The sequence below is a fragment of the uncultured Tateyamaria sp. genome, assembly GCF_947504105.1.
In the GTDB taxonomy this organism is placed as follows: Bacteria; Pseudomonadota; Alphaproteobacteria; order Rhodobacterales; family Rhodobacteraceae; genus Tateyamaria.
Genome location: NZ_CANNGP010000001.1, coordinates 225,001 through 308,002 on the forward strand (window position 1 = coordinate 225,001; position 83,002 = coordinate 308,002).

At 58.4% G+C, this 83,002-nt stretch carries 85 protein-coding genes and 2 pseudogenes (1 of these 87 cut by a window edge); 21 read left to right on the forward strand and 66 right to left on the reverse strand.

All coding sequences use genetic code 11. The features are described from left to right. Window positions 1–728 carry the 5' portion of an SDR family oxidoreductase gene (locus tag Q1A75_RS01115; protein ID WP_299591696.1) on the reverse strand. It extends 52 nt beyond the left edge of the window, so the window shows 728 of its 780 coding nt (coding positions 1–728); its start codon is at window positions 726–728; its stop codon lies beyond the left edge, outside the window. Between the two features lie 138 nt (window positions 729–866). Between Q1A75_RS01115 and Q1A75_RS01120 the strand changes: the two genes are divergently transcribed. Both Q1A75_RS01120 and Q1A75_RS01125 read left to right on the forward strand, forming a co-directional pair. Beyond that, window positions 867–1,868, forward strand: a complete 1,002-nt coding sequence (locus tag Q1A75_RS01120) for a Hint domain-containing protein (RefSeq protein ID WP_299591694.1) — start codon at window positions 867–869, stop codon at window positions 1,866–1,868. 84 nt (window positions 1,869–1,952) lie between these two features. Continuing rightward, window positions 1,953–2,792, forward strand: coding sequence for a universal stress protein (locus Q1A75_RS01125; protein ID WP_299591693.1), 840 nt, complete (start codon window positions 1,953–1,955; stop codon window positions 2,790–2,792). 126 nt (window positions 2,793–2,918) lie between these two features. Here the strand turns inward: Q1A75_RS01125 and Q1A75_RS01130 are convergent, their stop codons facing one another. Both Q1A75_RS01130 and Q1A75_RS01135 read right to left on the reverse strand, forming a co-directional pair. After that, window positions 2,919–3,284 (reverse strand): nuclear transport factor 2 family protein, encoded by a 366-nt coding sequence (locus tag Q1A75_RS01130; protein ID WP_299591691.1) that lies wholly within the window; start codon window positions 3,282–3,284, stop codon window positions 2,919–2,921. Between the two features lie 308 nt (window positions 3,285–3,592). Further along, the gene (locus Q1A75_RS01135; protein WP_299638589.1) at window positions 3,593–3,727 is read right to left on the reverse strand and encodes a hypothetical protein; all 135 of its coding nucleotides are present in this window, start codon (window positions 3,725–3,727) and stop codon (window positions 3,593–3,595) included. A gap of 187 nt (window positions 3,728–3,914) precedes the next feature. Here Q1A75_RS01135 and Q1A75_RS01140 point away from each other — a divergent pair, with 187 nt between their 5' ends. The 4 genes from Q1A75_RS01140 (at window position 3,915) to Q1A75_RS01155 (ending at window position 8,750) form a co-directional block, all read left to right on the forward strand. Next, a complete protein-coding gene (locus tag Q1A75_RS01140) occupies window positions 3,915–5,513 on the forward strand; it encodes a peptide chain release factor 3 (RefSeq protein WP_299591689.1) in 1,599 nt (532 codons plus the stop codon). 4 nt (window positions 5,514–5,517) lie between these two features. Next, window positions 5,518–6,255, forward strand: coding sequence for a hypothetical protein (locus tag Q1A75_RS01145; protein ID WP_299591687.1), 738 nt, complete (start codon window positions 5,518–5,520; stop codon window positions 6,253–6,255). Then, the gene (locus Q1A75_RS01150; RefSeq protein ID WP_299591685.1) at window positions 6,252–7,184 is read left to right on the forward strand and encodes a glycosyltransferase family 2 protein; all 933 of its coding nucleotides are present in this window, start codon (window positions 6,252–6,254) and stop codon (window positions 7,182–7,184) included. Before Q1A75_RS01145 ends, Q1A75_RS01150 begins: the two co-directional genes overlap by 4 nt. A 123-nt stretch (window positions 7,185–7,307) precedes the next feature. Further along, entirely contained in the window at window positions 7,308–8,750 is a 1,443-nt protein-coding gene (locus Q1A75_RS01155; protein ID WP_299591682.1) for a DEAD/DEAH box helicase, read from the forward strand. Window positions 8,751–8,801: 51 nt separating this feature from the next. Here Q1A75_RS01155 and Q1A75_RS01160 read toward each other — a convergent pair whose 3' ends face one another. The 34 genes from Q1A75_RS01160 to Q1A75_RS01325 form a co-directional block, all read right to left on the reverse strand. Next, window positions 8,802–10,472, reverse strand: coding sequence for a ribonuclease J (locus tag Q1A75_RS01160; protein WP_299591679.1), 1,671 nt, complete (start codon window positions 10,470–10,472; stop codon window positions 8,802–8,804). 4 nt (window positions 10,473–10,476) lie between these two features. After that, window positions 10,477–11,250, reverse strand: coding sequence for a type III pantothenate kinase (locus Q1A75_RS01165; RefSeq protein WP_299591677.1), 774 nt, complete (start codon window positions 11,248–11,250; stop codon window positions 10,477–10,479). A gap of 13 nt (window positions 11,251–11,263) precedes the next feature. After that, window positions 11,264–12,013 carry a biotin--[acetyl-CoA-carboxylase] ligase gene (locus tag Q1A75_RS01170; protein ID WP_299591674.1) on the reverse strand — a complete coding sequence of 250 codons (750 nt, stop codon included), beginning with the start codon at window positions 12,011–12,013 and terminating at the stop codon, window positions 11,264–11,266. Window positions 12,014–12,067: 54 nt separating this feature from the next. Next, window positions 12,068–13,504, reverse strand: a complete 1,437-nt coding sequence (gene nuoN / locus Q1A75_RS01175) for an NADH-quinone oxidoreductase subunit NuoN (protein ID WP_299591671.1) — start codon at window positions 13,502–13,504, stop codon at window positions 12,068–12,070. A gap of 48 nt (window positions 13,505–13,552) precedes the next feature. After that, the gene (locus tag Q1A75_RS01180) at window positions 13,553–15,094 is read right to left on the reverse strand and encodes an NADH-quinone oxidoreductase subunit M (protein ID WP_299591668.1); all 1,542 of its coding nucleotides are present in this window, start codon (window positions 15,092–15,094) and stop codon (window positions 13,553–13,555) included. 3 nt (window positions 15,095–15,097) lie between these two features. Next, the gene (locus tag Q1A75_RS01185) at window positions 15,098–15,346 is read right to left on the reverse strand and encodes a hypothetical protein (RefSeq protein WP_299638597.1); all 249 of its coding nucleotides are present in this window, start codon (window positions 15,344–15,346) and stop codon (window positions 15,098–15,100) included. Next, entirely contained in the window at window positions 15,316–17,424 is a 2,109-nt protein-coding gene (gene nuoL / locus Q1A75_RS01190; RefSeq protein ID WP_299591662.1) for an NADH-quinone oxidoreductase subunit L, read from the reverse strand. Before nuoL ends, Q1A75_RS01185 begins: the two co-directional genes overlap by 31 nt. Window positions 17,425–17,430: 6 nt before the next feature. Beyond that, window positions 17,431–17,871, reverse strand: coding sequence for a hypothetical protein (locus Q1A75_RS01195; protein WP_299591659.1), 441 nt, complete (start codon window positions 17,869–17,871; stop codon window positions 17,431–17,433). Between the two features lie 3 nt (window positions 17,872–17,874). Next, window positions 17,875–18,180, reverse strand: coding sequence for an NADH-quinone oxidoreductase subunit NuoK (nuoK, locus tag Q1A75_RS01200; RefSeq protein ID WP_039686350.1), 306 nt, complete (start codon window positions 18,178–18,180; stop codon window positions 17,875–17,877). A gap of 46 nt (window positions 18,181–18,226) precedes the next feature. After that, window positions 18,227–18,694, reverse strand: coding sequence for a hypothetical protein (locus tag Q1A75_RS01205; protein WP_299591655.1), 468 nt, complete (start codon window positions 18,692–18,694; stop codon window positions 18,227–18,229). Then, a complete protein-coding gene (locus tag Q1A75_RS01210) occupies window positions 18,691–19,101 on the reverse strand; it encodes a hypothetical protein (RefSeq protein ID WP_299591652.1) in 411 nt (136 codons plus the stop codon). Before Q1A75_RS01210 ends, Q1A75_RS01205 begins: the two co-directional genes overlap by 4 nt. A gap of 68 nt (window positions 19,102–19,169) precedes the next feature. Next, a complete protein-coding gene (locus tag Q1A75_RS01215) occupies window positions 19,170–19,772 on the reverse strand; it encodes an NADH-quinone oxidoreductase subunit J (protein ID WP_299591649.1) in 603 nt (200 codons plus the stop codon). Further along, a complete protein-coding gene (locus tag Q1A75_RS01220; protein WP_299591646.1) occupies window positions 19,769–20,188 on the reverse strand; it encodes a carboxymuconolactone decarboxylase family protein in 420 nt (139 codons plus the stop codon). Before Q1A75_RS01220 ends, Q1A75_RS01215 begins: the two co-directional genes overlap by 4 nt. After that, window positions 20,185–20,679 (reverse strand): NADH-quinone oxidoreductase subunit NuoI, encoded by a 495-nt coding sequence (gene nuoI / locus Q1A75_RS01225; protein WP_299591643.1) that lies wholly within the window; start codon window positions 20,677–20,679, stop codon window positions 20,185–20,187. The genes Q1A75_RS01220 and nuoI overlap by 4 nt, the downstream gene beginning before the upstream one ends. Before the next feature lie 2 nt (window positions 20,680–20,681). Continuing rightward, the gene (locus Q1A75_RS01230) at window positions 20,682–20,876 is read right to left on the reverse strand and encodes a hypothetical protein (protein ID WP_299591640.1); all 195 of its coding nucleotides are present in this window, start codon (window positions 20,874–20,876) and stop codon (window positions 20,682–20,684) included. A gap of 1 nt (window position 20,877) precedes the next feature. Beyond that, complete coding sequence (gene nuoH, locus Q1A75_RS01235; protein ID WP_299591637.1) at window positions 20,878–21,915, reverse strand: NADH-quinone oxidoreductase subunit NuoH; 1,038 nt, start codon at window positions 21,913–21,915, stop codon at window positions 20,878–20,880. Between the two features lie 6 nt (window positions 21,916–21,921). Next, window positions 21,922–22,266, reverse strand: a complete 345-nt coding sequence (locus Q1A75_RS01240; protein WP_299591787.1) for a hypothetical protein — start codon at window positions 22,264–22,266, stop codon at window positions 21,922–21,924. 32 nt (window positions 22,267–22,298) lie between these two features. Further along, complete coding sequence (nuoG, locus tag Q1A75_RS01245; RefSeq protein ID WP_299591634.1) at window positions 22,299–24,317, reverse strand: NADH-quinone oxidoreductase subunit NuoG; 2,019 nt, start codon at window positions 24,315–24,317, stop codon at window positions 22,299–22,301. A 3-nt stretch (window positions 24,318–24,320) separates the two neighbouring features. Continuing rightward, window positions 24,321–24,725, reverse strand: a complete 405-nt coding sequence (locus tag Q1A75_RS01250; RefSeq protein ID WP_299591631.1) for a DUF5333 domain-containing protein — start codon at window positions 24,723–24,725, stop codon at window positions 24,321–24,323. Between the two features lie 123 nt (window positions 24,726–24,848). Further along, window positions 24,849–25,223 (reverse strand): hypothetical protein, encoded by a 375-nt coding sequence (locus Q1A75_RS01255; protein ID WP_299591628.1) that lies wholly within the window; start codon window positions 25,221–25,223, stop codon window positions 24,849–24,851. A gap of 27 nt (window positions 25,224–25,250) precedes the next feature. Beyond that, on the reverse strand, window positions 25,251–25,694 hold the full coding sequence (locus Q1A75_RS01260) for a DUF3291 domain-containing protein (protein ID WP_299591625.1): 444 nt from the start codon (window positions 25,692–25,694) through the stop codon (window positions 25,251–25,253). A 24-nt stretch (window positions 25,695–25,718) separates the two neighbouring features. Next, on the reverse strand, window positions 25,719–26,111 hold the full coding sequence (locus tag Q1A75_RS01265) for a hypothetical protein (protein ID WP_299591622.1): 393 nt from the start codon (window positions 26,109–26,111) through the stop codon (window positions 25,719–25,721). A gap of 25 nt (window positions 26,112–26,136) precedes the next feature. Next, window positions 26,137–27,417, reverse strand: coding sequence for an NADH-quinone oxidoreductase subunit NuoF (gene nuoF / locus Q1A75_RS01270; protein WP_299591619.1), 1,281 nt, complete (start codon window positions 27,415–27,417; stop codon window positions 26,137–26,139). Between the two features lie 40 nt (window positions 27,418–27,457). Further along, the gene (locus Q1A75_RS01275; protein WP_299591616.1) at window positions 27,458–27,676 is read right to left on the reverse strand and encodes a DUF5337 domain-containing protein; all 219 of its coding nucleotides are present in this window, start codon (window positions 27,674–27,676) and stop codon (window positions 27,458–27,460) included. Window positions 27,677–27,679: 3 nt separating this feature from the next. Next, complete coding sequence (locus Q1A75_RS01280) at window positions 27,680–28,438, reverse strand: hypothetical protein (protein ID WP_299638608.1); 759 nt, start codon at window positions 28,436–28,438, stop codon at window positions 27,680–27,682. 26 nt (window positions 28,439–28,464) lie between these two features. Next, window positions 28,465–29,583, reverse strand: coding sequence for an NADH-quinone oxidoreductase subunit NuoE (gene nuoE, locus Q1A75_RS01285; RefSeq protein WP_299591610.1), 1,119 nt, complete (start codon window positions 29,581–29,583; stop codon window positions 28,465–28,467). Next, on the reverse strand, window positions 29,583–29,936 hold the full coding sequence (locus Q1A75_RS01290) for a hypothetical protein (RefSeq protein WP_299591607.1): 354 nt from the start codon (window positions 29,934–29,936) through the stop codon (window positions 29,583–29,585). Before Q1A75_RS01290 ends, nuoE begins: the two co-directional genes overlap by 1 nt. Continuing rightward, on the reverse strand, window positions 29,933–31,147 hold the full coding sequence (locus Q1A75_RS01295; RefSeq protein WP_299591604.1) for an NADH-quinone oxidoreductase subunit D: 1,215 nt from the start codon (window positions 31,145–31,147) through the stop codon (window positions 29,933–29,935). The genes Q1A75_RS01290 and Q1A75_RS01295 overlap by 4 nt, the downstream gene beginning before the upstream one ends. A gap of 68 nt (window positions 31,148–31,215) precedes the next feature. Further along, window positions 31,216–32,112, reverse strand: a complete 897-nt coding sequence (locus tag Q1A75_RS01300) for a sulfotransferase (RefSeq protein WP_366142156.1) — start codon at window positions 32,110–32,112, stop codon at window positions 31,216–31,218. Window positions 32,113–32,196: 84 nt separating this feature from the next. Then, the gene (locus Q1A75_RS01305; RefSeq protein ID WP_299549899.1) at window positions 32,197–32,364 is read right to left on the reverse strand and encodes a hypothetical protein; all 168 of its coding nucleotides are present in this window, start codon (window positions 32,362–32,364) and stop codon (window positions 32,197–32,199) included. A gap of 5 nt (window positions 32,365–32,369) precedes the next feature. After that, window positions 32,370–32,978: an NADH-quinone oxidoreductase subunit C gene (locus Q1A75_RS01310; protein ID WP_299549773.1), complete on the reverse strand. Its 609-nt coding sequence runs from the start codon at window positions 32,976–32,978 to the stop codon at window positions 32,370–32,372. 9 nt (window positions 32,979–32,987) lie between these two features. Continuing rightward, entirely contained in the window at window positions 32,988–33,521 is a 534-nt protein-coding gene (locus Q1A75_RS01315) for an NADH-quinone oxidoreductase subunit B (protein ID WP_189369990.1), read from the reverse strand. After that, the gene (locus Q1A75_RS01320; RefSeq protein ID WP_299549776.1) at window positions 33,518–33,883 is read right to left on the reverse strand and encodes an NADH-quinone oxidoreductase subunit A; all 366 of its coding nucleotides are present in this window, start codon (window positions 33,881–33,883) and stop codon (window positions 33,518–33,520) included. The genes Q1A75_RS01315 and Q1A75_RS01320 overlap by 4 nt, the downstream gene beginning before the upstream one ends. 150 nt (window positions 33,884–34,033) lie before the next feature. Next, window positions 34,034–34,861, reverse strand: a complete 828-nt coding sequence (locus Q1A75_RS01325; RefSeq protein WP_299549779.1) for a GAF domain-containing protein — start codon at window positions 34,859–34,861, stop codon at window positions 34,034–34,036. Between the two features lie 272 nt (window positions 34,862–35,133). Here Q1A75_RS01325 and Q1A75_RS01330 point away from each other — a divergent pair, with 272 nt between their 5' ends. Continuing rightward, window positions 35,134–35,391: a hypothetical protein gene (locus tag Q1A75_RS01330; protein WP_299549782.1), complete on the forward strand. Its 258-nt coding sequence runs from the start codon at window positions 35,134–35,136 to the stop codon at window positions 35,389–35,391. Here the strand turns inward: Q1A75_RS01330 and Q1A75_RS01335 are convergent. From Q1A75_RS01335 to Q1A75_RS01360, 6 genes are read right to left on the reverse strand one after another with little or no spacing between them, the layout of a single operon-like run. Next, window positions 35,388–36,173, reverse strand: a complete 786-nt coding sequence (locus tag Q1A75_RS01335; RefSeq protein WP_299549785.1) for a crotonase/enoyl-CoA hydratase family protein — start codon at window positions 36,171–36,173, stop codon at window positions 35,388–35,390. The two genes, Q1A75_RS01330 and Q1A75_RS01335, sit on opposite strands and share 4 nt — an antisense overlap. A gap of 10 nt (window positions 36,174–36,183) precedes the next feature. Beyond that, entirely contained in the window at window positions 36,184–37,044 is an 861-nt protein-coding gene (locus Q1A75_RS01340) for a hydroxymethylglutaryl-CoA lyase (RefSeq protein ID WP_299549788.1), read from the reverse strand. After that, window positions 37,045–37,710: a glutathione S-transferase family protein gene (locus tag Q1A75_RS01345; protein ID WP_299549791.1), complete on the reverse strand. Its 666-nt coding sequence runs from the start codon at window positions 37,708–37,710 to the stop codon at window positions 37,045–37,047. Further along, window positions 37,707–39,641, reverse strand: coding sequence for a biotin carboxylase N-terminal domain-containing protein (locus Q1A75_RS01350; RefSeq protein ID WP_299549794.1), 1,935 nt, complete (start codon window positions 39,639–39,641; stop codon window positions 37,707–37,709). Before Q1A75_RS01350 ends, Q1A75_RS01345 begins: the two co-directional genes overlap by 4 nt. Next, on the reverse strand, window positions 39,642–40,331 hold the full coding sequence (locus Q1A75_RS01355) for a hypothetical protein (RefSeq protein WP_299549797.1): 690 nt from the start codon (window positions 40,329–40,331) through the stop codon (window positions 39,642–39,644). Between the two features lie 6 nt (window positions 40,332–40,337). Next, window positions 40,338–41,942, reverse strand: a complete 1,605-nt coding sequence (locus Q1A75_RS01360; protein ID WP_299549800.1) for a carboxyl transferase domain-containing protein — start codon at window positions 41,940–41,942, stop codon at window positions 40,338–40,340. A 137-nt stretch (window positions 41,943–42,079) separates the two neighbouring features. Between Q1A75_RS01360 and Q1A75_RS01365 the strand changes: the two genes are divergently transcribed. Beyond that, complete coding sequence (locus Q1A75_RS01365) at window positions 42,080–42,685, forward strand: OmpW family outer membrane protein (protein ID WP_299549803.1); 606 nt, start codon at window positions 42,080–42,082, stop codon at window positions 42,683–42,685. Window positions 42,686–42,702: 17 nt separating this feature from the next. Here Q1A75_RS01365 and Q1A75_RS01370 read toward each other — a convergent pair whose 3' ends face one another. The 6 genes from Q1A75_RS01370 to Q1A75_RS01395 form a co-directional block, all read right to left on the reverse strand. Then, window positions 42,703–44,169, reverse strand: a complete 1,467-nt coding sequence (locus tag Q1A75_RS01370) for an AMP-binding protein (protein ID WP_299549806.1) — start codon at window positions 44,167–44,169, stop codon at window positions 42,703–42,705. Further along, on the reverse strand, window positions 44,166–44,441 hold the full coding sequence (locus Q1A75_RS01375) for a hypothetical protein (protein WP_299549809.1): 276 nt from the start codon (window positions 44,439–44,441) through the stop codon (window positions 44,166–44,168). The genes Q1A75_RS01370 and Q1A75_RS01375 overlap by 4 nt, the downstream gene beginning before the upstream one ends. After that, window positions 44,441–45,604, reverse strand: a complete 1,164-nt coding sequence (locus Q1A75_RS01380; RefSeq protein ID WP_299549812.1) for an isovaleryl-CoA dehydrogenase — start codon at window positions 45,602–45,604, stop codon at window positions 44,441–44,443. Before Q1A75_RS01380 ends, Q1A75_RS01375 begins: the two co-directional genes overlap by 1 nt. Before the next feature lie 90 nt (window positions 45,605–45,694). Then, the gene (locus Q1A75_RS01385) at window positions 45,695–46,423 is read right to left on the reverse strand and encodes a hypothetical protein (protein WP_299549815.1); all 729 of its coding nucleotides are present in this window, start codon (window positions 46,421–46,423) and stop codon (window positions 45,695–45,697) included. A gap of 153 nt (window positions 46,424–46,576) precedes the next feature. Then, window positions 46,577–47,776: a DegT/DnrJ/EryC1/StrS family aminotransferase gene (locus Q1A75_RS01390; protein ID WP_299549818.1), complete on the reverse strand. Its 1,200-nt coding sequence runs from the start codon at window positions 47,774–47,776 to the stop codon at window positions 46,577–46,579. Between the two features lie 80 nt (window positions 47,777–47,856). Beyond that, a complete protein-coding gene (locus Q1A75_RS01395; protein ID WP_299549821.1) occupies window positions 47,857–48,522 on the reverse strand; it encodes an HAD-IA family hydrolase in 666 nt (221 codons plus the stop codon). A gap of 127 nt (window positions 48,523–48,649) precedes the next feature. Between Q1A75_RS01395 and glmU the strand changes: the two genes are divergently transcribed. From glmU to Q1A75_RS01410, 3 genes are read left to right on the forward strand one after another with little or no spacing between them, the layout of a single operon-like run. Next, a complete protein-coding gene (gene glmU / locus Q1A75_RS01400) occupies window positions 48,650–50,005 on the forward strand; it encodes a bifunctional UDP-N-acetylglucosamine diphosphorylase/glucosamine-1-phosphate N-acetyltransferase GlmU (protein WP_299549823.1) in 1,356 nt (451 codons plus the stop codon). Continuing rightward, the gene (glmS, locus tag Q1A75_RS01405) at window positions 50,006–51,826 is read left to right on the forward strand and encodes a glutamine--fructose-6-phosphate transaminase (isomerizing) (protein WP_299549826.1); all 1,821 of its coding nucleotides are present in this window, start codon (window positions 50,006–50,008) and stop codon (window positions 51,824–51,826) included. Next, entirely contained in the window at window positions 51,823–52,497 is a 675-nt protein-coding gene (locus Q1A75_RS01410; protein WP_299549829.1) for a DNA alkylation repair protein, read from the forward strand. The genes glmS and Q1A75_RS01410 overlap by 4 nt, the downstream gene beginning before the upstream one ends. 25 nt (window positions 52,498–52,522) lie before the next feature. Here Q1A75_RS01410 and Q1A75_RS01415 read toward each other — a convergent pair whose 3' ends face one another. Beyond that, on the reverse strand, window positions 52,523–52,972 hold the full coding sequence (locus Q1A75_RS01415; RefSeq protein ID WP_299549832.1) for a hypothetical protein: 450 nt from the start codon (window positions 52,970–52,972) through the stop codon (window positions 52,523–52,525). A gap of 76 nt (window positions 52,973–53,048) precedes the next feature. On the opposite strand from Q1A75_RS01415, the gene moaA reads away from it, so the two are divergent. The 3 genes from moaA to Q1A75_RS01430 are packed head-to-tail and all read left to right on the forward strand — an operon-like array spanning window position 53,049 to window position 56,401. After that, the gene (gene moaA / locus Q1A75_RS01420) at window positions 53,049–54,056 is read left to right on the forward strand and encodes a GTP 3',8-cyclase MoaA (protein WP_299549835.1); all 1,008 of its coding nucleotides are present in this window, start codon (window positions 53,049–53,051) and stop codon (window positions 54,054–54,056) included. Window positions 54,057–54,063: 7 nt separating this feature from the next. Next, window positions 54,064–55,359: a 3-deoxy-D-manno-octulosonic acid transferase gene (locus Q1A75_RS01425; RefSeq protein ID WP_299549838.1), complete on the forward strand. Its 1,296-nt coding sequence runs from the start codon at window positions 54,064–54,066 to the stop codon at window positions 55,357–55,359. Next, window positions 55,352–56,401: a glycosyltransferase family 4 protein gene (locus Q1A75_RS01430; RefSeq protein ID WP_299549841.1), complete on the forward strand. Its 1,050-nt coding sequence runs from the start codon at window positions 55,352–55,354 to the stop codon at window positions 56,399–56,401. The genes Q1A75_RS01425 and Q1A75_RS01430 overlap by 8 nt, the downstream gene beginning before the upstream one ends. Window positions 56,402–56,450: 49 nt before the next feature. Here the strand turns inward: Q1A75_RS01430 and Q1A75_RS01435 are convergent, their stop codons facing one another. From Q1A75_RS01435 to argE, 4 genes and pseudogenes are all read right to left on the reverse strand, one after another. Beyond that, the gene (locus Q1A75_RS01435; protein ID WP_299549844.1) at window positions 56,451–57,617 is read right to left on the reverse strand and encodes a M20 aminoacylase family protein; all 1,167 of its coding nucleotides are present in this window, start codon (window positions 57,615–57,617) and stop codon (window positions 56,451–56,453) included. Between the two features lie 15 nt (window positions 57,618–57,632). Continuing rightward, window positions 57,633–58,799 (reverse strand): M20 aminoacylase family protein, encoded by a 1,167-nt coding sequence (locus Q1A75_RS01440; protein ID WP_299549847.1) that lies wholly within the window; start codon window positions 58,797–58,799, stop codon window positions 57,633–57,635. A 13-nt stretch (window positions 58,800–58,812) separates the two neighbouring features. Further along, window positions 58,813–60,158, reverse strand: a pseudogene (locus tag Q1A75_RS01445) (FAD-binding oxidoreductase). A 78-nt stretch (window positions 60,159–60,236) separates the two neighbouring features. Beyond that, the gene (gene argE / locus Q1A75_RS01450) at window positions 60,237–61,397 is read right to left on the reverse strand and encodes an acetylornithine deacetylase (RefSeq protein ID WP_299549850.1); all 1,161 of its coding nucleotides are present in this window, start codon (window positions 61,395–61,397) and stop codon (window positions 60,237–60,239) included. Between the two features lie 84 nt (window positions 61,398–61,481). Here argE and Q1A75_RS01455 point away from each other — a divergent pair, with 84 nt between their 5' ends. Next, window positions 61,482–61,934, forward strand: coding sequence for an HIT family protein (locus Q1A75_RS01455; RefSeq protein ID WP_299549853.1), 453 nt, complete (start codon window positions 61,482–61,484; stop codon window positions 61,932–61,934). On the opposite strand, the gene Q1A75_RS01460 is transcribed toward Q1A75_RS01455, so the two are convergent. Continuing rightward, a complete protein-coding gene (locus Q1A75_RS01460) occupies window positions 61,928–63,760 on the reverse strand; it encodes an ABC transporter ATP-binding protein (RefSeq protein WP_299549856.1) in 1,833 nt (610 codons plus the stop codon). The genes Q1A75_RS01455 and Q1A75_RS01460 overlap by 7 nt on opposite strands. A gap of 292 nt (window positions 63,761–64,052) precedes the next feature. On the opposite strand from Q1A75_RS01460, the gene Q1A75_RS01465 reads away from it, so the two are divergent. The 3 genes from Q1A75_RS01465 (at window position 64,053) to Q1A75_RS01475 (ending at window position 67,810) form a co-directional block, all read left to right on the forward strand. After that, window positions 64,053–65,756: a peptide ABC transporter substrate-binding protein gene (locus Q1A75_RS01465; RefSeq protein WP_299549859.1), complete on the forward strand. Its 1,704-nt coding sequence runs from the start codon at window positions 64,053–64,055 to the stop codon at window positions 65,754–65,756. An 82-nt stretch (window positions 65,757–65,838) separates the two neighbouring features. Next, window positions 65,839–66,846 (forward strand): ABC transporter permease, encoded by a 1,008-nt coding sequence (locus Q1A75_RS01470; protein ID WP_299549862.1) that lies wholly within the window; start codon window positions 65,839–65,841, stop codon window positions 66,844–66,846. Beyond that, window positions 66,839–67,810 (forward strand): ABC transporter permease, encoded by a 972-nt coding sequence (locus Q1A75_RS01475; RefSeq protein WP_299549865.1) that lies wholly within the window; start codon window positions 66,839–66,841, stop codon window positions 67,808–67,810. Before Q1A75_RS01470 ends, Q1A75_RS01475 begins: the two co-directional genes overlap by 8 nt. An 84-nt stretch (window positions 67,811–67,894) precedes the next feature. On the opposite strand, the gene Q1A75_RS01480 is transcribed toward Q1A75_RS01475, so the two are convergent. From Q1A75_RS01480 to Q1A75_RS01495, 4 genes are all read right to left on the reverse strand, one after another. After that, a complete protein-coding gene (locus tag Q1A75_RS01480) occupies window positions 67,895–69,178 on the reverse strand; it encodes a DUF3422 domain-containing protein (RefSeq protein WP_299549868.1) in 1,284 nt (427 codons plus the stop codon). Window positions 69,179–69,679: 501 nt separating this feature from the next. Further along, window positions 69,680–71,176, reverse strand: a complete 1,497-nt coding sequence (locus Q1A75_RS01485) for an NAD(P)(+) transhydrogenase (Re/Si-specific) subunit beta (protein WP_299549871.1) — start codon at window positions 71,174–71,176, stop codon at window positions 69,680–69,682. Window positions 71,177–71,191: 15 nt separating this feature from the next. Beyond that, window positions 71,192–72,766, reverse strand: coding sequence for a Re/Si-specific NAD(P)(+) transhydrogenase subunit alpha (locus Q1A75_RS01490; RefSeq protein WP_299549898.1), 1,575 nt, complete (start codon window positions 72,764–72,766; stop codon window positions 71,192–71,194). 146 nt (window positions 72,767–72,912) lie between these two features. Continuing rightward, window positions 72,913–73,365 carry a methyltransferase gene (locus tag Q1A75_RS01495; protein ID WP_299549874.1) on the reverse strand — a complete coding sequence of 151 codons (453 nt, stop codon included), beginning with the start codon at window positions 73,363–73,365 and terminating at the stop codon, window positions 72,913–72,915. A gap of 169 nt (window positions 73,366–73,534) precedes the next feature. On the opposite strand from Q1A75_RS01495, the gene Q1A75_RS01500 reads away from it, so the two are divergent. Further along, on the forward strand, window positions 73,535–74,302 hold the full coding sequence (locus Q1A75_RS01500) for an SDR family oxidoreductase (RefSeq protein ID WP_299549877.1): 768 nt from the start codon (window positions 73,535–73,537) through the stop codon (window positions 74,300–74,302). A gap of 40 nt (window positions 74,303–74,342) precedes the next feature. On the opposite strand, the gene Q1A75_RS01505 is transcribed toward Q1A75_RS01500, so the two are convergent. The 6 genes from Q1A75_RS01505 to Q1A75_RS01530 form a co-directional block, all read right to left on the reverse strand. Next, complete coding sequence (locus Q1A75_RS01505; protein ID WP_299549880.1) at window positions 74,343–74,915, reverse strand: transposase; 573 nt, start codon at window positions 74,913–74,915, stop codon at window positions 74,343–74,345. Window positions 74,916–74,950: 35 nt separating this feature from the next. After that, window positions 74,951–75,730, reverse strand: coding sequence for a gamma-glutamyl-gamma-aminobutyrate hydrolase family protein (locus Q1A75_RS01510; protein ID WP_299549883.1), 780 nt, complete (start codon window positions 75,728–75,730; stop codon window positions 74,951–74,953). A 112-nt stretch (window positions 75,731–75,842) separates the two neighbouring features. Then, complete coding sequence (locus Q1A75_RS01515) at window positions 75,843–76,268, reverse strand: heme-binding protein (RefSeq protein WP_299549885.1); 426 nt, start codon at window positions 76,266–76,268, stop codon at window positions 75,843–75,845. Window positions 76,269–76,373: 105 nt separating this feature from the next. Next, window positions 76,374–78,515 carry a malate synthase G gene (locus Q1A75_RS01520; protein WP_299549886.1) on the reverse strand — a complete coding sequence of 714 codons (2,142 nt, stop codon included), beginning with the start codon at window positions 78,513–78,515 and terminating at the stop codon, window positions 76,374–76,376. 102 nt (window positions 78,516–78,617) lie between these two features. Further along, complete coding sequence (locus tag Q1A75_RS01525; protein ID WP_299549889.1) at window positions 78,618–79,601, reverse strand: Hint domain-containing protein; 984 nt, start codon at window positions 79,599–79,601, stop codon at window positions 78,618–78,620. 204 nt (window positions 79,602–79,805) lie between these two features. Next, entirely contained in the window at window positions 79,806–80,267 is a 462-nt protein-coding gene (locus tag Q1A75_RS01530) for a GNAT family N-acetyltransferase (RefSeq protein WP_299549891.1), read from the reverse strand. A gap of 173 nt (window positions 80,268–80,440) precedes the next feature. Between Q1A75_RS01530 and Q1A75_RS01535 the strand changes: the two genes are divergently transcribed. Both Q1A75_RS01535 and Q1A75_RS01540 read left to right on the forward strand, forming a co-directional pair. Further along, the gene (locus Q1A75_RS01535) at window positions 80,441–80,665 is read left to right on the forward strand and encodes a hypothetical protein (protein WP_299549893.1); all 225 of its coding nucleotides are present in this window, start codon (window positions 80,441–80,443) and stop codon (window positions 80,663–80,665) included. A gap of 443 nt (window positions 80,666–81,108) precedes the next feature. Next, window positions 81,109–81,907, forward strand: a pseudogene (locus tag Q1A75_RS01540) (IS5 family transposase). Between the two features lie 80 nt (window positions 81,908–81,987). On the opposite strand, the gene Q1A75_RS01545 reads toward Q1A75_RS01540, so the two are convergent. Further along, complete coding sequence (locus Q1A75_RS01545) at window positions 81,988–82,860, reverse strand: aminoglycoside phosphotransferase family protein (RefSeq protein ID WP_299549895.1); 873 nt, start codon at window positions 82,858–82,860, stop codon at window positions 81,988–81,990. Window positions 82,861–83,002: the final 142 nt, after the last annotated feature.

Here is an 83,002-nt window from a genome sequence, read left to right on the forward strand (position 1 = left end):
ATAAAGCCCGCATGTTGCGAACACAGGAACGCACAGGCGGCACCAAACTCTTCACGCGTGCCATAGCGGCCCGCCGGGATGGTGGCCGCGCGCTCGGCCCGCGCTTCCTCCAGCGTGATGCCCTTGGCCGCGACTACGCCACCGTCCAGCGCATCCGCGCGGTCGGTAGCATGAATGCCGGGCAGCAGGTTGTTGATGGTCACACCCTTGTTTGCCACCTGTCGCGACGTGCCCGCAACATAGCCCGTCAGACCGGCACGGGCCGAGTTTGACAGTCCCAGCACGGGAATCGGTGCCTTCACCGATTGCGAGGTGATGTTAACGACCCGACCCCAGCCGCGATCCATCATGCCGGGCACCAGTGCCTTGATCAGAGAAATAGGGGCCAGCATGTTGGCATCCAATGCCTTAATGAAATCCTCGCGGTCCCAGTCATGCCACATGCCGGGGGGCGGACCGCCGGCATTGTTGACCAGTATGTCGGCATCCCCCGCCGTGGCGATCAAGGCAGCCTGCCCCTCCGCCGTGGTCACATCAGCGGCGACCGTCCGAACATCGATCCCATGGGCCGCACGAATAGCCTCTGCCGACGCGTCCAGCGCCTCTGCCCCACGGGCGTTCATCACCAGGTGCACACCGGCCGCCGCCAGCGCTTCGGCACAGCCCAGGCCCAACCCTTTGGACGAGGCGCACACAACCGCCCGCTTGCCCGCAATTCCCAGATCCATGATCGCTCTCCCTGTCTGTTTTCAACCCAACAGGTAACGGGACGATCACCAATGTGCCAGTAAAACACCAAAACGTTGACCGACCCGTACCACAATTCTATTTAAGTGTTTCGTCTATTACCCCGAGTACCCAAACAGATGACGAAGATTGCCCAAACGCCCGCGCAAAGCGTGCCCGTCTTCCGGGCGGAAAGCTTTGTGGTCAGCGAAGGTGCCAACCTGGGCGACCCGCTGGCTTGTGCAGACGACATGCTGCTCGATGATGTCTATGCGCTGACGCCATCAGCTCAGCCCGCTCGACTGTCGACCCATGCCGGCAACCCGGCTCATCTGACCGTGGCTGAGGGAAGCGGATGCGGCACACCCGGTGCGGCCATCCACCTCGACTGCGCACTCACACTCATGTCCCCCGACGGTCAAATCACCGACGCGATCGTGCTGGTCGAAGTGGACGCAGCCGGCAACATCGACCAAGTCTACCTGCTGCCGCTCGCCAGGCTCGATGCTCGAACTGGTTACGCGCTTGTGGGCATTGAACGGGACGAGGCACGCAGCAAATTCGCGCATCTCACCTGTGCCCGGTTCACACGCGGCACGCACATAACCATGGCCTCTGGCGCCCAGAAACCCATCGAAGATCTCATGGTCGGCGACCGCGTGCTGACGCGCAACGACGGCGTGCAAGAGGTGCGGTGGATCGGCCAATCCACGGTCCGCGCGACCGGCGACTTCGCCCCCATTTGCATTCGCGCCGGTACATTGAATAACGACCGCGACCTGATCGTATCGCCCGACCACCGGTTGTTCATCTACCAACGCAAGGATCGGCTGGGCGCCGGTCGCGCCGAACTCTTGGTCAAGGCTCGGCATCTCGTGAATGACGACAGCGTGACAGTGCAGGATGGTGGGTTCGTGGACTATTTCGAGCTGCTCTTCGACACCCACCAGATCATATATGCCGAAGGGATTGCGGCGGAATCGATGCTGATCGACACGCGAACGATGCCGGTCGTACCCGAGGAAGTGTCCTCGCGCCTGACAGCGCATACGGACGCGGGCCTGTCCGGCCTCGACGTTACGGAAACACTTCTGGACCGACCGGACGCAACCGAGCTGCTGCGCCGCGCCTCCATGCGCTGAAATCCGCCGCCGGTTGAAGCATATCAAGGCAAGCTAGGACAGCAATCTCCAAATCAGAAGCAAGCATCTGAAACGGAGACATCAATGACCAAGCTGACCTCGATCCTTGTTGCCACCGACCTGTCGATCCGCTCGGATCGGGCCGTGCGACGAGCTGCGCAAATCGCGCGCGAACACGGAGCGGCATTGACGGTTCTGACAGTGCTGGACGATGCGATGCCCGAAGATATGATCGACACGCTGCACACCAAAGCGCGGGCCACGCTGGACCGTTTCATAGCGGCAGTCTGTGACGGAGTGAATGTCATCATCAAGGCAGAACCGGGCGATCCCAGCGCCAACATCCTTCATGCATGCAACGAAGACGTGGATCTGCTTGTCATGGGCACGCACCGCCAACGCCCGTTTCTGGATGCCGTACGCGAGACGACGATGCTGCGGATCGTGCGGCGCACGTCCACACCCGTGTTGCTGGTAACCGACCGGGTCGACCACTCCTATAACACGATCCTTGCGGCCTGCGACTTCTCTCCGGCCTGCAGCGGCGCGATGCGAATGGCGCACGCACTGGCCCCCTTGGCCACGATTCACCCCGTACACGCGCTGCACATCCCCTACTCAGGCATGCTGTCACAAACCAGGGCAGCCGCCGACGCAATCGAAACCTCGTTCCGGCGAGAGGCAGAAAGCGCCTCCAAGGCATGGATGCGGACGGAAGACTTGCCAACCGCGCAGATGGCACAGCTCGAAATACTGCCCGGCATCCCCTACCCGATCCTGCGGCGCAAAGTGGACAGCGGAGACGTGGACCTGATTGCGATCGGGGCACACGGGAGGGTCGGCGCAGCGCGCAGCCTGCTTGGCTCACTTGCCACGGACCTGATGCGAGATCCGCTCTGCGATGTGCTGATCGCAAGACCTTAAGATGGGTTCAGCCGACACGAACAGATTGCGCTCGTAACAGGGCAAGCCCGGCGCACAAAGGGCGAGAGACAGTGCACAGCAAGGGCTCTCGCACAATTCTTTTGAACAATACGTCCAAGGTGAAATTCACACCGCGTAGAAAAACTCTTCCCGCGCGATCTTGCCATCCGCAACTGTATACAGCGCCACCTCTTTCATGTCTGTGACCTCACCGCTTTCCTTGTGCTTGGCCTTCAGCTCAAAGATCACGGCGAAACGGTCGTCAGGGTGCAGCATCGCGTCCGAAACCGAGGCATCCAAAACCTCGAACGTCGTCTCCCACCATTCATGCTTGCCCCGGATCGCCGGAATACCCTGAACTTCGCGGCCCATTCCATTGTCCATGGCCTCGACCGAAACAGCGTCAGCTGCATAAAGCGTGTCCAGATTGGCGGCCGCCGTGTTGGTGCGACAGCATTCAACCAATTTGTCTGCGATTTCATTCAGTGTCATGGCGGTGTCCTTCCTTGGTTTGATGATCCAAGCTTACGCCTCTCCACTGACAATTTCTGTCATGATGCCCTAGGTGATCCCCATTTCCGCACTCTGCTCTTTCAGCCAGCGGTTCAACGCAGTCATCTCCGGTGACATCCGCGGCATCGGATCATCTTCGATAAAGGCCGTGATCTACCCACCCATCAGCGCGGACCAATAGATGCGCAAAACATCGTTCATCCGCTAGGAATAATTTGGGCCCAGCTTGCGGAACCATTTTACCATATCCGCGTCCTGTAGAATGGTGCCCCCCATCTTGTGTGGCTTCACATCACCAAAGCTGTCGAGCCCGTTCCACGCCGCAGAGATGGACTTTCGATATGCTTGTACCGCATCTCACCCTGATGACGGTCCAGCGTTACCATCAGGTCAAGCCGGGCATCGCATTGGCCCTGGTGCATGGCGCCGGCTGCTGTATGTAATCTGCGCTCGAGGCCAAACTGTTACCAAAGCGTTAACGCGTCTTGAGCCATGCGCGCGTTTGGGGTGCACGGAGGTGTAAGGATGCTGCACGGGGGGTAACACCCTGCTGCTGACCCCAACAAGGCCGCGCTTGCCCCGGTTTAAGACCCCGGATATACGGCGCTCATGCTGGATAACCGCCCTGAATTGCCCCCCGAAATCGCCCGTCGCCGCACCTTTGCGATCATCTCGCACCCCGACGCGGGCAAGACGACATTGACCGAAAAATTCCTGCTGTTCGGTGGTGCCATCCAGATGGCCGGACAGGTCCGGGCCAAAGGCGAAGCCCGACGCACCCGTTCGGACTTCATGGCGATGGAGAAGGACCGCGGTATTTCCGTCTCGGCGTCGGCAATGTCATTTGATTTCAAAGAGTTCCGGTTCAATCTCGTGGACACACCCGGCCACTCCGACTTCTCGGAAGACACCTATCGCACCCTGACGGCCGTGGATGCAGCGATCATGGTGATCGACGGGGCCAAGGGTGTCGAAAGCCAGACACAAAAGCTGTTTGAAGTATGCCGCCTGCGCGATCTACCGATCCTGACCTTCTGCAATAAGATGGACCGAGAAAGTCGCGACGTCTTTGAGATCATTGACGAAATTCAGGAAAACCTTGCGATCGACGTAACGCCCGCCTCTTGGCCCATCGGCGTCGGCCGCGACTTTATCGGCTGCTACGATATTTTGCGCGACAGGTTGGAACTGATGGACCGCGCCGACCGCAACAAGGTCACAGAGAGCATTGAGATCAACGGCCTCGATGACCCCAAACTGGCAGAACACGTGCCCGAGGCGCAGCTGAACCAGCTGCGGGAAGAGCTTGAAATGGCACGCGAATTGCTGCCGCCGCTGAATACCGAAGCGATGCTGCAGGGCACGCTGACGCCCATTTGGTTCGGCTCCGCCATCAACTCGTTCGGCGTCAAGGAACTGATGGAGGGAATCGCGAATTACGGACCTGAACCCCAAGTGCAGTCTGCCCAACCACGTCAAATTTCACCCGAAGAAACAAAGGTTTCCGGCTTTGTCTTCAAAGTACAGGCCAACATGGACCCCAAGCATCGCGACCGGGTCGCGTTCCTGCGCATGGCGTCGGGCCACTTCAAAAGGGGCATGAAACTGACCCATGTACGGTCCAAGAAACCCATGGCGATCTCGAACCCGGTGATGTTCCTGGCATCCGACCGTGAACTGGCGGAAGAGGCTTGGGCCGGCGACATCATCGGCATTCCAAACCACGGTCAACTGCGCATCGGTGACACGTTAACCGAAGGTGAAGCTTTGCGCGTTACAGGTATTCCCAGCTTTGCCCCGGAACTGTTGCAAGGCGTTCGCGCTGGTGATCCGTTGAAAGCAAAGCATCTGGAAAAGGCGTTAATGCAGTTTGCAGAGGAAGGGACGGCCAAGGTTTTCAAACCGTCTATCGGTTCGGGCTTTATCGTCGGCGTGGTTGGTGCACTGCAATTCGAAGTGCTCGCCAGCCGGATCGAGCTGGAATACGGGCTGCCCGTGCGGTTCGAACAATCACAATTCACCTCTGCCCGCTGGGTGAGCGGCGACAAACAAGCCATTGATAAATTTACGGAAAGCAACAAACAGCATATCAGCCACGACCATGATGGAGACATCGTGTACTTGACCCGCCTGCAATGGGACATCGACCGCGTCGCCCGCGATTACCCGGATGTCACGCTCAGCGCGACCAAGGAAATGATGGTCTGAAGGCATGGGTATCGATGACACTTCCATCTATCACGGTGGATATGCCGGACTGATGAAATTTCTTGAGAAGCGGCAACGCCCTTTTCAAAACGCAGCGAACCTTGTGCCGCCCGCTGACACGGACCTAAAGGCTCTGTGGGACACCAAGGTACCGGCAACAACGCTCGAGTTTTCCGATACGCCGCGTCATGATGTACGTCGCAAGTATCTGGAATTGCAGATGGAATTCGAAGGTGCGCCACAGATACTGCATCTTCATGCGCTGCTGATCGCAATGTCCCGCCGCGACAGCCCACCCGCCGACGCGATGCCTCTGTTTTTCCGCATGTGGCGCGAGGAAGGTCAGGCGCTGGCCATGGCCCTGAATGTGCGTTGGCTGATTTCGACCGCCACCACCTTTGCCGACTGTGGCGAAACCGGCGATCAGCGGGCACTTGGCATGGGGCTGTCCACCCTGTTTGATCTGGTCAAACTGCATGACAGTGAACGCCGGTCGACTGGCAAGCCAGGGCATGAGAAAGCGAAATTTGTGCGCTACAAACGGCGTCCTCCACTGGGGCTCGGCATGCCGCCCTATTCGATCGAAAACGGGGATGTCGACAGGGTGTTGTTGGCACGGCTTTGGCAACTTTCAGAGCGTGATACCACGATACGTCCGCTCGCCGTACGGATGTTGCGTCTGATCATGGAAGACGAGGCGACCATCTTCGCACGTATGCAGGCATACAAGGCCAAAGAATGACTTGGGGGCTGTCCGCAACCATCCTTGCACCCGCAGCAGACATCCTGCGCTTTGCAGCATATCACATCGAACAGGGCGCCCACCGCCTCTATATTTACCTTGATGACGACAATCAGGCGGTGTGTCCCCCCCTAAAACAGCACCCGAAGGTGCGGGTTCAGATATGCGATACCGCACACTGGAAAAGGCTGTGCGGGCAACGCCCAGTTAAACACCAAGTGCGCCAAACCATGAATGCAACGCACGCTTATGATCGGCGCGCTGAGGTTGATTGGCTCATCCACATGGACGCCGATGAGTTTCTCGTGGCGGACCGGTCAATCTCAAAACATTTGGAAGGTCTGAACAGTACCCAGCCTCATGCCCGCGCCCGGCCCATGGAATTGCTGGGCGGATCGGAAACAGCATTCAAGGCGTTCCTGCCGCCGGGCCCAAGTCGGGCAAAGACCGTGCGTGCGACCTACCCCACATTCGGCCCGTATCTGACCGGCGGGTTCCTGAGCCACGTTGCCGGCAAGCTCTTTGTACGGACTGGTCTGCCGGACATCCAGATCCGTATCCACAATGCATTTCAAGCGGGCCAAATACTTCCAAACCCGGTCGAATTGCCCGAGATCGCGCTTGCGCATTGTCATGCAAAGTCCTGGGAGGCTTGGCGTAACACATACGCCTACCGGCTCGAAAAAGGATCCTACCGCGCCGAACTCAAGCCAGCTATGGCAGCCGAAAGCGGGGGAATCACACTACATGAGGTGTTCAACCATCTGGAAGCAAGCGAGGGCGAAGATGGCCTGCGTGCGTTTTACGACGAGGTGATCGGCGACAGCCCCGACATGCGCGCGCGATTGCAAGCACACGGCCTTCTGCGCGAGGTCGATTTGAACCTCGACACCCTGATGGCCAAGCATTTCCCCGACGCCGCAGTTTGACGTCAAGCAGCGCCTTTGCTATGGACGCGCAGCATGTTGGGGCACGGTGCCCCCTTTGGGCCGCTCCGGCTAACATCATCATACGCCGCGGGCCAAGTCAGTGTCCGCAACCAACGGACATACATGACAAAATTTTCTGATCTGAACCTGAATCCCAAGGTGCTGAAAGCCATCGATGAAGCTGGCTATGAAACGCCAACCCCAATTCAGGCAGGTGCGATTCCCGCCGCCTTGGATGGGCGTGATGTTCTGGGGATCGCCCAGACCGGCACCGGCAAAACCGCCAGCTTCACCCTACCCCTGATCACCGCGCTGGCCCGTGGCCGCGCCCGCGCTCGGATGCCGCGCAGCCTTGTGCTGTGCCCGACACGCGAACTGGCGGCACAGGTGGCCGAAAACTTTGACACCTACGCCAAACATGTGAAGTTGACCAAGGCGCTGCTGATCGGTGGCGTTAGCTTCAAGGAACAGGACCTGCTGATCGACAAGGGTGTCGACGTGCTGATTGCAACCCCCGGCCGCCTGCTGGACCATTTCGAACGCGGCAAGCTGATCCTGAACGACGTGAAGGTCATGGTCGTGGACGAAGCAGACCGGATGCTGGACATGGGTTTCATCCCTGACATCGAACGCATCTTTGGCCTGACGCCTTTTACCCGCCAGACGCTGTTCTTCTCCGCCACCATGGCCCCCGAGATCGAGCGCATCACCAACACCTTCCTGTCGAACCCGGAACGTATCGAAGTAGCCCGTCAGGCCACGGCATCCGAGACGATCGAACAGGGCGTTGTCATGTTCAAAGGCTCGCGCAAAGACCGTGAGGCATCCGAAAAGCGCAAGGTTCTGCGCGGCCTGATCGATGCCGAAGGCGAAAAGCTGACCAATGCGATCATCTTCTGCAACCGCAAGACAGATGTGGATATCGTCGCCAAGTCTTTGAAAAAATACAAATATGATACGGCCCCGATCCACGGTGATCTGGATCAGTCACAACGGACCCGCACACTGGATGGCTTCCGCAACGGTGAGCTGCGTATCCTTGTGGCATCGGACGTGGCGGCCCGTGGCCTTGATGTGCCGTCGGTGAGCCACGTGTTCAACTTCGATGTCCCCGGCCACCCCGAGGACTATGTTCACCGCATCGGCCGGACCGGCCGCGCCGGGCGGGCGGGCAAGGCGATTACCATATGCGTGCCTCGCGATGAAAAGCAGTTCGACGCGGTCGAGAAGCTGATCCAGAAGGAAATCCCGCGCCTCGACAACCCGGTGAAGCCGTCCAAACCTGCGGCAACAGAAAAAACCGACGCAGAAGAAAAACCAAAGTCGACACGCAGCCGGTCGTCACGGTCAAAGTCGGAGCCGAAAACCGAAACACCTGTCGAAGCGATAACCGAAACCAAGGCAGAAACGCCGCGCGAGGACACCACTTCGAAATCGCGCAGCCGCTCATCCTCCAGCCGCAGCCGGTCGTCCCGCGATGATCGTGGTGGCAACAGAGTTGTTGGATTGGGTGATCACACGCCCAGTTTCATTGGCCTGAGCTTTGAAGAGCGTATGGCGAGCTGACCATCGCATTCTTATGAAGAAAAAGGCGGGCCTTGGCCCGCCTTTTTTGATTCAGTGCATACGGCTGATTACAACCGTCACTTCCGGCTTCTTGCCGATCTCGTCCTGTGCCGACTTGCGCACGATCCGCCGCAACGCTTCGGTCAGGCTATCATCGTCACGCAAGGTCTTGGCATCTGCCCGTCCCAGAAACTGGCTCAGGTCTTCTTCCAGCACCTCAACCAGCGCGGCCTTGCTGCGACCGGTCTCAGACAGGCCCATCAGTTCACACCATGGCTCACCCAGCGGTTCATCCTCTTCATCCAGGATCAGCGTGACCAGCACATGCCCGTTCAGCGCCATACGAATGCGGTCACGCACCACCCCATCCAGTGCACCGATCTGCACAGAGCCATCCAGGTACGTACGACCCGTTTCGATGTATTCCGCAACCTTCGGGGCGTTGCCGCTCAGGTCAATCATCATACCGTTGACCGCCAGTACACCGGTGCGTCCCTTGCCTTCGGTCAATTTGACATGTTCCCGCAAATGACGGTGTTCACCGTGCATGGGCACTACGATCTGTGGGTTCACGATGTCCTGCAGGCGTTCAAGATCAGGCCGATTGGCGTGGCCTGACACGTGGTACAGGCCAGACGAGTCATCCACCACATCCACGCCCTTTTCAGACAGCTGGTTAATGATGCGGATCACACCACGCTCGTTGCCCGGAATGGTCTTGGATGAAAACAGGAACAGATCGCCCTCTTTCAGCTCCAACCCCATGTACTTGCCATTCGCCAGTTGGGCCGACGCCGCACGCCGTTCGCCCTGACTGCCGGTGACAAGCAACATCAGGTTTTCACGCGGAATGCTCTTGGCATCTTCCGGGCTGACAACCGACGGAAAGTCGGTCAGTACACCCGTTTCAATCGACGCCTCAATCATCCGGCGCATGGCACGCCCCAACAGAACAATGGATCGCCCTGCCCGTTCACCTGCCTCGGCCAGTGTTTTGACGCGCGCAACGTTCGACGCAAACGTCGTGGCGACCACGATCCCCGAGGTGTGGCCACGCACCAGCTTTTCGATCTCGGGCCCTACTGAAATCTCGGACCGTCCGGGATGCGGTGAAAAAATGTTGGTCGAGTCACAGACCAGCGCCTTGACCCCATCCTTGCTAACCTCAGCCCACAGGTCCGGATCAAAAGGCTCTCCGACAACGGGTGTCGGGTCCAGTTTGAAATCACCGGAATGGATCACGCGCCCCTCGGGGCTGTCGATGATCAGCGCAGCACTTTCGGGGATCGAGTGGGATATTGGCAGAAAACCAACCTTGAACGGTCCCGCCTGCACCCGATCCGGCCACCCTGCGACCACCTGAACCGCATCCTCCGGATGCCCATGCTCATCCATTTTTCGCCGCGCGATGTTGGCCGTGAACGGCCGTGCATAGATCGGTGCGCCAAGCTGGCCATAGGTATGCGCAACGGCCCCGATGTGGTCCTCGTGGGCGTGCGTGACAAAGATACCATCGATGCGATCCTTCCGCTCAGCCAACCAGGTGATGTCGGGCAGGATCAGGTCCACACCGGGCGTGCTGTCCATATCCGGAAAGGTCACGCCCAGATCGACCACGATCAGCCGCTCGGCATCTTCGGGGCCATAGCCATAGACATAGGCATTCATGCCAATTTCACCCGCTCCCCCAAGGGGCAGGTAGATTAAACGTTCACTGCTCATTGCTTTAGTTGTTTTCCTTGTTAAAGCGATGGATGACCGTCAGGCCATGCATCGTCAAATCGTCTTGAAAGTCGTCAAACAGTTTTTCTGTTTGCTGAAACAGGGGGGCCAGCCCCCCTGTCGAGATCACGCGCATCTCGCGGGCGCGCTCCGCTTTAATCCGGGCACATATCTCACGAACAAGGCCCACGTAACCCCAAAAGACGCCAGACTGCATACAGGCCACGGTGTTCGTGCCCACAACGGCCTGCGGCTTGGTAATATCGACATGTGGCAGAGCTGCCGCTGCACTATGTAGGGCCTCAAGGCTCAAGTTCACACCGGGTGCGATAACCCCACCGACATAGGCACCGTCGGAGGCCACGACGTCAAAGGTGGTCGCGGTCCCAAAATCCACAACGATCAGGTCGCCGCCACAGCGATCATAGGCACCCGCCGTATTCACCAGACGGTCGGGGCCAATCTGCGTGCCCTCATCCACCCGTGGCTGCGCAGGCAGCAGGCAGTCGGGTTTACCGACCACATAAGGACGGCAATTGAAATAGCGGTCGCACAGGACGCGCAGGTTAAAGACAACCCGCGGCACTGTAGACGACACAATGACATCCGTGATCTCAACATCCAGCTTCTGGAACTCCATCAGGGTCGACAACCAGACATAGTATTGATCCGCGGTACGCTGCCACTCGGTCGAGGTGCGCCAGGTGGCAAGGAACTGCGTCCCGTCCCAGATCGAGAAGACTGTGTTTGTGTTGCCGCAATCGATGGTTAGAAGCATCGTATGCCCCTTTTCAGAAATAGACGTCGCCCGCCGGGATGGTGATCCGACCCTTGGCCGTCTCTAGAACAAGTTGACCATCGCGGTCCACGTCCATGAAAGTACCGACATGTGTGTCGCGCGTCGTGCGGGCCGTGATAACCTCGCCCATTTTGGCCGCATGCGCGCGCCAAGCGGTGCGGATCGGGTCAAACCCATAAGTTCGGAATTGGTCTTCGTAACGCGCGTAGGCAGCCGCTAGCAAGTCCAGGAAGCTTTCCGGCGAGATATCCGCTCCGAGCGTCGGCTTGAGCGCCACAGGCGGCAGCGCCCCTTCTTCTACCTGAGATGCGTCAGGCGCTGCAGCAAGGTTTACGCCCACCCCAATTGCCAAATGAGTGACCCGCGCACCACTGCCAACGCTCTCCAGCAGGATACCGGCCACTTTGCCGCCACGCAGTAGCACATCATTGGGCCACTTGAGCGCGAACACATCCTCTCGCCCCGTGGCAGCAACGAACGCATCGCGCAGGGCCAGAGACATGACAAAAGACCGCAAGGCAGCCTGCCCTGGCACCTCGTCCAACGGCGACACCAACGTACCAGCAAAGTTGCCGGCCGGCATCGCCCAAGTCCGACCGCGACGCCCACGCGCTGCAGTTTGCTCCAGCGCCAAAAGCCACTCCGGTCCCGCCAGATCGGATGCGATACGCGCCGCTTCGCTCAGGGTTGAATCCACCGACGGCAGTACGCGCCGCCCATATCCTGAGGGCCAAGCGGTCATGACTTCCCTGTTTCCAAAAAATCCTCCCCGAAGGGCCGGTGTGTCAAAGGCGCCCTAGTTCACCAAGGTCAGCGCAGCGGCCACCGCAGCCCCTTCAACGCCAAACATATTGATGATCCCGAGCACCATAACAGCAGCCGACCCCATCAGCATCGCCCAAAGGATCGGGGATTTGCCGCCGTTCAGACGCTCTTCGTCCGCTTCTCCAAAGTACATGTAGAAGACGATGCGCAGGTAATAGTAGGCACCAATCACTGACGCGATCACCCCCGCAACGGCCAGCCATGCCAGCCCACCTTCATAGGCCGCACGCAGGACGTAGAGTTTGCCAAAGAAGCCAAGCATGGGTGGGACACCAGCAAGCGAGAACAGCAGAACCAGCATCGCCAACGCCTTGCCAGGCTCACGCTTGGAATACATTTTGAGCGAGTCGATCTCGACCACAGGCTGGCCGTCCTTCTCCATCATCAGGATGAAGGCAAAGGTGCCCACGTTCATCGTCACGTAGATTGCCATGTAGACCAGCATCGCCTGCACACCCAGCACGGTGCCCGCCGCCAACCCCATGAGGGCATAGCCCATATGGGCAATGGACGAGAAGGCCATCAGCCGCTTGATATTGGTCTGGCCGATAGCGGCAAAGGCCCCAAGGAACATAGACAGCACAGACAACAGCGCCATCACCTGCTGCCAATCGGCCACCGCGCCGCCAAAGGCGTCATGCATCACCCGGGCAAACAACGCCATGGCTGTCATCTTGGGAGCCGTTGCAAAGAACGCTGTAACCGGTGTGGGCGATCCCTCGTAAACGTCCGGTGTCCACATGTGGAAGGGCACAGCTGAGACCTTGAACGCGAAACCCGCCATCAGGAAGACGAGACCAAAGAGCAGGCCAAGCGACACGCCTTCCTCCGCCACCTGCACGATGCCCGAGAACAGCGTGGTGCCCGCATAGCCATAGACCAGCGATGCACCGTAGAGCAGCAAACCCGACGATAACGCACCGAGCACAAAATACTTTAGACCTGCCTCGGTCGACTTCACGCTGTCGCGGCGCAACGAAGCCACAACGTAGAGCGCAAGAGACTGAAGCTCGAGGCCCATGTAGAGCGCCATCAGGTCACCTGCCGATACCATGGTCATCATGCCGACCACAGCAAGCACCACCAGCATCGGGTATTCAAAGCGCAGCAACCCGCGCTGCGACATGTAACCTTCGCTCATCAACAGGACTGCGGCGGCGGACACAAGAATCGTGACCTTGGCAAAGCGCGAGAACGCGTCATCAACGAACATGCCGCCAAAGGCGACATTCGTCCCCTCGCCCGCAAACCCGATCCAAGCCGCAACGGCCAGGAACACGGTTGATGTCGCCCAAAGCAAGGGCGACGCGAGGCCATCCTTGGACGTGTAAACCGCCCCGATGAGACCCAGCATGGCAAAGACGCTCAGCAGGATCTCGGGCAGGATGATGGTCAGATCAGCAGACATATAAACGTCCTCAAGTAACGTTGTGGTAGGACATGAAAGAACGTGTCCTTAGTTTTCGGCGAACTGCGTCGCAGCTTCCGCCGCGGCCAGTGCCGTATCGTATTGGGTCACAAGGGCAGCCACCGACGGCCCGATGATGTCGAGGATCAGCGCCGGATACACACCTAGCAGGATCGTCATCACCACCAGCGGCGCAAAGATCGCTCGCTCTCGGCGGCTCATGTCGGTGATCGACTTCAGGCTTTCCTTGATCAGGTCACCCATAACCACCCGGCGATAAAGCCACAGGGCATAAGCGGCCGAGAAGATCACACCGGTCGTCGCCACAGCCGCGACCCAGGTGTTGACCTGGAACACCGCCATCAGGGTCAGGAACTCTCCGACAAAGCCCGATGTGCCCGGCAGGCCCACATTGGCCATCGTGAACAGCATGAAGATCAGCGCGTAAGCGGGCATGCGGTTCACCAGACCGCCATAGGCATCAATCTCGCGGGTGTGCATCCGGTCATAGATCACGCCGACGCAGAGGAAGAGCGCGCCTGAGATGAACCCGTGAGACAACATCTGGAAAATCGCACCGTCTAGCCCCTGCTGGTTCGCAGCAAAGATACCCATCGTCACAAAACCCATGTGGGCCACCGACGAATAGGCAATCAGCTTCTTCATGTCTTCCTGCACCAGCGCCACGAGCGAGGTGTAGACAATTGCAATGGCCGACATCCACAGGACCAGCGGGGCCATCACGTCCGATCCAACCGGGAACATGCCGATCGAGAAACGAATAAACCCGTAGCCACCAAGCTTCAGCAGGATGGCGGCCAGCACGACAGACCCGGCCGTTGGGGCCTGAACGTGCGCATCTGGCAACCACGTATGCACCGGCCACATCGGCATCTTGACCGCAAAGCTGGCGAAGAAGGCCAGGAACAGAAGCGTCTGCATCCCGCCGACAATCTGAATGCCCAGCAGGCTGAACGTCTCGGTCCCGAACTGGTGGTTCAACAGCATCTCGACATCCGTGGTGCCCGCATCGGCATACATCCCGACCATCGCCACCAGCATCAGCACCGAGCCAAGGAAGGTGTAGAGGAAGAACTTGAAGCTCGCGTAGATACGGTTCGCCCCGCCCCAGATCCCGATGATCAGGAACATCGGGATCAGGCCCGCTTCGAAGAATAGATAGAACAGCACCAGGTCCAGCGCCATGAACACACCCAACATGAGCGTTTCCAGAAGTAGGAAGGCAATCATGTATTCCTTGACCCGGTCCGTCACGGACCAAGACGCGGCAATGACCAAAGGCATGATAAACGTCGTCAGCATCACGAACAGAACGCTGATGCCATCGACCCCCATCTTGTAGGTCAGGCCCATGATCCATGTGCCTTCTTCCACGAACTGGAAGCCGGTGTCATTGGGGTCAAACTCAAACAGGATGAACAGCGACGCGATGAAGGTGATCACCGTCGTAGCCATGGCCACCCATTTGGCATTGCGCTGTGCCGCCTCATCCTCGCCGCGTAGGAAAACAGCCAAGATCAGGGCCGCTAGCGCGGGCATGAACGTGGTGATGGAAAGGATATTGTCCATGTGTCAGTTCCAGAACTGCGTAAGAAAGGAGAGCGCGATAAACAACGCGAAAAGGGCCAGACCTGCGGTTGGCCCAAAGGCCGCCATGCCAACGAGGGTCGCACCAATCGCGCCGGCGACGACGCCACCCTTGGCAAAGCGCCGAAGCTCGGGACGGTCATCGCGCATATACATCATGCCCGCGAACATCATGCCGAGTGAGATAAGTCCCAACAGCGGCATCAGTTGCCACCCCCGCTGAGTGTCATCCATGTAACCAGAACCGCGATCCCGATCACCATGGCGAAGGCATAGGTAAAGATGTAGCCGGACTGCGCGCGGCCCGCGAGGCGGGTAAAGAAGGGCACGATGCCCATCGACACGCCGTTGATGGTCCCGTCAATGACGTTGCCGTCCCCCTTCTTCCACAGCTTCTTACCGATCCACATGGCGGGCTGCACGAAGATGAAGTCGTAAAGCTCGTCAAAGTACCACTTGTTCTTGAGGAACAGGTAGAGAGGGCGCTGGTTCTCGGCCAACCGCTTCGGCAGTTCGGGGTTCTTGATGTAGAACCAATAGGCCATCAAGAAGCCGATCAGCATCGCTGCGAAGGGCGAGGTTTTCACCCAGTACGGCACCTTGTGGGCGTCATCCAGAACAGTGTTGTCCTCGCCGATATAGATGGCACCCTCCCCCGGCTCGCCCGCAAACATGTAGTGATGTTCTTCCTTGGCCTTGCCGTGGTCGTCACCGTGATCATCCGCTTTCGCTTCGCCATGATCGTCCCCGTGACTCTCTTCCGCATAAGGAATGCCATAGAACTTGGCGACCTGATCGGTGTGACCAAAGAACGACCCATACCAAACCATCCCGGCAAAGATCGCACCGATGCTCAGAACCCCCAAGGGAACGATCATCGTCATGGGACTTTCATGGGCGTGGTCATGGGTGTGCTTGTCGCCGCGCGCCTCGCCGTAGAAGGTCAGGAACATCAGGCGCCAAGAATAGAAGCTGGTAAACAGCGCCGCGATAACCAAAGCCCAGAAGCTGAAGCCGGTGCCTGCGGCATAGGCGCTTTCCACAATCGCGTCTTTGGATTGGAACCCCGCAAAACCAATCGGAATTTCACCCAGCGTGAAAATCCAGACGGGAATGCCAACACCAGTGATCGCCAGCGTGCCAATCATCATCGCCCAGAACGTGTAGGGAATTTTCTTCCGCAGGTTGCCGTAGTTCATCATATCCTGCTCGTGGTGCATCGCATGGATGACCGAGCCTGCGCCAAGGAACAACATCGCCTTGAAGAACGCGTGCGTCAGCAGGTGGAACATGGCCGCCGAATACATGCCAACGCCAGCCGCAACGAACATGTAGCCCAGCTGCGAGCACGTCGAGTAGGCAATGACGCGTTTGATGTCGGTCTGCACCAGACCCACGGTCGCGGCAAAGAACGCGGTGGCCGCGCCGAGGAAGGTGACAAACGCCATCGCCTCAGGTGCGAACTCCATCAGCGGCGACATCCGGCACACAACGAACACACCCGCCGTCACCATGGTCGCGGCGTGGATCAATGCCGACACAGGCGTCGGGCCTTCCATCGCGTCCGGCAACCAAGTGTGCAGGAACAGTTGCGCCGACTTGCCCATGGCCCCGATGAACAACAGGAAGGCGATCAGATTCGCCGCGTTCCACTCGCTCCACAGGAAGGTCAGCTGCGTTTGCGCCAGCTCGGGTGCTGCCGCAAAGGTGTCGTCGAACTTGATTGAGTCGGTGAGGAAAAACAGCGCGAAAATACCCAAGGCAAAACCAAAGTCCCCCACGCGGTTTACCACAAACGCCTTGATGGCGGCCGCATTGGCCGACGGCTTGCGATAGTAGAAACCGATCAACAGGTACGAGGCGACGCCCACGCCTTCCCAACCAAAGAACATCTGCACAAGGTTGTCTGCTGTCACCAGCATCAACATCGCGAAGGTGAAGAACGACAGGTAAGCAAAAAAGCGCGGTTTGTAGCTTTCGCCTTCTTTCCACTGCGGGTCGTGGTCCATGTAGCCAAAGCTGTAAAGGTGGACGAGCGACGAGACCGTGGTGATCACGATCAGCATGATCACCGTCAAACGGTCAAGCCGGATGGACCAGTCGGTGCTGAGCGATCCACTTTCGATAAAGCGCAGGATCTGGATCTGCTCGGTCGTGCCGTCAAAGGTCAGGAACACGATCCAGGACAGAACAGCCGACAGGAACAGCAGGCCGGTGGCGATCCACATGGCAGCGGTTTCGCCAAAGATACGCCAACCGAACCCGCACAGCAGCGCGCCAACCAGAGGGGCAAAGAGGATGATGGTTTCCATGTGCTCTTAGCCTTTCAAACACTCAAGGACTTCAAGGGGCGCCTCGGCAACCGTAGTTTCAAAGCCTTGCTTCTTCATTTCTTTTGCGAAACGCCGAAGCGTCAGGCGGGGGTATTGTTCGATGGCTCGATCCACGGCTTCACTGAGCGTATCGATACCGCGATATGTACCGGGTACTGTTGCCGCCACGACTTTGCCGCGCCGTTTATCGACGAGCACGTATTGCTGCTTCAGGACGTCCGCAGTGTCGTATGACTCAGTCAAGACCATTTCTCGCGATCTTCCGAACTGCCCGTAGCCAGTTCCCACAAACGTTTCATCAGAAAGAGTGCATCCTAGAGCGTAGTCTACGTGGATATCGAAAGGTTCGATTTCGGGAGTTTGGAGGTTGCTCGCATGACCCATGCCACCCCAAAACGCCAACATAATCACAACAAAGCGAATCATTTCTCAGCCCTTCATCACGTTGACGTCTTCGACGGCGATGGTGCCGCGGTTGCGGAAGAAACAGACAAGTATCGCAAGACCAATGGCCGCCTCAGCAGCAGCAACAGTCAGCACGAACAGGGTGAACACCTGCCCCACGAGGTCATCCAGGAACGACGAGAACGCCACAAGGTTGATATTCACCGCCAGCAGCATCAATTCGATGCTCATCAGCAGGATGATTACGTTCTTGCGGTTCAGGAAAAGCCCGAAGATGCCGATGACGAACAGCGTCGCCGCGACGGTCAGGTAATGCTCAAGTCCTATCATATCGTCCCTCCGGGGTCGTGTCCCCGCTTATCGTCTGTTGCTGGGCTCAGCCCAGCATGAATTCTGTCTTCTCGCCCCGAGCCTCGGGGTAGAGTGCCGCGCAGGCGCAAGGCTCTGCGCCCAGTGTCTTGATTTCAATGTCCCGCGCGATGCCGTTCAGATCGGCGGCCATGCGGTCAAAACTGGCGAAAGCCCGTGCCCCGCTTTCGTGGCGATCAATCACAGCCAGCGCCTTGTCGGTCCGGTCAAAGGGCAACCGATTGCCCATGTTCTCTTCTTGCGTCCGGAAGGTCAGCGCCGTGCCCGGTACGCAGTCCACCAACGTGAACGACGTCGCCGTCCCCTCCTGGCTCCACCAGTCGCGCCACATCACACGGCCCGCGCCAAGATCGACGTGATCCGCCTCGCCCCCGTGCGAGATATGCGTAGTGCGGTCGCACTCTGACAAGGTCAACGCGTTCGCAGTGGCAGAGAGACCGAGCGCACATGCAAGAATGGTAAAAAACCTACTCATTGTTTAACCGGCTCCGGCTCGGGAATATACACCCAGTCAGGGAACCAGTTTTCAGCATCTTCAACCGTGTCGGGGTAAAAGACCGCACAGCCACATGTCGAATTGTGATGAAACCAACCATCTAGCTCTGCGTCTATGCCATGATCTGACATACGCTGAACAACCTGTTCCATCGAAAACGTCTTGGCCGAGGCGTGCGCGCGTTCAAATATCCGCGACGCCAGCTCGGTTTTCTCCCCATCATTTACCGAGATGCTGGTCATCGATGGACAGTGAATAAAAAGACCGTTTGCAACCGGACTGTTGTGGCCAAGCCTTACATTAAGCGAAACAAACCCGTCGCCCAAGTCTTGGTGGTCTGTATGGGCCGCCCCATCCACTTCAAACTCGCATGCTGCAATGCCCATAGCGTGCGTCGCAGTTGCGACGACGACAACTATTGCAGAGAGTAGAAAAGATTGCCCAAGGGACATGGTTATAGCCCCTGCCCCGGTGTGACGTCCTTCAGTTCCATCGCCGTCGCCGGATCGCGCATCATCTGGGCAATCACATCCTGACGCTTCACATCCGAACGATGGCGCAGGGTCAGCACGATGGCCCCCACCATGGCCACGAGCAGGATTAACCCTGCAAGCTGGAACAGCAGGAAATACTGATCGTACAGGATCATCCCAAGCGCCTCGGTGTTGTGCCGATCCACAGGCGTCACCTGCGCGCGCAGCCCTTCGGCGGCAGCATTCGATTCCCATGCCCCGAAGGCCATGACGAACTGCATCAGGATCACGACTGCAATCAGCAGCGCGAGCGGCATGTATTTCGCCATCTCCGCCTTGAGCTCGGCAAAGTCCACGTCCAGCATCATCACCACGAACAGGAACAGCACCGCGACCGCGCCCACGTAGACGATGATCAAAAGCATCGCGACGAACTCGGCCCCGAGCAGAACGAACAGACCCGCCGCACTGAGAAAGGAGAGGATCAGCCATAGAACCGAATGGACCGGATTGCGGCTGATCACCGTGAAGAGGCCGCCCGCGATCACGCTGATCGCAAAGAGGTAGAAGGCAAATACGGTCATGTCTCGTCCTCGTCGTCACTCATGACTTCCTGCGCCAAGGCAAGGGCACGTGTCATGGCGGGCACACCGGCAAACATCGCCATCATGCCCAAAGTCTCGGAAATCTGTTGATCGGTGGCGCCCGCCTCGCGCGCATGGCGCACGGTTTGGCGAATGGCGGTGTCAGCGTGAGCACCCTGCATGGTCAACCCTGCAAGAGTGATCAACAGGCGTGTTTTGGCATCTAGGCCGTTCTCGTTGAACGCATTGCCGAACCACGTTTCCATCAGGTCCTTGGGCATCGTTGGCCACAAGGTTTCAAACATCTTCGGATCGAAACCTTTTGACGGATCGAACGCAGCCATTTGCGGAAACGCCTTCGTCATCTCCTGCATCTGCGCCAGCATCGCGGCAAAGGGGTTCTTGTCGTCGGTCATCGGTAGGGTGCGTCCAATTCCAGGTTGCGCGCAATCTCGGCTTCCCAGCGCTCGCCGTTCTCCAACAGCTTGGCCTTATCGTAGTACAGTTCTTCCCGCGTCTCGGTGCTGAATTCGAAATTCGGCCCTTCGACAATGGCGTCCACTGGACACGCTTCCTGGCAGAAGCCGCAATAGATGCATTTGGTCATATCGATGTCATAGCGCGTGGTACGGCGGCTACCGTCCTCGCGCGGTTCGGCGTCTATGGTGATGGCCTGTGCCGGGCAAATAGCTTCGCAGAGTTTGCAGGCGATACAGCGTTCTTCGCCATTGGGATAGCGGCGAAGCGCATGTTCACCACGGAAGCGTGGGGACAAAGGCCCCTTTTCGTGCGGATAGTTCACAGTGGCTTTCGGGGCAAAGAAATACTTGAGCCCCAGCTTCATGCCTTGCCAGAAATCCTGCAGCAGGAAGTATTTGGCGGCGCGGCCGTAGTCGATCTGCGTCATTGCTAGTCTCCCTGTGTTCCGTCGTTGAGATGCATGTATGCCCAGGCCTTTAATGCCGAGACAACTTCCCCAGGATCAGCGCGGTCAAGCGCTCCTTCCTCATCCGTCGTGCCAATCGCAAACTCGGATGTCAGGAACGACACAAGATCATCCAAGTGATGCTCAGGCGCTTCGTTGATGGCGGCGGCTAATCCCATGTCAGCCCCCCACGGCCCAGCGGGCATAGATGCCCCAGAACCAGTCGAACTTGGCTGCGAATGCCACGAACACGACCCAGACCAGGCTGAATGGCAGGAACACTTTCCAGCCCAAGCGCATCAACTGGTCATAGCGGTAGCGGGGCGTGATCGCCTTCACCATGGCAAAGAGGAAGAAGAAGAAGGCCATCTTCGCCACCATCCACAGCACGCCGTCCGGCAGGCCCGGGATGGGCGACAGCCAACCGCCGAAGAACAGCAGCGACATCAGCGCGCACATCAGGAAGATGGCGATGTATTCACCAGCCATAAACAGCAGGAACGGGGTCGAGGAATATTCGACCTGATAGCCTGCGACCAATTCGGATTCAGCTTCAGGCAGATCGAACGGCGGACGGTTCGTTTCAGCCAAAGCACTGATAAAGAACAGGAACACCATCGGCAAATGCGGTAGCCAGTACCAGCCAAAGAAGCCGTATCCAGTGTTCTGTGCATTCACGATCGCGCCGAAGTTCAGCGACCCGGTGGACAGGATCACACCAATGATTATGAGGCCAATCGACACTTCATAGGAAATCATCTGCGCGGCAGAGCGCAACGATCCCAGAAACGGATACTTCGAGTTCGACGCCCAGCCACCGATAATCACGCCATAGACCTCGAGCGACGAGATGGCGAAGACATAGAGAATCGCGACATTGATATCGGATAGAACCCAGCCGTCATTGAACGGGATCACGGCCCACGCCACCATCGCCAACACGAAACTGGTCATAGGGGCCAGCATGAACAGGGTCTTGTCGGCACCCGCAGGCACGACAACCTCTTTCACCACGTATTTCAGGGCATCAGCAACGGTTTGCAGCAGGCCATAGACACCCACCACGTTCGGCCCGCGGCGCATTTGGACCGCCGCCCAGATCTTGCGATCACCATAAACCAGAAACAGGAGAGAAATCATGACAAACGCCACAACAGCCAGCACCTGGGCCAAAATCAGGACGGCAATGCCGCCAGTAGTGGTAAAGAATTCAGCCATCAGTCCTCACACCGTCGGTATTCCCTTTTCCGCGCAGGCTGCGGCCACGACTTCGGCGTCGATGGTCCGGATTCCACGCGGTAGGGCTGGCGAGATGGTGTAAACAGCATCCGCTCTCCACACGCCAGCCTCTTCATTCACATTTGTGCGCAAGTGACGCGCAAATCCCCACCCCCGGATCAATGTGTATCCGGCGGCAGCACATTCGGCGTAATCCTCAACATCCGCCGCAGTCAATGCATTCGTCATTTCCACGTTGAACTGCACCAAGTCCTCAGCCAACAGCCGTGTTTCCACCCCCCTGTAGTCAGGGATGAACTGTTCTGCCGTCGGCACCGGGTCGCATGCCATAAGCGGTGTCAGGGATATGAGCCAACTGGCCTTCATTCGGCGGCCATGACCTCCGTCTGACGTGCCTTGGCATTCGCGCTGAGTTCGGCCATCAACTGGCTCGCACGTGCAATCGGGTTGGTCAGATAGAAATCGCTGACGGTTGATGTCAGAGTGCCGCCGTCGATCTTGCCCTGCTTCAATGCGTCGCCAGTATTCTCTGCGACAACATCCACATCACCCAGATGCGGGTGATCGGACACCAGTTTTGTCCGCAGAGCGGCCAGGCTGTCATACGGCAACGTCGCGCCCATCTCGCCCGACAATGCACGCAGGATGGCCCAGTTTTCCTTGGCTTCACCCGGCGCAAAGCCCGCACGTTGTGCCAGTTGCGGACGTCCTTCGGTATTCACAAACAGACCGCCCTCTTCGGTATATGCAGCGCCCGGCAGGATCACGTCGGCGCGATGCGCGCCTCGGTCACCGTGGCTGCCCTGATAGATGACAAAAGCACCGTAGCCGATTTCAATCTCGTCAGCGCCAAGGTTGTAGATCACGTCTGCACCGTCAACGGCGGCCATGGCATCAGGATTCGTCGCCCCAATGTCCATCGCACCGACGCGCGCGGCTGCCGTGTGCAGGATCATCAGGCCCGACTTGGTGCTTTCGGCCAGCGCCTGCGCACCCGCCAGAATTGCTGCACCATCCGAACGGGTCAGTGCCCCCATGCCGACGATGATGACAGATGGCTTTTCCTGCACTTCGGAATGATCACGCTTGAGCAGATCGTTGATGATCGTCGCTTCGGCCCCGATATGGTTCGCTTCGTAGGTCAGGTCCGGCATCTGACCGATTACACCAACATTGGCACCGCGCGCCCAGGCCTTGCGGATACGCGCGTTCAGAACCGGCGCTTCAACGCGAGGGTCGGTGCCGATCAGCATGATAGCCTCGGCACTGTCGATGTCTTCGATAGCGGCGGTTCCAACATAGGCGGCACGGTTGCCCGAGGGCAGTTTCGCCCCATCCGTCCGGCATTCAACAATACCGCCCTGCCCTTCAATCAGTTCCTTCAAAGCATACGCCGCTTCAACCGACGCAAGGTCCCCAATCAGACCAGCGAGCTTCGATGCGCCCTTGATCGCGTCGGACGCCTTGCCAAGCGCTTCGCCCCAGGTTGCAGGGCGCAACTTGCCGTCTTCACGGATGTAAGGCCGGTCCAAACGCTGACGACGCAAGCCGTCCCAAACGAAACGAGTTTTGTCCGAAATCCACTCTTCATTTGTGCCGTCATGGTTCAGCGGCAAAAAGCGCATCACTTCGCGACCTTTGGTATCCACACGGATGGACGAACCAAGTGCATCCATCACATCGATGCTTTCGGTCTTGGTCAGTTCCCACGGACGAGCCGTAAAGGCATAGGGCTTCGACACCAGCGCGCCGACCGGACACAGGTCGATGATGTTGCCTTGCAGGTTGGAATCAAGCGTCTCACCCAGATAGGATGTGATCTCGCTATCCTCACCACGGCCGGTCTGCCCCATCTGGGTGATGCCCGCGACCTCGGTCGTGAAGCGCACGCAGCGGGTGCAGGAAATGCAGCGGGTCATATGGGTTTCAACAAGCGGACCAAGGTCCAAATCGTCCACCGCACGCTTTGGCTCGCGGAAGCGGCTGAAATCGACACCGTAAGCCATTGCCTGGTCCTGCAGGTCACACTCACCGCCCTGGTCGCAGATCGGGCAATCCAGCGGGTGGTTGATCAGTAGGAATTCCATCACGCCCTCGCGGGCCTTCTTGACCATGGGCGAGTTGGTCTTCACGACCGGCGGCTGCCCTTCAGGACCGGGGCGCAAGTCACGCACCTGCATCGCGCAAGAGGCCGCGGGTTTGGGTGGACCACCTACAACTTCCACAAGACACATCCGGCAGTTGCCAGCGATCGACAGACGTTCGTGATAGCAAAAGCGCGGGATCTCGATGCCCGCCTCTTCACAGGCCTGAATCAGGGTCATTGCCCCGTCCACCTCGATCTCGTTGCCGTCGATGATGATCTTGCGGAGGTCGCTCATGCGTCAGTTCATCCTCAGTAGGGCGCCGATCTGGCCGCCTTTTTTGATTTCTTCGCGGCCCAGCACACAGTAGCTTGCCGGTTGGCCAGCGGTCACGCCGCCTTGTTTCAGATATGCCCTGCGCTTTGCCTTCAGCCGCTCCCGTTCAGCATCAGACTTGCGGTAGGCATCAATCTCTTCGTCCGAATAGCCCAAGTTCCGGGCACGTGCCTTCAACCCGTTCGCAACGCTCAACGCCCTAAACATCCGGGCCGAAATACTCGGGCAGTGCTTGCGGATCTCGTCCGCGATCCCAATAGCTAGAATGGTACCATCAATCTCGGGCACATCCCGAAGGTGTGGCTTCGCCGAGGCTATCCCGGCAGTCAGGCTAAGGATCAGGGCCATGGTCATGGTCATCGCGCGCATCGTTTTCTCTCCACGTACTGCATCACTTTGATGCCATGTGGGAAAGCAGGTCTGTGCTATGCAATAACACGGGCCGACACAACCCGTTAGGACGCAAAATGTCGCCTTGAAAACGGGTTGTTATCACGCTGGCGTGCAGGTGCCGCGCAAGAGCAGCTTGTCCCCGGAAATACGCAGCCTGCCGTCCTCGGCATCCGGCCCTTCGATCCATACGATATCAGAAGAACCGAACTGCTTGATGCAATAACGTACCGCTTCATACCGCCCCGCTTCATGTGCACCTTCAAGAGATGCAGATACGGGACTGACGCCAATTTCGAATTGTTCGCGTTGCTTGTCTACCTTGCCCGAAGTTGCACGGAAAAACACGCCGTCAAAAGCAACGCGTTCCGAGCGCCGTTCTTGACAGGCAGACAGAAGCAAGGCCGCGATCAACAGCGCACCAGTCAAAAGTGTTGGCCGCATATCGGGCAATGCGCGGGTTTTCGTCTGGATCAATGCGGTCTCCTCCACCGGATCTTGGCCTTAGTGCGGCAGGTGATCCCAGCCGAAGGCAACGTCAGTATTGCCATGGTTTTCAAGATGATGGAAGCGGTCGATTGCCTCTTTGATCGTGGGTATATGTCCTTCGAGAACCCACCACATGACAAAACGCAAACCCTGATCGGGGTCGTACCACTCGCCCTTGCGGTCATAGAATTGCTTGTGAACGGTGTTGAAGGTGAAGGCGTGCAGGCTTTCCACGTCTTTCCAGACAGATAGCGTGCTGGCCGTGCGTGGATTGCCACCCAGCGGGCCATTGGGGTCAAGCTGCGCCACCTCCATCTCGTCGCCTTCCAGATGCCAGATATAACCCGGCGAGCGACGCGCGATGTCATAGACACGGTCGAGGTTGTTCAGGAAGTCGGCCGCACGGGGGTCTTCCCAGTCGTATTTCAGAGTGCCGATGTTGAATTCAGCGAGGTGCATTGGCACCGCCAAATCTCAAACGTTTCACTCTTTGCTCAGGAACTGACCAACCAGGTCGCGCTTGTTGGCAACCTTATTGGCGTGCGCGCACAGTGAACGCTTGTCTTCTAGCGAAGTACCAACACCAGCGAGCAACTGATTGCTTGCGGCCATAAGATCTTCAGTACGCGTGTAATAGACCTGCTTCAACACCGCTTGCCTACGAAAGCCCTGTTTTCTCAGCGTTTTTGAGGCACCTTGGATAAATGCATCTTCGTCGGAATAGCCCGCCAGCTCAACGCCTGAACAACTTCTTGCCATGTGAATCGCTGCAACCAAAACCGAAGCACCACGCAATGGACTGGCATTGGATTGAGCAAGCGTCGCGCTCGCGATGCTCACCAGAAAAACGCACGATGCAATCAGAGACCTAAGCATTCATTACTCCTTCAAAAAAACCTCGTTACTCCGCCGCGATCCGCTTGCCTGCGATCCGATCCTCAATCTCATCCCGGAAGTTCCGGATCAGCCCCTGGATCGGCCATGCCGCCGCATCACCCAACGCACAGATCGTGTGCCCTTCAACCTGCTTCGTCACGTCGAGCAGCATGTCGATCTCTTCGACCTCCGCTTCGCCGCGTACCAGACGGTCCATCACGCGCATCATCCAGCCCGTACCTTCACGGCAAGGCGTGCACTGGCCGCACGACTCGTGCTTGTAGAACTTCGACAACCGCCAGATCGCTTTGATGATATCGGTGCTCTGATCCATCACGATCACCGCCGCCGTGCCGAGACCCGACTGCAGATCATTCCGCAGATAGTCGAAGTCCATGATAGCGTCCTTCATCTTCTCCCCGCGCACACACGGCACGGAGGAGCCACCGGGGATCACGGCCTTGAGGTTGTCCCAGCCACCGCGAATGCCGCCGCAATGTTTTTCGATCAGCTCTTCAAATCTTATGGACATCGCCTCTTCGACGACACAGGGATTGTTCACATGGCCCGAGATGGCGAACAGCTTGGTTCCCGCATTGTTCGGGCGACCAAAGCCCGAGAACCACGAGGCCCCCCTGCGCAAGATCGTCGGCACAACTGCAATCGATTCCACATTGTTCACGGTCGTCGGGCAGCCATATAAGCCTGCGCCCGCCGGGAACGGTGGCTTCATGCGGGGCATACCTTTCTTGCCTTCAAGCGATTCCAGAAGTGCCGTTTCCTCACCGCAGATATAGGCCCCTGCCCCGTGGTGCAGGTAAATTTCGAAATCCCAGCCCGAGCCTGCGGCGTTCTTGCCAACCAAGCCAGCGTCGTAGGCTTCATCAATGGCTGCCTGCAGCGCTTCCTTTTCCCGGATGTATTCGCCGCGGATGTAGATGTAGCAAGCGTTGGCGTTCATAGCGAAGGACGCAATCAAACACCCTTCGACCAGCGTGTGCGGATCATGGCGCATGATCTCGCGGTCCTTGCAGGTTCCCGGCTCGGACTCATCCGCATTTACAACAAGATAGCTTGGGCGCCCATCACTTTCCTTGGGCATGAAGGACCACTTCAGACCGGTCGGGAAACCCGCACCGCCGCGACCACGCAGGCCGCTGTCCTTCATCTCTTGCACGATCCAGTCGCGCCCTTTCTGGATCAGCTTGTCCGTACCATCCCAATGCCCACGCGCCTGCGCACCTTTCAGCGTGCGATCGTGCATGCCGTAAATATTGGTAAAGATACGATCCTTGTCAGCCAGCATGGGTGTCATCCTTTGCCTTGAAGCCCTGCGCGCGGGGCCGTCAGTTGTTACGGCTCTTTTGCCAAATCCTGATGGCAACCACCAGAGACCAAATGAACGCAGCCAGCGCAAAAAGCAAAATCAGAATTTCGTAACGTGCGGGTAAACCAAGGCCCCGCACAATCACCGGGGCGAACACGGACAACAAAGCGGCCCCTGCAATGACAAGGGCCGCGATACGACCCTGCCGGGCCAGTTTCGGATCAAGCTGATCAGACATGCGTTAGTAAACGTCGCCCTTTCCGACCTTCTTTGAAAACTCGGTCTCACCGCCCTCAGCAAGAATCTTGGCCTGCGCGACCCAATCGTCGCGGCTGACACGGCCCTTGAAACCCTGCAGGTTCTGATCGACCCAAGCCACCTCATCAGCACCCCAGCTTGCGACCTGATCGAAGTGGTAGAAACCCATGGAGTGCAAAAGAGCCTCCAGCTTTGGTCCGACACCCTTGATCTCTTTCAAGTTGTCAGGTCCACCCTCTCGCGCAGCAGACAAAGTCTCGGGCTTGGTACCCTCGCCCGCTGCAGCGGCAGGTGCTGCGGCCTTTTTCTTGGCAGCCGGTTTCTTGGCCGCCTTCTTAGCCTTTGGTTTTTCAGCGGCCTTCGGCTCGGCCTCGTATTTCCATTCACCCTTGCGCGCGGCCAGATCAGCTTCGCCCGGAAGCGGGGTCGAAGATTTGACCTCTGCCTCGTTTGCCGCAGCAGACGTTGTCGCTGCCGGAGCCACCGATTTTGCCGCTGGGCGCGAAACATCATCCGGTTTTGCCGGTTCAACCGACGCCTCACCGACTGCCGGCAACGGCTTGCATATGATCCAGCTTAGCAAGGCGCCTGCGACGACAAACACGACGACGCCCATAAACACGCCCTGCATAAACGTCCAACCGCCCAGCACCATCAGCAGCATCGCTGCCAAAACACCGCCCAGCAGTGCGACCAGCCAGCAACCCACTGTGCAGCTGATCATTCCCTCGTTCTTGTTCATAACGATACCTCTCCTGTTTAAGGATGTTATTCTTTATAGATATCGTCTTTTTTCGCGCGTTGGGAAAATTCTGTCTCTTCTCCCCGCGCGAGGGCCTGCGCCTGCGTGACCCAATTGTCACGGCTCACCCGACCTTTGAACCCAACGAGGTTCTGATCGGCCCAAGCAATCTCGTCGTCGTTCCATGCCGCAATCTGGTCGTAGTGGAAAACACCGATGCCGTTCAACACCCCTTCAAGCTTGGGTCCAACGCCCTTGATCAGCTTGAGGTCATCTGCCCCACCCTCACGGGCTTTGGACAAGAGCGCGGGTTCTGTCCCCGTGGAGACGCTATCGGATGCGGCCTCCGGTTTGGCAGCAGCAGGCTTGGGCTTAGTGCTCTTTGCTTTCGCCGGTGCGGGCTTTTTATTGACGTTGTCGGTGTCAGATGCCGCGTTTGCCTTGCCCCATGGGGCGAGCAATGGCACTTCAGTGCCATCAATGCGCTTGACCGTATCGCCAATGTCCGCTGCCAGCTGGACAGATGCGTTGTATTTCGTGTGCCCGCTGTCAAAATCCTTGAGGCTGGTCAATCCGCTCAGCGGCTCGGATGCATAGCGTCCGTTCTGTGGGCCTGGAGTCGGCACTTTACCGGCGGCCAGTTCGTCAATGATTTCGCCCATCCGCGCGGCGGTCAGGTCCTCGTAGTAATCCTTGCCAATCTGCGCCATCGGCGCGTTGGCGCAGGAACCGAGACATTCGACTTCTTCCCAGCTGAACTTGCCGTCGGAAGAAAGTTGATGGGCCGTCGCGGCGATCTTGTTCTTGCAGACGGCCACGAGATCTTCGGCCCCGCAGATCATGCAGGAAGTGGTGCCGCACACCTGAATATGCGCAACAGATCCAACGGGTTGCAGCTGGAACATGAAGTAAAACGATGCCACTTCGAGCGCGCGGATATACGCCAGATCAAGCATATCTGCGACCGCTTCAATCGCCGGACGGGTCAGCCATCCCTCTTGCTCTTGCGCGCGCCACAGCAGCGGGATGATGGCCGAGGCCTGACGGCCTTCGGGATACTTGGTGATCTGCGCTTCGGCCCACGCCTGATTAGCTGGGGTAAAAGCGAAGGTGTCGGGTTGTTCGGGGTGTAGTCTGCGGAGCATTATCTTGCCTTAACCCAAATGCACTCTGAGTTGCTTTTGTACATGAGTGCGCGTTTGTTGCGGCCGGATCCAAGCACAAAAAGCGCCCGAAAACCGTCTGCTGAAACGCGCGGGGTGCGGTTTTTCTTTGCCTCTTCGGCCAAGTCTTTAAATGTCGTGTAGATCACCTGATGGGTCGCGACATCGACGGAGTTTTTCGGCGCAGTTTTAAGCTGCCGAACCAGCTTCGTATACTTGTCTGACCTAAGGTCAGAGCAAGCCTTAGCATCAATGAGGTGGTGCTGAGCAGTGGCGACACCTGCCGACGTCAAAAGTGCGAGGGTGGAGGCTGCAATCGAGAACCTTATTTTCATCGATCAATCTCCCCGAACACCACATCCATCGTGCCGATGATCGCGGCAACATCGGCTAGCTGGTGCCCTTTCGAGATGTAGTCCATCGCCTGCAGGTGCAGGAAACCCGGCGCGCGAATTTTGCAGCGGTAGGGTTTGTTGCTCCCGTCGGCTACAAGGTACACGCCGAACTCGCCCTTGGGGGCTTCAACTGCACAATACACCTCGCCTTCGGGCACGTGGAACCCTTCGGTATAAAGCTTGAAGTGATGGATCAGCGCTTCCATCGACGTCTTCATATCCGTACGTGACGGCGGCGTGATCTTGCCGCGCGCCAGAACATCGCCCGGACAGTCGCGCAGCTTGCCGATGGCCTGTTTGATGATCGAGATGGACTGGCGCATCTCTTCCATGCGGACAAGGTAGCGGTCATAGCAGTCACCGTTCTTGCCCACGGGGATCTGGAAGTCGAACTCGTCATAGCATTCATACGGTTGCGAACGACGCAAGTCCCACGCAAGCCCACTGCCCCGCACCATGACGCCCGAGAACCCGTAGTTCAGGATGTCTTCTTCTGTCACGATTCCGATATCGGCATTGCGCTGCTTGAAGATACGGTTTTCGGTCAGTAGCCCATCGATATCGACCATGAAACCAGACATGAACTTGTGCGCCCACTCTTCGATATCGTCGAGCAGTTCAGGTGGCAGATCCTGATGTACACCGCCAGGCCGGAAATACGCCGCGTGCAGGCGTGCGCCACAGGCCCGTTCGTAAAAGATCATCAGCTGTTCACGCTCTTCAAAGCCCCAGAGTGGGGGTGTGAGCGCGCCGACATCGAGTGCTTGCGTTGTGATGTTCAGCAGGTGGTTCAGAACGCGCCCGATCTCGCAGAACAACACGCGGATCAGTGATGCACGGCGGGGGACTTCGACACCCGTCAGCTTTTCGATAGCAAGACACCAGGCGTGTTCCTGGTTCATCGGCGCCACGTAGTCGAGACGGTCGAAATAAGGCAGGTTTTGCAGATACGTCCGGCTTTCCATCAGCTTTTCGGTGCCGCGGTGTAGCAGGCCGATATGCGGGTCGCAGCGTTCCACGACCTCGCCGTCAAGCTCTAGTACAAGCCGCAACACTCCATGTGCCGCGGGGTGTTGCGGGCCGAAGTTGATGTTGAAGTTGCGGATCTTCTGTTCGCCCGTCAGGGCATCGTCGAAATTGGAGCCGTCCATCACTATCGCCTCTCTTCGCTACGGTTTGCCACAACGTTCATGTTGCAAAGGGTTATCGTCTTCATCATTCAGGCCGCCCACCCGTCCGGTGTACGCCCAAAGGTCTCGCGCACATACTCATATTGCGGCGCCAGTTTTTGCCGCGTCCGCACCCTGAGTTCGTCAGGCATGCTGACATCGATCCCACGATTTGCGATTGGAAGATCACGATCAAAGGGCGAAATGCTCAAGAATTCGTATAGAGTGTTCTTGTGCGCTTCGTCGTTGCTGAACATCTCTTCGAAAAAGAAAACAGCCAGCTTGTCAGCTTCGATCACCGCATTCAATTCCATGAGAGTGCGCGCGTAGTTGCTGCGCAACGCAAATGCTTGATCCTCGTCCCCGAGGAGTTTTTCAAGATTCTGACACGCACCTTCGAGTACCAAGTCGGGATCTGAAATCCCGTCCCGCACCCGCGCCAAGTGACGTGCGTTTGACCAAGCGCGCTCTACCGGATCGCGCATTATGAAAATGAAGCGGACATCAGTGTGCAAATCGCGCATCTGAGCATAGACGTTTCGATCTTTTGTTGAGTAGCCTGGGGAAAAATCTGCGACGACCTGCCCCGGCTGTGCCCCATCGAAAAGATAGTCGCGAAACGCGTCGGCATCACCATCAACGATCAATTCCCGCGCAGCTATAGTGTCCTTGAGCCGTTTCCGAAGTTGCGGACGTGGTTGCGTGGCCACATTCAATTCGGACGAAATCCGAGCAATCCTTCGATCAAAATATGTCCGTGCGCCGGGCGCTTTTCTGTTCCGCGCAAAGAATCCTAATTCTTTAACGCCCCGGAAATGACAGTCTGGATGGTGCCGCAGATGGCCGAACAAACTCGTTGTTCCTGCCTTGTGCGCCCCGATGCAGAAGAGAACCACAGGCTCCGCAACTTGGGGCGCGGTTTCAGTCATCGGGCGTTCATTTAGCATGACATGGGCCCTGTCGGTTCTTGTCGCCCACAGCACCGGTGGCGCAGCTCTGCAACGCAGCTGTCGGCTTGGAATGTGCAGACATCAACGCTTTTCCAATTCTTGCAGCTTCATTGCCATCACCCAAAGCAGCACAATAGTGCCCACCGGCAGGATGCAGAACAGCGCCCAGTACTGGTTGATCCCGAAATGGGGCAGCAGCTTGAACATCGGGATGATGCTTGCCGCGGCAATAAGCAACCACCAGATCATCTCCACTACTTCGCCTCCGCTTCTTTTTCATCGCCAGGAAGAATGTATTCGGCCCCTTCCCATGGCGACATGAAGTCGAACTGGCGGTATTCCTGAACGAGGCTGACGGGCTCATAAACCACGCGCTTTTCCGCCTCGTCATACCGAACTTCGGTATAGCCGGTGGTCGGGAAATCCTTGCGCAGCGGATAACCACGGAAGCCATAGTCGGTCAGGATACGCCGCAGGTCCGGATGGCCCGAGAACAGGATGCCGAACATGTCGAACACTTCGCGTTCAAACCAGTTGGCCGAGGGGTGGATGTCCACAAGAGACGGAACGATCTGATCCTCGCGGATCGACACGCGCAGGCGGATGCGATGGTTCTGGTACATCGACAGGAAATGGTAGACGACGTCGAACCGCTTGGCCCGGCCCGGGTAGTCCACGCCGGTGATGTCCACCAGGGACGAGAAGCGGCAGGTGCTGTCGGATGTGATGAACTCGACAAAACCGGTCAGGCTGGCGGGCGCAACATCCACATTCAGCTCACCATGGGTCACATCCCAGGCCAGCACGCAATCGGGGCGCTTGGCTTCTAGGTACGTGCCAAGTTCGGTCATTGCTTCGGACATGAAGCCTCCTTAGCGGACGATGGTGCCGGTGCGGCGGATTTTGCGTTGCAGCTGCAGGATGCCGTAAAGCAGAGCTTCAGCCGTGGGTGGGCAGCCGGGGACGTAGACGTCGACCGGCACGATGCGGTCACAGCCGCGCACCACGGAGTAGCTGTAGTGGTAGTAGCCGCCGCCATTGGCGCAAGAGCCCATGGAGATCACGTAGCGCGGCTCGGGCATTTGATCGTAGACCTTGCGCAGCGCTGGGGCCATCTTGTTTGTCAGCGTACCCGCCACGATCATCAGGTCGGACTGACGCGGGGAAGCGCGGGGCGCGGTGCCAAACCGCTCGAGGTCATAGCGTGGCATAGAGGTGTGCATCATCTCGACCGCGCAGCAGGCGAGGCCAAAGGTCATCCAGTGCAGAGAGCCGGTGCGCGCCCAGTTGATGATATCGTCGGTCGATGTGAGCAGAAACCCCTTGTCCTGCAACTCGGCATTCAGGGCTTGGGTCGCGTGGTCCTTGTCGCCGCCTGCATAGGCGGGACCAGCCGTGTCGGTCATTGCCATTCCAGCGCCCCCTTCTTCCACTCATATGCAAAGCCGATGGTCAGAACGCCCAGGAACACCATCATGGACCAGAAACCGACCATGCTCACATCCTTGAACGCTACGGCCCAGGGGAAGAGGAAGGCTATTTCGAGGTCGAAGATGATGAACAGGATCGAAACCAGGTAGAACCGCACGTCGAACTTCATGCGCGCATCGTCGAATGCGTTGAATCCGCACTCGTAAGCCGACACTTTTTCAGGGTCCGGGTTGCGTACAGCAAGGACCACAGCGGCGAGGATAAGGACAAGTCCGAGGCCAATGGCGACGGCCAGAAATACGAGAATGGGGAGATACTCCCGCAACATCTCTTCCACGTTGGGCTCCTTTTCTTGGCGCGAGCGTGTGTGCGCCAGGTCAAGTGGCAAGATTGACTGGACATGGGTTTACGCCCGCCGTTCGGCAGCGTCAATAAAGTCAGGTGCCGGAAGTCACGGAAATCGTCGGGTGATTTCGCCGCAGTATCCTCAATTCAGTGTTTTGGTCGCGTCGGTCCTGCTCCACTCTGCTAGCGTCAAACCCGCCTTCGGCGCATAAAGCTGAACGTGTAGTGCATGAGTAGGCCGCCCCGGCGCATCGATCGACACCGCACCGGAGCGCGCGCCATCACTTGCCAGCCGCTGCGCCAAATGCGGTAACGCCAACAATTCCTGATATGTCAGTTCCAAATCCGCACGAAGAGCGGCATTTGCAAAGACCAGTTCACCTGCATCATTGTGCACCGTAATTGCCTTGCCACTGGTCTCCGCAAGTGTTGTCAAAATCGCGTCATTCTCCGCCAACGCATCGCTAAGTGCTTTTTGCTCGTACCGCAGAACAAGGCGTTCAATCTTGCTTCCAACCAGGTCGGCAATCGCCTCAAGATATGACAGCTCTGCATTGTTCCAGATACGCGGTGCGGATGACACTGCGCATAATGCACCCACCGGCTCACCCTCGTTCAACCGCACGGGTACACCCAGATATGCGCCGATATTCATTTCGGACACCACCGGGGCATAGCGCCAACAACTGTGATTGCGGACATCGACAATGCGCAGGGGCATCCCTGCCTGCATGGTATATGTGCAAATCGTGTCCCGGGCTGAAAGAGCGCGTTCTTCGGCAGCATGTACGGCGCCCGAGCGCCCAAGAGCGGAAAGCCCATCATCCTTCTGGACGCTGATGAGGCTCAAATCGCAATTCAACTTGACCTTTACCGACTGCGCAAGTGTGTCAAATTCTGACAAACTGCTGAAATCGAATGCAATTCCCGCCAATAGCTTATTCCGTCCACACTTCACCCAGCCCAGCATAGCGCAGTGCGCCCGAGCTAAAATATCAAAAAGTTGATGCAGGGCAAATAATAGCCAGACGGGTGGCTTCGTCCCAAGGACTTCGTATGCGAATGAGATAGTCACGCATACCGCAATGGCGTTCCGGTCATTCGGTCACATAAGCAGGATATCTGAGCTACCACTGGCGCGCCGCAAGTCTTGCCTCCCCTTAAGTTCCGGGTCGGCGATCCACGCCTCGGCACGGATGCGATCGGGAAACCGTAAGATAGCAAGCACATCAGGTATGACCGGTGCACCTTGATGACATGGTGGCCATGCTGGGCGCGTTACGGGCCGATCTCGGCGCAGCGCGCGTGCCTTGTGTCCTGGATGCTTCCGACCCCAGTCTCGTGCGCCTCCTCGGCCTGCCGCCTATGCCCTACCCGCTCATCTGGGTACTGACCCACGCGGATCTGCACACTGTGCCACGCATAGCTGCCTTTACCGAGTTTATCTCAATCGCCCTGCGCAAAAAGCGTTCAGTCTTCGCGGGTGGGGAAGACGGCTAGGACTGCACCCATGCTGCCTTGCGCTTGGCAAAAAAGGCGTCGATGCCTTCCGCGGCCTCGTCCGTCTCCCAGCGCGTTTTGAGCGCGGCAATCGACATGGCAATGGTTTCGTCATCAATCCGGGAGCCAAATGTACGGGCCAATGCCTTGGCCGCAGCGACAGCGCCGGGTGCGCAACTCAGATATGGCGTGACTTCACACTCCACCGCCCGCGTCAGGTCACCTGCCGGAACAGCCTTGGCCAAGAGGCCCAGTTCCACAGCCTCTGAAGCATCAAAAAGCCGCGAAGACATGAACACACGACGGGCACGTCCTTCGCCCATCCGGGCAACGACGTACGGCCCAATTGTTGCGGGGATAATGCCAAGTCGAGTTTCGGTCAGGCCCATTTTGATGTGATCGGCCGCGATCACCACATCGCAGACAGACGCCATCCCAACCCCGCCTCCAAAGGCGTTGCCATGCAAGGTGCCGATCAAGGGTTTTGGCATCGTGTTCAACGCATGCAGCATATGGGCCAGCTTGCCCGCTTCCTGTGCCCGGGTTTCCGCATCCGATTGCATCTGGTCACGCATCCATCCCAGGTCTCCCCCGGCGCAAAAGGTCTTGCCTGCTGCGGCAAGAACAACAACCCGGACAGCGTCATCCGTGCCAAGAGCCTGGGCAGCTTCATGCAACTCGGCAATCATCGCAGCATTCATCGCGTTGTGTTTTTCAGCGCGGTCCAACAGCAATGTGGCGACGCCGCGCGCGTCGACAGTGATCGAAATAGTGTCCGTCACAAGGTTGCTCCTAGCCTGCGTTCGGCCTGCGCATCGACCGAGCCAGCTGTGCCGCTTCTTCTATTACGGTTTGATCAAGCCCGGTTTCGTACCCCAACCGCGCCAGATGCGCCGCAACAGCTTCGGTAGCAACGTTGCCCGCCGCGCCGGGCGCAAAAGGGCATCCACCCAGACCGCCCACGGCCGCATCAAAAACCCGAACACCAAGCGAAAGCGACGCATCGATATTGTCCAGCGCGCGCCCACTTGTATCATGAAAATGCCCGGCCAGACGCCCAACCGGCACAACGTCACGCACTGCGAGTAGCATGCGTGCGATTTCATCCGGGGTACCGCGTCCGATGGTGTCGCCAAGGCTGATTTCATAACAGCCCATTGCGAACAGACGATCCGCAACACGGGCCACGGCTTCGGGTTCAACGGCGCCATCGTAAGGGCATTCTACTACGCAAGACACGTAGCCACGCACGGGCAGATCCATGGCGCGGGCCGCATCGATAACCGGGGCAAAGCGGTCCAGCGCTTCATCGATGCTGGCATTGATGTTGGCACGTGAGAAGCCTTCGCTCGCCGAGCCGAAAACCGCGATCTCGTTGGCGCCAGCCGCACGTGCATCTTCAAAGCCACGTATGTTTGGTGTCAACGCAGCATAGCGGATACCGGGTGCACGGGTGATACCTGCCAGAACCTCGGCACTGCCCGCCATCTGTGGCACCCACTTGGGGCTGACAAAGCTCGTGCATTCGATCCGCCGAAAGCCTGCTGCACTCAGTTTATCGACAAGGGCGATCTTGTCGGCAACGGAGATTTCTCCCGCTTCATTCTGAAGACCGTCGCGCGGCCCAACTTCGTAGATTTCAACCGCGTCCATTCACGCCTCCCAAGCTGGATAAAAGTCCTGATTATAGAGTCGGCCCGCCTCATCCGGCAAACTCGCCCGGAACGCCGGTCGTTCCGTGATCCTCTCGAACCACCGGCCAAGCTCGGGATGATCGCCGAAGGTGCGAAAGTGACGGGCCATGTAGACAGCCTGTCCGACTGAAACATCAGCAGCCGAAAAGCCCGAGGTCAGAAGATAATCACGGTTCTCAACCGGTGTGGACAACCGTGCCTCTATTGCGTCATAGCACTTTCTGACCCGTGCTGATTCAAGCTTCATCACGGTTGGACTGCGCATGCTGTCATCGTATATCGCCACGTGCTGCTGCGTCAGGGCTGCAGTATGCTGGCTGACCGTTTCGGCGAAATGCACCCAAACCAGCCATTCCATACGGCCCGGTGTACCGGCACTGCGGCCCAGGCCATCCGGGCTGAAACGTTCACACAAGTATTCTGTGATTGCGCCGGTTTCGAACATCCGCTCTCCGTCAATCTCAAGCGCGGGCACCCGGCCCGCCGGGCTTAGGCTGAGGAATTCCGGCGCGCGCAGGGACTTGTCGAAAGGGTGAATCTGTACCTGAAACTCAACGCCAATCTCGTTGAGTAGCCAAAGGGTGCGCATCGACCGGGTCTGTGGGCAGTGATGCAAGGTGATCACGTTTGATCCTCCAAACGCACAAGCGCAGCACCTGCCACGACCTGATCACCCTCGGCCGCAAGCACCTCGGCCACCGTGCCATCGCGCGCGGCCAGCAGAGCATGTTCCATCTTCATGGCTTCCAGGATCGCCAGCCTGTCGCCTTCGGCCACTATCGCACCAGGCATGGCGAACACGGCCTTGACCAGACCCGGCATTGGAGCTTCGACCAGGTTGCCATCGCCTGTCGCTTTGGCATCCACGTTCAGCGGATCGACAACTCTAAATGAAATGCCATAGTCGTCAAACACTGTGGCGACGCCCCCGGCAACATGGACATCCGGGGCAAGGTGACCGGCGATGATCCACTGGCCTTGCCGCCGCTCGGCCAAAACATCAGTTTCATCAAGATACCAACGCTGCACATCTGTGCCCAAGACCTCAACACGGCATTCCAGCACATGCTCTCCCCGCATCAATGGTACCGATCGGCACAAGGGCTGCCACAGAGCAAAGCCCGCATCCGGCGCGGCTTCGTTCAAACCGGACACAGTCATCGCAGCCGCAATGGTATGGCGTGGCAGAGCCTCTATCCGCCGCGTCAGCGCATCAATGTCGCGGGCAATCAGGCCGGTATCAACCTCGCCTGCGGCGAAACCTGCATGCCCAGCCAAAGCGCCAAGGAAAGCAAGGTTGGTCACCGTGCCAGCCACCTCCGTCTGTGACAGGGCTTGTGACAAACGCTTCAACGCAACATCGCGCGTCGGACCATGCACGATGACCTTGGCAATCATCGGATCGTAATGTGGGCTGATCTCGTCCCCTGCTCGCACGCCACTGTCGGCGCGGGCCATTTGAGGAAAGCTGAGATGTGTCAACGTGCCGGTTGCGGGCAAGAAACCGGCAGGCACGTCTTCGGCATACAGCCGTGCCTCAAAGGCGTGACCTGAAATCGATAGTTCGTCCTGCGCCGCAGGCAAAGGCTCACCCGCTGCCACGCGCAGTTGCCATTCGACAAGGTCCACACCTGTGATCGCCTCAGTGACCGGGTGTTCCACTTGCAGACGCGTGTTCATCTCCATGAAAAAGAAACCATCGGAACGGAGCGGGCCAGAGCCGTCGACGATAAACTCTACCGTCCCAGCCCCCTTGTAACCGATGGCCTCAGCGGCACGAACGGCGGCTGCCCCCATCGTCGCACGCATTTCTTCCGTCATTCCAGGGGCGGGTGCCTCTTCAATGACCTTTTGGTGGCGGCGTTGCAGGGAGCAGTCCCTTTCGAATAGGTGCACCGCGTGGATGCCGTCGCCAAACACCTGCACCTCTATATGGCGGGGCTGGGTCACGAATTTTTCGACCAGCACATCCGGGTTGCCAAAGGCCGTCTGCGCTTCGCTTCGCGCACTCGCAAGGGCATCGGCAAAGCCGCCAGCTTCATCGACCAGCCGCATCCCCTTGCCGCCGCCGCCCGCAACAGCCTTGATCAGGACAGGATATCCCATCTTGTCCGCTTCGGACGCCAGCAAGTCATCTGACTGATCCGCGCCGTGATAACCCGGCACAACGGGCACCCCGGCCTCGACCATCAAGGCCTTGGCCGCGTCCTTGAGCCCCATGGCCCGGATCGCTGGCGCCGATGGCCCGATAAAGGTCAGGCCTGCCGCTTCGACCGCTTCTACGAAGTCCGGGTTTTCGGAGAGGAAGCCATAGCCGGGATGGATGGCTTGCGCGCCGGTGTTCAGCGCAGCTTGGATAATGGCATCGCCTTTGAGGTAACTGTCAGCAGGTGCCGCACCACCGATAGGCATAGCCACGTCTGCCATTTGCACATGCTTAGCCGATGCGTCGGCCTCAGAATAGACCGCCACACAACTCAAACCCATGGTCTGAGCGGTTTCGATGACCCGGCATGCAATCTCGCCCCGGTTGGCGATAAGGATCGTGTCAAACATTTACCACCAAGCTCCCGAAGCGCCATCATTTAAGTGTTGGCGCACATATCCTGGCAGTGGCCACGCGTCATATTCCAATTGCGCGCGCTTGCCGCGCCCGCCATCCCGGTAAGCATGATCGTATAGTTCCTCATGCAAACGAATGTGGATGTTCTCCAATGCCACATCCACCTTTGATTGAGTGGCTTCGATGCTTTCTTCCAACTTCGACGTGTCCGACTTCCCAGAGAGCCAGCTCTTGGGAAGAATTTGCGACAGAACTTTGGTTCCTGCTGATGTCGCCACCAGCAGGACGAGGTTGGCCAGGAACGCTGACAGGTTTGCGCCGCGCAACTCCATGAACGTGCCAGACAGGAAGCCGAACCAACCTCTTGGTTTTACATCGCGGTCAGCCAGCTGCGCGCGTGCAATGTCAAATTCACGTGCGAAGCTTTCGCGGAATTGGCGAGCAAACAACGACCGCCGGAAATCCGCACGCCCTGACCAGACAGTCAAAGCAGGCCGGACAAACACACCGGCGCGGGTCTGTTCAACAAACTGCTCGAAGTCGAATATAAAGAAATAGTCCTCTGAATCGAGCGAGTTGTGGATCACGTAGACTGGCAATTTCACCTCGCGTCCAAGCGTTGGTATGTTGATCTGCGGCAACGCGTTCTTAATCCTGCTGGCAATGTCACTGGGTTTGATCATACCGCCTCACATCCGGAACACGCCGAAGCGTGTGTCCTCAATCGGTGCATTCAGGGCAGCGCTCAGGCTGAGGTGCAAAACGTCCCGTGCCTTGCGGGGGTCGATCACACCGTCGTCCCAAAGTCGCGCGGAGGCATAGAGCGGATGTGACTGCCCTTCGAACATATCAATGGTCGGCTGTTTGAACGCGGCTTCTTCCTCGGCAGACCACGTGCCCCCGCCCCGCTCGATCCCATCGCGTTTCACGGTGGCCAGAACACCTGCCGCTTGCGCGCCGCCCATCACGGAGATGCGCGAATTCGGCCAGGACCACAGGAACCTTGGGGAATAGGCGCGCCCGGCCATGCCGTAGTTGCCCGCGCCAAAGGACCCGCCGACCAACATCGTGACCTTAGGCACAGACGTGGTCGCCACCGCCGTCACCATCTTGGCCCCGTGGCGTGCGATCCCCTCGTTTTCATATTTCCGGCCCACCATAAAGCCCGTGATGTTTTGCAGGAACACCAGTGGGATCTTGCGCTGCGAACACAGCTCGATAAAATGCGCCCCCTTCTGGGCCGCTTCGGAAAACAGCACACCATTATTGGCGATTATGCCCACCGGTACGCCCTTGATATGGGCAAACCCACAGACCAACGTTTCACCGAACCGCGCCTTGAACGGATCAAAGCGCGAGCCGTCCACAATGCGCGCGATCACCTCGTGAATATCGTATGGCGTCCGCAGATCAGCAGGCACAACACCCAGTATCTCTTCGGGGTCGTAAGCGGGTTCTTCAACGCTTTGCAGGGTAACCGTTGTTGTTTTGCGCAGGTTCAGGTTCCCAACACTTCGACGTGCAAGGGCCAGCGCATGCTCATCATCTTCGGCCAGGTAATCAGCCACGCCTGAAAGCCGCGTGTGCACATCGCCTCCGCCAAGATCTTCGGCGCTCACAACCTCGCCCGTGGCGGCCTTGACCAGCGGTGGCCCCGCCAGAAAGATCGTGCCTTGTTCCTTCACGATGATCGTCACGTCGGACATGGCGGGGACGTAGGCGCCACCAGCGGTACAGGATCCCATGACGACAGCAATCTGCGGAATGCCCTTGGCGCTCATCTGCGCCTGATTGAAAAAGATGCGGCCAAAGTGGTCTCGGTCCGGGAACACCTCGTCCTGGTTCGGCAGGTTCGCACCGCCACTGTCGACCAGGTAAATGCAGGGCAAATGGTTCTGCTCGGCGATCTCTTGGGCGCGCAGGTGCTTTTTGACGGTCATTGGGTAGTAGGTGCCGCCTTTCACAGTGGCGTCGTTGCACACCACCATGACCTCGTGCCCCATGACACGGCCCACTCCTGCAATCACCCCTGCACACGGCGCGGCACCATCATAAAGCCCGTGGGCAGCTGTTGCCCCGACCTCAAGAAAGGGCGAACCCGGATCCAACAGATTGGCCACCCGATCACGCGGCAGCATCTTGCCGCGACTGATATGCCGGTCTCGCGACCGTTCACCGCCGCCCTGCACGGCAGCCCAAGCAGCCTCTTCAACAACCCGCAATGCATCCAGATGCGCTGTTCGGTTGGAACAAAAAACATCGGATCCGGTCAGGACCGAAGAGCTCAGGCGCATGGAATTACTCCGTTTGGGTTCAAGGATGTGGACCGAATGTCGCAACAAGAATTCAGTTCCGATTGATCTGGATCATCGCGGAAAAGTGCTGCGCTGGCAAAAGATATGCTGGAACTCAAAAACAGGTGAAAAAAGAGATGAAACACACCAGCAGATTCGTTGTCGCCGCTTGCACCGCCTTGGCCCTTGCCGGGGGGGTATCCGCCCAATCGCAAGGGGACTGGACCCTTGGTGTCGGCCTTGGCGGCGTTTTCCCCGACTCCGATAATGGAACCGTTGCAAGCAGCACTGCAGACGTCGATGAAGGCTATGCACTGACCATTACCGGCGAATACTTCTTCCTCGACAACTGGGGTATCGAGCTGTTGGCCGCGACCCAGTTCAAGCATGATGTATCCTTGTCCGGGTCCGGAGAAATCGGATCGGTCAAGCATCTGCCGCCTACCCTGTCGGTCAACTATCACTTCCCGACCCAGACCGTCTGGAAACCCTATCTGGGCATTGGCGTGAACTACACCACCTTCTCGGACGAATCCTCGCGTCTTGGGGACCTTGAGTTGGACGACAGCTGGGGCGTGGCAGTACAAGCCGGTATCGACTATGCGATCAGCGATCGTGATGCATTCCGCGCCAACATCCGCTGGATCGACATCGACAGCGACGTTCGCTTGGACGGCGCAAAGGTGGGCACCGCCGAGATTGACCCGATTGTCTTGAACTTCGCCTATGTGCGGCGCTTCTAGGGTCGTCAATGCGCGCGTCATGCGCGGATCTCACGGGCTGCACGCGCCTTGAGTTCTTTGCGAATAACCTTGCCTGTGACGGTCATGGGCAAGGTATCTAGAAATTCGATTTCTCTTGGGTATGAATAACTTGCGAGCCGATCCTTCACGAAGGATTGCAGCGCTTGAACGTCCGGGTTCGTTCCCGGTTTTCGCACGACATAGGCTTTGACGATCTCTGTTCGCAGCGCGTCAGGCTTGCCCACAACGCCGACTGTGGCAACATCGGGGTGGGTCAAAAGACAGTCTTCGATTTCCGCTGGGCCAATCCGATACCCGCCAGAGGTAATGACGTCATCGTCGCGCCCGATAAAGCGGATATCGATTCCGTCTTGGCGACCGCGGTCACCTGTCACCATCCAATCGCCCCGAAACTTTTCGGCTGTTGCCTCAGGCCGTTGCCAGTACTCCAGCATCATGGACGGCGCACCACGCCCAATTGCAATGTCACCTTCGCCATCCGTGATGTCGCCCTTCTCGTCAATGACGGCCACGTCAAAACCGGGAACAGGTCGTCCCATGCAACCCGGTTTGGTTTCGTACTGCGCCGCACAGGATGTAACGACCATGTTGCATTCCGTCTGGCCGTAGAACTCATTGATCATGACGCCCAGCGCGTGACGGCCCCAAACAAGCATTTCGGCCCCAAGCGGCTCACCCCCGCTCGCAACGGACCTCAAGCCGTCAAGTTGTGCCCCTTCGGCTTTCAGCATGCGCAAAGCGGTTGGAGGGAAAAATACATTCTTCACAGATGCTTGCGAGATGACCTTTGCACATCCGTCAACTGTGAACTTTGGCATACGTGCGGCGACAACCGGCACACCGATGGCAAGACCCGGCATCAGGACATCGAACAGCCCCCCTATCCATGCCCAGTCAGCGGGGGTCCACAGGCAGTCACCAGTCTGGCCAAGCCGGTTGTGGCTGAGTGTAACGCCGGGAAGATGCCCATCCAGAACGCCATGCCCGTACAACGCACCTTTGGGCGTGCCGGTGGTGCCAGACGTGTAGATCACAATAGCAGGCGTTTCCGGTGCAGCAGGAAAAAACGGGACAGGATCCCCAAGAATGCCCGCATCTTTAGCCAGCCAACAGGATGTTAGACCGCCAACCAGTTCCATGCCTTCTGCATCGGTCAGAACCAACAAAGCGCCTGCGTCATTGATGCGTGTACGCAAAGCATCAGACTTAAAGAGTTTGAATAAAGGTACTGAAATTGCGCCTATTTTCCAGATCGCCAAATGCGCTACAGCACACCAGGGCGTCTGCGACAGTAGAACGCCAACGCGATCACCGGGTTTCACCTGTGCTTGCAACGCCCGGGCCAGCCCATCCACCATTTTAGACAAATCAGCATAGGTTACATCGACACGCCCGGTAGGCCGTAAATCTATGATCGCAACCTGATCTGCCGGTTGTGCCAGACATTGGGCCGCCATGTTCATGTGCCGCCACCTTGATCGATCAGCGATACCCGGCCCCATCTGTCCACCGAATACAGCGATGCAGCACAACGAACAAAAAAAACAGCCCTGTCATCACCTGGCCATCCTACACATTGGCTGCGATCCCCACCGTGTTGAACCACATGAGCATCGGCCACAGCTTCGATCACGCCGCTGGCGTCCAGCGTCACCTGTCGCTGACCCAGCCAGAACCCACCAAGCGCGGCCAGAACGACCAAGGTGGCCGTGGTAATGACGACCTGAAGCGGCATTACATCATGGCCGAAACCAGTTCACGCCCCACCAGCATGCGCCTGATTTCCGACGTCCCGGCACCGATCTCCATCAGTTTGGCATCACGGAAAATGCGGGCAACCGGCGCGTCGTTCAAAAACCCTGCCCCGCCCATGGCCTGTATGGCCTGATGGGCCTGCTTCATCGCTTCCTCGGAGGCATAAAGGCAGCACGCGGCGGCATCCTGTCGCGTCACCTCTCCACGATCACAGGCCTTTGCCACCTCGTAGACATAAGCGCGTGCCGAATTCATGCCAGCGTACATGTCCGCAATCTTGCCCTGCATCAGTTGGAAATTCCCGATGGGCTGGCCGAATTGCTTGCGTTCGGTGACATAGGGCATGACTTCGTCCAGACAGGCGGCCATGATGCCAAGGGCAATCCCCGCCAGCACAACCCGTTCGTAATCCAGGCCCGACATCAGCACAGCAACGCCGTGCCCTTCTCGGCCCAGGATGTTCTCGAACGGCACTTCAACGTCTTCAAAGATCAGTTCACCCGTATTCGAACCGCGCATACCGAGCTTGTCGAAATGGGGAGGTGTGGAAAAGCCAACCATATCCCGTTCGATCAGGAAAGCGGTCATGCCTTTGGGCCCGGCATCCGGATCCGTCTTTGCATAGACAACCAGCGTATCTGCGTTAGGACCGTTGGTAATCCAGTACTTCGTGCCGTTCAGAATAAAGCGGTCGTTGCGCTTTTCTGCATGCAGCTTCATCGACACCACATCAGATCCCGCACTCGCTTCGGACATGGCCAGCGCGCCCACATGTTGCCCACTAACCAGCCCAGGCAGGTACTTTGCCTTTTGTTCAGGCGTCGCATTCAGCTTGATCTGGTTCACACAAAGGTTGGAATGCGCCCCGTAGCTCAGAGACACAGAGGCGCTCGCGCGCGCAATCTCTTCCACGGCAACGGTATGGGCCAGATAGCCCATGCCAGCGCCACCATCCTCTTCCGAGACAGTGATTCCCAGCAGCCCCAGCTCACCCATCTCAGGCCAAAGTTCGGCCGGAAAGTTGTTGTCGGCATCGATCTTGGCCGCCATCGGCTTCACACGATCCTGCGCCCAACGGTGTACCATATCGCGCAATGCGCCGATCTCGTCACCCAGATCAAAGGTCATTGATGCGTGGAACATGGGTCCTCCCCCGATATTCGCCAATAAATTGAACGCTCGTTCAATAATAACGAGGAAGGATTTCAGTGTCGAGTCCCAGTCCGCGCGGCATCAATGGTCGACGAATTCACGCAGGCTTACTTTTCCATCCTTGTCGGCGTCCAAAAACTCAATGGTTTCGGGAACTGTAGCCGCACCTTGCATGCCAATAGCGGCGCGGCAGTCGGCACTGATCTTGGCTTCGTCCAGACGGTAGGCTGCTACCAACTCCTCGGCGTTGACGTATCCGCTGCCATCCGCGTCAGCCTCAACAAAATCACTGGCGCGTTGGCGCTCATGAGCGGCGATGTATTCCTTGAGTGTCGCCACACCATCACCGTTGCTATCATAAAACTCCATATGGCCATCGGCCAACTTTTCCGGCGTCGCGTTCCACCGCTCCTCCCATTGCGTGCCTTCGCAGGCAGGCGGCACGTCGGTCTCGGCAATGCGATGGGTCATCACGGCGACCAGTTCACTGCGGTCAAGCTTGCCGTCCCGATTGGTGTCCTTTCCGCGAAAATTGCCTTTGAAGTCTGTCTTGGTCTCCGCCTCAGCACCGACAAGCGATACGGATACCAGGACTAGTATGGTGATGAAAACCGGCGCGCCGGCGAAAATCAGTCTCGTCCACATTGGGGCCTCCTTGGTAAAAAGTCGAGGCACGGCATCTTCGGCAATCAATCTTCGCAGGGCTGCACTCATGGATTCGCCGCGCGCCGCCGCACGGGCAGCGAACGCGGATTTCTCACTCAAGCTCACTCGGACTTCGAGCGTTTCGGATTTCTTTTCGTGGTGCATGATTGATGGCATTGTTCTGTGTCGTGCTGCTGATCATAAGCCGCACGTGATGCAACAGATGCTATCATGAGCATGCCGGGACGCACGGGAATTCGTGTCCGGACAACGCTTTTGCCCCCGCGTTAGCGGCGGTCATCCGCTCAATATGGTTTTTCAAGCAGTCATGCGATTGTTGATGCGTGTGACCTCGTCCCGAATGATCCGGGCAATCAAGGCACAGTCTTCCAGACTGAAGGTTAACGGTACGCGCATATCCACAATACCGGCCAACACTCGGTCGCTTGCTGCCATTGGCTTTGACGGAGCATAGCGCCAGCTGTCATAGCGGCTGGTGAACGCGACTGGTTCCGCCGCACCAAACCACTTCAGCTCAACACCGCGCGCAGCACAGCGGGCGACAACCTCGCGTACTGCGGATCCAGCCCAATCCAGAAGCAGGAACTGAATGGACGACCCGACAATTGTCTCCGCCTCTGGTCGATCAATAACCGTCAGACCGGGTGTATCACGCAGACCAGTCTCAAGAGCATAATACCGGTCGTTCCAACGCTGGCATTGCGTTGCCAGATCCGCAATCTGGGGCCTCAGGATGGCCGCACGCAGGTTGTCCATCCGGCCCGATATATTGGGCGTGTGGTATTTGATGTCATCAAAGGCCTCCTTCGGCGGCGCGGCGACATGACGTTCGAACAACATATAGCTACCCGACAGCATGATTGACTTGGCCGCCAGACGTGGATCGTCGGTGATCAGAAAGCCGCCCTCGCCAGAATTGACATGCTTATAGGTCTGGCATGAATAGCACCCGATGGCCCCGTGTCGCCCCGAAGCGATACCGTCCCATGCCGCCCCCATTGTGTGAGCGCAATCCTCAATCACGGTCACGCTTGCCGCGTTGCACATGGCCATCAGGCGATCCATGTCACAGATATGCCCGCGCATGTGGCTGAGAAGCAGCACTTTTGCCTCGTCAAGCTTTCCCGCGAGATCATCCAGATCGATGGTCAGGCTGTCTGTCACCCCCACAAACACCGGCACGGCCCCGATGGACGCAATCGCCCCCGGAACGGGCGCAAGGGTAAAGGCATTGGACAGTACCTTTTCTCCGGCTTGCACCCCGACGGCACGCAGAGCCGTGGCCATTGCATACCCGCCGGATGCCACGGCAAGGCAATATTGCGCGCCAACTTGTGCCGCGAATTCCTGTTCCAGCAACGCCGTTTCCGACGCCTCGCCATCGGCGGTATTGTAGCGGTGCAAACGACCGTGCCGCATGACGGCAATAGCCGCTTCAATCCCCGCTTCGGGTATGGGCTCTTGCTGGGTGAAACTGCCGGTAAAACGTTCTGTCATGCTCGCGTTTGTGGGATGTGGCGCAGAACCCGTCAAGGTGCCTGCTGCTTATTTCAGGTTCCGAAAACGAAGCTGCGGGATTAGCCCAGCGGGCACAGCGCCGTGACCACGGTGGGCAAGGCCGCGTAGTCATCCAACAGCGCCTCGGGCTCCAACGCGGCCATGTCTTCTCCTGACGGGCCGAAAGTCACCAGGACTGATGGCACACCTGCTGCACGGGCAGTATTGCGATCAGTGTCACTGTCACCGACCAGAATACATGTTTGCGGATCGACCCCTAAACGGCGCGTCGCCTCAAACAGCGGCTCTGGATCGGGCTTGCGCACCGGCAGTGTATCCGCCCCCACCAGGCTGCCAAAGGCATCGCGCACCCCAAGATCCTGCATCAACTGTTCGGCCAAACCTTCGGGCTTATTGGTGCAAATGCCTATGGCATAGCCCTGATCAGACAAGGCCGAGATTGCCTGCATGACACCAGGGTAAAGAGTGGTTCGACTGCTGATGTCAGCGGCATAAGCTTCGAGAAGCACGGGGTAATATCGGTCAACCACCGCGTCATCCATCTGGTCCAAACGCGTCAGTCCGGTGCGCAGCATCATTCGCCCACCGCGCAGGGCCACACCCGCATCCTCAGCCCCCAGAACATCGCCAAGCCCCATGTCACGAAAGCAATGATTTGCTGCAGCCAAAAGATCACCACTGGTGTCAGCCAAGGTGCCGTCGAGATCGAAAATCACTGCCGCCATGCGTCGCCCCTTCTGGCGGATGACCGCCTGTTCCTGTTGCAAGCCGAAATCTTCTTTGATTGCCGCACGCTTGCGCCTTTGCGCCCAGCGGATAAACAGGGCCAAACAAAAATACAAAGAGAAAGCCATGAGCGTTGCACTAATCATCCTGGCCGCGGGCAAAGGCACACGGATGAAATCGGACCTGCCCAAGGTCCTTCATCCCATTGCTGGCGCCCCGATGCTGCACCACACACTCAGGGCCGTTTCAGTACTTGAGCCGGCACACACAATCGTGGTCGCCGGACATGGCAGCGATAAGGTGCGCGCGTCAGCGATGGATTTTGAACCAGGCGTTCAGGTGGTACTTCAGGAAGAGCAGCTTGGCACCGGCCATGCCGTGGATCAGGCCCGCGCAGCGCTTGAAGGATTTGAGGGCGACGTGGTTGTCGTCTTTGGTGACACACCCTTTCTACAACCCGGCACCCTCACCCGCATGGTTGAGGCCCGGCGCACCCACGATGTCGTCGTACTGGGCTTTGACATCGCCGAGCTGCAGCCCCGCTACGGACGTCTGGTCATGGACGAGGACCGGCTGGTCAAGATCGTCGAATACAAGGATGCCACCGAAGATGAACGCGCCATCCGCTTTACCAACAGCGGGTTGATGGCCTGTGACGCAAAGGTGCTGTTCGAGCTTCTGTCTGAGGTCACAAACGACAACGCATCGGGCGAATACTACCTAACTGCCGTGCCAGAACTGGCCAATGCGCGCGGACTGAAGGTCACGGCGGTCAAATGCGATGAGGCCGAAACGCTAGGCGTCGATAGCCGCTCTGACCTTGCGGATGCGGGCGCCATCTTTCAGGCTCGAGCGCGCGCCGACTTGCTGGACAGTGGTGTGACAATGATGGCCCCCGACACGGTGTATCTGTCCTTTGATACCGTCGTCGGGCGCGACGCGCTGATCGAACCCAACGTGGTCTTTGGCCCCGGTGTAACGGTCGAAAGCGATGCGACCATCCGCGCGTTCTCGCATCTGGAAGGGTGTCACGTGTCGCGCGGCGCAATCGTCGGCCCCTATGCCCGGCTGCGGCCCGGTACTGAGTTGTCCGAAGACGTGCGAGTCGGTAATTTCGTTGAAATCAAGAATGCAGCAGTGGCCGCAGGCGCCAAGGTCAATCATCTGTCCTATATCGGCGACGCGTCCGTGGGTGAGGCCAGCAATATCGGTGCGGGCACAATCACCTGCAACTATGATGGCGTCATGAAGCACCGGACCGAGATTGGCAAAGGCGCATTCATAGGATCCAACACTATGCTGGTGGCACCGGTGTCCGTGGGGGACGATGCCATGACCGGATCGGGGTCTGTCATTACATCCGATGTGGAAGAAGGTGCACTGGCCATCGCCCGCGCGCCACAGGTCGAAAAACCAGGTATGGCCCGTAAACTATTCGAAATATTGAAGGCCAAGAAGGCCCGTCAGAGCAGAGGCAGCTAAATGTGTGGAATTGTTGGAGTTCTGGGCAACCATGAAGTGGCGCCCATTCTGGTCGAGGCCCTGAAGCGGCTCGAGTATCGCGGTTATGACAGTGCTGGGATCGCGACGATCAACGGAGGTACCCTGGATCGGCGTCGTGCTGTGGGAAAGCTGGTGAACCTGAGCGACAAGCTGGTGCACGAACCGCTTGCCGGCAAGGCGGGTATCGGACACACACGCTGGGCGACACACGGAGGACCAAGCGTGGGCAACGCGCACCCTCACCGCGCAGGTCCAGTCGCCGTCGTGCACAACGGGATCATCGAAAACTTCCGCGAGTTGCGTGCCGAACTGGCAGAGTCCGGTATCAGCTTTGAAACCGAAACTGATACAGAAACTGTCGCCCTCATGACGCACCACCACATGCAGCAAGGTGCGGCACCGGTCGAGGCTGCCTTCAAGACACTGGCCCGGCTTGAGGGCGCATTTGCCTTAGCTTTTCTTTTCGACGGGCACGACGACCTGATTGTCGCCGCGCGCAAGGGGTCACCCCTTGCGATCGGTCATGGCGATGGTGAAATGTTCGTAGGTTCAGACGCGATTGCATTGGCCCCATTGACGGACCGCATCACGTATCTGGAGGAAGGCGACCGCGCCGTTGTCACCCGCCAAGGGGTTGAAATCCGGGATGTCAACGGAACGCTGGCCAATCGCGCAGTACGTCAGATCCAGATGGACGCTGCCCGCGTCGACAAGGCTGGGCACAAGCACTTCATGGCCAAGGAAATCGCCGAACAGCCCAGCGTGCTGAACAATACGCTTGCAAACTACTTGAGCAGCGATGGTACAATCACCCTGCCGGATCCGGGCATCGACTTCAAAAACATTGACCGACTGACCATGGTCGCCTGCGGTACAGCATACTATGCCTGCCTGACGGCGAAGTATTGGTTCGAACAGATCGCGCGCATACCAGTCGAGGTCGATGTCGCCTCGGAATTCCGGTACCGTGAACCTCCCATCCCGGGCCGCACCTTGGCCCTGTTTGTCAGCCAATCGGGCGAAACGGCCGACACACTCGCCGCTCTACGTTATTGCGAATGCAAGGCGGACAAGATCGTATCGGTGATCAACGTTCCCGAAAGCTCCATCGCACGCGAAAGCGATCTGGCCCTGCCAATCCACGCGGGCGTTGAAGTTGGTGTGGCGTCGACCAAGGCCTTCACCTGCCAATTGACGGTTCTTTTGATGTTGGCCTTGCGTGCAGCGTTGGACCGTGGGGAAATCGATGCAACAGCATTTGCCGACCACGTATCTGCCCTGCGCAGCCTGCCGGCACTTATGACCCATGGCATAGACCGGAGCGCTGCGATGAAGCGTACTGCGCGCAAGTTGGCCGAGGCGCGCGATATCTTGTTCCTGGGGCGTGGCGTTATGTATCCGCTCGCGCTGGAGGGAGCCCTTAAATTGAAAGAAATCAGCTATATACATGCCGAAGCTTATGCATCAGGCGAATTGAAGCATGGTCCTATCGCACTGATCGACAAACATGTTCCCGTAGTTGTCATGGCGCCCAAGGACGGGTTGTTCGACAAAACGGTGTCGAACATGCAGGAGGTCATGGCGCGCAAGGGTAAGGTGGTCTTGGTGTCGAATGCAGATGGCATTTCAGAGGCTGGCGATGGCGTTTGGTCCGAGATCGCGATGCCGGACTGCCCCGATATCGTGGCGCCGATCCTATACGCCCTGCCAGCGCAGCTGCTTGCCTACCACACAGCTGTCGCCAAGGGCACGGACGTAGATCAGCCCCGTAACCTTGCCAAGTCCGTGACTGTGGAATGACACCGGAAGAGACACTGGATCAGATCAAGGCCCATGCTGACGCAGAACGTGCGACAGGGGCCAAAGCCTACCACAAGTCCGAGCGGCTGCATTTGGGCGTGCCCAACCCGGTGCTGAATGATCTGTCCAAACAGTGGCGGCAAGCTCTGGATGTACCTGCCCGCGTCGCGTTGGCAGGTGGATTATGGCAGACAGATATATACGAAGCGCGCGTCGCTGCAGCCAAACTACTGACCCAGGCGCGCATCCGGCCCGATGATGAGGCTTGGGCACTGATTGCATCATGGGTGCCGGATTTCGACAGCTGGGCCATCGCCGATCACGCTTGCATGGCCGGTCAGAAACGGCTCGTTGCCGATCCGACACGTTTGGATCAGGTCGAGAAGTGGACGCACTCAGACCGCATGTGGACACGCCGCGCGGCCCTTGTCATCACCTTGCCATGGACCAAGCAAAACAATCCCAAACCGCTGGATATCGAAATTCGCGACCGGGTGCTGGGCTGGGCTGCAACCTACGTGCCGGACCATACATGGTTCATCCAGAAAGCAATTGCATGGTGGGTCCGCGAGCTCTCAAAACACGACACACCGCGTGCATTGGCATTCCTTGAGGCGCACAGCGAAGCAATGAAACCTTTCGCGCGACGTGAAGCAGGCAAATACCTCTGACCGCCACGGACCGACCGGCAAACAGCTATCCGGCAAAGACGTCAACGTCAGGCAAACCTGTCAACGGCGCTCCCAAGGCCTGCATCGCCTCAAGCGATAGACGGCTGCCGGCAGTGTCCGGTCCATCGATGGGGATCAGTGTCACATCCACCGTCTTGTTGGTTTCGGCGTAATACACCCGACCGTTCTGTTCGACGGATACCAGCGGCGTTTTCAGCCACAAGCCGGGCTCTGCCGCATTTCCAAGGGATGCAACGGTGCGCCCGAGCGTCCCCACCGAAACCTCCGGTTTACCTTCGGAGCCGGTGGTTGACTGATTCTCACCCGGATCATCCGCATCAGTTTCCGGAGCGGAGACACCAGTGTCGACGGACTGCTCGGCAGTTGGCGCAGGCCTGGAACCGCCTGCCCATTCAGGCAACGCATCGCATCCCGCCACACCCAGAACGCAGGCACTCAACACAATCCAACGCATTCTCACACCTCGACTTTGGTCCATTGTCGCGCAATGCCCCTTGCAGCTAGGCCACGCGATGCCTACCAATTAACCTATGACAGCCCCTTTGATCGACCCCTTCCAGCGCGCCATCACCTATCTGCGCGTTTCCGTCACCGACCGGTGTGATTTCCGATGTGTTTACTGTATGTCGGAAAACATGACCTTTCTGCCGAAGAAAGAGTTGCTGACCTTGGAAGAACTGGACCGCATGTGTTCAACCTTTGTCGACCTCGGCGTGCAAAAACTGCGGATCACCGGCGGCGAACCGCTGGTGCGGCGGGATATCATGACCTTTTTCAGCGGCATGGGGCGGCATCTCGAGGCCGGATCGCTCAAAGAGCTGACACTGACGACCAATGGCAGCCAGTTGGAACGGTTCGCTAAAGATCTGTATGCCGCTGGTGTACGCCGCGTGAACGTGTCGCTTGACACTTTGGATGAGAGCAAGTTCGCGGATATCACCCGCTGGGGCCGTCTGCCTCAAGTGCTGCGCGGCATTGATGCCGCACAGGCTGCGGGGCTGCGGATCAAGATCAACGCCGTTGCGCTCAAAGGCTTCAACGAAGACGAACTGCCAACAATCACCCAATGGTGCGCCGAGCGCGACATGGACCTCACGTGGATCGAGGTCATGCCCATGGGCGACATCGGCAACGAGGATCGCTTAGGCCAGTACTGGTCATTGAAAGATGTGCGTGCCCGATATGCCGAACACTACACCGTCACCGACTTGGCCGAGCGTACGGGCGGTCCTGCCCGATATGTGCGGCTCGAGGAAACTGGTCAGAAGATCGGCTTCATCACGCCACTGAGCCACAACTTCTGCGAAAGCTGCAACCGTGTGCGGATCACCTGCACGGGTGAGATTTATATGTGCCTCGGCCAAGAGGACATGGCCGAGCTGCGCGCGCCGCTGCGTGATTTCCCCGAAGACGACGGCCCGCTCAAGAATGCAATTCGCGCGGCCATTGCGCTCAAACCCAAGGGGCACGATTTCGACTATTCCCGGCAACGGTTGGACGGACAGATGCCTCGGCACATGAGCCACACGGGCGGCTAGGTACATCATGCGGCCCACGGCCCTGTTCCGACTCTATCGCGCACTCAGCGCGGTAGCCCTTCCCTTTGCCGCGCGCTCTGCCGTGAACAAGTTACGCCGGGCTGGTGTTACCGTGGATCGCGCACATGAACGTTTGGGACACGCCAGCGCCGAGCGTCCACTTGGTACAGTGATCTGGTTTCACGGAGCGTCGGTGGGTGAGGCGAAATCGGTCCTGCCGCTGATCACCCGCATCTGCGACGTGGCCCCGGAGGTGAAGGTCCTACTGACATCCGGCACCGCCACATCGGCCGAAGCCGTTGCTCCCCACCTGCCTGCAGGCACTATACACCAATTCAGCCCGCTGGACGGCACTGGCCCGCTTACCCGCTTTCTCGACCATTGGCGCCCCGATCTGTGTGTGCTTGTCGAATCCGAACTATGGCCCAACCTGCTCGACATATGCGCGCGCCGTGACCTGCCCATTGCCTTGCTCAACGCACGTTTGTCAGATCGCAGCGCTGACGGATGGAAGAAGTTTCCTGCAACTGCATCTTACGTTCTGCGGGGGATCACATGGGCACATTGCCAAGACCGACGCAGCCGCGATCACCTGCGCGACATGGGACTGGCCGCGGCTGAACAAGCCACTAACCTGAAATCCATTCTCGGATCACCACGTGTGAAGCAGGAACAGCTGGATGCGGCATACAACGCACTGGGTGGACGGCCTGTCTGGGTCGCCGTCTCGACCCATCCCGGCGAGGAAGAGCAGGTGCTGGCCGCGCACAGTGCCCTGTTGACGGCACACCCGAACCTATGCCTGATCCTTGTTCCTCGGCACCCTGAGCGAGCAGACGATATCCTGACCCTGATCCGCGATGCCAGCCTGAGCGTTGCGCAGCGCAGCAAAGACCAGACACTGGATGACCCTGCACAGGTCTACCTTGCCGATACGATGGGCGAGACAGATCTGTGGTACGCTCTCAGCCCAATAGTGTTTCTGGGTGGATCATTTTCCGATGTCGGGGGGCACACTCCGTTTGAACCTGCTGCAGCCCATACAGCGATCTTGCATGGACCAAACTACGCGAACTTTGCCGAAGCCTATGCCGCCTTTCAGATGAAGGATGCGAGCGTACAGGTCAAAGACAGCACAGCCCTTGCAAGAGAAGTCGATGCTCTGCTCACACACCCAAGCCGGGCCGCACAACTGGCCGCCAATGCCCGTCCCCTCGCCCCTACGGGTACAAAGGTGCTGGACTCGATTGCGCAGCACCTCTTCTCTCTGATGGATGGTCAGGCTATGGACCCCCATGCCTGATCTTGCCGATATCGACGTCATTGCCCCGAATTTCAAACGGCGGCTTTCCGGGGTAACGGCAACTGTCGCACGGCTTGTGCCGTTGCAGGCACAATCCATCGCCATCACCGCCTGCGCACCGGAAATGCCGGATGACGTACCGAACATCCCCTGGCCACGCCTTCTGACCATGCCGCGCAGCGGGCCCTCGGGCGCGCGGGTCTGGCACGCCCGGCGCAATGTCGAGATGATCGCGGGTTTGGCTCTGAGCGGTCTGCTGGGCAAGCGGCTCAAGCTGCTCTTCACCTCGGCCAGCCAGCGCCACCACACCGGACTGACCAAGGCGCTGATCGCGCGGATGGACGCGGTCATCGCCACATCTGCCAAGACGGCCAGCTACCTCGAACGCGAGGCTACGGTCATCCACCACGGCATCGATACCGACACCTTTGCGCCGCATCCTGACAAGGCGGTGTTGAGAAACGAACTCGGCCTGCCCAGTGGGCCGCTTGCGGGTTGTTTCGGACGCATTCGGGCGCAAAAGGGCACGGATGTCTTCGTTGATGCAATGATCCGGGTACTGAACGATCATCCAAACGCAGCCGCCATTGTCATGGGCCGGGCCGTCGAAAAGGACCAGGGTTTTCTCGACGATCTCAAAGCTCGTGTGCAGGCAGCCGACCTCGCTGATCGGCTGCTCTTCCTGCCGGAGATTCCCGTCTGGGAAACCCCCCGCCTCTACCAGGCTCTCGACATCTATATTGCGCCGCAGCGATGGGAGGGCTTTGGCCTCACTCCGCTTGAGGCCATGGCCTGCGGTGCGCCCGCCATCGCAACCCGCGTCGGCGCGTTCGAAGAGCTGATTGTCGATGGGCGGACAGGAACACTCATCGACGCTGGTGATGTCGACCAGATGGTAGATGCATCGACCGCGCTGCTGGCCGATCCAGACAGATTGAAGGAATGGTCAAGCAACGCTCGTCAACATATGGTCAACCACTTCCAGCTTCAGCAGGAAGCGGACGCCATCATCGCGATCTACAGAGAACTTCTAAGCTCCTGAAGGGACGGCGGGTGGGGCGATCTGCCAAAGGCAGGAGCGTCACACGAAGTCACGATGCAATCGGTAACCGCTGCTCCACAATCTCCGCCCACCATGAACAACCCGCAGGAATCGCCTCGTCATTGAAGTTGTATTCCGGATGATGAACCATAGCCGTGTCACCGTTACCCATAAGGATATAAGCCCCGGGACGTTCCTCCAGCATAAAGGCGAAATCCTCGCCTCCCATAACCAACGCAGCCTCTTCGCATTGCCCTGACACCGACCGCGCCACGTCAGCAGCAAATTCCGTCTGCTCATCATGGTTCACCATCACCGGGTAGTTCCGGTTGTAATTCACCCGTGCCACACCGCCAAAGGTGCTGGCAACGCCCTCGCAGATCTCGACCACCCGCTTTTCAGCCAGATCTCGCGCCTCGGCACTCATGGTGCGTACCGTACCCATGATCTGCACCGTTTGCGGGATCACGTTAAACGCCTTAGACGATGTCTCGAACGACGTGATGGACACCACGATCCGGTCGATCGGGTCCGCATTGCGGCTCACGATCGATTGCAGCATCGTCACGGCATGAGACGCCATCAGGGTCGTATCGATTGTCTCGTGCGGCTTGGCAGCATGTCCGCCAAGACCTTCGAACTCGATTTCAAGCAGATCGGTTGCCGCAAAAAACGGCCCCGGACGGATAGAAAACTCGCCCACAGGCCGACCCGGCCAGTTGTGCATGCCGTAGACTTCGTGAATGCCCCACCGATCCATCATGCCGTCATTGCACATCTCGCGACCGCCGCCGCCGCCCTCTTCCGCAGGCTGGAAGATCACGACAACCGATCCGTCAAAGATCCGCGTTTCCGAAAGATACTGCGCGGCCCCAAGCAGCATCGCCGTGTGCCCATCATGGCCGCAGGCATGCATGGCCCCGTCGGTTTTCGACGCATATTCAACGCCGGTCGCCTCGTGGATTGGCAGCGCATCCATATCTGCGCGCAGACCAATGACCTTGCCCGATCCATCAGCCTTCCCTTTGATCACGCCCACGACGCCGGTGCGTCCGATCCCTTCAACCACTTCATCACAGCCAAAAGCGCGCAGCTTTTCGGCCACCAGCGCGCTGGTGCGATGGGTATCGAACAGAATTTCGGGATGCTGATGGATGTCACGTCGCCACGCAGTGATGTCGGCGTGCATTTCGGCAAAGCGGTTCTTGATGGGCATTCATGCGTCCTTTGGTTACTGCGCAGGCATACGTTGTTCGACCAGTTCCACGAACCAGCTGGCGCCAGCGGGAATAGCTTCGTCATCGAATTGATATTCGGGGTGATGCACCATCGGCCCATCCCCGTTCCCCAGCATGATGTAGGCGCCGGGACACGCATTCAACATAAACGAGAAATCCTCGGCCGCCATGATCGGGGGGATATCAGTGATCACATCCCCAGCAACGGCGCGGGCTGCCGCTGCAGCATACTCAGTATGTTCATCATGATTAATCGTGACCGGGTACCCAACGGTGTAATCCACCTTGGCTTCGCATTGGTAGGCTTGCGCCGTGGCGGTTACGATCTCGCTCACGCGCGCCTCCACGAAATCCCGCACCTCTGGGTCCAGCGCGCGAACCGTACCGGTCATCCGTGTGACCTGTGGGATAATGTTGTGCGTGTCGATGTCGGAATGCAGCGCGCAGACTGACACAACAGCCGAGGCTAGCGGGTCCACGTTCCGGCTCGCAATACTTTGCAAGCCCAGAATGATATGGGCCGCCGCCACATTGGGGTCGATGGACTGGTGTGGCGCGGCGGCGTGGCCGCCTTTGCCTGTCACCGTCACCTCAAATTCATCTGCTGAGGCCAGCAAAGCCCCCGGCCGAATGGCAAAGCTGCCCGTGGGCAGACCCGGCATGTTGTGCAGTCCATAAACTTCCTGAATGCCCCAACGATCAATCAGGCCATCATTGACCATCTCACGGCCCCCGCCGCCACCTTCCTCGGCAGGTTGAAAGGCGAGCACGACCGTACCGTCAAAGTTCCGCGTCTCGGCCAGATATTGCGCCGCACCCAGCAGGATCGATGTGTGCCCGTCATGGCCACAGGCATGCATTTTCCCTGGGTGCTTTGACGCGTAGTCGAGCCCTGTCGCTTCTTCGATCGGAAGCGCATCCATGTCGGCACGCAAACCAATAACGCGAGCATTCGTGTCCGTACGGCCCTTGATGACTGCAACCACGCCGGTCTTGCCGATGCCCGTTGTGATGTCGTCAACACCGAAGTCTCGCAGCCGTTCCACAACGAAAGCCGCCGTTTCATGCACGTCGAAATCCAGCTCCGGATGCGCGTGCAGGTGTTGGCGCCAGCCCGTGATCTCGGCATGGGTCTCGGCAAGGCGGTTCTTGATGGGCATCGTTGTGATCCTGTCAGACAGATGGGCCGAGGCGCATCTTGCTGCCATCGGAAAAACGGCTCAGGCGGAACCGTGACAGATCATGGCCCGGATCGTTGCCCGTGACCAGAGCGGCCAGCACCTTTCCCATGCCCGGCCCGATACCAAAGCCATGACCACTCATACCCGTTCCGATGGTCAGACCGGGCAATGCAGCCACCCGGTCCACGACAGGCACGACGTCGGGCATGGTGTCGATCATGCCCGCCCAGGCGGTCTTGATGCGAATGGGACCAAAATCGGGAAAAGCTCGTGAAACCCGCGTGTGAGTTGCGCAACTTTGCGGTGGTTTGGGGCCGGATTGAGAATCCGCATATCCTCGAACGGGCTCTGGCCATCCGCATCCCAACTGCGCGGCGTCGACCACGCATCAGGATAGCAACGCGGTGCCGCGGGCAAAAACCGTGTGCCAAAAGGATCGGCGCGCAATTGGGCCAGGTATTTCGGCAATGCGCGAAACGCATCCGGTCCCACAAAAAGCTCATGGAAGCCGCCTGCGGCAAGAGAATAGCCGCCATCCTTGCGCGGACGAAATGCGATGTCGTCATCTGCGCCACCACCCGGATAGACCATCGGGAGGGGATCGGTTGCCGCCACCGTCGCACGCACTGACAACTGTGGCAGCGCAATACCATGACGACGAAGAAATAGTGCGGACCAAGCGCCCCCCGCCAGCACGACCCCGGACGCAGCAATACGGCCCTTTTCGGTGACGACACCCGCAACCCGTCCCGCTTGTATATCGAGTGTGCGCACGGCACAGTTCTCTACAATCGTTGCGCCAGCACGCGCGGCCACGCCGGCAAGTGCCGGCACCGCCACCCAAGGCTCAGCACGCATGTCGGACGCCGTGTATAGTGCCCCAGCGTACGCCCGGGACATTCCAGGGATCAGTTCGCCCACCTCGGCCGTACTCAAAAGGCGGCTGTCCACGCCATTTGCCTCGGCATATGGCAGCCAGTCTGCATAGCGGGCCATATCTGCGTCCGTTTTCGCAAGATAGGTCACCCCACCTTGCGTCAGGCCGATATCGACATTGGTACGCTGCGCCAGTTCGCGCCATAGACGGTTGGCTTCTGCCATGATGGGCAATTCATCCGGATCGCGTCCCTGTTGGCGGATCCAGCCCCAGTTGCGGCTCGATTGTTCGCCCGCAATACGCCCCTTTTCCAACAAGACAACCCCCTGCCCCGCCTCAGCCAGATAGAGAGCGGTACACACTCCGATGACCCCGCCTCCGATCACCACCACATCCGTCTCTGCCGGTGGCGGGCCCGGCCACGCAACAGGCAGATCTTCGTGGATGGGGAAACCCGTCATCGCAGCCTCTCACGATTTGCATATTCGTTCCGAGGCGCAAAACTGCTATGAACCGGAAACTTTGCAGGCACCGCCCCGCTACGCAAGCCGCGCCACAAGATCACGCATAAACGCGTGTCCAGCCTCGAACTGAGCGATGGTGATAAATTCATTGGGTTGGTGTGCTTGCGCTATGTCGCCCGGTCCGCAGACAACCGCGGAATAACCCGCAGCCTGAAACTGACCAGCCTCTGTCCCGTAGCTGACCACGTGAGTGCCATTGTCGCCTGTGATGGCGCGCGCGAGGCTCTCTGCAGCGCCATTCTCCTCGGGCTTTAGGGGTGGCACGTCAAAACGCGTTTCAATCTCTACGCGGGCTTCGGGACGTGTTGCTTTCATCCCCTTTTCAATCTCTGCCACATGGGCAAGGTACGCCTCTTTCAATACCACAACATCATCGCCGGGCACCGCTCGAAAATCCATGGCGAACCGGCAATCTTTGGCAGTGATGTTGTGGGCGGTTCCACCCTGAACCTGACCAACGTGCCACGTGGTGAAGGGCGGGTCGAACATGGCGGCTAGTGCCGATGGCTCGGCCGCCATGTTCTCGGCATTTCGGTGGTTGGCAAAGTCGATGATCTTGGCGCCTTCGAGAATCGCGCTCACGCCTTGCGGCAACAGCGACGAATGCACTTCGAACCCAACCACGTGGGTGTCGAACCCTTGCCCGCCCTTGTGACCCGTAACCGCCTTCAACATCGACGGCTCACCTACGATCACCGGACCACCCTTGGGCACGACACCCTGCATGGCCGCGATCATGGGCGGGGCACCCAGACAGCCGATCTCTTCATCGAAACTCAGCGCCATCTGCAGTGGTGTTGTGACACCAGCGTGATGCGCTTCGACCAGCGCCCAGAGCGCCAGCGCATCAAACCCTTTCATGTCGCAGGTGCCGCGCCCGAAATACTTCCCATCCCGTTCGGTCACGACAAAAGGGTTAGTATCCCAGAGCTGTCCATCTACAGGCACAACATCCGTATGCCCCGAGAGAACAACGGCCCCCTGAACCTCGGGCCCAACATGCGCAAAAAGGGCCGCCTTCGGCTGATCTGGATGGTGGTACCGGTGCGCCGAAATACCGTGATCATTCAGATATTCCTCAACCCAATCCACCAGGGGCAAGTTGGTATCGCGGCTCACTGTCGGAAAGCTGATGAGTTTGGTCATCAGCTCAAGTGGCGTCATTCTGCGTGTCATGTGGATCCTGTTTGAAGCCCAATCAGCTTAGGCATAGTCCTGCACCACCTCCAGTGCAAAAAACCACGGAACGATGCGGAGCAGATGATAGATCATTACAAAGACAGTTGCGCCTTCTGCGCAATTATCTCGGGCAATGCGCCGGCAAGTGTCGTACACCGCGATGATCGGTGCATGGCCTTCATGACCCTGCGCCCATTGCATCTGGGCGAACTCATGGTGATCCCGCTACAGCATATCGACCACTTCACCGATCTGCCCGACGATCTGGCAGCACATATCATGGTGACAGGACAACGGTTGGGGCGGAAGGTGATGCAAGTGTTTCGGCCCACACGGGTCGGATACGTGGTGCACGGCTTCGGCGTCGCACACGCACATCTCAATTTAGTGCCCCTGCGGGACAGCGGAGACATCGTATCGGCAAAGCATATAGTACAGACAGACATGGGGATGCGCATAGCCTACGATGCCGTGCCATTGCGCCCATGTCCCAATCTGGACGCAGACGCGGCGAAGCTCCGAAGCGATCAGTAACCGCTGTCAGTCGTCAGTACAAAGTGACCCGGTTCGACTTCGTTGTATTCCGAGGGGGCAGGATCATAATCGACAGAGTGGATTGGCGACGGGATCGGTTTAAAGTTCAGGTCCTTCTCGGCCTTGCGTTGGCGCGGGTCGGCAATGGGTACTGCTTTCATCAGGGCCTGAGTATAGGGGTGTTGCGGGTTTTCGAACACACGCGCACGCGGACCCATCTCGACAATCCGACCCAGATACATGACGCCCACGTGATGGCTAACCCGCTCGACAACGGCCATATCATGGCTGATGAACAGAAAGGACAGGCCCATCTCGGACTGCAACTCCATCATCAGGTTCAGCACCTGCGCCTGTACCGACACGTCAAGGGCCGATACCGCCTCGTCCGCAATGATCAGTTTGGGGTTCAATGCCAGCGCACGGGCGATGGCCACGCGCTGTCGCTGGCCGCCAGACAGCTCATGCGGATAACGGCGCATGAAGCTGCGTGGCAACTCAACCCTGTCAAACAGCATTTCGATCCGTTTTGTCCCCTCTGCGCCCTTGAACATACCGAAGTTGTGCATGGGCTCGGCCACCTGATCGGCCAACTGCATCTGTGGATTCAGGGACGCAAACGGGTCCTGAAAAATCATCTGCATATCGCGGCGTGCATCCCGAAGATCGCGATCACTCAGCGCCATGATATCCCGACCATCCAGAACAACATGCCCCGATTGCGGCTCAACCAGCCGCAGGATCGATCGACCGGCAGAAGACTTGCCGCAACCCGATTCCCCGACAAGGCTGAGAGTCTGGCCCTTGTTGATGGTGAACGACACGTCTTCAACGGCATGCACATTGGCAACAGTGCGACGGAAAAAGCCGCCCTTTACGGGAAAGCGTGTGGTCAGGTTGCGCACCTCCAGCAGCGTCTCCTCGGTGCCTGGAATTGGCGCGATTTCTCCCTGAGACCGACCCAACAACTTCATCGGTTCGGGGTAGTCCTTTCCGCGCATCTCTCCCAGTTTCGGGACAGCGGCCAGAAGTGCCTTGGTGTAGGTGTGTTGCGGATTTTCGAAAATCTCGGCAACCGGACCTTCTTCGACCTTGTTGCCGCGGAACATGACAACAACGCGGTCCGCCATCTGCGCGACAACGGCCATGTCATGGGTGATGAACATGACAGCCGTGCCTGTCTCGCGCTTCAATCTGTCCATCAGGGCCAGAATCTCCGCCTGGATCGTCACATCCAGTGCAGTCGTCGGCTCATCTGCGATCAGCAGACGCGGTTCACACGCCAGCGCCATGGCGATCACGACCCGCTGTCGCATCCCACCTGACAGTTCATGCGGGTACTGTTTCATCCGGCGCTCGGGCTCCGGAATGCGCACCTGTTGCAAGAGCGACAGCGCGCGCTCTTGGGCCTGCCCCCTGTTCAATCCCTTGTGCAGGCGCAGCCCCTCAGTCAACTGACGTCCCACGGTGAAAACCGGGTTCAGTGCGGTCATCGGTTCTTGAAAGATCATCCCGATCTCATTGCCGCGAATGGTCCGCATCAGACTTTGATCAGTCTCGGCCAGATCGACGGTATCCGCTTTTTTGCGATCAAACAGCAGTCGGCCGGCCGCAATCTCGCCTCCGCCGAACTCCACAAGCCGCATCAGCGAAAGCGACGACACCGATTTACCGGACCCGGACTCACCGACGATACATACGGTTTCGCCTGCGTGGACCTGAAACGACACATCCTCGACCCCAACAACCGGGCCGTCCTTGGTCTGAAACTGCACGCGCAGGTTCTGAATGTTGGCGATAGGCGACGTATCTGAATGGTCGAGCATTTGTATCCCCGTATTCGAGCCTTTTTGGCTCAGCTTTTCCAAAGAGTGGGCGAAGGCACAGGCACTGTCAAATACAGACCTACGAAAATTATCGTTGACCGCACGCAACGCTTGCATTTTCCCCAAAAGCTGTTTCGATACTGCCGTGCGCTTGGGGGCCAAGAGTAAAAATCACGGGGAAACCGTGGGTTATCGCGTACACGTATCCTCCCCCAGGCTGGACTTGCGCTACATCCAAGGTGGCGTGCATTTGACGCGCAGGGCAAACCTGCGGTCCAACAAGGAGTATGATATGACCCTTAAAACCCTTCTTATGGGTGCTGTGGCGTCCGTGGCATTGGCCCCGGCTGCATTCGCCGAGCGTGGCTCGGATGGTGAGCTGAAGATCATTTATTGGCAGGCCCCGTCGATCCTGAACCCGTACTTGTCGGCCGGCACCAAGGATATCGAATCCGCCTCGATGATCATCGAACCGCTTGCGCGCTATGACGAAACTGGCGCCCTGACACCCTGGCTGGCTGCAGAAATTCCAACTGTCGGCAATGGCGGCGTGAGCGAAGATCTCACCACCATCACTTGGAAGATCAAGGAAGGCATCACTTGGTCGGACGGCACCCCGTTCACCTCAGCTGACGTGAAATTCACCGCGGAGTACTGCATGCACCCGGAAGGCGGCTGTGCGCAGTTGGCATTCTTTGACGGTGTTGAAAATGTCGAAGCCCTGGACGATCTGACCGTGAAGGTCACATTCAACCAACCCAAACCGAGTCCGTATGGCCCATTTGTGGGTGGCCAGTCGCCCATCATCCAAGCAGCTCAGTTTGCCGATTGTCTGGGTGCCAAGGCCCCCGAATGCACCGAGGCGAACTTCAATCCCATCGGAACCGGTGGCTTCAAGGTCGAAGAATTCCGCCCCAATGACGTGATCACCATGGTCGCGAATGACAATTACCGTGATCCAGCCAAACCCGCCTTTGCGCGCGTGACGTTCAAAGGTGGTGGCGACGCGACCGCCGCAGGTCGTGCTGTGCTGGAAACCGGCGAGTTCGACTACGCATGGAACCTGCAATTGGCCCCCGATGTGATCGCCAAGATGGAAGAAGGTGGCAAAGGCACTGCGGTCGCAGGCTTTGGTCCACTGGTCGAACGCATTGAAATGAACCTGACCAACCCGTCATCCGATCTGTCGGCGGACACGCGCTCCACCGTCGCGGAACCGCACCCGTTCCTAAGCGACATCAACGTGCGACAGGCACTGTCGATGGCGATCGACCGCGCGCTGCTTGTCGAAGTTGGCTATGGTCAGGCAGGCAAGATCACATGTGACCTTGTACCCGCACCGGACCTGTTCGCAGGCGGTGACCAGCATTGCTTTGAACAGGACATCGAAGGTGCCAAGGCACTGCTGGAGGAAGCCGGTTGGGTTGACTCGAACGGCAACGGGTCACGTGACAAGGATGGTGTTGAACTCAGCATTCTGTACCAAACGTCGACCAACGCCGTCCGTCAGGACTTTCAGGCTCTGATCAAGTCATGGTGGGAAGAAATCGGTGTCGAGACCGAGCTGCGTAACCTGGACGCATCCGTGTTCTTTGGGGGTGACCCGGGCTCGCCCGACACGTTCCAGAAATTCTACGCCGATGTTGAAATGTATGCCAACACGTTCAACGGCACGGACCCGCAGCAATATCTTGCGGCCTACCGTTGCGGCAACGAACCCCGGCCTGCAAGCCAGTGGCAGGGTGAAAACATCAACCGCTTCTGCGATCCCGAATATGACGCACTGATCGATGAACTGGCCCGCACGGGCGACATCGAACAACGCGCCGAAATCGCGATCAAGATGAACAACATGCTGACCAAGGATACGTTCACCATCGTACCGCTGGTACACCGTGGTCGTGTGTCGGCCCATGCCGACAGCTTGGGCGGCGTCAAGCTGAACGTCTGGGACAGCGAGATCTGGAACACTGCGGACTGGTACCGTATCAAGTGATCAGATTTTCGGGGTGGGCGATGTCGCCCACCCTACACTCTGACCAAAAACAAAAAGACCTCCGCAAAAGGATTGGCCCCATATGCTGACCTTCACAATCCGCCGGTTGATCCTCTCGGTCCCGACGCTTTTGTTCATCAGCCTTGTTATTTTCCTGCTGTTGCAACTCGCCCCGGGCGATCCAATGGCACAGGTCCCGCTGACCGTTCCCCCCGAAGTCAAAGAAAAGATGCGCGAAGCGCTTGGCCTCGGTCAGCCCATCCATATCCAATACTGGAAATGGATCGTTCAGTTCTTTTGGATCGAACCCCAGGTGCTCATCGACCACTGGTTCGGCACTACCTTCGCCGACGGTAAGCAACGCGTGATCTCGTGGCAGACCCGCAGCCCGGTCATGGACATCGTGGTGCAGCGCATCCCGCAAACGCTCTGGGTGGTTGGTCTGTCCTATATCGTTGGCATCCTGATTGCTCTGCCCATCGGCATATACTCCGCCTACAAGCAGTACTCGGTCTTCGATCAGTCTGGCACGTTCATCACGATGATCGGCTTTTCGATCCCGCCCTTTTTCACCGGCCCGCTGCTGATCGTAGTCTTTTCGGTCCAGCTCGGCTGGTTACCGTCAATCTATGACACCACCCACGTGGTCACCGACTGGGCCAGTTTCAAAGTACAGTTCATGCAAATGGTCATGCCAGTGATGGTGCTGGCGTTGCAGACCACAGCGCAGATCAGCCGCTACATGCGGTCCTCCATGCTCGACAATCTCGGGCAGGACTACGTGCGCACGGCGCGGGCCAAGGGGCTGCGTGAAGGCGTTGTGGTCATGCAGCACGTCCTCCGCAACTCGATGATACCGGTGATCACCGTGATCGCACTTGGCGTCCCATCAATCTTTGGCGGCGCCATCATCACTGAAAACGTGTTCAAGGTGAACGGGATTGGGCAGCTTCTGCTCACCGCCCTCTTTGGCAACGATATTCCGATGGTCATGACACTGACTTTCATCTTCGCGATCCTGATCGTGCTCTTCAACCTGATTGCCGACGTGCTCTACGGCGTGCTCGACCCGAGGATCCGCTATGACTGATCAAACAGCAGACGCCTATGCAGCACTCCAGGACAAGGAACCGCCCAAGGCGCCGCGCAGCCAGTGGAAGGACGTTTGGGACCAATTCAAACGACACAAGGGCGCGCTGTTTGGCGGTGGGTTCCTCGTGTTCATCACGCTGGCAGTGATCCTCGGCCCGTATATCTGGCAGGTCGATCCGCAAAAGCTGGATATCCGGAACAAGGACATGCGACCGATCTACGTGGCTCTCTGGAATGGGGACGCCAAGGTCGGATGGTTCCGCCCGCTTGGCACCGACAATCTGGGCCGCGATATCCTTGCCAACCTGATCGCAGGGGGGCGCGCCTCCATGGCCGTCGGCTGGGCCGCCATGGTGCTGGCCCTGGTGATAGGTACATCCATCGGCGTGATCGCCGGTTACTTCAAAAGGGCCGACTTCTGGCTGATGCGTTTCACTGACCTGGTTCTGTCTCTGCCCATCCTGCCCCTGCTCCTGGTGGCCGTGACCCTGTTCCGCGAACCGCTCAGGGCCAATTTCGGCCCCGAAGGCGGGATGTTCATCTTGATCGTGGGTGTCGTCGGTCTGACCAGCTGGATGCAGACGGCACGGATCGTTCGTGGTGACATCCTTGCGCTCAAGGAACGTGAATTCATCCTTGCCGCGCGGTCCATCGGCACCACCTCGGGCAAGATCATCCGGCGGCACCTGCTGCCCAACGTGATCTCTCCCATAATGGTATCCGCCACACTCGGCCTCGCTACGGCCATCATCACTGAAAGCGCACTTTCGTTCCTGGGCGTCGGCTTCCCGTCAGACTTCCCCACATGGGGCAAACTGCTGGCAGACGCTGTACAGCGGATGGAGCAATATCCGGAGCGCGTTGTGCTGCCGGGGATCCTGATCTCACTGACAGTGCTGGGAGTGAACTATCTGGGCGACGGTCTGCGCGACGCATTGGACCCAAGAATCCGCGGGCGCTGATTTTTCCGACTGCAAACACCAAAGACCTGAAGGGACGGCGGGCGGAACACATTTGCCGAGGGCAAACAGCGTCCGACCCCGTCCCTACCTCTCCACCTTGCTGCGCAAACGCCGGATCACCGACCACACAAGGAACACAACCGGCACGGTCACCAGCGCAGTCATCAGGTTCTTTGAAAGTCCGGTGGTCGCCTCAAGCGAGTAGAACAGGTAGGATAACAGCGACACGGAATAATAACTGATGGCAACGGCCGAGAACCCTTCGACCGTGCGCTGCAACCGCATCTGAAGGTCTGACCGCCTGTCCATGCTCTCAAGCAACGCCTGGTTCTGGGCCGACCGTTCCACATCCACTTGCGTTCGCAAAAGGTCGGCCGCGCGCACGCTGCGCGCCGACATGGCAGCGAGCCGCCCCTCAGCCGACTGCACCGTCCGCATCGCGGGCTGATACCGGCGCATCATGAACTCCGCAAAGGTCTGACGTCCCTGGTAGCGGTCCTCGCGCAAGGCCTCGATCCGCTCGTTCACGATCGCCTCATAGGCCCGGGTTGCCCCGATGCGAAACGATGATTGCGCGGACAAGCTTTCCAGCTCCGCAGAAATCGACAGCAGCGCCCGCAGGGTCTCCTCGGCCTCTGCATGCTCACCCGACATGCTCTCAACAAGCTCAATCAACCGAGTGTCGAGTGCGGTCAACTGCTTGCCGGTGGTTCGGGCGCGGGCAAATCCCAGCATCGACATGGATTTGTATGTCTCGATCTCGCACAGACGCTGCACGATCCTCCCAACACGACGCTGGCCCGTCTCTTCAGAAATGAAGGCGGCAAAGCGCATATGCCCATTCTGATCGATACGAAAATCCCCAGCAATGACCGCCGCATCGTCAAGAACGGAACTGACAGCCAGGCTTTCGGGCACGAACCAATCGGCGAGACGCGCGCGAATATCTGCCTCCTGCGGTCGGGGTTCAACCCGGATCAGGATCGACGTGAACCGCTGGCCAGGCGCGGCCTCCAGCCACTCCTGCGGAAACGGCTCAAACGCACGGGCATCAAAGGGCCGGTCCTCCACCCCTTCCGAAAAGACTGTGTAAGTCACGAACTCGGTGTGCTGTTCCCATTTCAGCCAATGGCGTCCGATCTGACCGTAGTAGTGCGTGGCACCGGGCTGAGGATGCGGTGCGCCATAGCGATCCAGCAAGGCATGCAAATGCGCCAGATCCTTCGCACGATCACGGTTTGCAGCCATCTCTGGCTGCTTGAATGCGACATAGGCCGCCGCGCAAGGCGCGCGCATGGAGGGGAATGGGCGGGCATGCAGCTCGTTTGCCAATTGATAGCGCAAGGGATGATCTTCGATGGGGGCCATGTCTGCTCCGGCAAGTGTCTCGCATCGAAATAACGACAAACTGCACAAAATCAAGATATTTGCTTTTGCTTTTCAATACCTTATATGAATGCAACGGTATACAAGCAGGGCCCATCTTGCCGCAAAGGCCAAGATGGCAACGAGGGCGCTACCTCGTGCGCTTACGCGCGTACCGCCTTTCGCGCCGTGTAAAGCAAAAGCAGAAAGGACAGATCGGGGCGGTTGATCTCCGGTTTTTGAGGACACGCGCCACCAGTTTGGGGTGCCCTTGATCCAGTCCCGCCCGCAGCACCAGACGATGCCCCCATGCGATTGAAGAAAGTCGCGGCATAATTGGGTAGTATTTGGCAAAATGCGTGTGCGACTGCGGTACGACCGGTTTGCCGATGTCTTTCATCCAAATTCATGGCGTGCGCTTCAGCTGGGACCGCGGGGAAAGGCAACAAGTAACAAAAAAGGGCGGGATCAAACCCCGCCCTTCTGCATTCAATTTCAGACGTATCAGTCGATCATCGGCAACAGTTTGTCGATGGACTGCTTGGCGTCACCATAGAACATGCGCGTATTTTCCTTGAAGAACAGCGGGTTCTCGATGCCGGAATACCCGGTGCCCTGCCCACGCTTGGACACGAACACCTGCTTGGCCTTCCAGCATTCCAGCACCGGCATACCAGCGATAGGACTGTTCGGGTCGTCCTGTGCGGCCGGGTTCACGATGTCATTCGAGCCGATGACAATGGCCACATCCGTGTCCGGGAAGTCATCATTGATCTCGTCCATCTCCAGCACAATGTCATAGGGTACCTTCGCCTCAGCCAGCAGCACGTTCATGTGACCGGGTAGACGACCCGCGACGGGGTGGATCGCAAAGCGGACTTCTTTGCCAGCAGCACGCAGCTTACGCGTCAGCTCGGCCACGCCCTGCTGGGCCTGCGCCACAGCCATCCCGTAGCCGGGGATGATGATGACGCTGTCGGCTTCGTTCAGAGCCGTGGCGACGCCATCCGCCTCGATCGCGATCTGTTCACCTTCCACGGCCATCTGCTCACCTGCAGGGCCGCCAAATCCGCCGAGGATCACGCTGACGAACGACCGGTTCATCGCCTTGCACATGATGTAGGAAAGGATCGCACCGGACGAACCCACAAGCGCGCCCACGACGATCAAGAGGTCATTGCCAAGCGAGAAACCAATGGCCGCCGCTGCCCAACCGGAATAGCTGTTCAACATCGACACTACGACCGGCATGTCCGCGCCGCCAATGCCCATGATCAGGTGCCAGCCAATGAAGAGCGCCAGCAGTGTCAACAGGACCAGCGGCAGTAGGCCGCCCGTGCTGAAATAGATGATCGCCAGTATCAGCGACGCACCCGCTGCCGCAGCGTTCAACATATGCCCGCCCGGCAGCTTGGTGGCGGCGCTGTCGACCTTGCCCGATAGCTTGCCCCAGGCCACGTAGGACCCGGTAAAGGTCACAGCACCAATCCAGACACCCAGCACCAGTTCGATCTTCAGAATGGTGACCTCGACGGTTGTCTTCTTGGCAATGAGCTGGCCAAAGGCCGACAGGGGCTCAAGCACAGCCTTTTCGACCGATTGCACCCATTGCCCATCAACCAGTGCACCACCCAGAACCGTACCATGCTCCATCAGGTGATTGTCTACATAGCCAATCATGATGTGTGCATTGAAACCGATAAAGACGGCAGTCAGCCCCACAAGGGCATGCATGCCCGCCACAAGCTCGGGCATCTGGGTCATCTCGACCTTGGTGGCAAGCTGGTAGCCAACGATGCCCCCGCCCGCGATCAGGACCAGCGACAACAGCCACAGGCCCGCACCTGGTCCGATCAATGTGGCAACCACGGCGATGAACATGCCAACGATGCCGTACCAGACGGCCCGCTTGGCGCTTTCCTGACCGGACAGACCGCCCAAGCTCAGGATGAAAAGAACAGCCGCAACGACATAGGCGGCAGTGGTAAATCCGAGTTCCATTAGTCCTGCCCCTACTTACGATTTCTGGAACATGGCGAGCATGCGCCGTGTCACGAGGAAGCCACCGAAGATGTTGATGGCTGCCATGAATATCCCGAATATCGCCAGGAACGTGATGACCCCTGAACTTGATCCGATCTGTATGAGTGCGCCAAGGATCACGATGGACGAAATGGCGTTTGTCACCGCCATAAGCGGTGTGTGCAGACTGTGCGCCACGCCCCAGATCACCTGGAAGCCGATAAAGACGCTCAGCACGAAGACGATAAAGTGCTGCATGAAGCTGGCCGGGGTATAAAGCCCTGCGAGCAGCACCAACCCGCCACCAATGGCCAGCAAGGTGACCTGGTTCTTCGTCTGGGCCTTGAACGCCGCCACTTCTGCAGCGCGTTTTTCTTCAGGCGTCAGTTCCTTGGCCGCTTCCTTTTTTGGGGCTGCGGCAATCGCGGCCACCTTGGGCGGTGGCGGTGGGAACGTGACTTCGTTTGCGTGGGCGATCGTCGCGCCACGGATCACGTCATCTTCCATGTCATGGTTGATGACACCGTCTTTTTCCGGCGTCAGGTCCGTCATCAGATGACGGATGTTCGTGGCATAAAGGCTCGATGACTGCGTCGCCATGCGGCTGGGGAAGTCGGTGTAGCCGATGATGGTCACGCCATTGTCGGTCACGATCTTCTCATCCGCGACGGTCAGCTTGCAGTTCCCGCCCTTTTCCGCCGCGAGGTCCACAATGACCGAACCGGGTTTCATGGAGGCAACCATGTCCTCGGTCCACAGCTCGGGGGCCTCACGGTTCGGGATCAGGGCCGTGGTGATAACAATGTCCACCTCAGGTGCCAGCTCACGGAACTTGGCCAGCTGCGCCTCACGGAATTCAGGTGAAGAAACAGAGGCATATCCGCCCGAGGACGATCCGTCCTGCTGCTCTTCCTCGAAATCGAGATAAACGAACTCGGCCCCCATCGATTCAACCTGCTCAGCCACTTCGGGCCGCACGTCAAAGGCGTATGTGATGGCGCCAAGGCTGGTCGACGTCCCAATGGCGGCCAGACCGGCCACACCGGCACCGACCACCAGAACCTTGGCCGGTGGGACCTTACCGGCGGCAGTGATCTGCCCGGTAAAGAAGCGGCCAAAATTGTTGCCTGCCTCGATGACAGCGCGGTAGCCCGCAATGTTTGCCATGGACGACAATGCGTCCATCTTCTGGGCGCGGCTGATCCGGGGGATCATTTCCATCGCCACCACGGTGGCTCCCTTCTTGGCGGCAGAGGTCATCTTGGCCTCGTCCGCCACGGGGCTGAAGAACGAAATCAGGGTCTGATCTTCGCGCAGACGCTTCATCTCGGTCGCGTCAGGCGCGCGTACCTTGGCAACCACATCTGCGGCTTTCCAAAGGGCGGCAGCCGTCTTGACCACCTCGACACCCGCGGCCTTGTAGTCGGCGTCGGAAAAACCGGCCCCGAGCCCCGCACCTGTTTCGACCACACAGATGTGGCCCAGCTTTTGAAGAGCCGTTGCGCTCTCGGGCGTCATGGCGACGCGGCGCTCTCCCTCAAATATCTCTTTTGGTGTTCCGATCTTCATTCGAAGAACCCCCATCCGTTCGTGGCAGTCAATTTCAGGCTTAAGCCAAAGGCGATGTGGCGCAGCGCCATGGGCCGTCCACTACCCAACCCATCCGCGAGATACAAGCAGGGCCCCTGCGTCATAAGAGTAAGATTCGAAAAATATCAAACCCACCTGCGCACTTTTTGTTCGTAGCGGGCAAACTCTGCCTTGAAAATGTGCCGCATCCGATCCTCTTCTGGGACGATGAACTGATGCTCGATCCACCAGACAAAGATCGGCACCAGCACCAGCGAAGGCACCGCATCAAAGCGCAGGATCAGACCTGCAAGCAGAAGTGCATCGCCCAGGTAGATGGGATTCCGGGTCCGGGCAAAAACGCCGTCGGTGATCAGCCTTTGCGGTGCCTGGTGTGGGATCACGGTGGTCTTGTGGCGCCAGAATGCGCGCAATGCCGCTGCCATCAAAAGCAGCCCGGCACCAATCATCAACCCCGCCATCATATGGGTGACAGGGTGATCAACACTCAGCCCAAGCGGCAGAAAGCGGCCCTGGCACCACGCCAGGAAGACGCAGAACGCAAGCCAGACAGGCGGGATGTGCAAAAGATTGATCATGGCGAACACAAATATTGATTTTATGCACCTGACGAGAAAGGGGGCTACCCTGTCAACGCTTTGCAGGGATAGCGTGACCAATGGCGCAGTTCCACGGTGAATTGTGATTGATCCTGCGGCGCGGACAGCCCACTCTTGCCCTACCGCTGGGCATCGAAGGAACAACATCATGACATCTGAAACGTCCCTAAGTGAAAAACACGCCCTTGTGACCGGCGGGGGCACCGGTATTGGCCTCGCCATCGCACGCGCCCTCGCCCAGCGCGGCGCACAGGTCACCATCACAGGGCGACGGCAAGAGGTTCTGGACGAAGTCGCCGATGATGGTCTCTGGGGGGCTGCCATGGACGTACGGGATGAAAGCTCGGTTGAAACCGTGATCGCAGAGGCCATCGCCGCGCGTGGCCCCATCCAGATCTGCGTGCCGAATGCTGGGGTCGCCGAAGGGCGCGCCTTGCACAAAACCAAATTGGACTTCTGGCGCAACATGATGGCCACGAATCTTGATGGCGCCTTCCTGACCATCCGGGCGTGCTTGCCCGGCATGCGACAAACCGATTGGGGCCGGGTGATCGCCGTCTCATCCATTGCAGGCTTGCGCGGCTTGCCGGGAGGAGCGGCTTACGCCGCATCCAAGCATGGGCTGATCGGATTGATCCGCAGCCTGAGCGAGGATTACATGGGGCAACCCTATACTTTCAACGCGCTTTGTCCGGGCTATGTGGACACGCCGATCGTCGACCGCAATGAGGTCGCTATTGCCGAGCGCACGGGAATGACCACGAAAGAAGCGCGCCAAGTGATGGTTGATGCCAATCGTCACAAACGGCTTCTTGATGCAGACGAAGTGGCCGCAGCAGCCCTGTGGCTCGTCGGCCCCGGATCACAAAGCATAAACGGTCAATGCATCCAGATCTCAGGAGGGCAGACCGTGTAGGTCGGATTCTGATCCGCCAATGGCGGAGCATACCTCCGCCTTACATGGCCAAGGGTCCGGCATGGTACGGCGCACGTGCCGTGCGCCCAACCAACGGCAAAGGGTGGTGCGCTCGACCAACTGACCCGCCCGAAACCAATCTGCCCTGCGCTATTGCCCTGTGGATCGACGAATGCGGCCACTCTTCTGGCCGGTTCACCAACCCCGCCTGCACAGGTGCTGCAAAAATCATGTGCCGATGGGCCTCCAGATCATCCGCATCCCGGATGACATGTTCCCAGAACCGACGCTGCCAAAGTCCCTTTTCTCCGGGGCGCAGACGCAACGCCCCAGTATCCGTCGGCGCATCCACAGAACGGGAAAATAGGCTTTTCAGCATCCGCCAGCGCGTCGAGAAATCGGTATCCCCCTCGGGCAAGCGCCACAGGGTATGGATCACATCCCCCAACACGACAATCTCTTCAATGGAAAAGGGGTACCTGTCGCGGGTCTTGCGCATGGCCGCACGTAACGGATCAATCTCGCGCAGGAACAGGTCAGTGCCACGGCGCGCGGCGCGGGCAGTAAAGAAGTAAGTGGAAACGGGGCAATCAGAGCGGACATAGCGAGGCATGGCACCACCCTGCCCGCTGTTTGGTTAACGCGCGTTTAAGCCGAGCGCAAAACCGGCCGTGCCCGGCCACCATCGGCCCAATCCCGGCAAGCTTCACCAAGGGCTTCGAACAGCGGGCGCGAAACGGGGTCGCATTTGGCATTCCATTCCGGGTGCCACTGCACCGACAGGGTGAACCCGGGCGCCCCGTCAATGTAAATAGCCTCTGCCGTGCCATCAGGCGCATGCCCGTCCACCACGACGCGCGGACCAGCGGTTTTGATCCCCTGACCATGCAGCGTGTTCGTCGGCACGGACTGACGGCCCATCAGGCGGTGAAACACACCCCCTTCGGAAAAGGTCACATCGTGGCGCAACGCAAACTTCTCTTCCAAGGTGCCATCGGGCGGCATACGGTGGTTGTCCCGTCCGGGCAGATCACGGATCTCGGGATACAGCGATCCCCCCATAGCCACGTTCACTTCCTGGAAACCCCGGCATATGCCAAGAAAGGGCTGACCGCGCTCTACACAGGCGCGGATCAAGGGCAAGGTCACACCGTCCCGGTTGCGGTCAAAGGCACCATGCGCGTCGGTCGGCTCTTCGCCATACTCTTCCGGATGCACGTTGGCGCGCCCGCCGGTAAAGACAAAGCCCGCGCAATGCTCCAGCAGGTCCGAGATCCGTACCTTCTCGGGCTCTGCAGGGATCAGCATGGGCAAACCCTCGGCCACATCCGCTACGGCCGATACGTTGATCAGGCCCGCGGCCTGCACCTCGTATTCATCATTGATCACGTGGTGGTTCGAAATGATGCCGATGATGGGCCGCGCCATAGAGTCCTCTGCACTGGTTGCGTTTGACCCGGTATACGCCGCACACCCGCCTCCTGAACAGAGAGACGGACGCGCAATGGCATGTGCAAAAAGCCGCAGATGCGGCCGCCGCTTAAATTTCAGCCGCCAATGACGCCGCTTCGATACCCGCAACGGCAGCAATGGCATCGTTGTCGGACGTGTCACCGGTCACGCCAACAGCCCCGATCACGGCGCCCTTCTTGTCGCGCACCAGAACGCCACCGGGCACGGGCACAACCTGCCCGCCAAAAACCCCGTTCACCGACGCAATGAAATACGCCTGCTGTTCCGCCCGCGCCATCTGCGCGGTCCCTGCCATACCCAGCATCACTGCGCCATAGGCCTTGCCCTGTGCGATGGCAAAACGGCCCGGCGCGGCCCCGTCCTCTCGTTCAAAAGCCTGCACATGCCCGCCAGCATCCAGCACCACAACGGACAGGGGCTTCAGCTCCATCTCCCGCCCCGTCTCGAGTGCTTTACGAATAATGGTCCGCGCCTTGCGCAACGAAATCGACATGTCTTGTCTCCTGATCAGGGCTATCGCCCCAGTTTCTTCTGACTGAAAATACGACGGGGAGCACGAGGGGCAGCGCCCCTCGGTCCCGCCATTTCAAAACGCGGCTCAGACCGCCTTGAACTCCAACCGACGTGCATGCAGCACCGGCTCGGTATAGCCGGACGGCTGCACCCGGCCCTTTAACACCAGATCGCACGCGGCCTGAAAGGCCACGCCGCCAAAGCCCGGGGCCATCGGCAAATACTCGGGATCATTCGCATTCTGACCATCCACAACCTCTGCCATCTTCCGCAAGGCCGCCATCACCTGTTCCTCACTCACCACACCATGATGCAGCCAGTTCGACATGGCCTGCGCACTGATACGACAGGTCGCACGGTCCTCCATCAGGCCCACATCATTGATGTCCGGCACCTTGGAACAGCCCACGCCCTGATCCACCCAACGCACGACATAGCCAAGGATGCCTTGCGCGTTGTTCTCCATCTCGCGGGCAATTTCTTCGGAAGAGAAATTGCGCCCCACGGCGACCGGAATGGTCAACAGGTCCTCAAGCGTTCCACGCGGACCACCTGCTTTCAATTCATCCTGCCGCGCCATCACGTCGACCTTGTGGTAATGCGTGGCATGCAACGTGGCAGCGGTCGGAGATGGCACCCAGGCACAAGTGGCACCGGATTGCGGATGCCCGATCTTGGTCTCCAGCATCTCGGCCATCCGATCCGGCATGGCCCACATGCCCTTGCCGATCTGCGCCTTTCCTTTCAGGCCACAGGCCAGACCAATATCCACATTGCGATCCTCATAGGACGCAATCCACGCGGCCCCCTTCATCTCGCCCTTCGGGATCATCGGTCCGGCTTCCATCGAGGTATGAATCTCGTCACCAGTCCGATCCAGGAAGCCGGTGTTGATAAAGGCCACACGCGACTTCGCGGCCCGGATACACTCCTTGAGATTGGCCGAGGTGCGCCGCTCCTCATCCATGATGCCCAGCTTCACGGTATTCGCAGGCAGGCCCAGCACCTTCTCGACGCGGCTGAAAATTTCGTCAGCGAATGCCACCTCGACCGGCCCATGCATCTTGGGCTTTACAACGTATACCGACCCACAAACCGAATTGCGCAGCCCTTCGGTCTTCTGCAGATCGTGCATGGCAATCAGCGTGGTGATCATGGCATCCATCAGCCCCTCACCGACCTCGTTTCCATCGCGGTCGTGAATGGCCGGGTTGGTCATCAGGTGGCCCACATTGCGGATCAGCATCAGGCTGCGGCCCTTCAAGCTCACAGCCGAGCCGTCAGGTGCGGTATAGGACCGGTCACCTGCCATCCGGCGTGTGACAACCTTGCCCCCCTTCTCAAAGCTCTCTTCCAGATCGCCTTTCATCAGACCCAGCCAGTTGCCATAGGCCAGAACCTTGTCCTCGGCGTCGACCGCGGCCACGCTGTCTTCACAATCCATTATAGTGGACAGGGCGGATTCAAGGTTCACGGCAGCGATGCCCGCAGGATCAGTCGCACCGATCACATCATTGCGGTCGATCACGATCTCGATGGCCAGATGGTTGTTGCGAAAAAGGTAAGTCTGCGCCTCCTCGTCCCCGCCATACCCCAGATACTGCGCCGGGTCGGACAAGGACACCGCCCCCAGATCCAGCTCATCCCCCGACAGACCCAGGGAGGTGACATCGGACCATGTGCCGCCCGTCAAAGGAACCGCTTCATCCAGAAATCTCTTGGCCCATGCAATCACGCGCGCACCCCGGGCGGGATCATAGCCTTTCCCACCGGGCAGATCGCTCAAAGCATCCGTGCCGTAAAGCGCGTCATACAGGTTGCCCCACCGCGCATTCGCCGCGTTCAGGGCAAAGCGCGCATTCATGATAGGCACCACCAGCTGCGCACCGGGCGTGCTGGCAATCTCGGGGTCGACATTCTGGGTCTCAATTTCAAAATCAGGGCCCTCCGGGACGAGGTAGCCGATCTCTTCCAGAAACGCGCGATAGACCGCCGGATCATGATCCCCGCTGCGATGTGCCACGTGCCATTCATCGATCTGGGCTTGAACACCTTCGCGCTTGGCCAAAAGATCGCGGTTCTTCGGTCCCAGATCATACACCAGCGCAGAAAAACCGGCCCAGAAATCAGCCGAAGCGACGCCCGTGCCGGGCAATGCATGGGTTTCAATGAAATGTGCGAGGCTGTCCGCCACCTTCAAATCGCTGCGATCCACATAAGCAGTCATAGGATGCCCTCCTGGCCTTGGATTACGACTCGTCGCAAGGCTTAGAGAAAAAGTTTCCTATCGTAAACATCATTGGTCAAAAAAATTTACCAATGCTTTGCGCTAAGTCAAAAGCGCGGCTTCATAGGATCTCAGGCACAGGCGCGCAGTGCGCGGCAAGACCTGCGATGCATCTCCTGCCAGTTCGGGAAATAGGGCGAACAATTCGTCCCGCGCGGCACGGTCCAGCCCATGCAAACCCATGATTTCCGGCAGAAAGCTTTCGGTCCGCGCCCCGTTGGCCCAGATCACCTCATGGGTGTCGAACATCAGGTGATGATATGTAACGGCAGCGCACGGTGTAACCCGGCCGCGCCGCCCATCACACAGATGCTTGGCCGCAACAAAGGCGCTGTCGACGCCAAACATCAGCTCAATATCCGCGCCCTCTACCAACATGCGATGCTGCGGAGACACGAACAGGGGCTGCTCCAGCCCCAGAAACCCGGCACTCAACCGGACGGGCGCGAAGTCACCTACACCCGCAACCGTGCGTGCACCAACCCAACGTACCGGCTGCGGACCGGCATCCTCTGTCTGAACCAGATCCCCTACACGCAAGGTCTCCACCGCGCGCGAGCCATCAGGGGTCAGGATCATGGCACCGGATGCCAGGCAGGATACGAAATTCGCATACTGGTTCGGCTGCTGGTGCGATGTCCGCTCAGTGTTGAACGTGTATGCCGTGCCCGGCACCAATTCGACCGTGCTGGCGATGCCATCGACCGCCCCCTGCTGAAATCCATCGCCGCCAAAGTGAAATGAAGTGACCTGATGACCCGTTGCAGTATTGATCAGGTCATAGGCCGTGTTGATGGTCGTGCCGACGGCATAGTTGGTGCCATCAAGATCGACAGCTTCACCCAGACTTTGAGTTGCATCGACCTCATCAAACACCGCGTCATCATCATCGATGAAAACGCGGGTACCTGTCGCCCCAGGGCGCAGCTGCAACGTGAATGTCGGCGACCCCGCCGCCTGCGCCCCCTGCTCGGCCGGTGGTGTGTTCACAAAATCGCTGGGGCTGTAGATAAAGATGTAAGGCATGACACCACACGGCTAGGTTGCGATGTGTATATGCTGAGCCAATGCGCTCACAATGTGGCAAGCGTGGTTCATCCTTGGGTCAAATACCTACCTTCGCAATCTACCGATCCCCGTCGAGATCTGAAACCAAGCGTGAACTCTCACAGACGCCGCCGGCTGCCGATCAAACCCGTTGGGAGCGGCGGGACCACTCCAACCGATCTGTCACGCAAGGACATCAAAGCGTTTGCAAATCAGACCATCGGGCGTTCTGTAGGTTCGAAAGCCTATTGCTTCGTAATACGCCAGCGCTTCGGCATTCGTGGACGCAATGCTCGCATCAATATGGGACAACCCAGCTTCGCGCGCCGCATTCCGCGTGGCTGTAAAAAGGGTGCGGCCCACACCACGCCGCGCAGCAGAGGGCCGTATATGTGTGCCAACAATACCCCACCCGGGCTCAACGCCCCATTGGTTGCCAGCCTGCGCGCGCTTTAGCGATTGAAACCCAAGTACGAAACCGCCGTCATCAGCCACTGAGCAGCGGACCTTGTCCACGTCCTCGATATAATGCGACCTCACGAATTCTTCGCTATCGGGGCTCACCCTTTTGCCAGATGCGGTCAGCTCGCGCAGAAATGCGCTCATCTGCTCGACATCTGCGATGGTTCCCTCTCTGATGATCATCGTCGATTTCTCCGTATCGCCACTTACAGAATGTGCGGAATTCATCTGCGGCCGCAAGTTATCGGGCAAAGCAAAAAATCGTCGATTGCCAACGCTTTTTGGTCAGAGCTCTGGCGTGGTGGACCATACCGTTATGCATTTAGCGTCAGCCCTATCATCACAGACGCACGCCCATGTCGCGCAACGAGCCTATCAGGCATATCAACAAGGTCTTTCAGGATGGCATGGACGAGATTGTCGTGACGGCGCCGCTTCAGTCACCCAGATTCTTCGACGCGGGCACTCTTGATTTCATCAATACTGGCCCCGACGAAAGCTATGTTTTGGCCTATGACCATACCAGCAGAGTGGGCGTGTTGTATGCATCTGGCCCCAGTGGCGAACCAGCAGCCGAGTAGTTTCATCGACCGAGCGAGCGCCCGCATCATCATAACACGCCATCGCAGGTGATTTTCCGAGATGTGCCAGTCGAATGCGACAATTTTCAAAGCCGTCCGCAGGCGCGGGTATAAGAGGGGACTAAGCAGTACAAAGTTCAAACGTGTAGGCTGGCGTTTGATAGACGTCGCGCAACGTATCTTATGTCTTGCTGTATGCCCGGGCGACACGCGACAACGGCGAGCATACTTGTCCCTGAGATGCAGCGTGACACTTTTCCGCCACGACGCATGCACCGCAACCTGCCAAGCGATACCAGAATTGCCCGCCAGAAATATGATGTTGAACGTCAGATGACACCAGTCTCCTTTTCGTCGCACACCCGACCTTAGGCTCAGGACCTGTTAATTTGATTGAGGTTGTCCGTTCGATGTGATTCAAGCTCTCAAACTGTGGGGGTTATATAAGCAATCTTTACTGGCTGAGCGAAGATCAAATGGCACGGCTTCGGCCCTATTTTCCGAAGAGCCATGGCGTGCCAAGCGTCGATGATCAGCGGATATTGAGCGGCATTATCTTCATCAATCGCAATGGGTTACGTTGGTGTGATGCGCCAAAGGAGTATGGTCCATCCAAGGCGCTTTATAATCGGTGGAAGCGGTGGAACGACATGGGCGTGTTTGCCCGGATTATGGAGGACCTTGCCGCTGAAGCTCCTGGCAACAAACGATCTCAATCGACGCGACTTACCTCAAAGCTCATCGAACAGCGCCCAGCTTATCAGTTAAAAAGGAGGGCGTGGGCGTCCGATAGGTCGCGCCAAAGGGGGTATGAATACCAAGCTTCATGCTGTGACGGACACGATTGCACGACCTATCGGTTCTTCATGACCGCTGGTCAGGTCAGCGATTATACTGGGGCCAGAGCTCTTGTGAGCAGCCTGCCAGCGGCGGACTGGCTGCTCGGCCCCTCTCGGGATATTCGCTGCGCGAATACCCTGCCGGTCAATAGATCGTGGCTATGATGCGGATTGGTTCCGTGAGGCCCTGCAAGACAAGGGTTTACGTTCAGGCATGCCCAGTCGAAAATCTCGCGCCAAAGCTACCAAGTATGACAAGCGTCGCTACAAAAGACGCAATCGAACTGAGATCATGTTCGGTCACCTGAAAGATTGGCGGCGCGTCGCAACTCGCTATGACCGATGTCCAAAGGTATTTCTGTCAGCAATCGCTCTCGCCGCAATAGTCATACTCTGGCTATGAAGCCTGAGCCTAGGGTCCGCAATAAGCCCTGAGTTGCCCAGCCTTGGTTTAGGCGTATACATAAATGCACGAACTGCATTTTATGTATCGTCATTGAGAATTTCGCTCAATGCACGAGCCTGAACACCTTCTGTATCTGAGCTCGATAGACCGTAGATGCTGACCAACGCCTTCCAAAGCCCCCATGCTCTTGCTCGATACCAAGTATCATCATCGACTTTGACTGCTTCCCGGAAATGTTGGCGGGCCGCCGCATCGAAATATGTCCATGCGATAGTAAGGTCACATGCAGGATCACCGACACCGCATGCTCCAAAGTCGATCAATGCGCTTACCACATCGCCCTTCATGAGAACGTTGCCTACGGCCACGTCTCCGTGGAACCAAACCGGATCAACGGACCATGCCGACACCATCCCACGCTGCCAGACTTTTAGACACTGCTTCGCCTTAGACGGGTCCCCCATTCTTTTTAGACATTCCATCACTTCGTCGCTGTAGACGCTTGGGTGGCAACCGCGGTAAAATGAGTGCTTTCCCGCGCTTAGGGAAATATCTGCCGGTGCAGATCGCAACTCCACAAGTATTTCCGCAAGGCTACGGGCCAGCGAATTTTTATCCAACACTTGTGTGTTTTCCCAAGTTTCCCCGGCAAGCCAATAACGGATCGACCAGGGTAAGGGATACGCATCGCATGGCCCCCCCAATCCGAAAACCTTTGGAACAGCCACAGATAAATGACCCTCCAATGCTTCCAAAGCCGTAGCTTCTTTCTGAACGGCATCAGCATATGAAGGATGACTTGGAAGGCGAACTGTCAACTCATCACCAAGTCTAAACGTTCGGTTATCATGACCCTGTTTCTTGATAGCCATGACTGGCAGGCTGCCGAGATCAGGAAACTGGTTTGCAATAAGATTTGAAACCAAAGAACCATCAATTTTTACGTTCAATACTATGATCCTTGCTACAACTTGGTTTTGAAACACGCCTACACGTTTCCGCATTTAGTGTCATCAGAGGTGGTCGCGGAATTTCGGACCGGTCGTTAAGGTGGATCGCATGATGAAAGTGACGATCCAGAATGAAGAAACG

Bases quoted from the DNA above. Each gene is read 5' to 3' on its own strand.
- Q1A75_RS01460 (WP_299549856.1), bottom strand. From the start codon at position 63,760: ATGCTCGACCATTCAGATACGTCGCCTATCGCCAACATTCAGAACCTG.
- Q1A75_RS01120 (WP_299591694.1), top strand. From the start codon at position 867: ATGACGAAGATTGCCCAAACGCCCGCGCAAAGCGTGCCCGTCTTCCGG.
- Q1A75_RS01205 (WP_299591655.1), bottom strand. From the start codon at position 18,694: ATGAGTAGGTTTTTTACCATTCTTGCATGTGCGCTCGGTCTCTCTGCC.
- Q1A75_RS01145 (WP_299591687.1), top strand. From the start codon at position 5,518: ATGGGTATCGATGACACTTCCATCTATCACGGTGGATATGCCGGACTG.
- Q1A75_RS01485 (WP_299549871.1), bottom strand. From the start codon at position 71,176: ATGGAACTCGGATTTACCACTGCCGCCTATGTCGTTGCGGCTGTTCTT.
- Q1A75_RS01470 (WP_299549862.1), top strand. From the start codon at position 65,839: ATGCTGACCTTCACAATCCGCCGGTTGATCCTCTCGGTCCCGACGCTT.
- Q1A75_RS01310 (WP_299549773.1), bottom strand. From the start codon at position 32,978: ATGTCCGAAGCAATGACCGAACTTGGCACGTACCTAGAAGCCAAGCGC.
- Q1A75_RS01300 (WP_366142156.1), bottom strand. From the start codon at position 32,112: ATGCTAAATGAACGCCCGATGACTGAAACCGCGCCCCAAGTTGCGGAG.
- Q1A75_RS01515 (WP_299549885.1), bottom strand. From the start codon at position 76,268: ATGTCGATTTCGTTGCGCAAGGCGCGGACCATTATTCGTAAAGCACTC.
- Q1A75_RS01395 (WP_299549821.1), bottom strand. From the start codon at position 48,522: ATGGCGGCAGTGATTTTCGATCTCGACGGCACCTTGGCTGACACCAGT.
- Q1A75_RS01360 (WP_299549800.1), bottom strand. From the start codon at position 41,942: ATGCGCCTGAGCTCTTCGGTCCTGACCGGATCCGATGTTTTTTGTTCC.
- Q1A75_RS01195 (WP_299591659.1), bottom strand. From the start codon at position 17,871: ATGATTCGCTTTGTTGTGATTATGTTGGCGTTTTGGGGTGGCATGGGT.
- Q1A75_RS01275 (WP_299591616.1), bottom strand. From the start codon at position 27,676: ATGTCTGATCAGCTTGATCCGAAACTGGCCCGGCAGGGTCGTATCGCG.
- Q1A75_RS01240 (WP_299591787.1), bottom strand. From the start codon at position 22,266: ATGGCATGCGACCCGGTGCCGACGGCAGAACAGTTCATCCCTGACTAC.
- Q1A75_RS01510 (WP_299549883.1), bottom strand. From the start codon at position 75,730: ATGGCGCGGCCCATCATCGGCATCATTTCGAACCACCACGTGATCAAT.
- nuoK (WP_039686350.1), bottom strand. From the start codon at position 18,180: ATGATAGGACTTGAGCATTACCTGACCGTCGCGGCGACGCTGTTCGTC.
- Q1A75_RS01130 (WP_299591691.1), bottom strand. From the start codon at position 3,284: ATGACACTGAATGAAATCGCAGACAAATTGGTTGAATGCTGTCGCACC.
- Q1A75_RS01415 (WP_299549832.1), bottom strand. From the start codon at position 52,972: ATGCGTTGGATTGTGTTGAGTGCCTGCGTTCTGGGTGTGGCGGGATGC.
- Q1A75_RS01425 (WP_299549838.1), top strand. From the start codon at position 54,064: ATGCGGCCCACGGCCCTGTTCCGACTCTATCGCGCACTCAGCGCGGTA.
- Q1A75_RS01290 (WP_299591607.1), bottom strand. From the start codon at position 29,936: ATGAAAATAAGGTTCTCGATTGCAGCCTCCACCCTCGCACTTTTGACG.
- Q1A75_RS01480 (WP_299549868.1), bottom strand. From the start codon at position 69,178: ATGGCCCCCATCGAAGATCATCCCTTGCGCTATCAATTGGCAAACGAG.
- Q1A75_RS01535 (WP_299549893.1), top strand. From the start codon at position 80,441: ATGTCGCGCAACGAGCCTATCAGGCATATCAACAAGGTCTTTCAGGAT.
- Q1A75_RS01440 (WP_299549847.1), bottom strand. From the start codon at position 58,799: ATGCCCATCAAGAACCGCCTTGCCGAGACCCATGCCGAGATCACGGGC.
- Q1A75_RS01305 (WP_299549899.1), bottom strand. From the start codon at position 32,364: ATGATCTGGTGGTTGCTTATTGCCGCGGCAAGCATCATCCCGATGTTC.
- Q1A75_RS01185 (WP_299638597.1), bottom strand. From the start codon at position 15,346: ATGGATGACACTCAGCGGGGGTGGCAACTGATGCCGCTGTTGGGACTT.
- Q1A75_RS01435 (WP_299549844.1), bottom strand. From the start codon at position 57,617: ATGCCCATCAAGAACCGCTTTGCCGAAATGCACGCCGACATCACTGCG.
- nuoH (WP_299591637.1), bottom strand. From the start codon at position 21,915: ATGGCTGAATTCTTTACCACTACTGGCGGCATTGCCGTCCTGATTTTG.
- Q1A75_RS01350 (WP_299549794.1), bottom strand. From the start codon at position 39,641: ATGTTTGACACGATCCTTATCGCCAACCGGGGCGAGATTGCATGCCGG.
- Q1A75_RS01165 (WP_299591677.1), bottom strand. From the start codon at position 11,250: ATGCTTCTAACCATCGATTGCGGCAACACAAACACAGTCTTCTCGATC.
- Q1A75_RS01505 (WP_299549880.1), bottom strand. From the start codon at position 74,915: ATGCCTCGCTATGTCCGCTCTGATTGCCCCGTTTCCACTTACTTCTTT.
- Q1A75_RS01140 (WP_299591689.1), top strand. From the start codon at position 3,915: ATGCTGGATAACCGCCCTGAATTGCCCCCCGAAATCGCCCGTCGCCGC.
- Q1A75_RS01490 (WP_299549898.1), bottom strand. From the start codon at position 72,766: ATGAAGATCGGAACACCAAAAGAGATATTTGAGGGAGAGCGCCGCGTC.
- nuoF (WP_299591619.1), bottom strand. From the start codon at position 27,417: ATGCTGGCTGACAAGGATCGTATCTTTACCAATATTTACGGCATGCAC.
- Q1A75_RS01135 (WP_299638589.1), bottom strand. From the start codon at position 3,727: ATGCACCAGGGCCAATGCGATGCCCGGCTTGACCTGATGGTAACGCTG.
- argE (WP_299549850.1), bottom strand. From the start codon at position 61,397: ATGACACGCAGAATGACGCCACTTGAGCTGATGACCAAACTCATCAGC.
- Q1A75_RS01315 (WP_189369990.1), bottom strand. From the start codon at position 33,521: ATGACCGACACGGCTGGTCCCGCCTATGCAGGCGGCGACAAGGACCAC.
- Q1A75_RS01150 (WP_299591685.1), top strand. From the start codon at position 6,252: ATGACTTGGGGGCTGTCCGCAACCATCCTTGCACCCGCAGCAGACATC.
- Q1A75_RS01385 (WP_299549815.1), bottom strand. From the start codon at position 46,423: ATGCACCACGAAAAGAAATCCGAAACGCTCGAAGTCCGAGTGAGCTTG.
- Q1A75_RS01520 (WP_299549886.1), bottom strand. From the start codon at position 78,515: ATGACTGCTTATGTGGATCGCAGCGATTTGAAGGTGGCGGACAGCCTC.
- nuoN (WP_299591671.1), bottom strand. From the start codon at position 13,504: ATGTCTGCTGATCTGACCATCATCCTGCCCGAGATCCTGCTGAGCGTC.
- glmU (WP_299549823.1), top strand. From the start codon at position 48,650: ATGAGCGTTGCACTAATCATCCTGGCCGCGGGCAAAGGCACACGGATG.
- Q1A75_RS01500 (WP_299549877.1), top strand. From the start codon at position 73,535: ATGACATCTGAAACGTCCCTAAGTGAAAAACACGCCCTTGTGACCGGC.
- Q1A75_RS01410 (WP_299549829.1), top strand. From the start codon at position 51,823: ATGACACCGGAAGAGACACTGGATCAGATCAAGGCCCATGCTGACGCA.
- Q1A75_RS01180 (WP_299591668.1), bottom strand. From the start codon at position 15,094: ATGGACAATATCCTTTCCATCACCACGTTCATGCCCGCGCTAGCGGCC.
- glmS (WP_299549826.1), top strand. From the start codon at position 50,006: ATGTGTGGAATTGTTGGAGTTCTGGGCAACCATGAAGTGGCGCCCATT.
- Q1A75_RS01295 (WP_299591604.1), bottom strand. From the start codon at position 31,147: ATGGACGGCTCCAATTTCGACGATGCCCTGACGGGCGAACAGAAGATC.
- Q1A75_RS01250 (WP_299591631.1), bottom strand. From the start codon at position 24,725: ATGCGCGCGATGACCATGACCATGGCCCTGATCCTTAGCCTGACTGCC.
- Q1A75_RS01475 (WP_299549865.1), top strand. From the start codon at position 66,839: ATGACTGATCAAACAGCAGACGCCTATGCAGCACTCCAGGACAAGGAA.
- Q1A75_RS01325 (WP_299549779.1), bottom strand. From the start codon at position 34,861: ATGCTGGGCTGGGTGAAGTGTGGACGGAATAAGCTATTGGCGGGAATT.
- Q1A75_RS01380 (WP_299549812.1), bottom strand. From the start codon at position 45,604: ATGTTCCACGCATCAATGACCTTTGATCTGGGTGACGAGATCGGCGCA.
- Q1A75_RS01265 (WP_299591622.1), bottom strand. From the start codon at position 26,111: ATGCTTAGGTCTCTGATTGCATCGTGCGTTTTTCTGGTGAGCATCGCG.
- Q1A75_RS01355 (WP_299549797.1), bottom strand. From the start codon at position 40,331: ATGATCAAACCCAGTGACATTGCCAGCAGGATTAAGAACGCGTTGCCG.
- Q1A75_RS01210 (WP_299591652.1), bottom strand. From the start codon at position 19,101: ATGGGCATTGCAGCATGCGAGTTTGAAGTGGATGGGGCGGCCCATACA.
- Q1A75_RS01125 (WP_299591693.1), top strand. From the start codon at position 1,953: ATGACCAAGCTGACCTCGATCCTTGTTGCCACCGACCTGTCGATCCGC.
- moaA (WP_299549835.1), top strand. From the start codon at position 53,049: ATGACAGCCCCTTTGATCGACCCCTTCCAGCGCGCCATCACCTATCTG.
- Q1A75_RS01215 (WP_299591649.1), bottom strand. From the start codon at position 19,772: ATGACCGTATTTGCCTTCTACCTCTTTGCGATCAGCGTGATCGCGGGC.
- nuoG (WP_299591634.1), bottom strand. From the start codon at position 24,317: ATGAGCGACCTCCGCAAGATCATCATCGACGGCAACGAGATCGAGGTG.
- Q1A75_RS01530 (WP_299549891.1), bottom strand. From the start codon at position 80,267: ATGATCATCAGAGAGGGAACCATCGCAGATGTCGAGCAGATGAGCGCA.
- Q1A75_RS01375 (WP_299549809.1), bottom strand. From the start codon at position 44,441: ATGCCGCTTCAGGTCGTCATTACCACGGCCACCTTGGTCGTTCTGGCC.
- Q1A75_RS01430 (WP_299549841.1), top strand. From the start codon at position 55,352: ATGCCTGATCTTGCCGATATCGACGTCATTGCCCCGAATTTCAAACGG.
- Q1A75_RS01340 (WP_299549788.1), bottom strand. From the start codon at position 37,044: ATGGACGCGGTTGAAATCTACGAAGTTGGGCCGCGCGACGGTCTTCAG.
- Q1A75_RS01455 (WP_299549853.1), top strand. From the start codon at position 61,482: ATGATAGATCATTACAAAGACAGTTGCGCCTTCTGCGCAATTATCTCG.
- Q1A75_RS01365 (WP_299549803.1), top strand. From the start codon at position 42,080: ATGAAACACACCAGCAGATTCGTTGTCGCCGCTTGCACCGCCTTGGCC.
- nuoI (WP_299591643.1), bottom strand. From the start codon at position 20,679: ATGACGCAGATCGACTACGGCCGCGCCGCCAAATACTTCCTGCTGCAG.
- Q1A75_RS01525 (WP_299549889.1), bottom strand. From the start codon at position 79,601: ATGCCTTACATCTTTATCTACAGCCCCAGCGATTTTGTGAACACACCA.
- nuoE (WP_299591610.1), bottom strand. From the start codon at position 29,583: ATGCTCCGCAGACTACACCCCGAACAACCCGACACCTTCGCTTTTACC.
- Q1A75_RS01495 (WP_299549874.1), bottom strand. From the start codon at position 73,365: ATGATCAATCTTTTGCACATCCCGCCTGTCTGGCTTGCGTTCTGCGTC.
- nuoL (WP_299591662.1), bottom strand. From the start codon at position 17,424: ATGGAAACCATCATCCTCTTTGCCCCTCTGGTTGGCGCGCTGCTGTGC.
- Q1A75_RS01260 (WP_299591625.1), bottom strand. From the start codon at position 25,694: ATGCACCTCGCTGAATTCAACATCGGCACTCTGAAATACGACTGGGAA.
- Q1A75_RS01230 (WP_299591640.1), bottom strand. From the start codon at position 20,876: ATGGGATTAGCCGCCGCCATCAACGAAGCGCCTGAGCATCACTTGGAT.
- Q1A75_RS01170 (WP_299591674.1), bottom strand. From the start codon at position 12,013: ATGACCGCTTGGCCCTCAGGATATGGGCGGCGCGTACTGCCGTCGGTG.
- Q1A75_RS01220 (WP_299591646.1), bottom strand. From the start codon at position 20,188: ATGACCGACGACAAGAACCCCTTTGCCGCGATGCTGGCGCAGATGCAG.
- Q1A75_RS01155 (WP_299591682.1), top strand. From the start codon at position 7,308: ATGACAAAATTTTCTGATCTGAACCTGAATCCCAAGGTGCTGAAAGCC.
- Q1A75_RS01465 (WP_299549859.1), top strand. From the start codon at position 64,053: ATGACCCTTAAAACCCTTCTTATGGGTGCTGTGGCGTCCGTGGCATTG.
- Q1A75_RS01280 (WP_299638608.1), bottom strand. From the start codon at position 28,438: ATGAACAAGAACGAGGGAATGATCAGCTGCACAGTGGGTTGCTGGCTG.
- Q1A75_RS01160 (WP_299591679.1), bottom strand. From the start codon at position 10,472: ATGAGCAGTGAACGTTTAATCTACCTGCCCCTTGGGGGAGCGGGTGAA.
- Q1A75_RS01390 (WP_299549818.1), bottom strand. From the start codon at position 47,776: ATGACAGAACGTTTTACCGGCAGTTTCACCCAGCAAGAGCCCATACCC.
- Q1A75_RS01370 (WP_299549806.1), bottom strand. From the start codon at position 44,169: ATGAACATGGCGGCCCAATGTCTGGCACAACCGGCAGATCAGGTTGCG.